Source organism: Streptomyces sp. TSRI0281 (genome assembly GCF_001905125.1).
Taxonomy (GTDB): Bacteria; Actinomycetota; Actinomycetes; order Streptomycetales; family Streptomycetaceae; genus Streptomyces.
The window spans coordinates 1-114,674 of sequence record NZ_LWLE01000011.1; the positions used below are offsets into that span (position 1 = coordinate 1).

The 114,674-nt window shown below is 70.4% G+C and carries 101 protein-coding genes and 4 pseudogenes (1 of these 105 running past the window's edge); 40 read left to right on the forward strand and 65 right to left on the reverse strand.

Annotated features, from left to right (window positions below):
* Window positions 1–112 precede the first annotated feature (112 nt).
* The 7 genes and pseudogenes from A6A29_RS46630 to A6A29_RS17135 all read right to left on the reverse strand — a co-directional run.
* A pseudogene (locus A6A29_RS46630) lies at window positions 113–277 on the reverse strand (transposase); the annotation flags it as partial.
* Between the two features lie 137 nt (window positions 278–414).
* On the reverse strand, window positions 415–792 hold the full coding sequence (locus A6A29_RS44780; RefSeq protein ID WP_143196998.1) for a hypothetical protein: 378 nt from the start codon (window positions 790–792) through the stop codon (window positions 415–417).
* A gap of 416 nt (window positions 793–1,208) precedes the next feature.
* Entirely contained in the window at window positions 1,209–2,072 is an 864-nt protein-coding gene (locus tag A6A29_RS17110; protein WP_143196999.1) for a helix-turn-helix domain-containing protein, read from the reverse strand.
* 459 nt (window positions 2,073–2,531) lie between these two features.
* Window positions 2,532–3,735, reverse strand: a pseudogene (locus A6A29_RS17115) (IS3 family transposase).
* A gap of 689 nt (window positions 3,736–4,424) precedes the next feature.
* On the reverse strand, window positions 4,425–4,922 hold the full coding sequence (locus A6A29_RS17125) for an NUDIX hydrolase (protein WP_073720956.1): 498 nt from the start codon (window positions 4,920–4,922) through the stop codon (window positions 4,425–4,427).
* Between the two features lie 540 nt (window positions 4,923–5,462).
* The gene (locus A6A29_RS17130) at window positions 5,463–6,746 is read right to left on the reverse strand and encodes a hypothetical protein (protein WP_079182807.1); all 1,284 of its coding nucleotides are present in this window, start codon (window positions 6,744–6,746) and stop codon (window positions 5,463–5,465) included.
* Window positions 6,747–7,072: 326 nt separating this feature from the next.
* A complete protein-coding gene (locus tag A6A29_RS17135; RefSeq protein WP_073720957.1) occupies window positions 7,073–7,738 on the reverse strand; it encodes a TetR/AcrR family transcriptional regulator in 666 nt (221 codons plus the stop codon).
* 101 nt (window positions 7,739–7,839) lie between these two features.
* Here A6A29_RS17135 and A6A29_RS17140 point away from each other — a divergent pair, with 101 nt between their 5' ends.
* Window positions 7,840–8,763: an SDR family NAD(P)-dependent oxidoreductase gene (locus A6A29_RS17140; RefSeq protein ID WP_073720958.1), complete on the forward strand. Its 924-nt coding sequence runs from the start codon at window positions 7,840–7,842 to the stop codon at window positions 8,761–8,763.
* Window positions 8,764–8,906: 143 nt separating this feature from the next.
* Here the strand turns inward: A6A29_RS17140 and A6A29_RS17145 are convergent, their stop codons facing one another.
* The 3 genes from A6A29_RS17145 to A6A29_RS17155 all read right to left on the reverse strand — a co-directional run bounded on the left by A6A29_RS17145 (window position 8,907) and on the right by A6A29_RS17155 (window position 11,494).
* Complete coding sequence (locus tag A6A29_RS17145) at window positions 8,907–9,290, reverse strand: barstar family protein (RefSeq protein WP_073720959.1); 384 nt, start codon at window positions 9,288–9,290, stop codon at window positions 8,907–8,909.
* Window positions 9,291–9,684: 394 nt separating this feature from the next.
* Window positions 9,685–10,458: a calcium-binding protein gene (locus tag A6A29_RS17150; RefSeq protein ID WP_073720960.1), complete on the reverse strand. Its 774-nt coding sequence runs from the start codon at window positions 10,456–10,458 to the stop codon at window positions 9,685–9,687.
* A gap of 520 nt (window positions 10,459–10,978) precedes the next feature.
* On the reverse strand, window positions 10,979–11,494 hold the full coding sequence (locus A6A29_RS17155) for a lytic polysaccharide monooxygenase auxiliary activity family 9 protein (RefSeq protein WP_073720961.1): 516 nt from the start codon (window positions 11,492–11,494) through the stop codon (window positions 10,979–10,981).
* Between the two features lie 420 nt (window positions 11,495–11,914).
* Between A6A29_RS17155 and A6A29_RS17160 the strand changes: the two genes are divergently transcribed.
* From A6A29_RS17160 to A6A29_RS17185, 6 genes are all read left to right on the forward strand, one after another.
* A complete protein-coding gene (locus tag A6A29_RS17160; protein WP_073720962.1) occupies window positions 11,915–12,577 on the forward strand; it encodes a TMEM175 family protein in 663 nt (220 codons plus the stop codon).
* Window positions 12,578–12,890: 313 nt separating this feature from the next.
* Window positions 12,891–13,235, forward strand: a complete 345-nt coding sequence (locus tag A6A29_RS17165) for a hypothetical protein (protein ID WP_073720963.1) — start codon at window positions 12,891–12,893, stop codon at window positions 13,233–13,235.
* Window positions 13,232–13,483 (forward strand): hypothetical protein, encoded by a 252-nt coding sequence (locus A6A29_RS17170; RefSeq protein ID WP_073720964.1) that lies wholly within the window; start codon window positions 13,232–13,234, stop codon window positions 13,481–13,483. Before A6A29_RS17165 ends, A6A29_RS17170 begins: the two co-directional genes overlap by 4 nt.
* A 150-nt stretch (window positions 13,484–13,633) precedes the next feature.
* Complete coding sequence (locus A6A29_RS17175) at window positions 13,634–14,080, forward strand: hypothetical protein (protein ID WP_073720965.1); 447 nt, start codon at window positions 13,634–13,636, stop codon at window positions 14,078–14,080.
* A gap of 523 nt (window positions 14,081–14,603) precedes the next feature.
* A complete protein-coding gene (locus A6A29_RS17180; protein WP_143197000.1) occupies window positions 14,604–16,613 on the forward strand; it encodes a hypothetical protein in 2,010 nt (669 codons plus the stop codon).
* A 37-nt stretch (window positions 16,614–16,650) separates the two neighbouring features.
* Complete coding sequence (locus A6A29_RS17185) at window positions 16,651–18,039, forward strand: cytochrome P450 (protein ID WP_079182808.1); 1,389 nt, start codon at window positions 16,651–16,653, stop codon at window positions 18,037–18,039.
* A gap of 194 nt (window positions 18,040–18,233) precedes the next feature.
* Here A6A29_RS17185 and A6A29_RS44785 read toward each other — a convergent pair whose 3' ends face one another.
* The 6 genes and pseudogenes from A6A29_RS44785 to A6A29_RS17220 form a co-directional block, all read right to left on the reverse strand.
* Complete coding sequence (locus A6A29_RS44785; RefSeq protein ID WP_143197001.1) at window positions 18,234–18,560, reverse strand: hypothetical protein; 327 nt, start codon at window positions 18,558–18,560, stop codon at window positions 18,234–18,236.
* 140 nt (window positions 18,561–18,700) lie between these two features.
* Window positions 18,701–19,150: pseudogene (locus A6A29_RS17190) on the reverse strand (DUF6086 family protein).
* A 435-nt stretch (window positions 19,151–19,585) separates the two neighbouring features.
* Entirely contained in the window at window positions 19,586–19,882 is a 297-nt protein-coding gene (locus tag A6A29_RS17200; RefSeq protein WP_073720969.1) for a hypothetical protein, read from the reverse strand.
* On the reverse strand, window positions 19,879–20,058 hold the full coding sequence (locus A6A29_RS17205) for a hypothetical protein (protein ID WP_073720970.1): 180 nt from the start codon (window positions 20,056–20,058) through the stop codon (window positions 19,879–19,881). The genes A6A29_RS17200 and A6A29_RS17205 overlap by 4 nt, the downstream gene beginning before the upstream one ends.
* Window positions 20,055–20,237 carry a hypothetical protein gene (locus A6A29_RS17210; RefSeq protein ID WP_073720971.1) on the reverse strand — a complete coding sequence of 61 codons (183 nt, stop codon included), beginning with the start codon at window positions 20,235–20,237 and terminating at the stop codon, window positions 20,055–20,057. Before A6A29_RS17210 ends, A6A29_RS17205 begins: the two co-directional genes overlap by 4 nt.
* 290 nt (window positions 20,238–20,527) lie before the next feature.
* A complete protein-coding gene (locus tag A6A29_RS17220; RefSeq protein WP_241838525.1) occupies window positions 20,528–21,640 on the reverse strand; it encodes a transcriptional regulator in 1,113 nt (370 codons plus the stop codon).
* On the opposite strand from A6A29_RS17220, the gene A6A29_RS17225 reads away from it, so the two are divergent.
* Entirely contained in the window at window positions 21,639–22,169 is a 531-nt protein-coding gene (locus A6A29_RS17225) for a flavoprotein (protein WP_073720973.1), read from the forward strand. The two genes, A6A29_RS17220 and A6A29_RS17225, sit on opposite strands and share 2 nt — an antisense overlap.
* Before the next feature lie 202 nt (window positions 22,170–22,371).
* On the opposite strand, the gene A6A29_RS17230 is transcribed toward A6A29_RS17225, so the two are convergent.
* Both A6A29_RS17230 and A6A29_RS17235 read right to left on the reverse strand, forming a co-directional pair.
* A complete protein-coding gene (locus tag A6A29_RS17230; RefSeq protein WP_073720974.1) occupies window positions 22,372–22,752 on the reverse strand; it encodes a hypothetical protein in 381 nt (126 codons plus the stop codon).
* Window positions 22,753–23,144: 392 nt separating this feature from the next.
* Window positions 23,145–23,786, reverse strand: coding sequence for a GNAT family N-acetyltransferase (locus tag A6A29_RS17235; protein WP_241838526.1), 642 nt, complete (start codon window positions 23,784–23,786; stop codon window positions 23,145–23,147).
* Window positions 23,787–24,146: 360 nt separating this feature from the next.
* On the opposite strand from A6A29_RS17235, the gene A6A29_RS17240 reads away from it, so the two are divergent.
* Window positions 24,147–24,821: a formylglycine-generating enzyme family protein gene (locus tag A6A29_RS17240; protein WP_073720975.1), complete on the forward strand. Its 675-nt coding sequence runs from the start codon at window positions 24,147–24,149 to the stop codon at window positions 24,819–24,821.
* 678 nt (window positions 24,822–25,499) lie between these two features.
* On the opposite strand, the gene A6A29_RS17245 is transcribed toward A6A29_RS17240, so the two are convergent.
* From A6A29_RS17245 to A6A29_RS17260, 4 genes are all read right to left on the reverse strand, one after another.
* Entirely contained in the window at window positions 25,500–26,330 is an 831-nt protein-coding gene (locus A6A29_RS17245) for a hypothetical protein (RefSeq protein WP_073720976.1), read from the reverse strand.
* Window positions 26,331–26,354: 24 nt separating this feature from the next.
* Window positions 26,355–26,597: an ATP-binding protein gene (locus A6A29_RS46635; protein ID WP_158074407.1), complete on the reverse strand. Its 243-nt coding sequence runs from the start codon at window positions 26,595–26,597 to the stop codon at window positions 26,355–26,357.
* Between the two features lie 329 nt (window positions 26,598–26,926).
* A complete protein-coding gene (locus A6A29_RS17255) occupies window positions 26,927–27,373 on the reverse strand; it encodes an SRPBCC family protein (protein ID WP_107468243.1) in 447 nt (148 codons plus the stop codon).
* A gap of 464 nt (window positions 27,374–27,837) precedes the next feature.
* Complete coding sequence (locus tag A6A29_RS17260) at window positions 27,838–28,758, reverse strand: AraC family transcriptional regulator (protein WP_073720978.1); 921 nt, start codon at window positions 28,756–28,758, stop codon at window positions 27,838–27,840.
* Between the two features lie 80 nt (window positions 28,759–28,838).
* On the opposite strand from A6A29_RS17260, the gene A6A29_RS17265 reads away from it, so the two are divergent.
* Entirely contained in the window at window positions 28,839–29,678 is an 840-nt protein-coding gene (locus A6A29_RS17265) for an SDR family oxidoreductase (protein WP_073720979.1), read from the forward strand.
* Between the two features lie 297 nt (window positions 29,679–29,975).
* Here A6A29_RS17265 and A6A29_RS17270 read toward each other — a convergent pair whose 3' ends face one another.
* Window positions 29,976–30,365 (reverse strand): hypothetical protein, encoded by a 390-nt coding sequence (locus A6A29_RS17270; protein WP_073720980.1) that lies wholly within the window; start codon window positions 30,363–30,365, stop codon window positions 29,976–29,978.
* 254 nt (window positions 30,366–30,619) lie between these two features.
* On the reverse strand, window positions 30,620–31,459 hold the full coding sequence (locus A6A29_RS17275; protein WP_073720981.1) for an SDR family oxidoreductase: 840 nt from the start codon (window positions 31,457–31,459) through the stop codon (window positions 30,620–30,622).
* A 92-nt stretch (window positions 31,460–31,551) separates the two neighbouring features.
* Between A6A29_RS17275 and A6A29_RS17280 the strand changes: the two genes are divergently transcribed.
* Window positions 31,552–31,950 carry a winged helix-turn-helix transcriptional regulator gene (locus A6A29_RS17280; protein ID WP_073720982.1) on the forward strand — a complete coding sequence of 133 codons (399 nt, stop codon included), beginning with the start codon at window positions 31,552–31,554 and terminating at the stop codon, window positions 31,948–31,950.
* Window positions 31,951–32,154: 204 nt separating this feature from the next.
* On the opposite strand, the gene A6A29_RS47530 is transcribed toward A6A29_RS17280, so the two are convergent.
* The gene (locus A6A29_RS47530) at window positions 32,155–32,286 is read right to left on the reverse strand and encodes a hypothetical protein (protein WP_274535810.1); all 132 of its coding nucleotides are present in this window, start codon (window positions 32,284–32,286) and stop codon (window positions 32,155–32,157) included.
* 271 nt (window positions 32,287–32,557) lie between these two features.
* On the opposite strand from A6A29_RS47530, the gene A6A29_RS17290 reads away from it, so the two are divergent.
* The 3 genes from A6A29_RS17290 to A6A29_RS44045 all read left to right on the forward strand — a co-directional run bounded on the left by A6A29_RS17290 (window position 32,558) and on the right by A6A29_RS44045 (window position 34,917).
* Window positions 32,558–33,667, forward strand: a complete 1,110-nt coding sequence (locus A6A29_RS17290) for a helix-turn-helix transcriptional regulator (protein WP_073720983.1) — start codon at window positions 32,558–32,560, stop codon at window positions 33,665–33,667.
* 137 nt (window positions 33,668–33,804) lie between these two features.
* The gene (locus tag A6A29_RS17295; protein ID WP_073720984.1) at window positions 33,805–34,743 is read left to right on the forward strand and encodes an RICIN domain-containing protein; all 939 of its coding nucleotides are present in this window, start codon (window positions 33,805–33,807) and stop codon (window positions 34,741–34,743) included.
* A gap of 21 nt (window positions 34,744–34,764) precedes the next feature.
* Window positions 34,765–34,917, forward strand: coding sequence for a hypothetical protein (locus A6A29_RS44045; protein WP_338012877.1), 153 nt, complete (start codon window positions 34,765–34,767; stop codon window positions 34,915–34,917).
* Between the two features lie 107 nt (window positions 34,918–35,024).
* Here A6A29_RS44045 and A6A29_RS17300 read toward each other — a convergent pair whose 3' ends face one another.
* Window positions 35,025–36,395, reverse strand: a complete 1,371-nt coding sequence (locus A6A29_RS17300; RefSeq protein ID WP_079182810.1) for a hypothetical protein — start codon at window positions 36,393–36,395, stop codon at window positions 35,025–35,027.
* A gap of 531 nt (window positions 36,396–36,926) precedes the next feature.
* Here A6A29_RS17300 and A6A29_RS17305 point away from each other — a divergent pair.
* Window positions 36,927–37,448 carry a hypothetical protein gene (locus tag A6A29_RS17305; protein WP_073720986.1) on the forward strand — a complete coding sequence of 174 codons (522 nt, stop codon included), beginning with the start codon at window positions 36,927–36,929 and terminating at the stop codon, window positions 37,446–37,448.
* A 439-nt stretch (window positions 37,449–37,887) separates the two neighbouring features.
* Here A6A29_RS17305 and A6A29_RS17310 read toward each other — a convergent pair whose 3' ends face one another.
* The 3 genes from A6A29_RS17310 to A6A29_RS17320 form a co-directional block, all read right to left on the reverse strand.
* Window positions 37,888–38,622: a restriction endonuclease gene (locus A6A29_RS17310; protein ID WP_079182811.1), complete on the reverse strand. Its 735-nt coding sequence runs from the start codon at window positions 38,620–38,622 to the stop codon at window positions 37,888–37,890.
* Window positions 38,623–38,944: 322 nt separating this feature from the next.
* Window positions 38,945–39,124, reverse strand: a complete 180-nt coding sequence (locus A6A29_RS17315) for a hypothetical protein (protein ID WP_073720987.1) — start codon at window positions 39,122–39,124, stop codon at window positions 38,945–38,947.
* Window positions 39,121–40,269: an FAD-dependent oxidoreductase gene (locus A6A29_RS17320; RefSeq protein ID WP_079182812.1), complete on the reverse strand. Its 1,149-nt coding sequence runs from the start codon at window positions 40,267–40,269 to the stop codon at window positions 39,121–39,123. Before A6A29_RS17320 ends, A6A29_RS17315 begins: the two co-directional genes overlap by 4 nt.
* Window positions 40,270–40,656: 387 nt before the next feature.
* Between A6A29_RS17320 and A6A29_RS17325 the strand changes: the two genes are divergently transcribed.
* Window positions 40,657–44,565 carry an isochorismatase family protein gene (locus A6A29_RS17325; protein WP_079182813.1) on the forward strand — a complete coding sequence of 1,303 codons (3,909 nt, stop codon included), beginning with the start codon at window positions 40,657–40,659 and terminating at the stop codon, window positions 44,563–44,565.
* Between the two features lie 172 nt (window positions 44,566–44,737).
* Window positions 44,738–45,637, forward strand: coding sequence for an endonuclease/exonuclease/phosphatase family protein (locus A6A29_RS17335; protein ID WP_073721076.1), 900 nt, complete (start codon window positions 44,738–44,740; stop codon window positions 45,635–45,637).
* Between the two features lie 18 nt (window positions 45,638–45,655).
* Here A6A29_RS17335 and A6A29_RS17340 read toward each other — a convergent pair whose 3' ends face one another.
* The 3 genes from A6A29_RS17340 to A6A29_RS17350 all read right to left on the reverse strand — a co-directional run bounded on the left by A6A29_RS17340 (window position 45,656) and on the right by A6A29_RS17350 (window position 49,361).
* Window positions 45,656–47,089, reverse strand: coding sequence for a M1 family metallopeptidase (locus tag A6A29_RS17340; RefSeq protein WP_079182814.1), 1,434 nt, complete (start codon window positions 47,087–47,089; stop codon window positions 45,656–45,658).
* Between the two features lie 37 nt (window positions 47,090–47,126).
* Window positions 47,127–48,023, reverse strand: coding sequence for a M20/M25/M40 family metallo-hydrolase (locus A6A29_RS17345; protein WP_073720988.1), 897 nt, complete (start codon window positions 48,021–48,023; stop codon window positions 47,127–47,129).
* A gap of 273 nt (window positions 48,024–48,296) precedes the next feature.
* Window positions 48,297–49,361 carry a cobalamin-independent methionine synthase II family protein gene (locus A6A29_RS17350; RefSeq protein WP_073720989.1) on the reverse strand — a complete coding sequence of 355 codons (1,065 nt, stop codon included), beginning with the start codon at window positions 49,359–49,361 and terminating at the stop codon, window positions 48,297–48,299.
* Between the two features lie 308 nt (window positions 49,362–49,669).
* Here A6A29_RS17350 and A6A29_RS17355 point away from each other — a divergent pair, with 308 nt between their 5' ends.
* The gene (locus A6A29_RS17355; protein WP_073720990.1) at window positions 49,670–50,242 is read left to right on the forward strand and encodes a dihydrofolate reductase family protein; all 573 of its coding nucleotides are present in this window, start codon (window positions 49,670–49,672) and stop codon (window positions 50,240–50,242) included.
* Window positions 50,243–50,432: 190 nt separating this feature from the next.
* Here A6A29_RS17355 and A6A29_RS17360 read toward each other — a convergent pair whose 3' ends face one another.
* The 5 genes and pseudogenes from A6A29_RS17360 to A6A29_RS17380 all read right to left on the reverse strand — a co-directional run bounded on the left by A6A29_RS17360 (window position 50,433) and on the right by A6A29_RS17380 (window position 53,986).
* On the reverse strand, window positions 50,433–50,726 hold the full coding sequence (locus A6A29_RS17360) for a DUF4287 domain-containing protein (RefSeq protein ID WP_073720991.1): 294 nt from the start codon (window positions 50,724–50,726) through the stop codon (window positions 50,433–50,435).
* A 258-nt stretch (window positions 50,727–50,984) separates the two neighbouring features.
* Window positions 50,985–52,286, reverse strand: a complete 1,302-nt coding sequence (locus A6A29_RS17365) for an MFS transporter (RefSeq protein ID WP_073720992.1) — start codon at window positions 52,284–52,286, stop codon at window positions 50,985–50,987.
* A gap of 13 nt (window positions 52,287–52,299) precedes the next feature.
* On the reverse strand, window positions 52,300–52,839 hold the full coding sequence (locus A6A29_RS17370; protein WP_073720993.1) for a carboxymuconolactone decarboxylase family protein: 540 nt from the start codon (window positions 52,837–52,839) through the stop codon (window positions 52,300–52,302).
* A 338-nt stretch (window positions 52,840–53,177) separates the two neighbouring features.
* Window positions 53,178–53,336, reverse strand: a pseudogene (locus A6A29_RS46640) (S-adenosylmethionine synthetase N-terminal domain-containing protein); the annotation flags it as partial.
* Between the two features lie 209 nt (window positions 53,337–53,545).
* Complete coding sequence (locus A6A29_RS17380; RefSeq protein WP_073720995.1) at window positions 53,546–53,986, reverse strand: enediyne antibiotic chromoprotein; 441 nt, start codon at window positions 53,984–53,986, stop codon at window positions 53,546–53,548.
* A 361-nt stretch (window positions 53,987–54,347) separates the two neighbouring features.
* Between A6A29_RS17380 and A6A29_RS17385 the strand changes: the two genes are divergently transcribed.
* Window positions 54,348–56,012, forward strand: a complete 1,665-nt coding sequence (locus A6A29_RS17385) for an MFS transporter (protein WP_073720996.1) — start codon at window positions 54,348–54,350, stop codon at window positions 56,010–56,012.
* A gap of 190 nt (window positions 56,013–56,202) precedes the next feature.
* On the opposite strand, the gene A6A29_RS17390 is transcribed toward A6A29_RS17385, so the two are convergent.
* Both A6A29_RS17390 and A6A29_RS17395 read right to left on the reverse strand, forming a co-directional pair.
* The gene (locus tag A6A29_RS17390; RefSeq protein WP_073720997.1) at window positions 56,203–57,585 is read right to left on the reverse strand and encodes an FAD-binding protein; all 1,383 of its coding nucleotides are present in this window, start codon (window positions 57,583–57,585) and stop codon (window positions 56,203–56,205) included.
* Window positions 57,582–59,129, reverse strand: a complete 1,548-nt coding sequence (locus A6A29_RS17395) for a class I SAM-dependent methyltransferase (protein ID WP_073720998.1) — start codon at window positions 59,127–59,129, stop codon at window positions 57,582–57,584. Before A6A29_RS17395 ends, A6A29_RS17390 begins: the two co-directional genes overlap by 4 nt.
* A gap of 302 nt (window positions 59,130–59,431) precedes the next feature.
* Between A6A29_RS17395 and A6A29_RS17400 the strand changes: the two genes are divergently transcribed.
* Window positions 59,432–60,604 (forward strand): epoxide hydrolase family protein, encoded by a 1,173-nt coding sequence (locus A6A29_RS17400; RefSeq protein ID WP_073720999.1) that lies wholly within the window; start codon window positions 59,432–59,434, stop codon window positions 60,602–60,604.
* Between the two features lie 35 nt (window positions 60,605–60,639).
* Window positions 60,640–62,049 (forward strand): extracellular solute-binding protein, encoded by a 1,410-nt coding sequence (locus A6A29_RS17405; RefSeq protein WP_073721000.1) that lies wholly within the window; start codon window positions 60,640–60,642, stop codon window positions 62,047–62,049.
* 71 nt (window positions 62,050–62,120) lie between these two features.
* Here A6A29_RS17405 and A6A29_RS17410 read toward each other — a convergent pair whose 3' ends face one another.
* The 20 genes from A6A29_RS17410 to A6A29_RS17515 form a co-directional block, all read right to left on the reverse strand.
* Complete coding sequence (locus tag A6A29_RS17410; RefSeq protein ID WP_073721001.1) at window positions 62,121–62,390, reverse strand: DUF6052 family protein; 270 nt, start codon at window positions 62,388–62,390, stop codon at window positions 62,121–62,123.
* Window positions 62,359–63,669, reverse strand: a complete 1,311-nt coding sequence (locus tag A6A29_RS17415) for a phenylacetate--CoA ligase family protein (RefSeq protein ID WP_073721078.1) — start codon at window positions 63,667–63,669, stop codon at window positions 62,359–62,361. Before A6A29_RS17415 ends, A6A29_RS17410 begins: the two co-directional genes overlap by 32 nt.
* A gap of 96 nt (window positions 63,670–63,765) precedes the next feature.
* Window positions 63,766–64,422 (reverse strand): anthranilate synthase component II, encoded by a 657-nt coding sequence (locus tag A6A29_RS17420; RefSeq protein ID WP_241838528.1) that lies wholly within the window; start codon window positions 64,420–64,422, stop codon window positions 63,766–63,768.
* Window positions 64,419–65,900, reverse strand: a complete 1,482-nt coding sequence (locus A6A29_RS17425) for an anthranilate synthase component I family protein (protein ID WP_073721002.1) — start codon at window positions 65,898–65,900, stop codon at window positions 64,419–64,421. The genes A6A29_RS17420 and A6A29_RS17425 overlap by 4 nt, the downstream gene beginning before the upstream one ends.
* Window positions 65,901–65,916: 16 nt before the next feature.
* The gene (locus A6A29_RS17430) at window positions 65,917–67,341 is read right to left on the reverse strand and encodes a phenylacetate--CoA ligase family protein (protein ID WP_079182816.1); all 1,425 of its coding nucleotides are present in this window, start codon (window positions 67,339–67,341) and stop codon (window positions 65,917–65,919) included.
* On the reverse strand, window positions 67,338–68,102 hold the full coding sequence (locus tag A6A29_RS17435; RefSeq protein ID WP_079182817.1) for a flavodoxin family protein: 765 nt from the start codon (window positions 68,100–68,102) through the stop codon (window positions 67,338–67,340). Before A6A29_RS17435 ends, A6A29_RS17430 begins: the two co-directional genes overlap by 4 nt.
* 292 nt (window positions 68,103–68,394) lie before the next feature.
* Window positions 68,395–69,630, reverse strand: coding sequence for a cytochrome P450 (locus tag A6A29_RS17440; protein WP_073721003.1), 1,236 nt, complete (start codon window positions 69,628–69,630; stop codon window positions 68,395–68,397).
* Between the two features lie 48 nt (window positions 69,631–69,678).
* Entirely contained in the window at window positions 69,679–70,683 is a 1,005-nt protein-coding gene (locus A6A29_RS17445; protein ID WP_338012878.1) for a methyltransferase, read from the reverse strand.
* A 178-nt stretch (window positions 70,684–70,861) separates the two neighbouring features.
* The gene (locus tag A6A29_RS17450) at window positions 70,862–72,967 is read right to left on the reverse strand and encodes an MMPL family transporter (RefSeq protein ID WP_073721004.1); all 2,106 of its coding nucleotides are present in this window, start codon (window positions 72,965–72,967) and stop codon (window positions 70,862–70,864) included.
* A gap of 101 nt (window positions 72,968–73,068) precedes the next feature.
* Window positions 73,069–73,851, reverse strand: coding sequence for an alpha/beta fold hydrolase (locus tag A6A29_RS17455; protein WP_073721005.1), 783 nt, complete (start codon window positions 73,849–73,851; stop codon window positions 73,069–73,071).
* 154 nt (window positions 73,852–74,005) lie between these two features.
* On the reverse strand, window positions 74,006–75,325 hold the full coding sequence (locus tag A6A29_RS17460) for an acyltransferase family protein (protein ID WP_073721006.1): 1,320 nt from the start codon (window positions 75,323–75,325) through the stop codon (window positions 74,006–74,008).
* 108 nt (window positions 75,326–75,433) lie between these two features.
* Complete coding sequence (locus tag A6A29_RS17465) at window positions 75,434–75,760, reverse strand: hypothetical protein (RefSeq protein WP_073721082.1); 327 nt, start codon at window positions 75,758–75,760, stop codon at window positions 75,434–75,436.
* Window positions 75,761–75,810: 50 nt separating this feature from the next.
* On the reverse strand, window positions 75,811–77,799 hold the full coding sequence (locus tag A6A29_RS43085) for an NAD(P)H-dependent oxidoreductase (RefSeq protein ID WP_079182818.1): 1,989 nt from the start codon (window positions 77,797–77,799) through the stop codon (window positions 75,811–75,813).
* A gap of 3 nt (window positions 77,800–77,802) precedes the next feature.
* The gene (locus tag A6A29_RS17485) at window positions 77,803–79,227 is read right to left on the reverse strand and encodes a dihydroorotase (RefSeq protein ID WP_073721007.1); all 1,425 of its coding nucleotides are present in this window, start codon (window positions 79,225–79,227) and stop codon (window positions 77,803–77,805) included.
* Complete coding sequence (locus A6A29_RS17490) at window positions 79,215–80,318, reverse strand: acyl-CoA dehydrogenase family protein (RefSeq protein WP_073721008.1); 1,104 nt, start codon at window positions 80,316–80,318, stop codon at window positions 79,215–79,217. The genes A6A29_RS17485 and A6A29_RS17490 overlap by 13 nt, the downstream gene beginning before the upstream one ends.
* Window positions 80,315–81,379, reverse strand: coding sequence for a PrpF domain-containing protein (locus A6A29_RS17495; RefSeq protein ID WP_073721009.1), 1,065 nt, complete (start codon window positions 81,377–81,379; stop codon window positions 80,315–80,317). The genes A6A29_RS17490 and A6A29_RS17495 overlap by 4 nt, the downstream gene beginning before the upstream one ends.
* Window positions 81,376–83,196: an asparagine synthase (glutamine-hydrolyzing) gene (gene asnB, locus A6A29_RS17500; RefSeq protein ID WP_073721010.1), complete on the reverse strand. Its 1,821-nt coding sequence runs from the start codon at window positions 83,194–83,196 to the stop codon at window positions 81,376–81,378. The genes A6A29_RS17495 and asnB overlap by 4 nt, the downstream gene beginning before the upstream one ends.
* Before the next feature lie 33 nt (window positions 83,197–83,229).
* Window positions 83,230–84,171, reverse strand: a complete 942-nt coding sequence (locus A6A29_RS17505) for a PLP-dependent cysteine synthase family protein (protein ID WP_073721011.1) — start codon at window positions 84,169–84,171, stop codon at window positions 83,230–83,232.
* 34 nt (window positions 84,172–84,205) lie between these two features.
* Window positions 84,206–85,003: an HpcH/HpaI aldolase family protein gene (locus A6A29_RS17510; RefSeq protein WP_073721012.1), complete on the reverse strand. Its 798-nt coding sequence runs from the start codon at window positions 85,001–85,003 to the stop codon at window positions 84,206–84,208.
* The gene (locus A6A29_RS17515; protein WP_073721013.1) at window positions 85,000–85,860 is read right to left on the reverse strand and encodes a TauD/TfdA dioxygenase family protein; all 861 of its coding nucleotides are present in this window, start codon (window positions 85,858–85,860) and stop codon (window positions 85,000–85,002) included. Before A6A29_RS17515 ends, A6A29_RS17510 begins: the two co-directional genes overlap by 4 nt.
* 384 nt (window positions 85,861–86,244) lie before the next feature.
* On the opposite strand from A6A29_RS17515, the gene A6A29_RS17520 reads away from it, so the two are divergent.
* The 10 genes from A6A29_RS17520 to A6A29_RS17565 all read left to right on the forward strand — a co-directional run bounded on the left by A6A29_RS17520 (window position 86,245) and on the right by A6A29_RS17565 (window position 99,194).
* Window positions 86,245–87,513: an MFS transporter gene (locus A6A29_RS17520; RefSeq protein ID WP_073721014.1), complete on the forward strand. Its 1,269-nt coding sequence runs from the start codon at window positions 86,245–86,247 to the stop codon at window positions 87,511–87,513.
* A 32-nt stretch (window positions 87,514–87,545) separates the two neighbouring features.
* Window positions 87,546–88,802, forward strand: coding sequence for an ATP-grasp domain-containing protein (locus A6A29_RS17525; RefSeq protein WP_073721015.1), 1,257 nt, complete (start codon window positions 87,546–87,548; stop codon window positions 88,800–88,802).
* Entirely contained in the window at window positions 88,799–90,082 is a 1,284-nt protein-coding gene (locus tag A6A29_RS17530; protein WP_073721016.1) for an ATP-grasp domain-containing protein, read from the forward strand. The genes A6A29_RS17525 and A6A29_RS17530 overlap by 4 nt, the downstream gene beginning before the upstream one ends.
* A 185-nt stretch (window positions 90,083–90,267) precedes the next feature.
* On the forward strand, window positions 90,268–90,870 hold the full coding sequence (gene epsC, locus A6A29_RS17535; RefSeq protein WP_073721083.1) for a serine O-acetyltransferase EpsC: 603 nt from the start codon (window positions 90,268–90,270) through the stop codon (window positions 90,868–90,870).
* Window positions 90,871–90,908: 38 nt separating this feature from the next.
* Window positions 90,909–91,856: a PLP-dependent cysteine synthase family protein gene (locus A6A29_RS17540; protein WP_073721017.1), complete on the forward strand. Its 948-nt coding sequence runs from the start codon at window positions 90,909–90,911 to the stop codon at window positions 91,854–91,856.
* Window positions 91,853–93,094, forward strand: coding sequence for an ATP-grasp domain-containing protein (locus A6A29_RS17545; RefSeq protein WP_073721018.1), 1,242 nt, complete (start codon window positions 91,853–91,855; stop codon window positions 93,092–93,094). Before A6A29_RS17540 ends, A6A29_RS17545 begins: the two co-directional genes overlap by 4 nt.
* A 141-nt stretch (window positions 93,095–93,235) precedes the next feature.
* Complete coding sequence (locus tag A6A29_RS17550; RefSeq protein ID WP_073721019.1) at window positions 93,236–95,008, forward strand: non-ribosomal peptide synthetase; 1,773 nt, start codon at window positions 93,236–93,238, stop codon at window positions 95,006–95,008.
* A gap of 115 nt (window positions 95,009–95,123) precedes the next feature.
* Window positions 95,124–96,497 carry a condensation domain-containing protein gene (locus A6A29_RS17555; RefSeq protein WP_079182819.1) on the forward strand — a complete coding sequence of 458 codons (1,374 nt, stop codon included), beginning with the start codon at window positions 95,124–95,126 and terminating at the stop codon, window positions 96,495–96,497.
* 46 nt (window positions 96,498–96,543) lie between these two features.
* Window positions 96,544–97,785 (forward strand): acyl-CoA dehydrogenase family protein, encoded by a 1,242-nt coding sequence (locus tag A6A29_RS17560; protein WP_073721020.1) that lies wholly within the window; start codon window positions 96,544–96,546, stop codon window positions 97,783–97,785.
* Window positions 97,786–97,949: 164 nt separating this feature from the next.
* Window positions 97,950–99,194, forward strand: coding sequence for a cytochrome P450 family protein (locus A6A29_RS17565; protein ID WP_073721021.1), 1,245 nt, complete (start codon window positions 97,950–97,952; stop codon window positions 99,192–99,194).
* Between the two features lie 361 nt (window positions 99,195–99,555).
* Here A6A29_RS17565 and A6A29_RS17570 read toward each other — a convergent pair whose 3' ends face one another.
* The 3 genes from A6A29_RS17570 to A6A29_RS17580 all read right to left on the reverse strand — a co-directional run bounded on the left by A6A29_RS17570 (window position 99,556) and on the right by A6A29_RS17580 (window position 102,694).
* Complete coding sequence (locus A6A29_RS17570; RefSeq protein WP_073721022.1) at window positions 99,556–100,905, reverse strand: FAD-dependent oxidoreductase; 1,350 nt, start codon at window positions 100,903–100,905, stop codon at window positions 99,556–99,558.
* Window positions 100,906–100,947: 42 nt separating this feature from the next.
* Window positions 100,948–101,379 (reverse strand): SgcJ/EcaC family oxidoreductase, encoded by a 432-nt coding sequence (locus A6A29_RS17575; protein WP_073721023.1) that lies wholly within the window; start codon window positions 101,377–101,379, stop codon window positions 100,948–100,950.
* A gap of 133 nt (window positions 101,380–101,512) precedes the next feature.
* The gene (locus tag A6A29_RS17580) at window positions 101,513–102,694 is read right to left on the reverse strand and encodes an acyl-CoA dehydrogenase family protein (protein ID WP_073721024.1); all 1,182 of its coding nucleotides are present in this window, start codon (window positions 102,692–102,694) and stop codon (window positions 101,513–101,515) included.
* Window positions 102,695–102,971: 277 nt separating this feature from the next.
* On the opposite strand from A6A29_RS17580, the gene A6A29_RS17585 reads away from it, so the two are divergent.
* A complete protein-coding gene (locus A6A29_RS17585) occupies window positions 102,972–104,555 on the forward strand; it encodes a 4-hydroxyphenylacetate 3-hydroxylase N-terminal domain-containing protein (RefSeq protein ID WP_073721025.1) in 1,584 nt (527 codons plus the stop codon).
* Between the two features lie 69 nt (window positions 104,556–104,624).
* On the opposite strand, the gene A6A29_RS47535 is transcribed toward A6A29_RS17585, so the two are convergent.
* Entirely contained in the window at window positions 104,625–104,750 is a 126-nt protein-coding gene (locus tag A6A29_RS47535; RefSeq protein WP_274535811.1) for a hypothetical protein, read from the reverse strand.
* Window positions 104,751–104,767: 17 nt separating this feature from the next.
* Window positions 104,768–105,445 carry a GNAT family N-acetyltransferase gene (locus tag A6A29_RS17590; RefSeq protein ID WP_107468240.1) on the reverse strand — a complete coding sequence of 226 codons (678 nt, stop codon included), beginning with the start codon at window positions 105,443–105,445 and terminating at the stop codon, window positions 104,768–104,770.
* A gap of 198 nt (window positions 105,446–105,643) precedes the next feature.
* Between A6A29_RS17590 and A6A29_RS17595 the strand changes: the two genes are divergently transcribed.
* The gene (locus A6A29_RS17595) at window positions 105,644–106,675 is read left to right on the forward strand and encodes an NAD-dependent epimerase/dehydratase family protein (RefSeq protein ID WP_073721027.1); all 1,032 of its coding nucleotides are present in this window, start codon (window positions 105,644–105,646) and stop codon (window positions 106,673–106,675) included.
* A 3-nt stretch (window positions 106,676–106,678) separates the two neighbouring features.
* Here the strand turns inward: A6A29_RS17595 and A6A29_RS17600 are convergent, their stop codons facing one another.
* Window positions 106,679–107,635, reverse strand: coding sequence for a hypothetical protein (locus A6A29_RS17600; RefSeq protein ID WP_241838530.1), 957 nt, complete (start codon window positions 107,633–107,635; stop codon window positions 106,679–106,681).
* 674 nt (window positions 107,636–108,309) lie between these two features.
* Between A6A29_RS17600 and A6A29_RS17605 the strand changes: the two genes are divergently transcribed.
* The 7 genes from A6A29_RS17605 to A6A29_RS17635 form a co-directional block, all read left to right on the forward strand.
* A complete protein-coding gene (locus tag A6A29_RS17605) occupies window positions 108,310–108,783 on the forward strand; it encodes an ATP-binding protein (protein WP_073721085.1) in 474 nt (157 codons plus the stop codon).
* A 432-nt stretch (window positions 108,784–109,215) separates the two neighbouring features.
* Complete coding sequence (locus A6A29_RS47540; RefSeq protein ID WP_274535812.1) at window positions 109,216–109,344, forward strand: hypothetical protein; 129 nt, start codon at window positions 109,216–109,218, stop codon at window positions 109,342–109,344.
* A 98-nt stretch (window positions 109,345–109,442) separates the two neighbouring features.
* Window positions 109,443–110,339 carry a hypothetical protein gene (locus tag A6A29_RS17615; RefSeq protein WP_073721030.1) on the forward strand — a complete coding sequence of 299 codons (897 nt, stop codon included), beginning with the start codon at window positions 109,443–109,445 and terminating at the stop codon, window positions 110,337–110,339.
* Window positions 110,336–111,772 (forward strand): FAD-dependent oxidoreductase, encoded by a 1,437-nt coding sequence (locus A6A29_RS17620; protein WP_073721031.1) that lies wholly within the window; start codon window positions 110,336–110,338, stop codon window positions 111,770–111,772. The genes A6A29_RS17615 and A6A29_RS17620 overlap by 4 nt, the downstream gene beginning before the upstream one ends.
* A complete protein-coding gene (locus tag A6A29_RS17625; RefSeq protein WP_073721032.1) occupies window positions 111,769–112,548 on the forward strand; it encodes a nucleotidyltransferase domain-containing protein in 780 nt (259 codons plus the stop codon). Before A6A29_RS17620 ends, A6A29_RS17625 begins: the two co-directional genes overlap by 4 nt.
* Window positions 112,545–113,663: a radical SAM/SPASM domain-containing protein gene (locus A6A29_RS17630; RefSeq protein WP_073721033.1), complete on the forward strand. Its 1,119-nt coding sequence runs from the start codon at window positions 112,545–112,547 to the stop codon at window positions 113,661–113,663. Before A6A29_RS17625 ends, A6A29_RS17630 begins: the two co-directional genes overlap by 4 nt.
* 14 nt (window positions 113,664–113,677) lie before the next feature.
* Window positions 113,678–114,674, forward strand: partial view of a radical SAM/SPASM domain-containing protein gene (locus A6A29_RS17635; RefSeq protein ID WP_073721034.1) — the 5' portion only. The gene runs 101 nt beyond the window's last position; the window shows 997 of its 1,098 coding nt (coding positions 1–997); the start codon lies at window positions 113,678–113,680; its stop codon lies beyond the right edge, outside the window.

The following is a 114,674-nucleotide window of genomic DNA, read 5'->3' on the forward strand; positions in this document are numbered from 1 at the left end:
CGAGGTGGGTCAGTTTTGATCCGCTGTCAGAGGGTCACGATTCACCCGTCGCCGACACCCCGGAGCGAGGGCACCGAGCTACTGAGGTTGAACTCGTGTTGTCGCCCTGCCGTCAGGCGGGTCTGATGGTCAGGCCGGTTTCGGTGAGGCAGCCGTCGATGAGGTGACTGCGGTATTGGATGGGGCGTAGGCCGTGTCGGATGCGGCGGACGAGGTGCTCTGGCGTGCTGAAGGCGACGTTGGAGAGCCTGCCGCGCCGTAGGAGTGACCAGATGCCTCGGGACCAGGAGGACGGCCTTGAGCTCGTTCATCGCCTGGGTGCGCGCCTTGACGGCCGATTCCTTGGCCAGTCCCTTGCTTGGCTCCGTAGCAGATGTTGGCACTGACGCAACGGGCGAGATCGGAAGAGCTCACTCAGCAGGAAGCGGTTACATTGCCGCAGTAGATCCAGCCGTAGAAGGTGTGGGGCGTGCCGTTGCCGACGACGTACTGGACGTAATACCAACGGTTGCCGGAACTGTTGTAGGCGTAGTGGCTCCAGCGCACGGTTTCGCCGGTGCCCGGCCGCCATACCTCGGCACATCCGGCCGCGTAGCACTCCCTGATCGGGCCATTGTTCAATGTGGTGGTTGGGGTCCACGTGGCAGCAGAGACCTCACGGATTTCGGGGCCAAGGTTGCTCTTGCCGGCTGCTGCGGACGCGACAGGAGCCGTGGCGGTGAACATCATGGCCAGCGTGGCCGCGCCTATAGCACCTGCAGTGATCTTTTCTAGAGCCGTACGGAAGCGCATGGGTGCTCCTTCGGTTCGTTCCGTCGTGGACAGCGTCATATTGAAGCCGCGGGCGGTGGCGCGTCTTGTACAAACGCGAACCCGGTCTCCCATACGTGCCTGGCATCTATTGCCGCCCCGCGCTCCGGTGCGCCGTACGCTTTGGCCGGCCGCCTTGTGCTTGGTGGCAGTGCTGGCCGTCCGGAAGTACTGGGTGCCGGTCCCGGTGATGACCGCACTGTGCTGGGCCCGTAGCGAGGACGGTGCGGTGCTGTGCGTCTGGCCCGGACAGGACGTCGCCAGCCACTGGCCGGACCTCGCAACCGCTGGCATGCGCGCTCTTCCCCCGGGCCCGATCCCGGGCAGGGAAGCCGTCGCCCGGGACGATGGGAGATCGATACCAGCGCGGTGCAGCCCGCGCTTCTTCCCGCGACTGTTCAGCGCGCGAAGAAATCCCTGAAGCAGCTGTCGTTGTCAGAAGTGTCTGTCGTTGCGGATTGGGCGGTGATGCTGCGCAGCTGCCTGGGGGTGTAGCCGGAAAGGGAATGGAAGTCCCGGTTCATGTGTGCTTGGTCGTAGTAGCCGGTCATGGTGGCGAGTTCGGCCAGGGACCGGTATTCCGTGGCAGGCACCGTGAGTGCGTGCTGGAACCGGAGGATCCGGGAGAGCGTCTGCGGCGGTACACCGATGTGCTCTCGGAAGAGGGCCTGGATGCGGCGCCTGCCTCGTCCTGTGGCTGTGACCAGTTCACTCATGGACATGTTGCCGTCATGGGTGAGCAGCAGGTGCCATGCCTCGGTCATGAGCGGTGATGGGGGCGGGCGTTCGGCGCAGCGGTTCATGAGGCTGTTGTCGATGATGGCCCAGCGCCCAGGCCAGTCCTGGGCAGCTGCGAGCCGTTCAGTGATTCTCTCGGTCCAGCCGGTGCCCATGACGTGATCGGGGTGAACCCTTGTTTCCGCGAGGTGGTGCAGAGGTACCCCCAGACAGCGATGCGCGCCGAGGGAAGTGAAGTCGACTTCGATCGCGTGCCCGGGCCCTGGGTAGCCGGCCAGCACAGGGACGGTTTGCACACCCGCGATCAGTGAGGGCCATTGGCCCAGAGGTGCATCGTTGCCGGGGCTGTCACGCAGGTGGAGAGGGGTGCCCCACCCCAGGAGCAACGTTACCGATCCTGCGGGCAGGCTGGTCCTCGCGGGTCTTGCCCCGGCCATCCGGTAGCCACGGTATTTGATGACCTGCTTCCGCAACTCCGCCGAGGGGCGGCCGTGAACTCTTTCGCCTTGATCAGGGCGTTCCACGGCGGCGCCCCCCTTCTTTGCCGCCCGCGGAAGGCCGAGTGCGCCTTTGTCCAAGACTCTGCCCCCTGACGCGCAGTCTGGATGAACTGTCCCGTCATGGTGAAGACGACAACCGGACAATCGGGCGGATACGCATTCAGCCTCTACCCGTGCCAGCCACCTGACGGTTCAATGGAGGTCGAAGCATAGGATCGGGGGCGCGATGCTGGCCGAGGAGTTCGGTTACCGAGTTTCATCGCAACTTGCTCGGGTCATGACTCCTGAGCTCATCGGCAGGGCCGACGAAGAGCTTGAACGGGTGAATTCCGCTCACAGAAAGTCTGCTGAATTCGGGAAAAATGCCCTCTGGATATGCGGAATCGCAGCGCTACTGAACTTGATTGGGTGATGTCGGCCTGATCGTGTCAGCTGGTCAGGGTCAGGCCGGTGCGGGCCTTGACCCCGAATCCTGGACACGGATTATGCGGCTGGTGCCAGCGTAGTTGGCGCGAGGTGGAAGGCGTTCTCGAAGGCAATTGGTGATCGTTGTCCGAGGCGGGAGTGTCGGCGTCGGGTGTTGTAGCGGTGGAGCCGTCTGAAGGCGTCGAGTCGGGCCTCGCGCTCGTTTGGCCAGCTCTTTCGCCCTTGCAGGGTCTCGCGTTTAAAGATCGCGTTGAAGGCTCGGCGAGTGCGTTGTCCGCGCTGGACCCGACCGTGCTCATGCTTCGTCGAACCCCTGCTGACCTGCAGGCTCGGGCGAAGGCTCTGCTCGTGTACTGGGCTCCGTGGTCGGTGTGCATGATCGATCCGGCGAGGCTGCCACGGGTGCGGACTGCCGCCGCGAGGGCGTCGGTGACGAGGTCCGCGCGCATGTGGTCGGCGATCGCCCAGCCGGCCAGACGGCGCGAGGCGAGGCCGTGGACGGTCGCCAGGTAGCAGAACTTCCCCCCGTCGAGGGGCAGGTAGGTGATGTCGCCGGCGTACTTCGTGTTCGGGACCGTGGCGGTGAAGTCGCGGCCGATCAGGTCCGGCGCCTTGGCCGCTGCCGGATCGGGGACGGTCGTGCGGTGCCGGCTGCGCAACCGGACTCCCTCGATCCCGGACGCCCGCATGATCCTGGCGACCCGTTTGTGGTTGACCGCCTCACCGCTCGTCTCGCGGAGCCCGGCGGTGATTCTCGGGGCTCCGTAGGTGCCGTCCGATTCCTGGTGCACGGCCCGTATCCGGGAGGCCGGCTTCGCGTCGGCCGCCTGCCGGGCGGCCCGGTCCGCGGCTGTCCGGCGCCAGTAGCAGAAGCACGAGCGGCTGACGCCGAGGATGCTGCACAGCCGCTTCACGCCGTAACGGCGCTGATGGTCGGCGACGCACTGGAAGCGGTTCACCAGCGCGTCTCCCCGGCGAAATACTTCGCCGCTTTCCGCAGGATCTCGCGTTCCTCCTCGAGCTCGCGGACCTTCTTCCGCAGAGCCGCGTTCTCCGCCTCCAACGGGGCCGGCGGTTGGGCCGGTTCCTGCGTGCGGCGCCCTCGTGGACCACTCGCTCCAGCCGCCCGGACCCAGTTCCGCAGCGTCTCCGGATTGATCCCCGGATCGGCGGCGACCGACCTGATCGTCGCTTCGGGCCGCGACTCGTACAGCGCGACCGCGTCCGCCTTGAACTGCGGCGGGTAGTTCTTCATGACCACGAGATGTCCGTCCTCAGATCCTCAGGATCCAGTGTCTCGTGTGTCCAACATCAGGGGTCAAGGCCCGTCATACAGAGCTCCTCCCAGGGCGGCACATAAATGGCCGCCGTCCCGGGTGCGGCACGGCGGCAGCTCATGATCCCGTCGGGCGGCGGGGTACTCCAATGGGTTTCAGCCGGGCAAAGCGCTGACCGTACAGCCCATGCCCATCTGGGTGAACGTGACGAGCTGACGGCATAGCAATCGCCCCTGTCTCGCGAGACACCCGGATCGCGAAGAACGCCTCCACGTTCACGTCGTGCCCCGCCAGATCGGGGCGACGGCCTGCCCCTGCCCTGGACTCCCCGCAGTTCCTCAACGACAACGCCGACGAGAAGGGCGCCGCCCTTCAGCTCAGACAATGTGCCGCTGAGGCTGCCGCCATCCCTGGACGGGCTCGTGCTTCACCTTGTCGGCATCGCCCGCGGCCATGAGCATGTGGTGATGTCGAACGAGCTGAACGCACTCTGGCTCTTTCCGACACAATGGCCCGGGAAGCCGCTGGCCGGCGGCCGAGCGGTGGGCCGCAGGAGCCATCAAAGCCGCCTACACAGCCGAGGCAGCTCGTCGATCATGCGAGCCGGATGACGGCCGAGAAGCGCGCACTCCGCTGACCCGTCGAGCGGGCCAGGGAGATGTTGGTGGCCGCCTCAGTTCTGGATCAGGCCGACGACCGGGACGGGTGCGACGTGGCCGGTTGCCGGAACGGTCTGCGCCAGGGCGAGGCCGATGTCGACCAGCGATGATCGGCGGAGGCGTGCGACCTCGGGGACGGGAGTCCAGACCGACTCGACGGTTTCGCCGTTCGGTTCAGGACGGAGTTGGCCGCCAGTGATACGGACCTGGTAGAAGATGCCGACATTCTGGTGCTCGATTCCCGCACGCGCGACGGCCGCGGGAATCACTCTTGAGTCCACGCCCAGCAGGCGTTCGACCGCTGCGTCGCAGCCGGTCTCCTCGGCAACCTCCCGGATCACCGCGTCGAAAGGATCCTCGGCGTGCTCGACTCTGCCGCCCGGAAGAGTCCAGTTTCCTGACACGTGATGGGCGAGTAGCACCCGCCCGTCCTCGATGCACACGGCGTACGCCGCCAGCCGGAAACTTCCCCGCTTCGGCTCGCCTGCGATCGGCTCGACTGCACCGTCCATCTCTTGGCTCATTGGGTCATCCTGGCCTACGTCAACTGGTCATTCGCCACCGGAATACCAGTGCCCGCAAGGGGACGGCGATCGTCTTCAGGGTGCCCATACGTTCTCAGCTGCTCCGAGCCAGGAGCTGTTCCGCAGCCTCGCACACCCGAACGTACCGACATTCGTCAAAAAAAGCGGGCAAGTCCGGCTCCATCGAGCACGCCGCCGTCGTCCGCAAGGCCGGCGGCGAGGGCACCGAGCCCCGTCCAGGACACGCGGGGCGGGGCCGCGCTCAGGGAAAATGACCCAGCGGCTCACCGCGCGATCGGGGTCGCCGCCGGAACCGGACTCCAGACCCACTACGCCACCCGCACTTTTGACCCGCAGAGAGAAACGCACGAAGCCCTTCCGTACGGACAGCCCGCTGCCCGCCCGCACGACAATCCCCCGCTACTCGTAACCCGGTCCACGGGAAGTTACGGAACGGCCGATCTTTCTCACTCCGACGCGAGCTGCTTGTGTGTACGAGGCCTGGTACGGGCGTTGGCCCGGCTCGGGCTAGTGGGCCTCCCCCAGGCAACTCAAGGCTTGGCGGAAGTCATCGAGGGCAGGCCCGAACTCGCGGGTGGCCGTGTGGAAGGTCGATCGGTCGATCAGGATCCTGGCCAGTGTTCGTGTTCCCTCTGCCGGGTCGTACTGAGACAGCCGGCGGGCCAGGCTCACTCCCTCGTCGAACAGGGAGTGCACCTGCTCCGCGAACAGATGGGTGCGTTTCTCCCAGTGGACGGCGGAGCGGATGGTGAGGACGCGATGCAGGCGGACCAGCTCGGCCAGGTGCTGGTCCGGATCCTCGGCGGCTTGCGGAGCCAGGGCGTCCACCTCTTCGCGGAGGGCATGACGGCTGTCGAAGTACCGCCGCTTGGCATCGGGCGACCACTGCGTGGGCGCCGCACCCGAAGGCGGACGCGGTCCGTCGTACGCGGGCCGATCGCTTTCGGCACCGGAGAAGGTCAGCAGCACCGTCCAGTACGACGTCTGGTAGCCACTCCAGGATTTCCGTTCACCGGTATCGGCCAGCTCCGTCAGCAGGGCGAGTGCCTCTTGCCGCGCGAGGGCCGCCTGCTCGCCCCGGCCGTGGGTGTCGAGCATCTGCGCGTACCCGATGAGCGAGTAGAGATGGCAGGCCATCGGGCCGCGGTCGTTCGCGGCTTCGGCCGCTTCCATGCCGACGAGTGTCTCGAACGCGGCGAGTGCTTCGCCGGACCGGCCGGCGTCGTGGAGAGCGGCGATCCAGTCCAGGAGTGACCAGGCGAGAGCCCCACTGCTGGGCCCGTTGGGCAGGATTGCCGCGACCAGCTCGGTCATGGCATCGGCAGCCTCGGCATACCGGCCTTCGTCGGAAAGTCCGGCAGCCCACTCATGCAGCCCTTTGACCACGGAGGTTCCGGACAGTTCGGCCTGTGCACGGCCGATGGCGAGCATCTCGGCGCGCAGGGCGAGTCCTTCGGCGCGTCGACCCAGGCTGTACAGCTCTCTCTGGCACGTGTTGAGGGCCCCGTACAGCACATCCGCACGGACAGGTTCGGCCGGATCGATGGACCGCGCCGCGGCCACCGCCTCCTCGTGCAGCGCGAGGCAGGCCGGATGCTTTTTGCCGGAGCTGCTGTCGTAGCTCAGACGTTGCAGCGCCTTGGCCAGGAGCGGCAGGTACGAGGCGGGGCTGACCTGAGCGAGTACCCGGTAGGCATCGACTTCTTCGCGCGGCGTGCGGCGTCCCGACGCGAGAAGCACATTCCGCGCTCGCACGATGTCGTCCTGATCGACTTTCCCCGAGTGATTCATAACGGAGATTCTGAGTGCCCGGAGAGGGCCGAACAAGGCGGGTCAGCTGTGCCGTTCCTCCTACGAAAACAGCCTCTGACCTGTCATGATGGGTGTGACATCACTTCGCCGGGGTGTACTGGTGAACCGGCCCATCAGTTCTCGCCGAGTTCACCCCGTGCCACCTCTGTCGCGTATCCCGGTCGGCTGTTGCCCGACTCTTGGGACCAGAGCGGGCGGTGCTGATCCGTATGCCGAGAAGGCCGCTGAGGACGACAGCCGGGAGTTCACCGGCGAGCTCCATGAGTGCGGTGCTGCTGCGTCCGATGTGAGCCTGACGGAAAGGTTCAGGCGCGCGGCAGCACGCCCAGGAGCGCCGAGGTGAAGGAGACCCGCAGTGCGTCACGCAGCTCCAGGTGGAGCACGCCGAGGGCGGGCTCGTCCGCGTAGGCGGCAACGAGGCTGGGTGGCGGCGGGACGTACGCCGACAGGGCACCCGCCGAGACCAGGCTCATCAGGCAGAACGTCTGCGCTCCGTCGCCGAGTTCGGGCACGTGGCGGCGCACGAGCTCGACCATGGCCGCGAGCCGCGTGAGGGCGGAACGCTTGTGCCGCTTGACCACCTCGACCGAGACGTTGTGCTCAAGGACTCCGCCCTGCGCGCCGAAGAGGTCGCACAGCACCACCCGGTCTGCCAGTGACCGGCTGAGGACCTCGGCCAGCTGGCCTGCCCGCACTTCCGGTGCCGCAGGCGCCTCGATGTCCGCGGCCAGCTCGCCCGCCAACTCCGCGAGCCAGCTCTCCAGAGAAACGTCCAGCAGTTCGAGCAGCACCGCCTCGCGCGACTCGAAATACCGCAGGACGTTCGACTTGGCCAGGCCCACCCGCCGGCTGAGTTCGTTGAGGCTCACCTCGGCCACGGTCATCTCGTCGAGCATCGCCGCCGCCGTGTCCAGGATCGCCCGGCGACGGATCTCCCGCTGCTCCGCGCTTCGCGCCCGCTGGAATGTCACGTCATCAGCCTATCTTAGAGACCGCCGGTCTCTTGACAGAAGACCGGCGGTCTTTTACGTTGATTCCCCTAACAGACCGATGGTTTCTTCAGGAGTGCGTCGTGAGCGGCAACTGGACCGAGCAGCACATCCCTGATCAGCACGGCCGGGTCGCGATCGTGACCGGCGCCAACACCGGGTTGGGCTTCGAGACCGCCCGGATGCTCGCCGCACGCGGGGCAGCGGTGGTCCTGGCCGTCCGCGACGTCGAGAAGGGAAAGCAGGCAGCCGCCCGCATGGCCGGCGACGTCACCGTCCAGGCCCTCGACCTGACCTCCCTGGACTCGATCCGGTCCGCGGCGGCCGACCTGCGCACCGCCCGCCCGCGCATCGACCTTCTGATCAACAACGCGGGCGTGATGTACACCCCGAAGCAGACCACCGTCGACGGCTTCGAGCTGCAGTTCGGCACCAACCACCTCGGCCACTTCGCCCTGACTGGCCTGCTGCTGGACCGGCTCCTGCCCGTCCCCGGCTCCCGCGTCGTGACGGTCAGCAGCATCGGCCACCGCATCCGGGCCGCCATCCACTTCGACGACCTGCAGTGGGAGCGCTCGTACAGCCGCGCCGCCGCCTACGGCCAGGCCAAACTCGCCAACCTGATGTTCACGTACGAACTGCAGCGCCGGCTCGCACCGCACGGCACCACGGTCGCAGTCGCGGCCCATCCCGGCGTATCCCACACCGAACTCACCCGCAACACACCCGCCGCGCTTCGCGTGCCCATCACCTGGCTCGCGCCGCTGCTCACCCAGAAGGCCGAGATGGGCGCCCTGCCCACCCTGCGCGCCGCCACCGATCCGGCCGTCACCGGCGGCCAGTACTACGGCCCCGGCGGCCGGAGGGAGCTCCGCGGCTACCCGAAGCCGGTCACCTCCAGCCCCGACTCCCACGACCAGGCCGCACAGCAACGCCTGTGGACCGTCTCCGAGGAGCTCACCGGGGTGACATTTTCAGCGGTGCCTCCGCAGCGGAGTGATTCCTGAGGCCGCAACCGGATTCCCACGGTGTGCACCGCTTCCTGGTCGCCGACGTGGACGCGCGCCGGAGCGGCCCGTGGTCCTCGCCCTCGCTGCCGCTGACCGTGCTCACACAAGCTCAACGGCCGTCCGGATGTCCTCGTGGCCTGTCACAGGAGTCGCAGGACGCCGGGAGCACGATCGTCGAAGATCTCGACCAGCCAATCAAAGACAGTGGGTCCGCGTCCTTCTCTCGCCGCGGCCAGATCAGCGCTGACAGACGGACGGTTCGTGGGGTGACAGCGTGCCAACCGGATCTCCAACTGCCGGGCTGTCTCCGGATGGCCGAGATGCTCGCGAGACACCTGGTGGTCGCGCCACTCCACCGCATAGTCGTCGTCCGGCGCTCCGAAGCCACCGCTGAGGCAGTCGGAGAAGGCATCGAGGTTTCGACCGAAGTAGCCCCCGGGACCATTGATCGCTTCGCCGATGACTCGCCAGAAGTCTTCCAGCGTTCTGATCCGCGTGCCGTCCAGCACATATGTCGGTGTCACGGCTCGGAGAATACGTGCGGTTCCGCACCGTGTCGCTCCGATTCCAACTGCCTGCCGGCAGGACCGTCGCAGGCCGGCGCGCCGCTGGAATCATCGCCGACGTGCCGAATGGGCAGCTTGCCGACGGGGCGAGCTTCCCGTCCGGCCGATGGTCCAGTCGGGCCCGGGTGAGGGTGGCGGCGCCCGGTATCGGGCGGCGCCGGGGACGGCCACCCCCGGGCCGTGCTTGCTCGCGGTGATCCGCGCGGCCGACTCTCCCCGGATCCGCTCCACATCACCCCGGCTTCACACGCCGGAGATGCCCACCACCAGGGAAAGAAAGAACACCGAAGGCAACGAAGCATGACGAGGGCCTTCCGTTTGGATCATGCCGGGCCCGCTGGGCCTGCGGCACCTACGGGAGAACGATGTTGCGGCCCGGTCCGCCGTCGACGGTGTCCTTCCCCGGGCCGCCGCCGACCAGATCGTCGCCGCCCTCGCCGTGCAGTGTGTCGTCGCCGAGGCCGCCGAGGACGATGTCGTTGCCCTCCCCGCCCATGACGTGGTCGTCGTCCGGGCCGCCGTAGACGAGGTCCGCACCCCCGTACGCCTCGATCATGTCGTCGCCCCGGCCGCCCCACAGCCGCTGGTCGCTGTCGTCGCCCATCAAGTGGTCCATGCCGTCGCCGCCGTCCAGGATCACGCGCCCCATGACCATGTCGTCCCCCGCGTCGCCCCGCACCGTGTGCGCGGTGTGGGCGTGCAGTTCGTCGTCGCCGGGGCCGCCGTGGACGGTGGCGACCCCGGGGTCGCTGGTGGCGATCCTGTCGTCGCCGTCTCCGAGGAAGACGTCGATCCTGTCCGGCCGGACGTTGCCGGTGGGCAGTTCACAGACGACGTAGGTGTCGTCCCCGGGTTCGAGGTACGCGCAGTGGTCGCCGGGTTCGAGCGGGACCGCGTCGCGGAAGCCGATCCGCCGGACCCCGGCGCCCAGATCCATGGGGATCACGTGAAGGTCGTTGGCCTGTCCCGCGGCGGCGGTGAAGACGATCGACTGCGCCGCCCAGTCGGCGCCGACGCGGGCCTTCCCCCCGGTGGCGGCGGAGGTCGCGGCTGCCGGGGCGGCGGCCAGGCCGGTGGCGAGCAGGGTCACGACGACCACGCGGACGGTGGCTTTGTGCCGGTTCATGGGGCCTCATCTCTTTGGGGCGACCGATGGGTCGATTCTGCTGGGCGGAGTGTCTGTCGCGGGATCCTGTGGGTGGTCGCGAGGGCGACGACGTCCTTGCATCCGCCCTCACGAGCGGGAACTCGTGGGGTGTTCGGGACGAGGACTCCGGCCGCGGGCGGCGCGCTCCGGTGCCCCGGACGTCCTCGTGGCGCCGCCCCCGGCCCGGTTCGTCGCCCGGCCCGGTTCGCCGGCCGGCGCCACGAGACGGACCACGGGGAAGGGCTTGAGGGCGCCGAACCGGAGAAACACCGTGCTCGCCCAGACCTTGTGGAGCCCCGATTCGCACCGCTGGGCCCGGCCGACCGAGTCGATCGCGCCCGTCGTCTCCCTGCGGCCAGGAGAGGACGGGCGCGATCGCCTGCGCACAGATACGAGCCACCCGGTGCCCGGAGCGGTCGGCGCACCGTTCGCACGAGGCGCCGTCCGGGCCCGCCAAGTCGCGGTTCGTCCTGGCGGGGCCGGATGGTGCGGCACCGTGTCAGCTCACATTCACGTCCACGCAGGCATAGAAGGCGTTGGCCGTGTCGGCGATGTTCCACACGGCCAGCACCTTCTGCTTGCCGGTCAGGCTGCCGAAGTTCACCTGGTGGGTGACGGTCTCGCCGGGCCGGGCGCCACCGTCGTTGACCTCCGCGATCTTCCGGCCACCCGCGTAGTACTGCCAGGTGCTGGTGGCGTGCCGTGCTGTCAGCCGCCAGTTGAAGCTGGTCGTCCGGCTGACCGGAGTGACCTTCCAGCCCTTGCCGTCGTTGTTGAGCTCGGCAAAGGCGGCGTTCCCTCCGCTGCAACTGGTCAGCCCCTTGGGGCCCTCGACACTCTGCGGCTCGTACTTGATGGAACCGCAGGAGACCACGCCGGAGGCGCACTGGGCCTGCCGGCTGGGAGGCGAGGATATGTAGCCGTGCGCGCTCGCGCTGCCGGCAGGCAGGCTCACGGCCAGGAGCGGGGCGATCCCCGCGCCGATGGCGACGGCCAGCATCTTCTTGCTCTTCATGACAACTCCTCCGTGGGGGTCCGCGCCTGCCCGCTCGAAGCAGGACAGACATGCGCATGTCAAGCAGCAACTCCATGGCGACGGGCCGCCATGAGTGGCGACGGAAGCGTACCCTTCTTGGTCTAGACCAAGCTAGTGTTCGGGCGCGACCACCGCGTCCGGCTGCCGGCGGGTCCTGCGGAGCGGGCTGTCCCGGCGGTGCACCGAGCCGGCGCCGGCCGCGCGGGAGAGGTCGTACTGCCCCCAGGCACAGGAAACCGGCAAGGGCACCGCTGACTTCCCACTTCACGGCGAAGCGACAGTCAACAGCCACCAGCCCCTGACGGTGAGCCGGAGCCGAACTCGTGAACATGACCAAGGATGTTCCGCCACACGCGGTTCGGCTTGCCCACGGCGGGTGCGATGAAGAAGCCTGCAGCAATGACTGTTCACGCTGTACCTGGTAGAGCTGACAAGTCGGACGAGAAGAGTCTGGACCGGTTGACCGCCCTGTCCGACGGAATCTTCGCCATCTCCATGACGCTGCTGGTCCTCGACATTCATGTCACCGCCGGACTGGACGCGGCGGATTTCCGCCGCATGGCGCACGATCTGCTGCCCAAGATCGGCGCCTACGCCTTGAGTTTCGGCATCCTCGCCGGTATCTGGCGCGACCACCGCCGGATCCTGCAGCTGACGCGCCGGACGGACGGGCTGTGCATGCGGCTCACGCTCGCCAGCCTCGGAGTAATCGCGCTGGTCCCCTTCCCCACCACCATGTTGTCCGAGTACGCCTCGCAACCTCTGGCGGTCGCTCTGTACGCAACCACCATGGTCATCATCAACCTGCTGCAACTGGCCGCTCTGATCACCTCCGGGTGCCGTCCCCACCGCCGCGGTCCCGCCTCCGGCCACTACCGCTTCAACGTCGTCACCGACCTGAGCACCACGGCCCTGGTCTTCGCGGCAACGGTGCCGATCGCCTACATCTCGACGACCGCGGCCATCTGGACCTGGCTGGCGCTGATCCCCGCCAGAATGGCTCTCGCGCGGCACGGGCGATGGCAGTCCCGCCGGAACACCGCCGACAGCCCTCGCCCATGACCCGGAGCCTCCGACGGCAACGGCGGTGAGCCGCACCACGCTGCACTCTTCCCGGAGCGCACCCAGAACGCTGGGGGCCGATGCCCGCACCGCGAGAATCAGGCCGCGGCCGACCGAGCTGTCCACCAAGCCGGGCTCGGAAGTTCCCCCCAACCCCCAACCCCCACCCCCGCCCCCACCGCCCCAGACGCAGCTCGTCTCCCCAGCCGCCCGCCCCTGAGCGAACGCGGCCTTCCGGGTTGCGCCCGAGCGCCGGACCCCGGACGGCTACCCTGGGCCACCGGACAGCACGTCGCACGTGAAGGGACATCACATGGGGCACGAGGACTGGACGGTGGACCGGCTGCATGTCGCGCTCCCCCACTCCGCATCACGCCAGCAGCTCCTCCAGGATGTCAACCTGACCCCGATCGACAGTCTTCCCGCTGTACTCGACGGATGGGCGGCCGCGGCCGAGGACCTTGAAAGAGCGCGGCCGATGATCGAGGCGGCCCGGGTGAGCATGAAGGTCCGTGGCGTTCTGCCCGAGGGGTTCGAGGCGCGGGACATGACCGCGGACATCCTGCGCGATGCCGGCGCCCGCCACGACCGGACCGCCCCCACCCGCCGCCGCGGCAACCGCACCGGCCCGCAGGATCACGGCCAGGGCGCGGCGTGACCTACCGGCTCCACTTTCCCGCGGACGTCTTCGACACGTACAAGCAGCTCCCCGAGCTTGCCCGCCGGGACCTCGCACTCATCCTGGTCGACGCGCAGGAGGACCCGCTCGGGCGTTCCGAGCCGTACGGTCAGGACGACGGCATCATCCGTACCGTCGCCCAGGGCCATGTCACCGCAGTGGTCCTCCTCGGCCACGACACCCGCACGCTCACCGTGCTGGCCATCGCGTACGCCGGGCCCGCCTGACCCTTCGCAACCTGTGCCGCGTTCCGTACCTGTGACGCGTTCCGTTCCTGTGCCGCGTTCCGTTCCTCATTGCTCGTGCCGGGACGCCTCTTCGAGTGAGAAATCGGCGTGAGCAGCGTGCGAGACCCGTGCGGGCAGCACAGTGGCCGCATGACCATCGAAGTCGACGCCGTCGTCGAAGAGCCGCCTTCCCGCCGCCTGCCTCTGCCCGAAGGCGTCCGGATCGCCCGGCAGTTGCTGGCCGGTGTCGGGGACTACCAGATGCGGCGGGCCATCATCCTTCTCGGCCACTGCCAGGACGGGTACTGGCTGTGCCGGTTCAGCCGCGACTCCGCCCTGGCCGGAATCCTTGAGCCGGCCGAACACCCGGCGTCGATGGACTGGGACCAGATCGTGGAACTGCTCCGCACACCGGAGGTCCTCAAGGACGACCACCTGGAGCCCGGCGCCCTGGACCCCCGTCTCGCCCTCCTTGAGATCGCCGCGTCCCTCGGCACAGGCCGCCCCGTCGACCTGCGCCGAGCCGCGTGTGTCCTGCCGGCCTCGGAATGGCGGGACCTCCTCGGGCGGATCGAGCCCGCCGCCGACTTCGCATAGCCGGCCCGGCCGGGTGCGGGCGGTTTCCCTCCATGCTCAGCGAATTGACCGCGACGCACAGTCACCGCAGCGGAGACGACGTCCCCTGCTGGGGCAGGCTTGGTGTGGCTGCTGCCCCGCCCCGTCGTCCGTTGCCGCTCGACTGCTGCCGCTGTGATGTCCGGGATGTCCGGGTCGACGTGCCGGTCGATCCGGCGGCTCGGTGGGCGGCGAGCGCCAGGTGGAAGCCTTCGGATGCCCTCTCGCGTGTCTTCACCGGCCCTTCGACCGTGGCTGCGGAGCCGCTCCGCTGCGGACGTGGACCGGCACGGACCATGGACCGGCGTGGACCGGCGTGGACCATGGACCGGCGTGGACCGGCGCGCTCGGCCGCGGGCTCGTGTTCCCGGCCGAGCGCCAGGCCGATGAGCGGATGAGCGGATGAGCCGTCATTACACGTTCCCTCATCTCCTCCGACCACTGACCGCGATCGGAATTTCTCATCACGTGGCGGTCGGAGCCACGACACTTCTGGAAGGTGACCATGGGTGGCAAAGAAGAAGCGGCGCGGGTGCGGTCGGATCGGTTCCCTGACCCGCTTGTGGTCCGGCAGCGGCGCGGTCCGGTGCCGCACAGCCTCGCGCGGCTGGCCGACGGCCTCGCCGACCAGGCGTGCCGGCAGAGGCTGGCGCGCCTGACCATGGGGCCTCCCGGGCACCCCGTCCTGGACGGGGCACAGGTCGTGACCGCCACCGATTACCGGCCGTACGAGTCGTCGAGGATCCCCGGCTCGCCGGACGGCGACCGTCTCTGTGCGGAGTTCATGGACGCGCTGTTCAGCGACGAGGTCACCAGGAGCATTCAGGAGAGCGGTCCGATGGCGGTCCTGGCCGCCACGGAAGCCATCCGGCAGATCCTGGCCGGCCCCGGCAACCCCGTGGGGAACCGGCTGACCGCGCTCGCCGCTGCCATTCCCGCCAAGGGGGGTGAGGCCGGGCCGATCATCTCCGAGTACGTCGCGCGGCACGCCACGGACGCCACCCAGGCCGCGTTGATGGTGGTTCGTGACTATTGGGGCAGCATCAACACGTTCTGGCTGCCGCGGGGAACCGGTGAGTTCCTGGACCTGTTCGGCGCCGTGTTCATCCTCGCCAGCGCCATCGACTACGCCGGCGCCTCCGACGACTCCGGGGTGGGCGGCCGGGACTTGCACGTCAAGGCCGCCGCGGAGGGGGCTGTGGCCGTGGCGGGCCGCGCCGCCGACCTCGCGCTCCAGGAGACCGTCCTGACGTGTGGGGTGATGCTCGCCAAGGACGCCCTGCGAGGTGATTCCGTCCCGCTCCCCGACCCGCACCGGTATCTGGCCGACGCGGGCGGTGCGCCGACCCCCCAGGAGTACATGTGGGCCCGGTGGTGGGACGCGGCCATGCTGCCCTATTTCCGTCTGGGTTTCGGCTCACCGCCCTACCGGACGCTCGACGACGACGGCGCCGGAACCTTCGACGCCTCTTTCCGCTGCCACCGGATCCGCCGGGCGATCGACAACTCCTACCGCTACAACGAGATCATCGGCATCCTCACCGACTACGCCCACGGGGAAACCTGCAACGAGGCGCTGCTGGCCGTCGCCGCAGGAGGGCTCCGGGCGCTCACCGGCTACGCCACCGCGTGCGCCCGCGTCGTCGATGACGTCCTGGCCTGCGACTGTGGAGAAGACGGGCACGAGGAGGTGGCCGAGACGGCCATGGGCGCGCTCGCCTGGTACGTCGTGACCCCCCGCTACGACGTACGCGCCCAGTTGCACGCGCTGTCCACCACCGGAGGCGACTGTCAGCGGGCGTTCTCCCTGAGCGCGGAAAAGCCCCAGCTCGGATCGATCGCGCGGACCAGGCTCGCTGACGGAGACATGCTCCACGGCCTCGGATGGGAACCGCTGTGGTACGAAGACGACACACCCGAAACACGCTGGGTCGATCAACTCGCCGAACGGGCCGCACGACGCGTCGTCACCGCCGGCACCAGCGCCGCGACCACCAGGGCCTGTGCCACCGCAGCACACAAGGCCATCAGCGCCTGTGTCACGAGCACGCCCGACGAGCTGCCGCAACTGGCGCCCCTGTGGCGTGAACTGTTCCTGACCGCCACCACCGTCGCCACGGACACCACCACCGCCACCACCGCCACCACCGCTCACGACGTCGTCACCCGACTCGCCGACCTGACGGCCCGCATCTGGGAGCACACCATCACCGGCCCCGGAATCGCCCCCACCCCGCCCGGCAACGCCGACACCGTCCTGTCGATCGACACCTACCACGCGGTCTGGGACAGCTACTCCCTGCCTCCCCGGCAGGGAATCCCCATCCGCCGCGCATTCATCGGCACGCTGACAAGCAGCATGGAACTCAGCGGAATCGGCCCGTGCGTCCGGCTCATCGAGGGAATCGTCTCCGCCCTGACACCGCAGGACCACGACCACGACCACGACCAGGGCCAGGGCCAGGACCAGGACCACGACCAGGACCACGCCCCCGTCCGACCCCGCCGACCGTGACCGAGAAGGACGCCAACTGTCGTAAGGAGGAGGCGCGATGAGCGAGACCACACCTGAGGCCGGGACCCGGAGAACATCGGCAGCACGGGTGAGAGACCTACGGCTGATCCCCCCGGCTCCCGGCGCGTGGCCTCTGATCGGCCACCTGGTGCCGTTGGTACGGGACCCGTTGGCCCTTCTGAGGTCGCTACCCGCCCACGGACCACTGGTCCGCGTCCACCTGGGCCCCGTGCCACTGGTCATGATCTGCGATCCGGAGCTGACCCGTCAGGCCCTGTTGGACGACCGACTCTTCGACAAGGGCGGCCCGGTGTTCGACCGCTTCCGTGACGTCCTGGGTGACGGCCTCAGTAGCTGTCCGCACCATGCCCACCGCAGGTTGCGCCGACTGGCCCAGCCTGCCTTCCATCCCGACCGGCTTCCGGGCTACGCACGAACCATGACCGCCTGCACCGAGAAGGTGACCGGTTCCTGGGTGCCGGGCCAGACCCTGGCCGTGCCCACCGAGATGATGTCGATCAGCTCCCGGACCACAGCCGGCGCCCTGTTCTCCAACTCCCTGCCCGCAGCCGAGCTCGGACAGCTCATCGCCGACGTCAAGACCATCGCGGGCGGGCTCTTCCGGCGCATGCTCCTCGCCCCGCCGCTGGACCGGCTCCCCACTCCGGACAACCGTGCCTATCTGCGCGCCCACACGCGCCTACGTCACACCTGTGACCTGATCATCGCCGAACGGCGCGCCGATCGCACCGACCACGGCGACCTGCTCTCGGCCCTGGTCGCAGCCCGCGACCTCGAAGACGGCGGCCGCGGGATGACGGACGCGGAAATCAGCGACACGATCCTCACCGTCTTCCTGGCCGGTACGGAGACGACGGCCGGCACCCTGGCCTGGGCACTGGACCTACTGGCCCGCCACCCCGAGATCGAACAGCGGCTGCACACCGAGGTCGACACCGTCCTGCGCGGAAACCCGGCCTCCCCAGCCGATCTGCCCCGCCTGGAACTGACCGAACGCATCATCACCGAGACCCTCCGCCTGTACCCCTCGGCCTGGTTCCTCACCCGCACGGTCACCCATGACACCCACCTCGGCGGGTACGCGCTCCCCGCCGGCACCAACGTCGCCTACAGCCCTTACCTCATCCACCACCGCCCCGATCTCCACACCGATCCCGAAACCTTCGACCCCGACCGCTGGGACCCCGAGCGCCCCCAGCCTCCCCGCAACGCCTTCCTCCCCTTCGCCACCGGCGCCCGCAAGTGCATCGGCGACACCTTCGCGATGGCCGAGGCCACCCTCGCCCTCGCCACCATCACCGCCCGCTGGAGCCTGAAACACCTGCCCGGCCAGGATCAGGTCCGCCCCGTCCTGGGAGCGTCATTCGGACCGGGCAGACTCCGGATGCGGGTAACACCCCGGTAGCGGTACCGGAGTTCGGTCTCCACACGGACGGCCGGAATCAGGAGGACAGAACGGCCGGTCGAGATGAATGGACACGTACACGAAGCTCCTGGTGGACAGGGTCGTCTTGTTCAGGACCCGTCTGCCAGGAGACTCGTCGTTCCGAGCACCACAGCACTGTCCATGTCCCGACGCTTCCGCCAGGTTCGCAAGGATCAGTCGCGGAACATGGCCTCTTCTCCATCGATGCAGATCAGGACAGGCCTGATCACTTCCCCTGCACCCACCGGTTGCAGCTCGATGGACATTCCGTTGACCGCCGCGATGGCGTTGACCTTGTTCTCGGGAAATCCCCACCTCCTGGCCTCGGCCTGGGCCTCGAACAAGCTGCGGACGCGTTCCCAAGCCTCTCCGGGATGGGGATGGAATCGGGCGATCGTCCATGGCTGGTCGCCGGACGGTGACGAAAGCGAACCGATGAGACCATCGGCGCATCTGACCCACCACACGACCTCTTCATCACTCTCAGCGCCTGTTGGCATGCGGCCCTCCTGCGACTCTTCTCCAAGGTCCCACACGATCTGTTCGAGACCGGTATCAGCGAGCTGTTCCCGTCGATCGCGGATATCGCGGTGCTGTGTCGGTCGACGTGGAGCCTGCCGCAGGTGCCGGCAGAAGAGCCTCAGGTCGCCATGTGCCGGGTGAGCGCACGTGACTTCTGCTGCAGTGCGGATGTCCACTCCTTCGCATGGGGATCCGAAGCCGTCTTGAGACAGCCGCTCTCGGTGCGCTCGGCCGCCTGCCAGTTCACCTTGATGTCCGCTTTCTCAGCCAAGGCCAGCACCATGGCAACGAACCCTTCGGACAGGGTGGCCATGACGGCGTGCCTGGTTCTGCCATGTCAGGCGAGCAGGGCGTCGACGAACACGGCGAATGCGATGGGGTCGATCTGACACTCGTCAGCTTCCATGGGACCGATGCCGGATGGCAGACCCACTTCCGCTTGATAGACGGTGACCTGGCTCATGAACAGCCGGGACGCCCCGTTGGACGGGTTCCACAGGGTTTGGTCGCCCACGTCGTAGTACTGGCTCACGTCAGCCTCTCGCTGCTGGTCACAACGGGTCGACATTACGGTCGGTCAGCCCTCCAGGGAAGGTGAGCCGGAACCTGGTCCGGGAGGCGTGGGGGCCGTGTACCGGCATTTTCCCCACCTCCAAGCGCTCTGGGGCCCTGTCGGCCGAGCGGTTCCAGGAGCTGGTCGACGAGGCTCAGGCCGCAGCGGCTGATGAGGACGTTCTCACGGGTCTGCACCGCCTGCTGCGGTTCGCCGAATGGCGGGATCGGCCTGGAGACCGCAATGGGGGCTGGCGGCGTGCGGGCTCGCCCTCACCGTGGTCGGCCGCGACGCTGAGCCGAGGCGCCCGCGCCGTCGAGCGGATCTCCAGGGTCGCGACCGAGGGCGAGCCGCGCGGTTCGTGGCGGCCGGGCAAACCGCGCGGGGCGGCTCTCTGGTTGAGCTGACGGACAGGTGAAGCTCCTGGTGGATGCGCCATGACGGTTCCGATCAGGCGGTGTGGCAGGAACACGCGCAGCCGGTACGCCGGCAGGCGGTGTGGCCGTCGGACAGATGCGGCTGGTCGGCGGCGGCCCGGCAATGGGCGCTGTGGGTGTCGGTGCGGGCCGCCTCGGCCAGGGCGAGCGCCTCGTCCATCCGGGACTCCACAGCTGCCGCGGTCTTCAGCTCGGCGTCCGTGATCGGTTCGCCGTGCCACAGGAGGGTGACCCCGTGTTCGGGGCACCGGGCCATGCCGTCGGTCTCGATCGCGAAGTCGTGGACACCTCCGCTGTGGTGGCACTTCACTCGTCGTCCCTCCGGGCGCGGTGCGGGGTGGTGGTCTGGTTGTTCGGCCATTCCCTGTGGTCGCTGGGGGCGCGCCAGTCGTAGTGGGGGCCTGCGTGGTCGGGGGGCTGGGTGCAGCGGGCGTACGTGTCGGGGCGTTCGGCCCAGCAGTACCCGTACCCGATGGGCGCGTTCATCGGCGTACCTTTCGCCAGGTGCGGCCGAGCCGTACGGCGGTCGCGCACTGTGCCCCCGTACGGCAGGCGTCGCACGCCAGGGTGTGCCCGAGGTACGCCTGATACGCCTGGTCCGGGGGCTGGTACGCGATCCGCTGCCGCGTCGGCGCCATCACCGGGCCGCCCTCCGCCCCGAGCACGCCAGGGCGTCCACGCACTCACGGGGGAACCAGGAGAACGCGGCACCGGTGGCGGGGGTGACGCGCTGCTCACCGAGGTCAACACCCAAGTCAGTGCCGAGCGGTGCACCGCACCACACGCCATGACAACCGCGCTGCTGCTGTTCCGACAGTGCGCTGACTGGCGGTAGATACTTCACGGTCATCGTGGTCCCCGGCTTGTCGCTGATCAGGTGAGACCAGCGTGACGGGCAGGGAAGGGCTCAACACTCACGAATCTGTGAGCGTTGGCGGGTCAGCGAGTGAGTGTCCTACAGGCCGATCCACGCGGCCATGTGGCCAAGGGTGTCCGGCGTACGGCGGGAAAGGTGCACGAGTCCAGTGATCGTCTCCCTGGCACCAGGGTGGTAGCGGGTCTGCTCGGGCGCCGTGTGGCGGGCGTCGATGATGCTGCCGAGGGCGGCTTCGGTCCGGCCGGTCTCCATCTCGGAGCGCGCCCGGTCAATGAGGAAGTGGGCACGCCTGGACGTGGCGAGACCGGCCGGGATCCTGATCCTTCGCGCCTGCTTCAGCGCTTCGTCGTACTGCCGCATCTCCACCGCCGCAGACATCTTGTGCAAGGCAACGTTGGTCGGGCCGAAGCTGAGCCAGTGGACGTCGGAAGCATCGCCCGTTGCCCTGGCACACTGCCGCGCTTCGGCAATGTGGGTGTCGACTGCCGACTGCTGGTCGGCCCGCGCGGCAATGACGGACGCCCCGAGATGGAGCTGTCCAGTGACCGCCATGGTCTCCCTGGTCCGCTCGGCAGCACCGACGATGCTGTGACCGGCGGCGACAAGACGCTGCCCGATCGTGTACTCGCCCTCCCGGAAGTACACCAGAGCACGCATGTACTGGCGGATGGCGCCCAGGCACGGGTCAGAGGCCCGATGGGCTGCCCAGTCCATGCGATCCAGGGCAACGCTCGACAGGTCGTAGTAACCAAGCTTCACGGCAATGTCGTGGGCGGTCCGGTACGTCGAGGCGAGAGCCTGCCACAGCTCCGTCGACGGATTGCGCCACGCTGCGGTGGTCAGCTCGGAGATGGTGGCGGGCAGGAGCCGGGCAGCGTTCCGCAGGCGCGTTGCACGCACCTGGGCGCAGAGGTCTTCGGCGCTCGCGATCAGGTGCTCGGCCGGCCGGTCGGGAATTGTGTCGTCGGCTCCGAGGTCGTACAGGTCGAGGGCTTCGCGGATGGGGCGTACCAGTTCGGCGAGGCGGTCCTGCTGCAATTCGGTCACGTAGGGCTGTCCCGTCAGCACGGTGACGTCGATCCGCAGGGCATGGGCCACAGCCGCCAAGAAGTCCAAGTTGGCCCGCTTCGCGCCGCACTCAACCTGATTGAGGAAGCTGGGGCGGTTGCCTGTGTGGTCGACTGGCTGCATGAGGACTCTGTACCTGTTCGGCTCGGCTGCCCCGCCTGTCTTCGAGGTTGCCGAAGCCGTCGAGAACGCACGGGCCCGAGGGTGGGATGTATGCCTGGGGTTGACGCCCACGGCCGCCCGATGGCTGGAGGCAGATCTGCCGAGCCTGGAACAGCTGACCGGACACCCGGTGCGGTCGGAATACAAGCGGCCCGGAGAGCCGGACGCCTGGCCGAAGGCGGATGCGATCCTGGCCGCTCCGGCCACGTTCAACACCATCAACTCGTGGGCGTTGGGCCTGACGTCCAGCTTCGTCGTGGGGGTCCTCGCGGAGGGCATCGGGAAGCGGATCCCCCTCGTGGCGATGCCGTGCGTGAACGCCGCCTACGTACAGCACCCGTCCTTCGACCGGTCGGTGGGGACACTGCGCGGTGCCGGGGTGACGGTGCTGTACGGCGAGGGCGGCTTCGTGCCCAACCAGCCCGGAGAGCGGCGACCCTACCCCTGGCACCTGGCCCTGGACGCAGTGACGACAGCCGCCAGAGGTTGAAGCCATGCCCGACTCCTGCATGACGGCGGGGCCGTCGCCGATTGCCCGACGCCTCGTCGTACGATCCGGCTCGTGGCAGATGACTGGCCTGCTGAATCACCCACCAGCCAACTCCCCCAGCCAACACGCCTCATGATCAGTCGCGGGGCAGCCCATCACTTCAGGTGGAGAGCTGCCAAGCGCGGCAGGTAGCGGCCCGTGACTACGTCAGGACGAGAGGCACGGTGATGGTGAGGTGCCCGTCGGTGGTCGGCAGGGCGGGGGCAGGAGCGTTCATACGAGCTGCGAGGTGGCCGATCACCCGGCCGGTCAGTTCCTCGTCCCACTCCGCCGTGCCTTCCGGCGGCAGGCGCATCTCCTCCCTGGCAGGTGGGTTGTCACCGAAATAGCGCGCGGTGTCCATGTTGACGACCCAACAGGCCAGTGCGATCTTCACCTGCCCGGGTGCCGCCCACTGCGCCCGAATGTGGGCGCACATGGTGAAGTCGTCCCCGCCGAAAGTGACCGTCGTGGAGAACGACTCGCCTCGGGGGTACTGCCGTACCAGCTTGAGTACTGCTGGTTCCACAACGGCTCGCGCCATAGGTTCCGTATACACCGTCTGCCCCCTGTCGAGCCCGGCCTTCAGCATCCCAGACGGAGCCTGTGAGGGACAGATCGGCTGCCGTCCCGACCGTTTCCCCTCCAGGGGAACGCTGTGCGCCTCGTGGGCATGCGAACGGCGCCGCGCCCTGGGGGGTGCTGTGGGCCAATTCGGGACATGGCGTGACGTCGGTCTTCAGGATCCGGCCCGGGTGACCGGCTGCTACGGAACAATCGCGGGGCAGGCCGTAGGGGGGAGCAGGGGCTACGTACCCGCCCGTCTCCCGCCTCCGGCTGTGGGGACGCTCGCTCTCCCCCCACTCGTGAGAGTCGGGTTCGTCGAAGATCCGCCGCCGTCAGCGGTCTCGGCTCCGGAGCTCCCACCTGTCTCCGTCAACAGGCATCTGAGACCACCCTGTTCGCCTGATGGCGAGTCAGCCGCCAGACCTGATCCCTGCCGGTCTCGGCCGGGTCGAGGCCCTCGGCGAGGCGGCGAGGGTGTTCGGTGAAGCCGAGTCGGGCGGGTACGGCAGCGCTGGCGCGGTTGGCCGGGTCGTGGACGACCTCGACGTAGTCGACGCCGGGGAGGCGGAAGGCCTGGTCGACCAGGGCGCGCGCGGCCCGGGTGGCCACGCCGCGGCCGGTGGCGGCCGAGTGCAGCCAGTAGCCGATCTCGCGGCCGTTGACCGGGCTGTCATCACGTCGGAACAGCTGGCAGGCGCCGACGATGGCCCTGTCCAGCACGATCGCGTAGGTGAAATCCCGGCCTTTGTCCCAGGCCTCGTGGCGGCGGGTCAGGAAATCGGCGGTCTTGGCCAGGCTGGGCTCGGCAACCCATGGCATCCACGGGCTCAGGTGCTCCAGCGACTCCTTGAGGACCTCGAACAACTCCGGAAGGTCCGCTTCGCGGTCGAAACGGCGAAGTGTCATGTCACCCAGCGCTATCACCTGCTGTGGAAAATCCATACGCGGAGGATCGTCCCCGGCCGCCGTCAGCGGCAACGGGATTTCGAACTCCGAGGTTCCCTCGGCCATGGCGCCCTGCGACCCGGTCGGTGGTGGCAAAAGGTGCGCGTCGGGTCCCGGCCGACGAGTACGACGCTCCTACCGGCTCGATCAGGTGACGTCACGTCACCAGAGCCAGGCCCCAGGCTCCGCCCCCGTGCTGACCGCGGTCCCGCGCTGCTCACCGCTGCTCCTCTTCCACGGTGTCCTTGACACTGGCGGCCTCCCCCACCGGGCGGGGCCGTCGATCGCTTCGCGGAGGAGCGTGTGCGGGCACAGCGGGACGAGAACAGGGCCGTCCACGGAGGGACGCGCTCGATCCCTCGCTGTGAGCGGCGAGGAGGGTCGGCCGTCGGCGCCCGGGACAGGTGCCCGTAAGATCACGTACTCATGGACGCGCGTGCGGGAATCGAGATGATCGCGATCCCTCCGGGGCGGATTACGCTGTCGGACCGGCGGACGCAGCGCAGTTGGCCGGTCGAGCTCGCGCCCTACCGGCTCGCCACGTTCCCGACCACGCAGGCGCTGTACGCGGAGATCACCGGCCAACGGCCGAGCACCGCCGATGGCGACAGGCTGCCCGTCGAGGGTGTCTCCTGGTGGGACGCCCTCCGGTTCTGCAACGCGCTGTCCCAACGCGAGGGGTTCGTACCCGTCTACCACCTGCATGCCGACGGCGAAGGCGTCGAGTGGGACGCATCCGCCGACGGGTACCGGCTGCCGACCGAAGCCGAGTGGGAGCATGCCTGCCGTGCCGGTACGACCGGACCGCATTACGGCCCGCTCGACGAGATCGCCTGGTACCGGGGCAACTCGCACGAGCGCATCCACGACGTGGGCGGCAAACGGCCCAACCCGTGGGGCCTTCACGACATGCTCGGCAATGTCTGGAACTGGTGCTGGGACATCTATGACGCGGAGGTCTACGGCAGCTACCGGGTGCTGCGCGGCGGCGGCTGGTTCGACGAGCACTGGAGCTGCAGGGCCTCCGCGCGGCGCCGCAGCCATCCGAGCTTCCAGGTCGACGACGTGGGGTTCCGCGTCGCGCGCTCCGTCACGGGCTGATCCGCGTCGTGGGCGATGACCGCCTCGGTGAGGCGGGGTAGCGGGGCACCCAGCATCTGAAGGAATCAGGTCGAAGCGGCCCGGTTGCCACCGGAGAGGCGCGTCACGTGTCACATACGGTCGATCGGCGTTCTTCCTGTCACCACCAGGCCGAAGCGTGACTCGGGACGGCCTCGGCGGACGCGCCGAAGGGAGCGACGGGCTCCTCCCGACCGGGCGGCCGGACCCGGGCAGGAGGAGCCCCTGCCGCAAGCGGGGTACCGGCGTTGGCGTCCTCGGCCTGATGAAGATGCCGCAACACCGGTAGGTGGCATCCATGGCCCGGTCACGATTGGGCACGGGCCGGGACAAAGTGTCGAGGCCACTCGTGTATGACACATGAACCCAGACGCAACGCCAGATGTTGAATGATCAATAGCGTCTCTGCTGTGCGGGGCGGTCCATCCTGCGTCACCCTCCACCACGCTCCCGGCAGGCCCGGTTCGGTCAGGAAGCGATCCCGGCCATGCCGCTATGCGTCCGAGCCGGGTTCACCGCATCGCGCCCGACCGCGGCGGCGCCCGGCCCGATCAGGCTGCGGACAGCACAGCGTCCTGGGACCGGCAGGGCCCACGGTGGCCGACCTCTCGTCGGCGCCCTCCGGACCCGAGCTCCGCCGGGCCGAACCACCACCGGGGCTCATGCCCCGGCCGGCCACGTATCGGTCACGATCCGGCCGACGACGGCTGAGGCCCGCCGGGGATCCGCTGCCAACCACGTGCTCAGATGGTCCTGAACGGCCGGCGCAACGGATTCGCGCACCTCAGCATGGGCCAAGGTGCCGCGTGTGGGGCCTTCGAACTCGGGGTGGTCGAGTTTCACCGAGACGACCGCGGTGAGGCCGTCGTCGAGCAGGTCGGGTCCGAGACCGGTGTCGGTCTCCGTCAGCGGTCGCCGCTCTCGTACGAAGGTGTTGATCGCTGCCGCCACTCCCTCTCGGAAGCCCTCCACATGCGGGCCCCCGCCGGGGGTGGGCACGCAGTTCGCGAAGCTCTGGATGCCGCCCGTGAAGGTGCAGCTCCGCATCAGGGCGACCTCGACAGACCCGGCGATCTGCGGATCCTCGTACTCGAAACCGAGGACGCCCGTCCCTTCGGATGTCCCGGCCCGCGCCGCGATGAAGGCGACGAAGTCCTCGGCACCGCCCGGGAAGAGGAACCGTTCCGATCGTGGCCCACCCGGAGGGCGCTGGTCGGTCAGTGAGATGTCGAGGCCGCGGTTGAGGAAGGCCAGTGTTCCGAAGTGCTCTGCCAGCGTGTCGAACGAGCACACCGCCGTACCGAAGATGTCGGCGTCGGGCCGGAACGCGATGACGGTTCCGGTTCCGGTTCCGGAACCGGTAGTGAGCCTCTCGGACGAGGGCGGGCCGACCGCAGCACCGCGGTCGAAACGCTGTACCCAGCGCACCCCCTCGCGCCGGACCTCTCCTGTCAGACGGCTCGACAGGGCGTTGGCGACGAAGGGCCCCATGCCGAAAAGGCCCGCCCCCACAGATCAGCGGCCGCCGCGCCGCGGCCCGGTGTACATCCGGGTCAGCAGCTCTTCGAGGCTGGGGTCGCCGGTGTGCCCGGCGGCCTCGACCGGAATCCCCGGCCCGTCGATGGCGACCCGCACGCAGCCGTCGGATTCCAGCGCGACGTCGACGTGGTCGGCGCGACCGGCGAGGACCTCGTTCACCGCCCGGTCGGAGACCTCGAACACCTGGTGGTGCAGTCCGCGCTCACTGGTCGATCCCACGTACATCCCTGGCGTTTCCGGATGGCTTCCCGACCCTCCCACACCTGAATGTGGGCGGCGGCGTACGGGTTCGCGGCGTCTCTCATGAAGTCCCCCTCCGATGGGTGTCCAGCGGAACCCCCAGCCTAGGTAGGTGGGCGGAAAACACCAGGTCAGGGAGCATTTACCGAAGGTACGGACGGGCGGGTGACGGCCTGCCGGAAGTCGAACGGCCCGTGGGTCGCGCATGGCCGTCGAAGAGCGCCCGGGTCTCCCCGTGAACCCGCGACCGAGCCCATTTCCGGCAGTCTTGAGGCCCCGATTCCGTCTCGGCTGTTCCGCAAGGTGCCTCAGGCGTCTCCGCTGTGCTCGCGCAGCGCGATCCGGGCCAGCTTCGTCAGCATCATTCCGTTGCGGATCGCGACGAGGTAGTCCACGGGGAGTCCGTGCATCCGGGTGCCGGGGCCCCGGAGGGGGTGCCAGTCGAGTGTGAACAGGGTGTTCTCGCCCCAGGGGATCAAGTTCATGGCGATGCGGGCCGCGCCGAACGGATCTGCCTTCGCTTCCAGCTCAAGGCGGTGTCGCGGTTCGCAGATGCGGACGACGCAGGTGTCGTCGATGGTCAGGGGACCGGCACCGACTCGGACCTTCAGACGGGCGCCCGCTTCTGGCCAGTGCGCGTCCGCGGCGAGGACCCGCTGAGTACCCGTCACCCACTCCCCGTAACGGTGGCTGTCGGACAGCAGGTCCCAGACCTCGGACGGCGTGCTCAGGATCAGACGGCAGTTCCGGGCCACGCTGATCACGCTTCTTCCGGGGGCGAGGGATATGAAGGATGCTGCCGGTGACTTCTCCGGGACAGGGCCGTCCGTCGAAGCGTGCTCCGGACGTCCCCCTCTCGCACGGCCCGGCCGCCGGCCACTCCGGTGGGTCCGGGCCGTCGGCCTGGACGACGATGGCCTCGGGCTTCTCCCGCTGCTCAGCCGTGGTCCCCCTCGGCCCGACCGCTGGGCGCGGCCGCACCGGGCTACCGGTCCCGCCCACGGGCTTGGTCTCCAGATTCGTACCGACCCCACCACCTCCACAATTCGGCAGGCCCAAACGGGGCCCCTGACAATGACCGAAGGTGGGCCTCACCGCGAACTCATGCGGCCCCGGCTGTCCTGGCAGTCCACCCGCTGCCTGCCTCGCACGGTCGGGTCATCATCCTGCGCAGCCTCGCCGCGAGCGGAACCGGCACCACCTCGCACAGCTCCCTCTCTCATTGCTCAAGTCCGGAGGGCGTGGCGGTGATGCGGTGCTCGGTCGGGGTGATGCCGCGGAGGCGCTTGAAGGCGACGCTGAGCGCGAAGGTGTTGGCGTAGCCGACTTTCCGGGCGATCGAGCCGACCGTGGCCGTGGTCTCGCGCAGCAGGTCGGCCGCCAAGTCGATGCGCCACATGGTGAGGTAGGTCATCGGTGGTTCGCCGACCTGCGCGGTGAAGCGGCGGGCCAGCGCGGCGCGGGACACTCCCGCCCCGGCCGCCAGGCTCGCCACGGTCCATGGGTGGGCCGGATTGTCGTGGAGAAGTCGCAGGGCATGGCCCACGACCGGGTCGTCCATCGCGCGATACCACGGTGGCGCGTGCGCCTCGGGTCCGTCCAGCCAGGTCCGCAGCGTGGAGAGAAGCATCAGGTCCAGCAGTCGGTCACGCATCACCTGCTGCCCGGGTCTGTCCGTGACGATCTCCTCGACCATCAGATCGAGCAGTGGGCGGTGACAGTCGGCGTCGCGGATCACAAGGATGTCGGGAAGTGCTCGGAGCAGGCGCTCGCTGATCTCGCCGCGGCCGGTGTAGGCGCCGCTGAGCAGCAGGGCTGAGCCGTCCGGGCCTTCGACGGCCCCGCCTTCGTCGTTACGTGAGCAGTAGTCGACGCTGTGGATCACTGCTCGCGGTGGGGTGGTCGGATCGTCGGCGACCGTGTACGGCGCCCGGCCGGAGACGATCGCGATGTCTCCCGTACCGACCGGCACCGGTTCGCCCTCCGCGGGGACGATCCACGCCCGGCCGCGCAGCATCGTGGCCAGTGTCAGAGGTGAGCCGACGGCGAACCGCAGGGACCACGGCCCGCTCAAGGTCGTCTGCCGGAACAGGGCACCCCGCGCCCTCACCCCGTCCAGCAGTTCGGAGAGCACATCCACGCCTCCACGGTAGACGTACAGACATCGAAGTGAGCTTGACAGCCATGGATCGTCTCGCAAGACGTGTCTTGACTGGCCTCATGACCAAGCATCCGATTCTGATAACCGGTGGTACGGGCAAGTCCGGCAGCAGGGTCGTATCCCTGCTGAGGACACAAGGGGTCCCGGTCCGCGTGGCCTCGCGCTCCGGGGAGCCGGCCTTCGACTGGCTCGACCGCACCACCTGGGACTCCGCGCTGGAGGGCGTGCGGGCGCTGTACCTCGTGCCGGTCGACGGGCACCTCCTCACCCGCCCGTTCGTCGAACGCGCCGTACAGCTGGGTGTCGAGCGCGTCGTGCTGCTCTCAGGGCGCGGCGTGGATGTGCCGGGATACTCCGGAGAAGCCAGCCTCGCCGGTGCCACCCACGTGGACGGTGAGAGCGCGGTGCGCGACAGCGGCATCACATGGACGGTCCTGCGACCCGCCTGGTTCGCACAGAACTTCAGCGAGGGCATCTTCCGGGACGCGATCCTCGCCGGTGAGCTGAGACTGCCCGCCGGGGAAGGCTCGGCCTCCTTCATCGACGCCGAAGACATCGCCGCGGTCGCGGTCGCGGCACTCACCGAGGACGGCCACGCCGCGCAGACGTACGAACTCTCCGGCCCCCGGGCCCTGACCATCGCCGAGGCCGTCACCGAAATCTCCGGGGCGACCCGCCGCCGCATCCGCTATGTCCCGCTCTCCCCCGGTGAGTTCGTCGCCGAACTCACCGGGCAGGGATGGCCGCCCGCCGAGGCGGAGGACTATGCCGAGGCGGTGAGCCCGATCCGGCGAGGCATGGACAGCCATGTCTCCGACGGCGTACGGCGCGCACTGGGTCGTCCGCCACGCGACTTCAGCGACTACGTCCGAGCGGCCGTGAGAATGTGGCACGCCTGAACACACACCGCCTCGTCCCGCAGCGCACTCCCCTGCTCACACCGCAAGCCCTCAAGTGGTGCCGGGCTCAACCTCGGTGATGTGGGGAGCATCGGGCAGGTGTCCGGGGACTCCTGCGGACAGATGCCCGGGGACTCCCGCCCGCAGGTGCCCGGGGACTCCTGCGGGCAGCTGTCCGGGGACTTCCGGCGCGTGATCCGGTGTTCGCCACGCAGTTGGCGCGGGATGGCTGCACGGTGCGGCCGGTGCGGCAGGCTGTTCCGGAGGGCGGGTCAGGTCATCGCTCTCCCCTGTCGATCAACTCCCGTCCGTGAGCCCGATGTAGTGGTCACGGCGGATCAGATGTGCGCCGACGGCCGGGGTGAGGTCCACGACCAGGCGCGCTCCGACACCCGAGGGCGTGGCGTCGGGGGTGAGGTAGCCGACGGTGCGCAGCTCGCCGACCGCCTTGCGGAAGGCTTCGCGGCCCTCGGCGGCCCCACGCTCGTTGCGGGTGAGGGAGACCAGCTCGTTGATCTTGGGTTCCTGCCCCGGAGGGTAGCCGGTGGCGAGTTCGGCGAGGACGCCGCGGGCGCGCCAGGTCAGTCGCATGTCCCGCATCGCCTGCGCGAAGAGGGCCGGATCGTGGACGGGCGGGGTGGAAGGGACGGGCCACCGCGGGCGGGCGGTGGTGTCGCTGATGTCCATCGGGTGCGGCTCCTTCGGTGATTCTTCCGGTGAGGGCATGCCGGCTACGGCCTTCGCCTTCGTCGAGGACGACGTCCTCCATGTTCTCGCGGTACGTATCCTGTTATAGAGGCTGTGAGCGGTGAGCCGCAGTTGGACCCGTGAGGTCGCTGCGGCTCTTGAGCTCTGGCCGGTGGTGGGCAGCAGCGCTACGGGGCAGCCCCGTGCGGCCGTAGTCGCACGGGGCTGCCCAGGCGCTTCAGCTGAGTCGTGTCTCAGCGAAAAGCGGCCATGCTCCGGGCGACCCAGTCGCTGAACGGGCTCGGGGCACGGCCGAGGACTCGTTCCACGTCCGGGCTGATCCGCAGTTCGGCCGGGTTCGGAGCGGCGATGATGTCCAGGGTGTCATCGGCGAGCTCCGACGGCACGAACTGGGTCATCGCGGCCCTGGCCTCCTCGCGGGTGAGTTCGTGGAACCGCACCGGCGAGCCGAGCGCCGCGGCGATGGCCTCCGCCTGCTGACGCGGCGTGATCACCTCGGGCCCGGTCAGCTCGAAGACTCCCCCGGTGTGCCGCTCGTCGAGCAGGCAGGCCGCCGCGACCTCGGCGATGTCCACCGGGTCGACGACCGGAACCCCGACGTCACCGAAGGGTGCGGCGACCGTCCCTTGCGTGCGGATGGACTCCGCCCAGGCCAGGGCGTTGGAGGCGAAGCCGCCCGGTCGCAGGACGGCCCAGTCCGGGCCCGACTCCCTCAACGCGTCCTCCACCGCGCGCATCGCGATCCGCGTCGGGCCGAGCGGCCTGGTCGCCACGCCCTGCGAAGACAGCAGGACGATCCGGCGGACCCCGCTGGCCGCGGCCAGGTCGATGATGTCGGTCGGCCTGGCTCCGGGGGCGTGCAGGTCCCCGGACAGCAGGAGGAACAGCGCCTTCGCTCCGTCCAACACGGGGGTGAGGCTCGTCAACTCGGCCAGGTCGGCCGCCACATGCCGGACTCCGTCCGGCACCGCCGCCGCGTGCCGTGACACCGCCGTCACCTGCTCGCCCGCCTCGGCCAGGGCCTGCGTCAAAGGCCGGCCCACATTCCCGGTAGCCCCAGTAACCACAATCATGTTCAGCTCCTGATCCGTTGTGCACTGCGGCAACTGACGCTAGGACCGGGGCTTACTTTTCGTAAGAACATACCCAGAGGTAAGCTCCCAACATGAAGGAAGGCGCGCAGCTGACGCAGGGTGAGGCGGGCAACCGGTATGACGTGTTTCACACGGACTGCCCTGCGCGCGACATGGTCGACCACGTGACCAGCAGGTGGGGTATCTGGGTGTTGATCTCCTTGCGGAGCAACAACCTTCGGTTCTTCGAGCTGCGCGACAGCATCCAGGGCATCAGCGAGAAGATGCTCGCTCAGACACTGCGCGCGCTGGTCCGGGACGGGCTGGTCTGGCGGGAGGTCGAGCCGACGACGCCACCCCAAGTCACCTACGGGCTGACTGAGTTCGGCCAGGACGTCGGTGAGCCACTGACGGACTTGTTCGACCGGATCACACAGCGGCTGGCGTCCGACGGGACGTCCGCCACGGAACGGCCGCCACGGACCGGCTGAGCGGCTGGGCGGCTGGGCGGCTGAGCAGCTGAGCGCAACAGGTCCGGGGACGGGCCGGCTTCCGAAGTCGGTGTACCGCTCCGGCTCCGGCTACCGCTCCGGCTCCGGGCTGTGCTGGGTTCATTGCGGGTGTGGTCGTGGCGCTTGCTCAGAACGTTGTCTGATGCGGCACTGGGCCAGAGTGCTGCCGGTGTTCCGGATCATCTACTGAAGCATCTTCAGTGCGCTGACGTAGTCGGCGTCGTCGATGCCCAGGTGAATCCGGGCGCGGACTTCCGGGGCATGCGCCTTGAGTTCGAGGCGAGCCTCGTCCCCCGACTCGGTGATCCACAGCAACCCCTCGCCGTCACGGCTGAGCCGGCCGCGTTCCAGCAGCCGACGACGGATGACGACGGATGATGGTCTGCGCAGGTCGGAATGGCGTGCGAGTTCATAGGGGGATGCGGCACATGATCGAGGTCGGGCGCGACGGGGCCTTCAGCGTCAACAGCGTCGGGATGGTACGCGACACCTGACCGGGAGCAGCTCCATACCTCGTCCGGCCCGTGATTCACCCAGTCGGGACGAGGTGCGGAGGGGCGTGCCCGCCCGTCCGTATGCTCATGTCATGGCCACTGCACAGGACCGGCAGCGTGTGATCCTCGGTGAGATCTCCGATCTCTGTGCGGCTCGCCCGGCCCCGTCCGAGCTGTTCCGGAGTCTGACCGGACTGCTGCACGACGAGCTCGGGTTCGAGGCCGGATGCTTCCACGGCAGCGACCCGGTCAGCGGGTTCCCTACATCGACGCTGCCGTACGGTCTCGATCCGGCCGACTTCCAGGAGGCCGCCCAACTGGAGTTCTCCAGCGCGGACAGCACCACCTTCGACGCCATCCGCGCGTCCGGCCGGTCCGTGCAGAGTCTCCTACGGGCCACCGAGGAGTTACCGGAACTCAGCGCCCGCTACCGGCAGATGCTCGAACCCCGGAGCTACGTCGACGAGCTCCGGGTCACCTTCGACAGCCATGGCGGCCGGTGGGGCTGCGCCGCGTTCATGCGGGGGCGCCGGCACGGGCCGTTCACCACCGAGGACATCCGGCTGATGGAACGGGCCGGACCCCACATCAGCGCTGCCCTGCGGCACTCCCAGCTCTCACTCGAAGCTCCTTCGGAGGCCGGTCCGACTGCCGACGAAGCCGCCTCACCCGTCGGCGCCGTGGTGATCGTCGGCGCGGACGGGTCCCTGGTCTCGGCCGACGAACGTGCCGAGGTCCTGCTGGCCGAGCAGAGCCGGGACGAACTTCTGATCCGCGGCATCCCCAGTGGGCTGGCCGCCCTGGCGGAGTACGCCCGCGAGTCGGCCGAAGCACAGCGGAAACCCGACTGCCGAACCAGCATCCGTACCCGGCAGGGCCAGTGGCTGACCCTTCAGGCGTCAGTCCTGCGCGGCGCGACCCCGGGCCATGTGGCCATCGTCGCGATGCCCTCCTCGCCGGCCCAGCGGCTGCCGGTCGAACTCATGGCGTACGGGCTCACCGCGCGCGAACAGGACGTGGCTTTCGGGGCGTTGCGCGGCCACAGCACCCGGCTGATCGCCGAGCAGCTGTCGTTGAGTCCGCTGACCGTGCAGGACCACCTCAAGTCCATTTTCGACCGTACCGGGGTCCGCAGCCGCCGGGACCTGGTGGCCCTGCTGATGGCCGACAGAACCAGAACCGCGCACCTCCCGCCCGGCTGAGACGAGGTACCCAGAAATCTGGGATACCGGAGTCCGATCATGGGCCAGCAGACTGGCCACGGCCCCGGTGCGGCGGGTCCGAACGGCCCCGCACCGGACATTCGGACATCCGTGTTGCCCTTCCTTCTGGAGGAACATTGCCCTCGTCCGTCAAACGACTCGTCCTCGCTGCCGTGCTCGCGCTGGCCGCGATGCTGCTCAGCCCAGGAAGCGCCTCCGCCACCCCGCCACCCTCGACCGTGGTGTTCAACCAGCAGTCCGCGCGTTGCCCCAAGGAGAACGTCACCGACAGACCCGACATGGTCATCTGCGACGAGGGCCACGGTTCCGTCAGGTGGCAGTTCACCCCGGTCGCCGGCTTCCCCGGGGTACACACGATCAACAGCAACTCCTTCGCCGGCGCCTGCCTGGCCGCCGACCAGGGGGGCGGGGGCGTAACGATCAAGGCCTGCGACGGCAGCACCCTCCAGATGTGGCGGATCACCGCCAACCAAGTCGCCTCCCCGCTCTATGACCTGGTCGGAATGCGCCTGACCAGTGTGTCCAGCGGCCAGTGTCTGGACAACAAGCCGAAGAACGGCGGCTGGATGATCTACCTGTTCGGTTGCAACAACGGCACGTACCAGCAGTGGAACATCAACAAGGCCGCCTTCAAGGAGCTGACCGGCGGCCACCTCGGAATGACCTGGGCCAACCTCGAACAGCGCACGGACAACATCGTGCACGTGGGCAGCGACGCCGCTACCAACGCGTACAACGGCGACACCACCCCCCTCACCGCGCTGCCGCTGCTCTGCCTGAACCAGGACGGCCGCCCCGCCCCCGCCGGCATCCCGGCGGGCGGCTTCCACAGCTGGGCCCGGGGCCAGGTCAAGGCCACCTCCCCGCTCGCCGGCACGCTGTTGACCAGCCGGGCGGCAGCGGACCAGATCTGTGCGAACAACTTCGGCGCGGGCTGGCGCACAGCCGAGTTCCACGACGGCGAAGGCTGGTCCTTCTGGGCCAACGGCACTCTGCCGACCGGAACCCGGTTCTGGACCGCGATCGACAATCAGCCCGCCAACCCCTGGGACTGATCCCCCGGAGGGGTGGGCGCCGTGTCGGCGCCCACCCCTCCGGCACGCTCTCAGTTCGCTCCCGAAGCCCTCAGCGACTGCCTGCGCCGGGAGGCCAAGCCGTTCGGCATCGATGTCGTCGTCATCGAACCCGGCGGCATCGCCACCGAATGGGCCGTCGGCCGGCCCAGCTGAACCATCCACGCGGGCCCGCGCCGGCTGAGACCCGCCGGCAGCGTCCGCCCTGCGAAGCGCGGGTCCGGAGCTGCCGCCGGACGGCTTGCTCCGAACCCACGCGCCGGTCAGTTGACGGTCAGGGCCGCCGTGTTGTTCGTGAGGTCCGGGTCGAAGTCGAAGGGGTACGCGCCGAACTCGCCGAACGGGGGGTGGATGCTCACCGCACCGGTCGCGCCGGGCACCACGGTGTCGACGCGCACGGAGAACGCGAACGTGCGCCGGGTGTCCTCCAGCACCCAGTACGACAGGTCGCAGTCGTAGCGCGGGGCTCCCGTCCGCTGCGGGTAGTAGCCGCCGTCGAGGGTGCGCGGGGAGCAGCCGGACGGCACGCCGGTGACCTCGGTGCCCTCGGGCACGATCAGCCGGACCTCGGCGACCGGGTCGCCGGAGCCGAGGTTGCCGAACCAGGCCGGGCCGTTGTTCTTGAACGTGAGCTCGGCCATGGCCGTCTCGCCCGCCACGCCGGAGATGGCGTCACCGGTCACGGAGAAGTCCGCGGTGCTCTCCGCGCCGATCTGGAGGGCCGCGTAGTCGTTCTCGGAGTCGATGTCCTGGGCGCCGCCGCCCGGCTCGACGCCGATGTCGAGCCGCTCGTTCAGCGCGTGCGGGGCGAGTCGCACCGTCAGCGGCTCGGGCAGCTCGAACGCGTCGCCCGGCGCCAGCACCTGGTCGAACGTGCAGACCGCGTTGCTCGACGGTGCGTAGTCGTCGCCGTCCGTCGTGGTGTAGGCGCAGGCGTCGTACCGGGTCAGATCCGTCAGGCCGTAGGAGGCGTTCAGCTTGACGGTGAACCCGTTCGCGCTCTCGTTGCCTTTGTTGGCGATCTTGAACGGGATCGTCCGCTCGTCGCCGGGCAGGCCGTCCTCGAAGTCGGCGATGGGCTCGATGGCGAGGTCGGGCCCGGCGCCGACGGTGAGCGTGGTGTCGAAGCTCTCGTGCGGCGCGGTGAGTGTGCCGTCGGGCCCGCCGGTGGCCGTCGCCTCGTAGGTGATCCTGCCCTGCGCACCGACTCCGGCACCGTCGGCCGCACGCACCGTCAGGAACACCTGGTCCTCGTAGTGGCTCCCGATCGTGGGTACTACGGGGATGTCGCACACCGCACTCGTGCCGCTCGGCGTGCAGTTGTCGGGCCAGGTCACCTCGGCGACCCCGGCGAGGCCGGAGACATCGACGGTGAGCCTGCCGTCGGTCACCGTGAAGTTCTCGTTGTCGTGGTAGATGCCGACGCCGAGGGTGCGGGGCTGCGGCTGACCGCCGTCGGTGCCGAGCGGCAGCGTGTGCCCGTACGGCTGGTTGATCCACAACTGGTCGGTCTGCGGCGGGTCGTCGGCGGCGAACGCGGGTGCGGTGAGGCCGACAGTCAGCAGACCGGCCACCATCGCTACGGCGGCGCCGGATCTGGGACGTACCGGGCGTCCAGCAGAGAACAGTCTCATTGCTACCCCCCAAGGGCGTGGAACGCGACTGATGCGCCGGCAACTCCGGCGCATCGGAAGGATCATCACATGAAGAGGATCTTGCGGCGCCCCGGTTTTCCGCACCTGTGGGAGGAACCGGAGGCAGGCGGTACGGCCCAACCGGGGCCGGTCCGCCGCAAACAGTTCGCCAGGGTCGGCCTGCTGCCGGAATCCTGGCCCTGGGGCGGAGTGCCGTCCGTGCACCGTCCAACGGAAGGCAGTCATGACCGGACGCGACATCATGCCTGAAGCGGAAGCAACCCCTGTGCGGGGCAAGGGCCGTCGGCGTGCCCGTACCCCGGCGGCCTGTCATTCGCTTGAGCGGGCGCGGACGGGCGGACACGCTTGCGTGGTGATCCCCTGTCCGGCCCCGTCCTGTCCGAGCGGGGACGAGGTGGACCCGGTCCGCCATGCGTTCGGCAGTGGGTCGGTGGCGCAGGTGGCGCAGGTGGTGCGAGGAACCGCGTTCGGTCCTATGACGTACGCCCTGGGATCCCGGCCGGTGGCCCGGTGAGCGGCTGGTGGGCCTACCTGGAGGAAAGGACCTGCCGAGAGGTCGACGCCGACGTACTGAGGGATCGCCGGATGGCGGCGGTCAAGTCCGTCTGGGAGGCGCTGCGTCCGCTGGGGGTGGGTCTGCACGAGGCCGAGCGGGTGGTCCACGCACGGTACGAGGCCCTCGGCGACCGGGTGCGGCGCACGCCGCCCGATCCGCTCGACCTCTCCTCACTCGCAGCCCGCGCCGCGGCTCTCCCGGGCCGTGTGGCGGCGGTGGAGGCGCTGTGGGACGGCGATACGGTGCACGACTGGTTCGTGCTCCTGGTCGCGGTCCTGGACGCCCCGGACGGGGAGGGCCACCTGGCGACCGTCTACCACCGCCCGGACGGCACTCCCCCCGGCGGTGCCGCCGCCAGGGCCGGCCGGGCGCTCGCCCTGCATCTCGGTGTGCCGTTCCACTTCGCTTCCCCGGATACTCCCGATGACCACGCCCCGCGCCGGCGGACAGTCCAGCGACCGGCGGAAGAGCCGTGACCCGGGAGCCATGGGCGGGTCACGGCGACGTCGGGAAGGCCGGACCGTACGGGAGGTATGCGGGCGTTCCGACATCGCCGCAGGGTGCCGTAGCTGTCGTCGCGCGCCCGCCACGGACTGCGGGACAGCCTCTCTCAGGCCCTGGGAGTCATGCCCAGCCCTTGTGCGAGTCCCTGGTCCATGGCACCGCGGTCCAGTGCCCCGTACTGCCCCGAACCGCCTCTGCGCCGCAGTACGGCCAAGCACACGCCGGCCACGGCCGCGAGCACAACCACCGTGGAAACAATGACGATCATGGGTCCCCCGTCTGTCTGGCGGAACCGTTCTGTGGTCCCTGGTTGATCTGCATTGTCGCCTGCCGCCTGTTCATGGGGAAGCCCGATTCCTGCGGGAGCGCCGGCTCGCGCGGACGTCGGCGCGGGACTGTGGTGCGCTCAGTTCAGGAGAGGGACGTGGGGTTCCGCGGAGGCGGGACCGCTCGCAGGAGTTCCCACAAGGGGCGGTGTCCGCCTGCCCAGGCGGACAGGGTCTCGCGGTCGACCAGGTGCAGACGCTGGGAGCGGGCGAACTCCTGGGCGGGCCGGGAGAAGCGGCCGTTGGTGACCAGTACGACGACATCGCCCTGGTGGACGGGGCGGCCGGTGCCGTTGAGGACGTGGAGGTCGGGGGTTCCCACGGCGGCCCCGGCGAGGCCGGCCCTGCGGTGCTTGCACTGCAGTACCCAGCGGCGGCCGAAGGGGTCGGTGGCCTTGACGTCGGCGCCGTTGTCCCCGGCACCCCCCACCTGGACCGCGTCGGCGCAGCCGTCACGGAACATCAGATCGCGTACCGCGTGCTCGAACTCGCGGTGGTGCAGCCGGTCCAGGTGTTCCACCGGGTAGCGCAGCGTCCGGGCGGTCTCCGCCCTCCGGCGGAACCGGGCGGCGCGGTAGCGGTGCCACAGCACACCTCCGGCGGCTGCGGCGGCGAGGACGACGGGCACGATCCACGGGTGCGCGGCGATCCAGGCGAGCAGCCGCCCGGCTGCCCACAGGGCGACGGCGACGAGCAGCAGAACTTGGATGCCACGCCGCTGCCGCTGTTTGCGGGTACGGGCGGTTCGGCTTCGCCCCGCGGGACGGCGTGAGGGCCGGCGCGGGACGGGGCGGCGGCGTGGTGGTCGGCGGGTGGCCATCTAGTCGCTCCGGCTGTGTCAGCGGCTGGAATCGGAGATGCCGGGGACGAGCCGGCGCCGCAGCCGGAAGAGGACCGTGACGGCGAGCAGCGGTCCCCCATTGATCGTCAGCATCCTGCCCCGCCCCCGGTCGGACTTCAGCCGGTCCCGGCCCGGCCGGTGCGGGCGGGCTGCTCAGCCCCCTTTGTGTATCCCGGATCCCCCACCCGCGCCGCCCAGTTGTCGGACGATGACGCAAAGCGATCTGTTGGCCGGAATGATCAGGGACAGCGTCGGCCGCACCCGGTCAGGCAATGGGCGCCGCCTCCTCTGGTCTGCTGCTTTACCGGCCTTCCTGCCCCGGGCCGCCTACGGTGTCCAGTACTTCGAGCCGGGGCCCGAATGCCTCCAGGGGCGCGTGGGGCGATGCGCCCCACGCGCGGACCCAGCCGTCGTCCGCGGCGTGGGCGCTGTCGGTGGCGTGGGCGCTGTCGGTGGGTGTCGCGCCGGTCGTCCGGGTCATCGGCTGTCTCCGTCGTTCGTGGTGGTCGTGGTGGTGTTCGGGTCTGCCGGAGCGTTGAAGAAATCGAGCATCTCCTCGTGTGTGGGTTCCTTGGCTGCTTCGGCGGCGACGGCCGCGCTGCGGGGGAACATGGCCTGCTCGTACTCGGTGAGCGCGGCCTCGATGTCCTCGGGGTGCGCGGCGAGGGCCCTGCCGAGTTCCGCGCCGTCGAGCATGGCCAGGTTGGCGCCCTCGCCGTTGGGGGCCGCGAGGTGGGCGGCGTCGCCGATCAGGGTCACCCCCGGCACCCGGTCCCACCGGTGCTCGATGGGCAGCGCGTAGTGAGGGCGCAGGACCGGCGCGGTGTCACCATCGGTGATCAGTTCGGTGAGCTCCGGTGCCCAGCCGTCGAACTCGGCCGCGACCCGTGCGGCGGCCGCCGCCGGATCGGTGAAATCGATGGCCGCGAACCAGTCCTGCGACTCGGTGAGCATCACGTAGGTGTGCAAGGTGTCGCCGCTCTCCCGGTGGGCGTGGATTTCCCTGCCCGGCTCGGGCGCGACCATCGACCCGACACCGACCGCTTTCGCGGCGGCCGGGTGCCGGGTGTCGGCGTCGTACAGGTAGGTCTCGACGAACGACGTGCCGGCGTACTCGGGCGTGGCGGTGGTGAGCAGAGGCCGGACCCGTGACCACGCCCCGTCCGCGCCGACCAGCAGGCTCGTGACGACGGTGCCGCCGCCGACGAACGTCACCTCATGGCGGCCCGATCCGAGGGCACGGGCGCCGCTGACCCGGTGGCCCCACCGGACGGTGCCGGCCGGGAGCGAGTCGAGCAGCATCTGGCGCAGCTCGGCACGCTGCACCTCGGGGCGTCCGCCCGTGCCGTCGTCGGCCTTCTCGAACAGGACACCCCCCTCCCGGTCCAGGACCCGCATCGCCTGACGTCCCGCCAGGACGATGCCGCGGAACTCCGCCATCAGGCCGGCCGCCCGCACGGCGAGTTGGCCGTTGTAGTCGTGGATGTCGAGCATCCCGCCCTGCGGGCGCGCAGCCGGGGAGGACTCCGCCTCGAAGACCGTGGCCGGTATTCCGTTGAGGTGCAGGACGCGGGCCAGCGTGAGGCCGCCGAGTCCTGCGCCGATGATCGTGACAGGGCTGGTCATGGTGGTTCCCTTTCTCCAGGGGCACCCCGAAGACCGACGCGTTCTCCGGGGACCCAGAGACTGACGCGGGCCGCTCACACGGGGCGCACACGGCACTGACACGGGCGCATACGACGCTGACGCTCCGGCCCTGCACTGTGCCGGAACCGCATCGCAGGCCCCGGTACAGTGCAGGGCCGGAGCTGGATCGCAGGCCCTGCCCCTCGAAGCCGCGTTGCCGAAGCCGCCGTGCCGGAGCCGCCCCTGTCGAAGCCGCGTTGCCCGAGCTGCCCCGTCGAAGCTGCCCCCGTCGAAGCCGCATTGCCGAAGCCGCCCCCGTCGAAGCCGCCCCGTCGAAGCCGCGTTCCGGATTTTGCCGCTCCAGCGCGCTCGCGCGAAGATCGGGTCATGGATGGGGATGCGCGGCTTCGCATCGCACTGCTCGGCGGCTTTCAGGCGTCTCGGGGTGACGCCGCCCTGCCCGTTCCCGGGGCCCGGTTGCAGAGTCTGGTCGTACGGCTCGCTCTCGCCGGTGGGCGTACGGTCCCCTGCAGCGTCCTGGTCGACGCGATCTGGGCCGAGGACCCGCCCGCCGACCCCGTCCACGCCCTCCAGGCCCTCGTCTCGCGGCTGCGGCGGACCCTCGGCTCGGCCGGCGATGTCACGCAGCTCGCGGGCGGTTACCGGCTGGCCGTGGATACCAGCGACGTGGACGCACTGCGGTTCGAACAGCTTGCGGCCGTCGGTCGTGAACGCCTGCGCGCCGGTGACCCGGATGCCGCGGCGGCCGTACTCGGTGAGGCCGTGGCGCTGTGGGGCGGCCGTCCCGGCGCCGAGCCCGTGGTCGTGGTCGCGGTGGCGCCCGCCGCCGCGACCCGGCTGATCCACGCCTTGACCGAGGCCGTCGCCGACCTCGCCGACGCCGAACTGGCACTGGGCCGCGCCGACGAGGCCGCCGTCCGTCTGACCGACCTGCTCGCCGCGCACCCCGTCCATGAACGGGCCGCCGCGCTGCTCATGGACGCCCTCGCCGCCCAGGGGCGCCAGGCCGAGGCCCTCGCCCGGTACGAACGGTTCCGCGAAACGCTGGCCGACGTCCTCGGCACCGACCCGGGCACTGCCCTGCGCGAACGCCATCTGCGCCTGCTGCACGCCGGGCGGCCCGCGCCCGCCACCGCCACCGCGCAAAGGAAGAAGCCGGGCAACCTGCCCGCGCCGCTGACCAGCTTCATCGGTCGTGACGCCGATCTCGCCCGGATCGACACGCTGCTCGGCGCCGGGCGCCTGGTCACCGTGCTCGGTCCCGGCGGCGCCGGCAAGACGCGTCTGGCCGTCGAGGCCGCCCGCCGTCACCGCGACGAGTACCGCGACGGCGCCTGGCTGATCGACCTCGCCCCGGTCACCGAGCCGGCCGAGGTCGGCGGGGCGCTGCTGGCCGCGATCGGACTGCGCGGCTCGGCGCTGTTCGAGGCCGCGGCCCGGCTGCGCGGCGATCCGGTCAGCGAACCGGACGTGCTGGCCGAACAGTTGGACGGCCGGGAGAGTCTGCTCGTGGTGGACAACTGTGAGCACCTGGTCGACGCCGTGGCGCACCTGATCGCGGCGCTGCTGGCCCGCTGCGCCGGGCTGCGGGTGCTGGCCACCAGCCGGGAACCGCTGGCGGTCGACGGCGAGGCGCTGGTTCCACTCGGGCCGCTCCCCCTGCCCGAGCCGGACGCGGACGTCCAGCAGACCCGCCGTGCGGCGTCCGTGCGCCTGTTCACCGAGCGGGCCGCCGCCGTGCGGCCCGGGTTCGACGTCGACGGGCACAACCTCGGCGAGGTGCTGCGCATCGTGCGCGGCCTGGACGGCATGCCGCTCGCGCTCGAACTGGCCGCGGCCCGCCTGCGCACGCTCTCGCCGGCCGGCCTGGCCGCCGGGCTGTCCGACCGGTTCCGGCTGCTCACCACCGGCAGCCGGACAGCGTTCCCGCGGCACCGCACGCTGCGGGCGGTCATCGCGTGGAGCTGGGACCTGCTCGGCACGGACGCGCGGACGGTCGCGGAACGGATCGCCGTCCTGCCCGGCGGCGTCACACCGGCGGCGGCCACCGCGGTCCGTACCGGCACCGCGGTGGCGGCCGGCGAGGTCCCGGAGCTGCTCGCGGGCCTGGCCGACCGGTCGCTGCTGCAGCTCGCACCGGACACCGGCCGGTACCGGATGCTGGAGACGATCCGGGAGTACGGCCTGGAAAGCCTGGCCGGGCAGGGCGCCCTGCCCGGTGCGCGGGACCTGGCCGCCCGTCACTTCGCCGAGCTGGTCGCCCGCTGCGACCCGCTGCTGCGCGGCCCCGGACAGCTCGACGCGCTGCATGTCCTGCGCGCCGAGTACGACAACGTGCTCGCCGCGCTGCGCCACCTCTGCGACACCGGCGACGCCGACGGCGCGATCGAGCTCGCCATGAACCTGTCCTGGTACTGGCAGATGCTCGGCCTGCACGACGACGCCACGTACTGGCTCGGTGAGGCGGTCGCGGTGCCGGCCGAACGGCCGTGCCCGGAGCGCGAGATCGCCGAGGCGATGCTGCTGCTCCAGACCGTCGCCCCCCGGAGCGCGCTGTTCAACGACGCGGTCAAGGAAGGGAGCGAGGAGCTGCGGGCGCTCACCGGCCGGCTGCTGAGCCACCCCGGGTTGCCCGGCTTCGGCGGCGCGCTGGCGACCGTCAGGCTGGCCTCCCTGGAGGTGACCGAGGCGTCCGCGACGATCACCCGGCGCCTGGTCGACGGGCCGGACGTGTGGCTGGCCGGACTTGCCCGCATCTCCCGGGCCCATGTCGCCGAGAACGCGGGCCACCTCGACCGGGCCCGCGACGACGTGACCGCGGCCCTGGAGTGCTTCGCCCGGGCGGGCGACCACTGGGCCCTGGCCACGGCGCTGCCGCTGCGCGCGCTGCTGCGGCAGTACGACGGCGATCTCGACGGCGCGTCGAGCGACCTGGACGAGGCCAAACGACTGGCCCGCGAGTTCGGGGCGCTGAGCCTCGGCGACGAGATCTTCATCGACCTGCGTCTGATCGATCTGCACGTGCGGCTCGGCGATACCGCGCGGGCGGCCGAGATGCTCGCCACGACGCGGGAACACGTGTCGCGCTCGGCGTCGCCCGAGCCGGCGATCCTGCTCGACGCACGCGAGGCCGCTCTGTGGGTGCAGGCGGGGGATGTGGACCGCGCGCGCGAGCTGATCGAGTCGGCCGAGACCGGGCTGTCCGAGCAGCACCCGCCCGGCGGCGAGCACGAACACGAGTGGGCGCTGATCGGCGCGGTACGGGGCACGCTCTGTCTCGAACTCGGCGACGGGCCGGGCGCCGAGGAAGCGCTGGGCCGGGCCTACACGGCGGCGGTCGCCAGCAAGGACCTGCCGATCGTGGCGACGGTGGCGGTGACCGTGGCCGGCCTCGCCGCCCGGTGCGGGCGATACCGCGACATGGCCGTCGTGCTCGGCGCGGCCGCCCGGCTGCGGGGCGCCGACGACCGTACCGATCCGCAGATCCGCACACTGAGCAGCCGCGCCCGCACCGCGCTCGGCGACGAACGCTTCGCCGAGGCGTACCGGGCCGGCCGGCGACTTGACGTACCGGCAGCCCTGGCCCGGACCGATCCGGCGCTGCTGCGCCGTGCGGCAGCGGCGCCCCCCGCGCTCCGACTGCTGGAGACCTCCGGCCGGTTCGCCTCCGGCGGCAGTCATGATGGGGCCATGAATGAGCGCGTGCTGCCCGTCGAGGCCCTCGTCGTCGTCGACCTTCAGTCGGCCTTCGTGTCCGGTGACGGGGCCGTGCCCGAGGCCGCGTGGCTGATCGCACGGGCGACGGATCTGGTCTCGCGGGCGCGGCGCAGTGGCGCCCTCGTCATCCACCTTCAGAACGACGGGCCGGCCGGGGCGGTCGATGAACCCCATACGCCCGGCTGGGAACTCCATCTCCCCGTCGAGGCGGGCTCGCGGGAGGTCGTGATCCGTAAGACCGAGGACGACGGCTTCGCCGGGACGTCCCTGGGGAGCGTGCTGGCCGACGCAGGCGTACGGGGACTCGCCGTCTGCGGAACGATGTCCGAGATGTGCGTCCTCGCCACGGCCCGCAGGGGCCTGGAGCTGGATTACCGGGTCGTCCTTCCGCACGATGCCCACGCGACGTACGACATCCCGGCGGCCGAGGGCATCAGCGACATGGTTCCGGCCGCCGCGGCTTCCCGGGTCGCCGAGTGGGCTCTCGGGGACGAGGTCGAGATCGTCGCGCACGCCGCGGACGTCACGTTCATGGCCCCGCGCCCACAGCCGCGCTGACCGTTCTTCAGGCGTGGTACATCAGATCAAGGCGGGGGGAGCTGTGGTGAAGCGGACGTACAGCGGTGTGGCGGCCGGCGGGAAGGGGGCGTTCCGGCGGGCGGGACGGTGGGTCCGGGGCGGGGGTGCGGAGGGGCGCGCGGGAGGCCGGTCGGCCTGGGCGCGGGGGTGGGTGCTCGCCGGGCTCGCGGTGCTGACGGCCTGGCTGCTCGTGTTCCACCGGACCTTCGCCCGCCTCGCGGGCCGTCCCGGCAGTCTGCTGGAGGCGTTCCTCCCCTGGCTCGGCCTCGTGGTCGTGGTGCTGCTCGCGTCGGCCCTGCTGCGCCGTTCGGCCACCGCGCTGGTGGCCCTGCTGTTGCCGGTGACGGCCTGGACGTACCTCTTCGGCGGGCTGTTCCTGCCGGGGCCGGGCGCGCGTGACCTGGTCGTGGTGCAGCACAACGTCAGCGACGAGAACTCCGACCCGGCGGGCACGGCCCGCGCCCTGGCCGGGGCCGAGCCGGATCTCATCGCGCTGGAGGAGCTGGTGCCTCCCGCGCTAACCGTCTACGGGAAGAGCCTGGCCCCGGACTACCCGTACCACGCGGTCCGGGGCACCGTCGGGCTCTGGTCGAAGCATCCGCTGTCCGGCACAAGGCTGTTGGACATCAAGCCCCGGGGGATCGCGGCGGGCTGGAGCCGTGGGCTGCGGACCGTGGTCCACACACCGCACGGCGAGGTCGCCGCGTACGTCGCGCACCTGCCCTCGGTCCGTGTCCGGGCGAGCGGCCTCGCCTCGTCCTGGCGCGACGAGAGCGCCGGCCTGCTGGGCGAGGCCCTCGCCGCCGAGGAGCTGCGCACGGTGGTGCTGATGGGCGATCTCAACGGCACGGTCGACGATCACGGACTGGCCCCGCTGACCTCACGGATGAACACGGCCCGGCGCGGCTTCGCCCTCAGCTTCCCCGCCGCCTTCCCGCTGGCCCGGATCGACCAGGTCATGGCCCGTTCGGCAACCGTCGACCACATCCGTACGCTGCCCGCCACCGGCAGCGACCACCTGCCCGTCGCCGCCTCGATCACCCTGCGCTGACCGGCACCCTCCGGCGGATCACCGAAGGCGGCCGAGGCTTCCGGGGTACAGGTACTTCTGTTCCGGGACGGTGGTGCCGTGTGCCCAGGCGTCGAAGAATCCGGTGAGGTCCGGCCGGCCGGAGACCTTCTTCGCGAGTGCTTCGAACTGTGGCCAGGTGGCGTTGCCGTAGCGGTGCTCCTTCTGCCACTGCCGGAGGGTCCCGAAGAAGGCCGCGTCCCCGATGATCCGCCGCAGGGCGTGCATCATCATCGACCCCTTGTCGTACAGCGCCGGGTCCAGTTCCTTGCCCTGGCCCGGGTCGTAGAGCTTCACGTTCCAGAAGCCGGGGTCCTGTTCGCTCTGCTCCACCATGCCGGCGTAGAAGCCGGTGTCGAGGTCGGCGCCGCTCTTCTCGTCCCACAGCTGGTTGGTGTACTGGGCGACGCACTCGGCGATGCAGCCGTCACGCCAGTCCGAGAACGAGACGCTGTTGCCGAACCACTGATGGGCGTACTCGTGCACCATCGAGGCGTCGAACATCATGCCGCTGTACGTCGGACGGCTCTGCGTCTCCAGTGCGAGGGGGCCGTCGCCGCCCCCGTCGGCCTCGCCGTTGATGACGATGCCGCCGGCCGAGGAGAAGGGGTACGGGCCGAACTTCGAGGCCAGGAAGCCGATGATCTCCGGGAGCAGCGCCTCGGACTCCGGGTCGATCACGGCGCCGGGGCTGTAGGCGTTGATGACCGGGGTGCCGTCGGCCAGTTTCGAGGTGCGCACCGTGAACTTGTCGATGGCGAGGGTGCTGAGGTAGGTGGCGAGCGGCTTGTCCTCGTACCAGCGGAAGGTCTTTCTGCCCTTGGCCGGGGAGGTGGTCGGGCCGGGGCGGCCGTTGCCGATCACGGTCCAGGTGTCGGGGACCGTCGCGGTGAGCCGGAAGGTCGCCTTGTCGGACGGGTGGTCGTTGGCCGGGTACCAGGCGGTGGCGGAGTGCGGCTCGCCGGTCACGCTCGCCCCGCCGTTGGTGAGCCGGTGCCAGCTCTCGCCGACGGGCTTGCCGGAGTAGCGGACGCGGACGGCGAATTTCGCGCCCTTGGCGATCCGGCCGGCCGGGGTGATGACCAGTTCGTGTGCCCCGCTGCGGGTGAAGCTCCTGACGGGTACGCCGTCGACGGTGACCGAGCCGACCTGGAAGCCTTCCAGGTCCAGGTGGAAGCGGTCGAGTCGGCCGGTGGCCGTGGCGGTGACGGTGGTGTCGCCGTCGAGGTGGTCGGGGCGGGCCGGGTCGTAGGCCACGCGGACGTCGTAGTGGGAGACGTCGTATCCGGGGTTGCCGTCGTCGGGGAAGTACGGGTCCCCCACACCGGACCCGCCGCCGGTGATGGCCGCGGAGGGCACGGCGGTCAGCAGCACGCTGCCTGCCAGGATGCCCACCACCGCGGGGTACCGGTGCCGTTTCGTCGTACTGCGCATATGTCCTGCTCCTGACCGTGGGGGCCGTGGTCGGTGATCAGCGGGTGGCGAGCTGCCAGGTCACGCCGAGAACGGCGTTGGTGCTGACGGTCTCGGTCCCGGGGTCCACGTTGTCGATGCGGTCGCATGCCTCGTGGAGGCAGTCGCCGACGCCGGTGGTGAAGCCGGAGACCGGGATTCCGGCGTCGCCGAAGGACTCGTGGTCCGAGCCGCCGATGCCGATGTCGAAGGTGGGCAGCCCCTTGGCCGCGAAGTACGCCTCGAACGCGTCCGTGGCCCTGGGGTCGTCGTGGACGACGAGCCACTGCTGCACGTTCCTGCTGCCGGTCATGTCGAAGTTGAGGTAGACGTCGATCTTCTCGCGCCCGGCGGCGGAGAGCTTGCGCACGTAGTCCTTGGAGCCGATCAGGCCCTGCTCCTCCGCTCCCCACCACGCGAACCGCAGATGCCGCTTCGGCGCGACACCCGCCCGCGACATCGCGACGGCGGTGGCGAGCACGGCGGCCGAGCCGGAGCCGTTGTCGTTCATACCGGGGCCGGCCTCGACGCTGTCGAGGTGGGCGCCGACGAGCACGACGTGGTCCGGGTCGCCTCCCGGCCAGTCCGCGACGAGGTTCTGTCCGAGGACGCCGTTGTGCGTGAAGGGCCGCAGGCTGGTGCGGAAGCCCGCCTTGTCCAGCACGCCCTTCACATACGTCAGCGACTGCTGGAAGCCCTTGGTGCCGTGGGCGCGGTTGCCTCCGGTGCGGTCCGCGATCGACTGCAGCGCCCGCAGGTGCGGCATGACCTGCTCCGTGGAGACGACGGGTATCCGCGGCGTCTTCGGTGTCTTCGGCGCGGCGGGTTCGGCCGACGCCGCGGCGGGGACGGCGACCAGTGCCGCACACAGACCGAGTACCGCGGCCGTGCGCCGCATGCGGCTGAGTATCTCCATGCGTGACTCTCTCCTTGAGGGCAAGGCGGGATCTTCCGGCGCGGAGCCGGAAGAAGAGAGTCGCTGGGTGATGTCAGAAAACTGTCAGAAACCTGTGACCGCGCAGTGGTACGTCAGCCATGGGAGCCACGCGGTGCGTGCGGCGGCGGATACCGCCGATCGCTCCCGGCCTGCCTGCCGACCTGCCTGCCACACGCTCCCTGCCTGCCTGCCACACGTGCGGCAGGCAGGCCGGCAGGCCGGGAACAAGGGGGCGGGGCAGGAGCCCCGGGCTCAGAGGCCGAGGGCCTCGGCGGCCAGGGCGGTGCCCCGGACCCGCGCGTCGATCTTCGCGAAGGCGAGGTCGCGTGAGGTGGAGGCGTCGTCCGCGAACGGTGCGAAGCCGCAGTCGTCACAGGTGCCCAGCTGCTCGGCGGGAAGGTAGCGGGCGGCGAGCAGCACCCGGTCGCGTACCTGCTCCGGTGTCTCCACGGTCGGATCGATCGGATCCGTCACGCCGACGAACACCCGGGCCCCCGCGGGGAGGTGTTCCTGGATGACGGCCAGCACCCGCTCCGGGTCGGCCTCGCTCGCGAGCTGGAGGTAGAAGTTGCCCGCCTTGAGCTGGAAGAGCTTGGGCAGCAGTTCGGCGTAGTCGACATCGAGGCTGTGTGTGGAGTCCTGGTCCCCACCGGGGCAGGTGTGCACCCCGATACGGGCACGGTCGGTGTCGCTGAACCGGCCGAGGACCTCGTTGTTGAGAGCGATGAAGTCGTCCAGGACGCCACCGCTGGGGTCCAGCTTCAGCGACAGCCGCCCTTCGGTGAAGTCGAGCTGGACCACGTGGGCCCCGGCGTCCAGGCAGCCGCGGATGTCGGCCTCGGCCTCGTCGGCGAGATCGCGCAGGAACTCCTCGCGGGTGTATCCGTCGATGGGCGTGGCCGGGTAGAGCAGGCTGAGCGCGGAGGGGGCGATGACGGCCTGCTTGAGCGGCCGGTCGGTGAGCCGCTGCGCCTCGCGCAGGTAGGACTCCGCCCGCACCTGGTAGCGGAAGGGCCCTTCGGTGATGCAGGGCAGTTGACGGGTGTGCCCGTCGGCGAACGGAATGACGACTCCGTCCGGCGAGAGGCTGTCCAGGCCGGCGACGGGGTAGGTGGCGAAACTGGGCTTGGCCTGCTCCCCGTCCACCAGGACGGGGCTCCCCGACTGTTCCAGCCGGGCCAGGGTCTCCGCGACGGCCTGCTCCTGCTGCTTGGCCAGGTCGCCGTCGCTCAGCCGTCCTCGCGCGTGCGCGGTGAGGGCGGACAGAAGGTCCGAGGGGCGCGGGATGCTACCGATCAGCTCGGTGGGGATGCTCATGATCGAGACGATAGGAACAACCCCGGACGCTCACAAGCCGGATGCGTGAAATGCCTTGCAGATGGGGCGTGTTGGGCGAAGATCGGGTTGTGGGGCCGGTGATTGGTGTAGGGCGTCGGAGCACCCCGGCGTACGACGCGGCGGAGAGCGTCCTGGCGACGGCCGGGCCGGGAGGGGCGCGGCGGCGGCCGATGAGTTTGTCCGTGATCCGGAGTCGTAGATCATGGTCGGTGCGCAGCCGCGCGTGCGGTGGAAGCGCACCTGGACCGAATCTGCCGGGATCGACACTACTCACCGAGGACCCTTAGATGCGCACCCTGATCAGCACCGCCTTCGTCTCCCTCGACGGTGTCGTGGAGGCCCCGGGCGGCGAGCCCGGCTACCGGAACTCCGGGTGGACCTTCAAGGACGTGGAGTTCCTCCCCGAGGCGTTCGGGATCAAGGGCCGGGAGCAGAAGGAAGCCACCGCGATACTGATGGGCCGGGTCAGTTACGAGGCGTTCAGCCCGGTGTGGCCGGACATGGAGGACTTCGCCGACTACAAGGAGATGCCGAAGTACGTCGTCTCCTCCACCCTCACCGAGGACGATCTGGTGGCGAACTGGGGCGAGATCACGGTCCTGCGCTCGCTCGACGACGTCGCCGCGCTGAAGGAGACCGCGGGCGGCCCGATCATCGTCCACGGCAGCGCCACCCTGAACCGGAGCCTCGCGGACGCCGGTCTGATCGACCGCTACCACCTGCTCGTCTTCCCGTTGCTGCTCGGCGCGGGCAAGCGGCTGTTCAGCGACACGGACAAGGACGCCCAGAAGCTGAAGCTCGTCGAGCACGAGGCCTACCCCAACGGCATTCAGAAGAACGTCTTCGACGTCGTCCGCTGACCGGGCCCCGCAAAGCCCTCCCCCGCCTGCTCGTCAGCAGGCGGGGGAGGGCTTTTGCATCGGGCTTCGGATTCGGCGCACCCGGATATCGGTACACCCGGATATCGGCGCGCCCGGATACGCGAACGGCAGGCCGTGTGCCCGGTACGAGTCGGGCCACGGCCTGCCGTTGGTGAGGTGGTGCGGTGCGTCAGGCCTTGGGGCGGGTCTTCTTGCCGTCCAGCCAGAGCGTGTCGGTCTCGTCCCGGTGTGTGCCGGCCGTTCCGACGTGCTTCGCGTCGATCTTCGGGCCCTTCTTGAAGACGTGCACCAGCGCCATCCCGTGCCCGCGGCCCAGGTTGTAGTCCTCCTTGAGCCACTCCAGGATCGTTCCGGCCTTGGTGGAGGGGTCATCGAAGCCGCGCTCGTGCGCGAGCGTGATGAACTCGCGCGGAGTCAGTCCGGTCTTGTCCTCGATCGTGTCCAGATACGCCTGAAACGACATTTTTTATCTCCCGCACCCGTGGGCTGTGTTGCTTGTCTGATAGTCAGGTCCGGACCCCTTGTGCGGGGGCCCTGCGACCTTTCGGGGGTGTAGACCGCACCCGGATCGAAAACTCATCGCTCACCGTGACGCGCACCCGTATGAATTTATCGTTCCGCCGGTACGGAGCGGTCCCGGACAGCCTTCGTCCCGACCGCCGGCCGTCTCCATCTCGTCAACGATGCGGCGTCGGACCTCCGGCCGCAACTTCTGACGTGCTCACCTGACCAGGCTGAAGCCGGAGGGTGTGGAGGCGGATGCGGGAGCGGGCGAGCGGATGAGGACCGCGGGCCACGCGAGCAGGACCATGGCCATCACTCCGGCGACGAACCAGCCGGAAGCACCGCGTTCACCGAGGTAGGTGGCCAGTGCGGGGGCGATGCCGCCGAGGACGGCCGAGGTGACGGCGTTGGGCAGACCCAGCCCCAGCGCACGGTTCTCCGTGGGGAAGAGCTCGCAGAGGATGCCGGGAAGGGTCGTCGTGACGCATGTCAGGTAGACCGTGCCGCTGAGATAGGTGAACAGCAGGCTGGTGAAGGTGCCCTCGATGGTCAGGAAGGTGTAGGAACCGGCGGCGGCGAAGGCGACGCTCGCCGACAGGAGGAAGCGCCGGGCACCCACCTTGTCGGCGAGAAGGCCGATCGGAACATTGACGATCATGAGGATCGCCGTGGCGCAGACGACGACCCAGAACATCAGCCCCGGGGCGAGTTTCTGCCCCATGGACGGCACCACGGAGGTCCACGTTCCGCCCACCACCGCCATGCCCGCGATGAACAGCACGGACCTCAGGACCTGGCGGCGGTACGTCACGAGGACCTGGCGCAGGGAACCGCGGGCCGGACGCTCGCCGGCCTCGCGCCGGAAGACCTCGGTCTCGGCGAGCTGACGACGCATGATCATGAGTACCGCGCCGAAGAGTCCGCCGACGAGGAAGGGGACGCGCCAGCCCCACGAGGCCATGGCCTCGGAGCCGAGCATCGCCGTCAGGCCGCCGCCGAGGAGGGAGGCGGTGAACGCGCCCGCGACGGTGGTGAGCGAGAAGAGACTGCCGTACAGGGACTTGCGGCGCTGGGGCGCCACCTCCATGAGATAGGCGGCGGCGGCCGGCCACTCGCCGCCCGAGGAGATGCCCTGGGCGATACGGGCCAGGATCAGGACCGCCGGGGCGAGGAACCCGATCTGGTCGTAGGTGGGGGTGATGCCGATCAGTACGGAACCGGCGGTCATCAGGCTGATGGCGAGCATCAGGGCGGGGCGCCGTCCGCGCCGGTCGGCGAGGCGGCCCAGCAGGATGCCGCCCAGCGGACGGACCAGGACACCGATGCCGAGTACGGCGAACGCGCCGATCAGGGAGGTGACCGGGTTGGAGGACGGGAAGAAGCGGGCTGCGAAGAGATGGGCGAAGAGCCCGTATCCCAGCCAGTCGAAGGATTCGACGAAGTTGCCGACGACGGTCGCGGTGACCGCTCGGCGGTGGGCGCGCTTCGGGGAGAGCGGCTTGGATGTCTGACCGGGCATGTGGTCCCGCCTCTCAGATGATGGGGGCGTAGCCGTGGGCGGTGATCCGCCGGCCCGACTCCTCGTAGTAACCCGGTTCGCCCGGCAGCTCGGTGTCGAGGCCGCTGACGTAGCGGTTGTACATGCAGAAAGCCGAGGCGATCAGGACGGTGTCGTGCAGATGCGCGTCCGTGGCGCCCTCGGCGCGTGCCGCGGCCACCATGTCGTCCGGGACGGGGCGGGCCGCGTCCCGGACCTCCGCGGCGATCCGCAGCAGGGCCCGCAGCAGCGGGGACAGCGGCGCCGTATCCACGTGCTGGTGGACGGCCTTGACCAGGTCGGCTCCGCCTGCCAGTTGTGCCGCCGCGGCGGCGCCGTGCGTGTCGGCGCAGAAGCGGGTCTCGTTGAGTTCCGAGACGTACGAGGCGATCAGTTCGCGTTCCCCGCGGCTCAGCGGCGACGGTCCGCGCAGGAGGGCGTCGGCGAGCGCGTTGAGCGGGGCGGCGGTGTCGGGGCGTTCGGTCATCAGGCCTCTGATGCCGGGAAGGCCGTTGGTGAGCGCTATGTGCGGCACCGGGTGTGTCCTTTGCTGGTGGCTGTCTGACGGATGGGGTGTTCATCGTCGGCAACCGCTCGATGGGCGGCCAACTCCTGTTGTGCGCAGGGGGCGGCGGCCCGGTCGGTGCGGTTCCGAGGTGAGGCCGGGGAGCTCGCGGACCTGCGTCAGCGGGCGCGGGGGCCCGTGCAGGAGCCGGAGGGGGAGCCGGAGTGGGAGCCGGAGTGGGAGCCGGAGTGGGAGCTGCTGCCGGAGCCGGTGCGCTCCATGGATCGGCACGCGTCGACTCGGGCGTCCCGTCGCACGCGTGACCGGACGGCGGGCCCTGATCGCCCGCACCGCCGGTGCCCGCACCCGAGATGCGCCGGACCCGTGGTGGTCAAGGTCTCGGCAGTGACGCGCGCGGCGGGGTCCTCACGCGGGTGCGCGTCGAAAAGCGGGTCGCTGAGCGGGTCGGCGATCGTACCGGGGTGACCCTCGGTGACAGCTTCCGAGGTGAAGAGCCTTTTTCGCATATGCCTGCCCCTGCTGGAATGACCGTGCGGACGGGTCATCAGACACAGGACGCTTCGGGGGAGGCAAGCGGACTTGGCGAAGTCGTCGGAGAAAGAGCACGACGGCGGATGTGCGGCTCGCCGCCAAAGGGGCGACCGCTCCCCTCCCCCTCCAGGCGCGGGAGGGGAAACCGGCTGACCGGGAAGAGGGAGGGGGAGCGGGTCGTCGGTCAGGCGAAGGTGATCACCTGGCCGCCGCCCTCGCCCGAGCCGGTGCCCAGGCCGATCTGGCAGGCGGTGACCTTACAGTTCACGCTGCCCCACGGCTGGGTCGCGGAGCCCACCACTGCCTGGAACGTCGAACTCACGACGATCTGCGTGCTGATCTTGCCCTGGGCGTCGGCGGTGATGTCCGAGGCGGTGCCGGCGTTGCAGCCGTACACGCCCGGCTCGACGAAGGCGCACTGCCCCGCGTGGTAGACGGTTCCGGGCGTCAGCCCGGTCGCGGAGAGCGTCACCGTCGTCCCGTCGGCGAGTCCGGAGGCCGGAGTCACCGTGACGACCGGTGCGGCCGCCAGCGCGCTCGGGGTCGCGGCGACTCCAAGACCTATGGCCAGAGCTGCGGTGGCGCCGACACGGGTGATGAGGCCGAGCTTGTTCTTGACGGTCACGTGGACTCCTAGTCAGATGCGGAAGAGGTACAGCCTGTTCCGGCTGCTTCAACGATGACGTTACGGAGCTCGCTGCGACTTAGGCATCTTCCAAGTTGCTTTCCGAATTTCGCCGTTGCTTTCCGAAATTCGCCGGTGGCATACATTCAAGTGTTTGTGAAGGCCGGATACCGGGATGCCTCGAACAGCCGGCCGCGGGAGCGGAGAGCACGCAGTGAGATGCGGGAGGCCGCTCGCGCGCGAGACCGTGTGGGGTGGACTCGACGGTACCGACGACCCGGCCCCTACGGCCCTTGACCACCTTCATCACGGGTGCCACGGCTCCACCTCCACACTCATGACGACGGGAAGTTTGAGGCACATGACTGTAGGCAGTGCTCCCAAGGCAGGGCGGAAGGAGTGGATCGGGCTGGGTATCCTCGCCCTCCCCACCCTTCTTGTGGCCCTCGACGTGTTCGTACTCCTTCTGGCACTGCCGCATCTGAGCGCGGATCTCGGTGCCGATTCCACCCAGCAGCTGTGGATCATGGACATCTACGGCTTCATGGTCGCCGGATTCCTCGTCACGATGGGAACGCTCGGTGACCGCATCGGCCGTCGCAAGCTGCTGCTGATCGGTGCCGCCGCCTTCGGCGCGGCCTCGCTGGCCGCCGCGTTCGCCACCAGCCCCGGCATGCTGATCGCCGCCCGTGTCCTGCTCGGCATCGCCGGTGCGAGCCTGACACCGTCCACGCTCTCCCTCATCACCACGATGTTCCAGGACGCCAAGCAGCGCACGGTCGCCATCAGTCTCTGGGCCAGCTGCTTCACCCTGGGCGCCATCATCGGCCCGCTGCTCGGCGGCGTCATGCTGGAGTACTTCTGGTGGGGCTCGCTCTTCCTCATCGGCGTACCGGTGATGGTGCTGCTCCTGATCGTGGGACCGCGCGTCCTGCCGGAGTTCAAGAACGGCGAGGCGGGCGGGATCGACTTCCCGAGCGTCCTGCTGAACGTCGGCGCCACCATTCCGGTCATCTACGGAATCAAGGAGCTCGCCCGCAACGGCTGGGAGGCCCTCCCCGTCGTCACCCTCGTCGTCGGCCTGGTGCTGGGTGTGCTGTTCGTGCAGCGCCAGCGCCGTCTGTCCAGCCCGCTGCTGGACGTGGGCCTGTTCGCGCACGGCCGCTTCACCGCCGCGCTGCTGGCCCTGCTCGCCTACAGCCTCATCGGCGGCACGGTCATGCTGTTCCTGACCCAGTACTTCCAGTCGGCGCAGCGGATGTCGCCGTTCGAGGCGGGTCTCGGGCTGTTGCCCGGCATGGCCGCGGCCACCGTCTCCTTCGGGGTGTGCCCGATCATCGCCCGCAAGGTGCGTCCCGCGTACGTCATCGGCGCGGGGATCGCCGGTGTGGTCGCCGTGCTGCTGACCTTCTCCCAGCTCAACCCGGAGTCGGGCACGGCCGTTCTGATCGTGGGCTTCGCCGTGTTCTCCTTCTGCGGCGCTCCGATCGTGGCGCTGGGGACCAACATGGTGGTCGGAACCGTTCCGTCGGAGAAGGCCGGTTCGGCCGGTGCCCTGTCGCAGATGAGCAATGAGTTCGGTGCGGCGCTGGGGGTGGCGACCCTGGGAACCCTGGGCCTCGCCGTCTACCGTTCCGACATCGCCGACTCCGTGCCCGAGGGCGTTCCCGCCGGAGCCGCGGAGGCCACCCGGGACAGTGTCGCCGGGGCGTCGGCCGCCGCGGACAGTCTGCCCGAGCAGGTGGGCAACGCACTGATGGACGCCGCCCGGGTCGCCTTCACCGGGGGCCTGCACACCGTCGCCACGGTCAGCGCCATTCTGATCGGGATCGCCGGCGTGTTCTTCGTCGTCCTGCTGCGCCATGTACCGCCGGTCGGTGCCGAGGCGCCGGAGGAAGCGGAGGCACAGGCCCCGGAGGAGTCCGGGGAGAAGGCCGCGGCGTCCGCCGACGCTCCGGTGGACCCCGCCGGTACGACGGGCACGCCGGGCACACCGGGCACGACGGAGAAGTCACTGTCGGTGTGACGTCCGCGCCCCGCTCCTGAACGCTCACCGATGGCCCCCGCCCCGCGGCGGGGGCCATCAGCCGTACTGCGGCCCCCGTCCGGCCCCGGTGGCGGTCATGGGCGCCCTGTGCCGCAGCCGTGAGGGCCTCCCGGCGCACCGGAACGCGGTGTGCCCCCGGACGGATCCGGGGGCACACCGCGTGCGGGTGTCAGAGAGCAGCCGCTCCGGCGGAGACGTCGTCCGCGAAGACGCCGCGCGGGTCGTACCGGCGGCGGATCCGGGCGACGGCCGCCGCCCGGTCCTCGGTGAGGTGGCGTTGCGGCCGGGTGAATCCCTCCACGAGGGAGGGCACGGTACGGCCGGTGTCCCAGGGGGCGAGGGCCGCGCGCACCGTCGCGCAGTGCTTCTCCAGGGCCTCCACGGTCACCGGGCCGAACGGGGGGCCCGATCCCATGTAGGCGTACGCCGCGTCCACCTGGTTCAGGACGCCGCCCGCCGGGTCCTCCTCGGCGAACGCGCCGCCGAGCTGACGGAGTGTGGCGACGGCGAGCGGTGAGCCGGAGTCCGCCCCCACGGCGCCCAGGAACGCCTCGGCGCCGTCGTCACCGAGCTCCCGCAGCAGGAAGTGGTCGCCGATGAAGGGGACCGGGTCGGCCGGGTCCATGTGCGCGTCGAGCACCCCGGCCGGTCCGGTGAGCGCCCAGGTGTCGAGCAGGGCGGGCGCGATCTCCCGCAGCGTTCCCAGGAGTTCGTCCGCGTGCCGCTGGGCCGCGGGGACATCGTGCGCTGTCGGCGCCAGGACGGCACCGTCCACGCAGAGCACGGGTCCGGCGGCGAGCTGCGGCGGGACGCCGGGTACCGGGGGCAGGTTCATCAGGCGCAGTGAGGTGGTGGCCTCACGCGGCGCGTCCTTCGTCCAGGCGCGCCAGGCCGCCAGGAGCGGTGCGGCGTGGGCCGCCGACCAGTACGTCGCGCCGGTGACGACCTTCGCCACCGGGAAGAGGGAGACCTCCACGGCGGTGACGACGCCGAAGCCGCCGCCTCCGCCGCGCAGGGCCCAGAACAGTTCGGGTTCGGTCGTGGCGTCCGCGCGGACGCATCCGCCGTCGGCGGTGACGAGTTCGATCGCCCGCACCGTGTTCGCGGCCAGCCCGGTGCGGCGGCCGTAGAAGCTGACCCCGCCGCCGAGCAGGTATCCGATCACCCCGACATCGGCCGCGGATCCGTGTGCCGCGCCGAGTCCGTGCGGCGCCGCCGCCCTGACGACATCGCCCCAGCGCGCGCCCGCCGGAATCCTGGCGGTGCGCGAGGCCGCGTCGATCTCCACGTCGCCCGCCGGGGCGGTGCGGATCAGCGCGGAGCCGTCGAGCGGGCGTACGGCCCCGGCGGCGTGCCCGGAGGTGTGCACCCGGACGGTCAGGCCCCGGCGGGTGGCCGCGAGCACCGCGGCCCGGACCTCGGCCGGCCCGCGTGCGGTGACGGCCGCGGCCGGGCGGGCGGGGGCGGCCAGGTTGAAGACCCGGGCGGCCTCCTCGTAGTGGGGGGTGCCCGGTTCGGCGAGCGCGTCGTCGCGCACATCGGCCGTACTCATGAACGGGTCTCCTCCTGGTCGTCGCGGACGGCGGTCAGAAAGACGAACGTCCCCGGTCCGCTCTCCTCGCGCACGGTCAGGCCCGCCGCGGCCAGCCAGCGGTGGAGGTCCTCGGGGTCGAACAGCTGGAGTCCTCCGTCGTGCTGGGGGAACCTGTGGGCCGACTGGAAGTAGCGGTAGACCGGGTCCTCGGAGCGACGGAACGTCAGCACCGTGAAGGTGCCGCCGGGCCGCAGGATCCGGCCGACCTCGGTGATCGCCGCCTCGGCCTCGTGGTAGAAGGCCTGGAGGGCGTTCCAGCAGACGACCGCGCCGACCGACGCGTCCGCGAAGGGCAGGTCGGAGGCTCCGGCCAGTACCGAGGGGACGTCGGGAAGCCGGCCGCGCAGCACGTTGAGCATGGGCAGTGAGCTGTCGACGGCGACCAGCCGGTCGGCACCGACGGTCTCGGCGATGACGGTGGTCCAGCGTCCGGCTCCGGCGGCGAGGTCGACCACCGGGCCGTCGACCGGCCGTATGTGGGTGGCGAGGTAGTGGTCCTCGTCGGCCGGAGTCACCTGGCCGCCCCAGTTGGATCCGGAGACGCGCAGGAACGAGGGCCGGGCGACCGCTTCGTAGAACAGCCCCATGCTGGGCACCTGGGAGAGCTTCTCCAGGAAGTCGTCGACGGCGCCGTCCCCGGTGGCGGGCGCGGTCAGGTCGAGGATGCCGTTCGCGGCGGGGTAACGGGCCGGGCAGCCGGTGCAGTTCAGGAGGTCCTCGCCGGGCTCCAGGGTGCCGCGGCAGGCCGGGCAGCGCAGGGCGCCGGTGTGCGGTGCGAAGAGGGAGGTGTCGGCGGGCGGCGCGCTGGCGTTGGCCCGGTCGGGCACGGTGGCCGCGGGGGCGTCCTGCGGGTCGCCGTTGCGGACCGCCCAGTAGGCGCGGGCGCCGATGCAGCCGAGCACCGTACGGGTGTCGTTCTCCCAGGCCGCCCGGATCTGCTCGCCGCTGAGCGCCTTGATCCAGCTCGCGTCGAAGGCCCGCTCGTCCTCGTTGAGGGTCCAGGCCGACGGGGAGGGCCACACCCGGCCGAGGTCGGGCCGCTCGGGGTCGAGTTCGCTCAGCCCCCGGTGCAGCCGGGACAGGTCCTCCGGCTCCAGGCCGAGGTCCAGGGTGGCGGTGAGGATCGTGTCCCGGTCGGCCGGGAAGTGTGCGAGGAGATAGAGCAGCGCGAGGGTGAGCGGCGTGCCGATGCCGTCGGTGCGCACCAGGTCGAGGTAGAGGCCGAGGTGGGCGCGGATCTCCTCGGTGACCGGTCCGGGCGCCGGGTACTCGGCCTCGGCGAGCAGTCCGAGCAGGATCGCCAGGTGGCCCCGGCTGTCGTGGTCGGACCTTTCGAGCGCGGCCACCAGCGACGGCACCGCCGCGAGCGCGGCGGGCGAGAGTTCGCCCTCGTGCCAGAGGCCGTCCACCAGGGCGCGGAACTTTGCCTCGCGGACCTCCGGGGCCGCGTCGGCGAAGGCGTCGACAAGGCCGGCGGCGGCGTGAGCGGTGGAGAAGTTCATCTACGCGTCCTCTCGGGATCGGTGCGGCAGGGCCTGTGCCGCGTGGGGGCACGGCTGCGCGCCGAGCGCGCCGGGCCGGTCACCCGGACGGTGATGCTTCCAGTGGGCGGGAGCCGCGCGCATCTTCTGAACTGCGCTGACGCTCCGGGCCCATGGAGCAATTCGCAAGATGCGGCGGGCTTCGGCGGCGGCGGACGATACAGCCGGGCGCGCCGAGTGCGGCCGGGGCCGATCCGGTTGCCGGTGAGCCCTCCATCCTCCTTCGACGACCCTTTCCGGCCCGGACATCACGGAGTGCTCCCATGCGTCCCTTCCGTATCGACATCCCGCAGGAACAGATCGACGACCTGCACGCCCGCCTCGGGGCCACCCGCTGGCCGGACGAGCTGCCCGGCGCCGGCTGGGACCGCGGGGTGCCGCTGGAGTACCTGAAGGGGCTCGCGGAGTACTGGCGCACCTCTTTCGACTGGCGCGCCGCCGAGGCCGAGCTGAACAGGTATCCGCAGTTCATCGAGGAGATCGACGGTGCCCCGGTGCACTTCCTCCATGTCGTCTCGCCGGAGCCGGACGCGACCCCGCTGCTCCTCACCCACGGCTGGCCCGGTTCGGTCGCCGAGTTCCTGGACGTGATCGGCCCGCTCTCCGATCCGCGTGCGCACGGCGGTGACCCGGCGGACGCCTTCCACCTCGTCATCCCGTCCATACCGGGGTACGGGTTCTCCAACCCCCTGCCGGAGAAGGGCTGGGACACCGCCCGCATCGCCCGTGCCTGGGCGGAGCTGATGGCACGGCTCGGATACGATCACTACATCGCTCAGGGCGGTGACGCCGGGGCGGTGATCTCGCTGGAGCTCGGCCGTACCGATCCCGATCACGTGCTCGGGGTGCACGTGAACATGCTGATGACGTTTCCCTCCGGTGACCCCGCGGAGTTCGAGGGCCTGACCGAGCGGGACCAGGCCCGGCTGGGCAAGCTCTCCCGCTTCGACGCCGAGCTGTCGGGCTACATGAAGCTCCAGCAGACCCGCCCGCAGACGCTGGCGTACGCGCTGACCGACTCTCCGGTGGGCCAGCTCGCCTGGATCGCGGAGAAGTTCCTGGACTGGACGGGGGCCGAGCAGCTGCCGGAGGAGGCGGTCGACCGCGACCGGCTGCTGACGATCGTGTCGATCTACTGGCTGACGGCGACCGCCGGTTCGTCCGCCCAGTACTACTACGAGGGTGCGGAGGCGGTGCGGGCCGCGGCCGGTGGGGCCGTGCCGCCGCCGCTCACCGTGCCGGTGGGAGTGGCCGTCTTCCCCGACGACATCTTCGTACCGATCCGCCGTTTCGCCGACCGGGACATCCCCACCCTCATCCACTGGACGGAGTTCGAGCACGGCGGTCACTTCGCGGCGCTGGAGAAGCCGGCCGAGCTGGCGGGGGATGTCCGGACGTTCGCCCGTTCCGTGGTCCCGGCCGCTGCCGTCGTCTGAACCGTCCGTCACCGAAGAGCAGAAAGAGGCATCTCATGACCGCCGCAACCGTGATCGACGTCTGGGTGGCCGACCTGACGTTCCCCGGCTACATGGACCGGCTGCACAGGCTGGCCGCCGAGTTCGAGAAGGCGCACCCCGAGTACCGGATCAACCTGGAGGGACGCGACTTCCGTACGCTCTCCGAGGAGATAGCGGAGGCGGCCGAGCAGGGCCGGCCACCGGCGGTCGCCGAGTACTACTTCGCCGTCACCCAGGCCGCCCGTGACTCACGGACCCGTGACGGCAAGCCGCTGTTCACGTCGGTGGAGAAGGCCGTCGCCGGGCGCACCGAGATCCTCGGCGAGCCCGTCGTCCTCGACGACATCCTGCCGGCCGTGCGGGAGTACTACTCGGTCGACGGCGACCTGACGTCGATGCCCGCCGTGGTGACGGCCATGCTGATCTACGGCAACCGCGACCTTCTGCGGGCCGCCGGTGTCGAGAGCCTGCCGCGGACGTGGGAGGAGATCGAGGCCGCGTGCGAGGCGGTGGCCGCCCTGGAGAACGGGCCGTCGCACGGGGTGACATGGTCGAACCACGGTCTGTTCTTCCAGCAGGCGCTGGCCGTCCAGGGCGGACAGCTGGCCGACAACGACAACGGCCGCTCCGGCCGGGCCGGCCGGCTGGACCTCGCCTCGGCGGAGATGCTCGGCTGGGTGGAGTGGTGGCAGCGCCTGCACAGCCGGGGGCACTACCTCTACACGGGCAAGATCCCGGACTGGGAAGCCAACATGAAGGCGTTCGCGAACCAGGACGTCGCGTTGCGCATCACCTCCTCCAACGACCTGAACTACATGGCGCAGGCCGCGCAGAACGCGGGCTTCGAGATGTCGGTCGGCCGTTACCCCGGCCGGGAGGACCAGCCGTACGGCGGGAACATCATCGCCGGTACCTCGCTGTGGCTGGCCAACGGCCTGGACGAGGTGACACAGGACGGTGCGCTGGCGTTCATGCAGTTCATGAACAGTCCGCGCAACGCCGCCGACCGCCACATCGCGAGCAGCTTCGTACCGGTCACGCGCTCCTCCTACCGGCTGCTTCAGGACGAGGGCTGGTTCGAGGCCAACCCCTTCCACCACCTGGCGAGCGCCCAGCTCAACACCTTCGCGGAGGGCCAGGGCGAGGGCGTCCCGCCGTGCTGCGGTGCGCTGTTCGGTGACTTCGCCGGGGCGCAGGACGTGATGACGCGGGCGATGGGAGACGTGCTGCTGGACGGCGTGGACCCGGCTCTGCGCTTCGGGCGGGCGACCGAGGAGGCGCAGCAGTTGCTGGACGACTACGACAAGGACCGGGCCGAGAACGGGGTCCGCAGCCCGCAGAGTCTGCGCGTGGAGTACTTCACCGGTATGGAGGTCTACACCGGGGCGCAGCTGGAGAACGCGGTGCGGGGCAGCTCCGGCTGATCCACGGCGGCGGTGATGCCGAAGGGGCGGTACCCCGGCCGGGGTACCGCCCCTTCGGCATCACCGGGTGGTCACACGCTGAGCACCCGGTCGGTGTTGCGGTAGTAGTCGAATTCCACGGCCTGTCCGTCGAGGGCGATCCGGAGCTCGGCGAGCGAGGCCCGTACGGCGGCGAGCACGGCCGGGACCCGGCAGTTGTCGGCGAGGTAGCCCAGTGTGCGGTAGCTCTCCATGAGGTGGAGCTCCTGCTCGGCGGTCAGGTACTCGGCCGTGGGCTGCCACGGCGTCAGGATCTCGTCCGTCGGGGGTTCAGCCGTGAGCTGTGAGGACTCGTTCGTCATGAAGTCGTGCCGCCTTCCAGTTCGTTCGGGGCAGGCTGCCCGCCGGGGCGAGCTCCACCTGGGGCCGGATGCCGATCTCGCGCTTGAACTCCTCGGTGACGCGCGCGCACAGCAGCTGCGCGGCCTCCGCTCCGAGCCCTCCCGCGTCGATCTTGACGTGGATGGTGTCGAGGCCGCGCACGGTGCGGATGGCCGAGTGGAACTCGTTGACCTCGGCGAAGCCGCGTACGACGTCCTCGATCATGACGGGGGTGATGGAGACGCCCCGGATCTTGCGCATGTCGTCGACGCGCCGCAGGATGCCGCCGTCGTAGAAGTCCCAGGTCCTGCCGCAGCCGCACTCGCCGTACGGCCGCTTGACGACCACGTCCTCGGTCCAGTGCCGGAAGAGCTGGATGCTCTCACGGGCCAGGCCGGTGGTCACCCGGACGCCCTCCTCCCCGTAGCCGACCGGCTGGAGGGTCTCGGGGTGCAGCACCTCGTCGTAGCAGGAGGGCTCGTTGATGTGGCAGGCTCCGCGCCGCTGCGGGCACTCGAACATGAAGACCCCGCCGAACTCGGTGGTGCCGGCCGCGTTGAAGACGCGGGCGCCGAACGCCTCCTCGATGGTCCGGGTGGTGAAGTCGGAACGCGGTTCGGCGCCGGCGAGCATCACCTGGACGTTCGCGTCGCGGGCGAGGTCGATGCCCATGTCGCGGGCGGTCTCGATCAGCCGCATCGCATAGCTCGGGGTGAGGCCGAGCACTTCGATCCGGTAGTCGACCAGCAGCCGCACGACGGTCTTCGAATCGAGGCCGCCGGCGGGAACGACGGTGCAGCCCATACGCTCCAGCGCGTAGTGCATCCCCCAGAACCCGGCGAAGAGGCCGTAGCCGAAGGCCACCAGTCCCCTGTGGTTCGGGCGCACCCCGTTGGCGTGCAGCGCGGTGCAGAAGGTGTCCACGCACCAGGCCCAGTCGCGTTCGGTGTCGAACGTGCGGATGGGCGGGTTGCCGCTGGTGCCGCTGGTCTGGTGGTGGCGCACTCCGCGTGAGGGGTCCAGCGAGGGCCAGGTGCCGTACGGGGGCGCGACCGCCTCGGCGGCCAGCAGGTCCTTCTTGTACAGCAGCGGCATCCGCGCCGCGTAGTCCTGCGGGGAATCGATGCCGTCGGGTATACGTCCGTTCCAGAACGGTGAGTTCCGCTTGGCGTGGTCGAGTGCCTGCCGGAGCCTGCGCCATTGCCATGCCTCTAGTTGCGGGCGGGGCATGGTCTCCGCCCTACTGTTCCAGTACGTCACGACGCCTCCGTTGCACAGTGCCGACACCACTGACTCTTCTCGTTCGGCGAGGGCCCGGCATCTTTGGATGTGCGCACTTGTGTTCGGTGTTCCGTGTCACGCCGCCTCGACGTCGGGCAGAACCGCCGTGAAGGCGCGCACCGCGGAGAGGAAGTTCATGACGATGCGCATGCCGTGCTCGGTGCGGAAGCTCTCCGGGTGGAACTGGACCGACTCGATCGGCAGGTCCCGGTGCCGCAGGCCCATCACATAACCGTCGTCCGCGGACCGGGCCGTCACCTCCAGGCAGGACGGCACGGTCGTCTCGGGGACGACGAGGGAGTGGTAGCGGGTGGCCAGGAAGCTGTCGGGCATCCCGGCGAACAGCCCACGCCCGTCGTGCCGGATCCGGCTGGTCTTGCCGTGCATCAGATGGTCGGCCGGCAGCACGCTCGCCCCGTAGGCGCGGGCGATGGCCTGCTGGCCCAGACACACCCCGAACAGGGGGAGCCTCCCGGCGAACGAGCGGACGATCTCGACGTGCCCGGACACGTCCGGGTGCCCCGGTCCCGGGCCCAGCAGAATGCCGTCGGGGCGCAGCAGCGGCACCTCCTCCAGCCGGAGCTTGTCGGAGCGGACCATGATCGGAACCGCGCCGGCCGACATGAGGTACTGCCGCAGGATGTCGACGAAGCTGTCGAACGCGTCGACCACCAGCACCCGCGGGCGCTCGGTGTCCGGCGCACCAGTCGGGCCTGCCACATGCAGTTTCACAGCAACTCCTTTCCGGTGACCGCCCAGTAGGCGGCGCTCATCTTGGCCAGCGTCTCGCGCCATTCGCTCTCCGGGCGGGAGTCGGCGACGATGCCCGCCGAGGCCCTGGTGCGGTAGGCGCCGTCGTGGTGGAACAGGGTGCGGATGCACAGGGCCAGGTTGGTGTAGCCGCCGATGTCCATCAGGCCGAGGGCGCCCGCGTACAGGCCGCGGCGGCTGCGCTCGACGGACTCGATGATCTCCATGGCACGGATCTTGGGGGTGCCCGTCATCGTGCCCGCGGGAAAGAGGGCGGCGATGGCGTCGAAGCTGTCCTCGCCCGCCTCGACCCGTGCCTCGACGGTGGAGACGAGGTGCAGTACGTGCGAGTAGCGCTCGACGACCAGTTGGTCGGGCACATTCAGGGTGTCGGCCTCGCAGATCCGGCCGATGTCGTTGCGGCAGAGGTCCACGAGCATGGTGTGCTCGGCGATCTCCTTGGGGTCCTGGGCCAGCGTCCGGGCGGCGGCCTCGTCGTCCGTACCGGTGCGCGGCAGGGTCCCGGCGATGGGCCGCATCATGACCTTGCCGCCCTCGATGCGGACGAACAGTTCGGGGCTGGCGCCGATGGTGCAGTGTCCCCCGACGTTCGCCATATACATGTACGGGGACGCGTTGCGCTGCCGCAGCCTGCGGTAGACGTCGAGGGGGGCCGCCTCGGAGCGCATCGTCAGCTCGTGCCCGATCTGCACCTGGTAGATGTCGCCGACCGCGATGTGCTCCAGGCACCGCTCCACATCGGCCCGGAACAGTTCGGGGTCGCTGTCGTCGGTGACCGTCGCGGGGGGCGGGTCCGCGTCGTCGAAGCACGGCAACTCGGCGTCGGGTTCACGGACCAGCAGCGCGGCGATCTCCTCCACGTCCAGGGGCGGCCAGTGCTCGGACTCGTGCAGAAGCAGTTCGGTGCCGCCGTCGGTGAGGTCCGTGGTCACGCAGCCCTGGTGGAGGACCAGATGGATGTCCGGCAGGGCGGAGTTCCGCTCGATGAGGTACGGCAGTTCCTCGACGTAGCGGGCGGTGTCGTAGCCGAAGTAGGCGAGGAACCCGAAACGGAAGCGCTCCGCCGATCCCTGGGCGTCGAACATGCCCTGGGCGGCGCGCAGAAGCGCCCACAGATCGTCCGTACCGCGCAGTCTCAGCCCCTGGCCGGAAACGTCGGTGAGCAGCGGCCCGGCCCGTTCCCGCAGCAGCCGGGCAAGAGCGGGCCTGCCCTCGATCCGTACGGCGTCCCCGGTGACCGAGAGGGACAGCAGGGCGCCGAACCCGGTGAACTGGTACTTGCGGTCGCGCAGCGGTCCGGCCGCGGATTCCAGGAGATACGCCTCGTCGGGGCCGAAGCGCCCGCAGAGGTTGCGGTACGCGTTCAGCAGGTCGAGAGGAGGCAGACGGCGCGTACGCGTGGTCACGCCGACGCCCACCGCCGGTGCTTGAAGGGTCATCGCGTGGTCCTCCCGTTCATGTCGTGATCGCGTAGCGGTGCGCGACCTGGCGGGCGGCTCGCACGGCCCCGTCGAGGCCCGACCTGTGGTCGAGGACCCGGGCGGCCTTCCAGCTGACGAAGGAGCCGGTGTGGGTGACCGGGTCCATGTCGGCGTCGACGGCGATGTCGACGTGGGCTCCCGTGCGTTCGCGCAGCCGGGCCGCGACGGCGGCCGCCGGGTCCGCCGCACCGGGCAGCAGGTCCATCCGTACGGTGATCCGGTCGCCGTCGGGGCCGCCGTCGACGACGACCTGGTAGCCCAGGCATCCCCGTACGTCCCCCAGTACGGCGGCTTCGAGCTCCGCGGGGTGCAGGAGGACGTCCCCCAGCGGGATACGGTCGGCGGCGCGCCCGACGACCTCGACCACCGGGCCGGGCAGTGCCGCTCCGGGCGGTGCGGGGGTGATGCGGACGAGGTCGCCGGTCCGGTAGCGGATCAGCGGCTTGATGCCGTCGACGAGCATGGTCAGGACCAGCTCGCCCTCACCGAACTCGCCGCGCGGGGCCCCGGTGTCGGGATCGACCAGCTCCGCCAGGTAGTTGGGCGTGGCCAGGTGGAGGGCGCCGCTGTCGGCACCGGTCGCGATGCACAGGGCTTCCTGGGAGCCGTACAGGGCGGGGCGGACGACGGCGTGCGGCCACACCGAGGAGACGTTGGCGGCGAACTCGGGGGTGCAGATCTCGCCGAGGACCAGGAACAGCTTGACGGGGAGGTCCGCCAGGTCGTACCCGTAGTGCCGGGCCGCCTTGGCCAGGCTGAGGCAGAGGGCCGGCGCACAGACGATGACCTCGACCCCGAGCTCCTCGATGAGACGCAGGGCCTTGCGGAAACCGACCCTGGGGGACTCCGGCCAGATCTTGACGTGGCAGGCGCCGAGCGAGGCGGCGACGTCGGTGAACACATCACCGAACGCGTACAGCTCCGAGGGCCCCATGAGCCCCACCACGGGCATGCGGTCGCCGAAGTGCGCGCGGAACAGGCGCCGCCAGGACTCCTCGACGGAGGCGTTGGAGGTGACGATGTCCACCGCGCCGCGCGGGCACGGAGTGGCGGCCCCGGTGGTGCCGTTGGTCTCGTAATAGATGCTCGCCGCGGAGAGCGGACCGCTGAGCACGTCGTACATCTCGCGTCGCAGGTCGTCCTTGGTGGTGAAAGGGAGCGTGTTCAACGTGTCGGGGGTCACGGCCGTGACATCGGTTCCGGCCAGGTGGCGCCGGTAGAACGGAGAGCGTTCGGTGACGTGGTGAAGCACTGTGGTCAGCCGCCGGGCGCGCCAGTCGGCCAGCTCCCGCGGTGACAGGGCGCCGTCGTGGAAGGCCCGGCTGACGCGGCGGTAGTCGGTGAGGAAGTCCTGGAGGTCCGCGTCGGCCGGGGCGCAGGGCAGGGCCGGCGCGCTCACTGGCGGGCCCACACGTCGTCGGCGAGTTCCCGGACCGTCTCATCCACAGCCGTCGCGTCCACAGCCGTCGCGTCCACGACCGCCTCGTCCGCGGCGGGAGGGGCCGTCTCGTTCAGGGCGAGCCCGATGCGCTCGTTGACCTCGCGGGCGGCGAGCAGGTTGTCACGTCCGGTCAGGGTGCGGTGCTCGTCGAGCAGTTCCATCATGTCGGTCATCCGGTCGATCAGGCGCTGGACGTTGGTGAGCCCCTCGTCGTCCTTGAGCGCGTCTCCCCGGTGCAGCGCGTGGACCGTGGCGGGGAATCCGCTCCCGACCACGATCATGCGGTTGAGCAGCGCGTTCACCGTCAGCTGGGCCCACACCTCGCCGGCGCTGTAACGGCGGGCCACGGAGATGATGCCCGCGACCTTGTTGCTCAGCGGCCGGTCGAAACGCAGGTATCCGACACCGGCCCGCTCGATGAAGGTCTGCATCAGGCTGGCCGTCCCGAAGCCGTGGACGGGAGCGGCGAAGACGATGCCGTCGGCCTCGACCATCTTCCTGATCACGCCGGGCACCCCGTCCTCCAGGGCGCACGGGACCGGGCGGTCGTTGCAGTCACCGCACGGCCCGCAGCGCGACATCTGGATGTTCCGCAGGTCGACGGTCTCCCACTCGACTCCCCGCGCCGCGGCGACCGCCGCGGCATGGCGCAGGACATCGCTGGTGTTGCCGTCCCGTTCCGATCCGTTGATCGCGAGGATCTTGAGTGGTGTGGTCACGGGATGTCTCCTTCGCTGGATACGGCTGCGGGCACCGGGTCCGCCGTACTTCGGGTCGCTGCTACTTCGGCGACTCCCCGAAATCGTCGCGTCTGCGGGTATGGGGAGGCATCTCTTGGAATGCTGTGCAAAAGGGGGCGACCGCGTGAAGGTCACGTACCGGATGTGCGGTACGGGAGGCGGTGCGGAGGCGGTACGCGACGCGGTGCGGGGGCAGTGCGGGACGCAGTGCGGGGGCGGCACGCGACGCAGTACGCGACGCGGCGGCGGCGTCGGCCGGGACGGCTGAGCGTCAGGTGCCGACGGTGAGCGTGAAGGTGTCCAGCCCGCGCACGACCCACCGGTCGCGGTAGACGGGGGCCTCGACGGCGGCGATCCCCGGGAAGCGGCGCAGCAGGGCCGGCAGGGCGATCTTCGCCTCCAGGCGGGCGAGGGGGGCGCCCAGGCAGAAGTGACCGCCCGCGCCGAAGCTCAGCGGCTGGGCCTGGGGCCGGTCCGGGTCGAAGCGGTCCGGGCGGTCGAAGCGCCCGGGGTCGCGGTTGGCGGCGGCCAGGATGAGCACGACCTTGGTGCCCGCCGGAACGGGTTCGCCCAGGAGTTCGGTGTCGGCGACGGCCCATCGGCTGGTGACGTGCACGGGCGGCTCGTACCGCAGGATCTCCTCGGTGTACCGCTCGGCGGCCTCCGGTTCGCCCGCACGCAGCCGGGCGGCGTGCGCGGGGTGCTCCAGGGCGAGCATCACACCGTGGCTGATGAGGAAGCTCGTCGTCTCGAACCCGGCGGTCAGCAGCACCATCATGTTGCCCATGAGCTCGCCGTGGCTGAGCCGGCCGGGATCGCCGTGGTGGACGCTCGCGAGGAGGGTGACCAGGTCGTCGGCCGGGTGGCGGCGGCGGTGTTCGACGAGTTCGGCGAAGTAGCCGCTCAGTTCGTCCATCGCGGCGTCCGCCCGGTGCAGCGCCCCGGGATCGGTGTTGCCGTCGGTGGAGACCGCGATGGCCGAGGCCATGTCGCGGAACCAGACCTGGTCCTTCTCGGGGAAGCCGAGCATCGTGCTGATGACGGCGATGGGCAGCCGGGAGGCGAACTCCGCGACGACATCCACCGGCGCTCCGTCGCGGCCCAGGCGGGCCATGCGCTCCAGCAGCCGGTCGGCCATCTCCTCGATCACGGTGTCCAGTTGCCGCACCCGCGGCGGGGTGAAGGCGAAGCTGACGAGACCCCGCTGGCGGCTGTGGGCGGCCGCGTTGCTGTAGAGCATGGAGTCGGTGAAACCGCGGAGCGAGGAGTGGGCGCGCCAGCCGGGCCGCGCCACGTCGTAGGCGGCGCCGTCCTGGACGTGGAGCAGCGGATCGCGCAGGGCGCGGGCGCAGGCGTCGTAGCCGACGACGACGAGCCGGTCCTTCCGGAGCCAGGCCCGGTCCCCGTGCCCCCGGATCGCCTCGTAGAGCGGGTACGGGTCCTGGCGGCCCTGGGCAGTGCCCAGGGCGCCGAACGCCTCCGTGAGTTCGAGAACCGGCACGGCCATGGGGGCGTCTCCTCGCGGTACGTGTTCCTGGTTTCGGCCGACGGCCGGTCAGGCGGCGTCGAGCTGGATGATCGCCGAGGGTCCGGCCGGGTGTACGGCCGTCACCTTCAGGCCGGCGGCGGAGGCGAGCACGGCGAACTCCTCGACGCTGCGTTCCTGGGCGCCGTAGACGGCCAGCATGCGCAGATCCATTCCGGTACGGGGGGTGTCGCCGTCGGAGCCGATCGACTCGATGACGAAGACCGATCCCCCGGCGCCGGCCGCCTCGGCGCAGCGCCGCAGGATGGCCACGGAGTCGTCGTCGTCCCAGTCGTGCAGGATCAGCGAGAGCAGGTATCCGCCGGCTCCGGCGGGCAGCGGGTCGAAGAAACTGCCGGTCACGGCGGTGGCACGCTGGGCCAGGCCCGCCGCGGCGAACGACTTGGCCGCGGCGCGGGTGGCGTCGGCCAGGTCGACGACGCTGCCGTGCAGATCGGGGTGAGCGGTCAGCAGTGCGCTCAGGAGCGATCCGTCGCCACCGCCGACATCGATGACATGGCCGAGCGAGGACCAGTCGAACCCGTCGACGAGGGCGGGCGCGCGGACCGCGACGTCCTCGCCGAGCAGTCTGTTGAAGGCTTCGGCGCGGTCCGTGTCCGCGGCGAGGTCCTCCCAGTAGGTCCGGCCGTAGCGGACGGGGAAGGCGGCCTCACCGGTGCGGATGCTGTGCAGCAGCTCGACGAAGGACAGTTCGCCGCGGCCCCCGCTGCCGATGTCGAACCAGAGCCGGATACCGGCCGGGTGGTCCTCGCGCAGCGGCTGCCCGAGCGGGGTGAGGGTGTAACGGCCCTCTTCGTCCCGTGCCAGCACGCCACGTACCGTGAGGTAGCGCAGGAGGCGGTCGAGTGCGCCGGGATGGGCGCCGGCCGCCTCGGCCAGGTCCTCCACGGTGTGCCGCCCGGCCTGGATGTGGTCGGCGAGGCGCAGCGTCGCCGCCACCCGCACGGCCATCGGGGTGCCCAGGTTGGCCATCGACCACAGCTTGGCGGCAGAGCCGTCCACGTCGCCCTTCACGGCATGTCCTTTCTCCACAGCGGGCCCGGAGGGCACCGCGTAGCCCATCCTTGCGCAGCTCCGGAGACCGCCCATCTCCTGAAGTGCGCTGATTCCAGGGGCCGTTCACGACGGTGCGGCTGCGCCCTCCGGTTTCGGAGGACACAGCCGCACGGACGGGCAGGAGATCAGCCGGTGATCAGACGCTCTCCAGCTTGCGCTCACCGGTGTCGGTGTCGCTGCCGGCGCCGGACCCGCTGTCCGGGGCCGGACGCGCGGGCCACCAGAACCGGCGGGCCCCCAGGTCGAGGGCGAGCGCCGGGACCAGGATGGTGCGGACCAGGAAGGTGTCGATCAGGACGCCGACGCCGACGATCACGCCCATCTGGGCCATGGACACCAACGGCAGTACGGCGAACACGGCGAACGTCGCCGCCAGGACGAGCCCGGCCGAGGTGATGACACCGCCGGTGCTGTTCAGGCCGGCGATGACCCCCTGGGTGTGGCCGCGCAGTGCCGACTCCTCCTTCACACGGTGCATGAGGAAGATGTTGTAGTCCACGCCGAGGGCCACCAGGAAGACGAAGCCGAGCAACGGGATCGACCAGTCCATCCCGGAGTAGCCCATGACGTGCTGGAACAGCAGGCTGGAGGCGCCGAACGCCGCGAAGTACGAGACGACGACGGTGGCCAGCAGCACCAGCGGTGCGACGAACGAGCGCAGCAGCCAGATCAGTACGAGCATGATGACGATCAGGACTGCGGGGACGACGACCCACAGGTCGCGTACGGTCGAGGTCTCCTTGTCGAGGGTCTGGGCCGCGGTGCCTCCCACGAGTGCGTCGGTGTTCGCCCGCAGCGCCTCGACGGTGTCCTTGGCCGCTTCGCTGTCCGGCGCGCCCTTGAGTACGACGGCCAGCTGGGTCAGGTCACCGTCCGGTGTCCGTGCGGCCACCGAGACATCGACGACGCCCTCCGTCTTGCGTACGGCCTCGGTCACGGCGTCCACCTCGGACGTTTTGGCGACGACATGGGCCGGGTCGGAGGAACCGGAGGGGAAGTGCTTCGAGAGGGATTCCTGGGCGACCACCGATTCCGGCTTGTCCTGGAACCACTCCGACTGGGTGAGGCCCATGTTGACGCCGAAGGCGCTCACGGCGAGCACCACGGTGACGCCCAGCGACATCAGCCAGGAACGGCGCGGACGGCGGGCGACCGCGTCGCCCACCCGCTGCCAGGCCGAGTTGGCGGTGCGCTGGGGCGCGCCCTCCTTCGGTACCAGCGGCCAGAAAACCCAGCGGCCCGCGATGACGAGCAGCGCGGGAAGGATCGTGACCATCGCGAGGAACCCGAAGATGATGCCGATGGCTCCGACCAGCCCCATCGAGCGGGAGGAGTTGATGTCGGCCAGTCCGAGGCATGCCAGACCGATGGTGACGGTGCCCGCGGAGGCGAGAATCGCGGGGCCCGAGCGGCGCAGGGCGATCTGCATGGCCTCGTGCCGGTCCTCGTGCCGGTGCAGTTCCTCCCGGTAGCGGGCGATCAGCAGCAGGGCGTAGTCGGTGCCGACACCGAAGACCAGCACCATGAGGACGCCCGAACTCTGTGGGTCGACCTGGAGCCCTCCGTACTTGGCGAACAGGTAGGTGCCCGCCTGGGTGAGCACGGAGGCGAAGCCGACCGCGAGAACGGGGAACAGCCACAGGACCGGGCTGCGGTAGGTGAGCAGCAGAAGGATGATGACCACGAGAGCGGTGGCCATCATCAGGGTGCCGTCGAGCGTGTCGAAGACATTGAAGGCATCGGTCATGGCACCGGCGGGGCCGCCGATCTCCGTGTCGATGCCGGGCGGGGCCTGCGCGGCCGCGACGGTGCGCAGTTCCTCGACCTTTCCGGCGAGGACTTCCTGGTCCTCACCGGACAGCGGGACGACCAGCATCAGTGCCTTGCCGTCCTTCGAGGCCACCGCCGGGGGGACCTTCTGGCCCTCCACGGCGATCTTCGCGAAGGCGGCACGATCGGACTCGACCTTGGTCCGGACGGCGTCGGTCAAGGGCGTGTCACTGCTGTAGACGGCGACCGCCGCCATGAGGTCGTCGGTCCGGAACTTCTCCAGCTCCGTGTTGACCTGCGCGGACTCCGCACCGCGCGGCAGGAAGGCATTCGCGCTGGTGTCCTGGACCTCGGCCAGTTTTCCGGCCAGCGCGCCGAACGCCATGACAGCGATCACCCAGCCGGCGAGAACAATCCACTTGCCGCGTCGGCCGCCGGGCACAGCGGCGCTTCGCTCGAGCCAAGCTCGCATGGGGTACTCCTCTTCAGGATCAGGCATGGGGAGGGGTGCACGCAGCCGGTGCCCGTGGAAAGCACATCTCCACGGGCACCGGCCGAAGGCGTGCGTTCCTGTCAGTTCGCGAAGAAGTTCTTCAGCTCAGGAGCGAGGACGGCCGGTTCGACGGCGATGCCCTGGCCCGGCAGGGCGTGGCACGTGGCGTCGGGGACGGTTTCGGCGACAGCGTTCGCCGACTGGTGCAGCCACTGGTCGGCGTCGGCGCCGTGGACGATGAACGCCGGAGCCTTGACGGAGGCGAGCTCCTCGGCGGGCAGGGAGAAGTCACCCATGATCGCGGTGTCGTACGGCAGCGTGTGTGCCAGCGCCTCCAGACCGGACCAGAACGGGGCGTGGCGCATGCCCGCGACGGCCTCGGCCGGTGCCCCCATGCCGTTGACCATGAAGAACTCGACGGCGTCACCGCGGTTTTCGGCGCTGAGCTCGACCAGCTTCTCGGTGAGGTCCGCCGGCGGCTGCGGGCCGGCCCCGTTGATCATGTACGGCGGGTCGTAGACGGCGACCTTGGTGATGGCGAGACCGCTCGCGGCGGCCTTGAGCGCCAGGGCGCCGCCCGCGGAAAGTCCGAACACCTTGGCGGAGCCGCCGGCTTCGGCGATGAGGGCGGCGAGGTCCTCGATCTCCCGCTCGACCGCGTAGGTGTCGGCGTCACCGCTGTCGCCCCGGCCGCGACGGTCGTAGTTGTACACGGTGAAGTGCTGGGAGAGCTCCTCTGCCAGCTGCGTCATGGTCGGGTGCGAGCGCTCGCTGAACGACCCCCCGATAAGAATCAGCGACTCTCCGCTCCCGGTGCGGTCGTAGGCGATGGTCGTACCGTCGGCCGACTTGACAGTTTTCATGCTTCTCCTGGAATGAGCGGCTTCGTGGGGGTGCACGCAGTGGTGCCCAAACTCAGGCTCTCCCGCTGGACCCGGGAAGCGCATCTTCGAGGTTGCTGTAACCGGTTGCGTCGCACACCGGAGGGCAGAAGAGGCGCTTCCCGGGCCGGGTGCTCTACCGCGGACCTGCCAGGACGTGGGTGTCCTTCGCCGCCGGGTCGGTGGCCTCACCCTGCGCAGCCGGTCGTGCCGGTGCCGGGTCCTTGCGCTTCGCCCACCTGCCGACGGCGTTCACGATGGGACGCTCGACGAGGTAGTGGCTCAGACTCGCCGCCAGGACGCTGCCGACGAGGACGGCGGTCATCAGCTCGGGGAAGCCGATCGTGCCGCGCAGCTGGTTCATCAGCGCGGGTTCGGTGCCGAAGACGCTGCCCGTCTCGAACCAGAAGTACATGACCGCGAAGTGCCAGAGGTAGATGCCGTAGGAGATGCGGCCGAGGTAGCGCACCACCGGGTTGCCCACGATCGCGTCGATGACCCGTGACTTGGCCTCGGGTATCGCCAGCGGCATGACGATCACGAAGGAGAACAGCAGGAGCAGGAAGTACTGGGTGATGGCGAGCCCCACGCCCTCGTAGTCCCCGTAGCCGGGACGGCCGAACGGCTGGGTGCAGTTGACCGCGTAGATGATGAGGCCGACTCCCCACAGCAGCAGCGGGTGGGCGGCGGCGAGACGGTACAGGGAGGGCTTGTTGTCCGGCCGGAGCTCCGCGAGTACCTGGAGGATGGCCATGACCATGCCGAGGACGAAGGCACCGCCCACGGCCAGCGGCCACCAGTACTGCTGCGGGTAGGGCCCCATCTCGGGACGGTGGATCCACCAGGTCCAGACGGCGGAGCCGATCGTGATGATCACCGGGGGGATCATCATCCGGCGGGCCTTGCGGACCGGGTCGTCGGTGCCGCGGGCCAGCCAGTGCATGAGCGCGGCCAGCAGCGGGAGCGCGAGGTAGTACTGCATCTCGGCGGGCACGGTCCAGGCCGGGTCCATGCCGGCGATCCAGGTGTAGTCGTAGACCTGGAGCATGAGGACCGGCCGCAGGACGTACCAGGGTCCGTCGATGGCGTTGTAGTTCAGCAGGAAGACGCAGACCAGTGCGACCAGGATGTAGGCGGGCCACAGCCGGGCCAGGCGCTTGGCGAAGAAGGGACCGATCTTCGGCCGCTGTGTGCCCGCCAGGGACCAGCGGGCGAACGGACGGTAGAGCAGCAGGCCCGACAGGACGAAGAAGGGCCCCAGTGCCAGCGGACGCATTCCCGCCAGGAAGGTGGCCAGCGCCTCGTTGCCGGGCGGAGCGGTGTAGGCGCCCATGACCCCGGCGCTGAACGACGTGTGCACGGCCGCCACTCCGAGGGCGCACAGCGCGCGGATGCCGTCGAGTCGGCCGACACGTTTGGTCCTTTGGGCCGACGCCGCGACCCCGTTGGCATTCACTACGGTGAGCTCCTCTGGATAGATGGCTCATTCAGGATGGGTCTGGCTCGTTTTAGAAGCCATCTTCTGAAGTGCTGTATTCAGAAAGGGAGTTGATGTTGTGTGTGATCAGATTTCCTGGGTAGCGTGCGGGCGCACCTGAGGCGCTTCGGCGCCGAGCAGACCGGCCAGCACGGCAGGATCGAAGTTGACGGCGCTGCACCAGCGGCCCTCGCCGAGCTCGAACCACACGCGGCTGACGATCTCGCCCACCGGGTTCCCGCCCTCGATCACCTCGTCACCGAGGACCCACCCTTCGGCCGTATACCGGGTGATCCCGTCGGGCAGCACGAGGTCGACGACGGGGCTGTCCAGGGAGGGGCCGGTACGGATGTTGGAATCGCGCCAGATGGTGCCGGGAACGAGCGGCTTGCGCTCGTGGGCGGGCCGGGTCATGTGCGTGCCTTTCCGGGTACGGGGACGGGTACGGGGACGGGTACGGGTGGTCAGGCGGCGGCCGGAACCGCTTCGGGACGTGCGCCCGCCGAGCGGGCCGTCGCCAGCCACATCAGCTGGCCGACCATCTGGTCGAGGCGTTCCTCGTCGGGCAGTGAGGGGACTTCGTCGGCGGGCAGCGGTGCGGGGGCCTGCGACACCGCGACCCCCACCGGAGTGGGCCAGGCGCGCAGCGCGTGCGCGATGGTCCGCAGTGCGGCCAGCGTGCTCGCCGCGCCCTGCGCCCCGGCTCCGACGGCGACCGTGCCGATCGCCCGCCCTTCGAGGTAGGGCAGCGGACCGCCGATGTCGTTGACGAAGTCGAGGGCGTTCTTGAGCAGGCCGGAGACGGAGGCGTGGTACGTGGGCGAGATCAGCACCACCCCGTCGGCCCGGCGGAGTTCGGCCAGCAGGTCCGCGGCACCCCGATGCGTCTCGGCGAGGCCCGGCCGGTAGGCGGGGAAGTCGATGTCGGCGCCGGTGAAGACCCGGGTGGTCGCGCCCCGGCCCTCGCACCGCAGAGCGCACCACTGGGCGACCCGGTCACAGACCGATCCCTCCCTGAGCGAGCCGCCGATCAGGACGATGTGCGCTCCGGCCCCGGCTTCTGTTCCGGCTCCCGGCCCGGCCCCGGCTTCTGTTCCGGCTCCGGCTCCCGCTCCCGGCCCGGCTTCTGCTCCGGCCCCGGCTCCGGCTTCTGCTCCGACTCCGGTCCCTGCTCCGGTCCCTGCCTCTGCTCCTGCCCCTGCCCCTGCCCCTGCTCCTGCTCCTGCTCCTGCGCCTGCGCCTGCTCCTTTCGGCGCGGTCGCCGGGGGGAGCGTGTTCAGGGCCGGCCGGGGCCGCCATCCGACGATGTCCACGGACCCCTGGTCCTTGCGCCCGGCGGACCGCATCCGGGCGTTGCGCCGTTCCACGCCCGCCCGGTCCGCACCCTGGTCCAGTCCGCCCTGGCGGCGGGACTCCAGGACGACGGCGGCGGCTCGGTCGACGCGTTCGTGCGCGTAGAGGGCGAGCGCGTCGGTCACCGAGGAGGTGGCTTCCATGGCCTGTCCGAGGACGACCGCGTCCTCCAGCGCCGTGTTGGCCCCCTGGCCGAGCGCCGGGACCATGGCATGGGCGGCATCGCCCAGCAGCGCCACCGGTCCGTCCACCCAGCGGGGCGCCGGATCACGGTCGTGGATGTCGGTGACGACGAGGTCCCCCGGCTCGGCGTTGCGCACCAGGTCGACGACCGGCCCGTACCACCCCTCGATGGCGTCCACCAGCGCCTGCCGCGCGCCGTCCGGCCCCCGTGCGGGCCAGACTCCGGGCGGGGCGGTGATCTTGGCCGCCCAGTAGAGGGTGTCGTCGTCGACGGGGGCGATGAAGAACTGGATGCCGAGCCCGCTGACGACATGGCCGCGTCCGCCGAGGGCCGAGCCGCGGGTACGTCCCCGTACCGAGGTGTAACCGCGGTACTGGAGCGGTTCGTCGCCCAGCATCCGCCGGCGCACCGCGGAGCGGATGCCGTCGGCGGCGATCAGCGCCTCGTAGTCCTGCGTGGTGCCGTCGGAGAGGTGCACCGACACGGAGTCCGTGTGCCGGGTGTAGTCCGTGACCGCGGTGGCCAGTTGCACGGAGGCGCCCGCCGAGAGGGCCTCGTCCAGGAGTACGCGGTGCAGTGCCGACCGCAGGACCGGGATCTGCGGGGCGCCCAGCCGCTCCCCCGTCGCGCCGATGGGCTCCTCGGCGAGTACGTTTCCGTCGGCGTCCATGAGCAGGCGGACCTCGTCCGGGGCGGTGACATGGCCGGCCGCCCGGATCTGCGCGGCCAGCGTGCCGCCCAGCGCTTCGGTGGCCCGCACCCCGTTGGGGTAGAGCACCAGGCCGGAGCCGTTGACGCCGATCCGCTCGGCCCGCTCGATGACGGTGACGTCGTTGCCCCGGGAGGCCAGGGCGATCGCGGCCGCCAGCCCACCGATGCCCCCGCCCGCGACGGCCAGGGTGCGGTGCTGCGTCATGGTTCAGCTCTCCGTCCCGGCCACCGCGGCCGTGTCCGTGGGCACGGCGGCATCGGCCGCCGCCAGCAGTCGTCCGTCGTGTCCGCCGAACGTGCCGTCGGCGGCGTTCCACACCGTCCTGCCCGCACGCAGCGTGCGTTCGACCCGTCCGGTGAAGGTCCAGCCCTCGTAGGCCGACCAGCCGCACTTGCTCTGCACGTCGTGCGCGGAGAACATCCAGGGGGTGTCCGGCGCGAAGATCACCAGGTCCGCGTCGGCTCCCGCCTCCAGACGCCCCTTGCCCGGCAGCCGGAACAGTTCGGCGGGGACCTGCGCGAGGTGGCGCACCAGGCGGGCGACGGCCGCGTCGGGGTCCTCCTCCGGCCGACGCCTGCGCATCCCGGTCCAGACCGCGACCGCGAGTTCCTGCACGCCCGGCAGCCCGGGGGGCGACTGGGCCACGGTGCGGGTCTTCTCCTCGACGGTGTGCGGTGCGTGGTCGCTGCCGACCGTGGAGACCTGGCCGGACAGCAGCGCGTGCCACAGCCGCCGTTGGTCCGACTCCCCGCGGATCGACGGGGACAGCCGGGTACGGGCGCCCAGGCGCCGGGTGTCGGCGTCGGTGAAGGACAGATGATGCCCCGTCACCTCGAAGGTGACCGGATGGCCCGCGGCGCGTGCCGCGCAGACGAGGTCGGCCTCCTCCGCGCTGGAGAGGTGCAGGATGTGGGCGTCCGTGCCGTACCGGCGCACCAGCTCGATGATCCTCGCCACGGCGACGATGCCTCCGGTGCGCGGGCGCCGGGCCTCGTACTCCAGATAGCTGCCGGGCTCGCCCCACCAGGCGTCCAGCAGCGCGAACAGCCCGTCGTCCTCGGCGTGCAGGACGAGTCGGACGCCTCCTTCGGCCGCCGCGGCGAACGCCTTCTCCAACTGGACGGGGTCCCGGACCACGGTGGGCGCCGTGTGGTGGCCGGCCATGAAGATCTTGGCGCTGGTGGCGATGGACGGGTCGAGCCGGGCCAGCAGTTCGGGGCGGGCGGGGTCGAGGCCGATGTGGAACCGGTAGTCCACCAGGCTGTGGCCGTCGACGAGCCGGGCCTTGGCGAGCACGGCCTCGGGCGCGAGCGTGGGCGGCACCGTGTTCGGCATGTCGATCACGGTGGTGACACCGCCGCGCACCGCGGCCCGGCTCGCGTGCCGCCAGTCCTCCTTGTGGGTCAGTCCGGGGGTGCGGAAGTGCACATGGGAGTCGATGAGTCCGGGCAGGACGTAGTGGTCCCCGGCGTCGAGCCGCGGCACACCCGCGGGCGCGGTGTCGGTGTCGTCGATCGCGGTGATCCTGCCGCCGGCGATGGAGACATGGCCCGCCCGTACCCCCTCGGGAGTCACGAGCCGGCGTCCGCCGACGACGAGGTCGGGCACGGCGGCCGGGTTCAGTCCTGCCATGACGCGGCCACCAGCTCCCGGCACAGATCGTTGGTGGGCCCCATCAGCGCGATGGCACGGGCGTCGGCGAGGAGCCTGCCGATCCCGGCGTCGGACAGGAATCCCGCGGAACCCAGCATCCGGGCGACGTCGAGGCAGATCTCCTCCGCGGCGACCGAGGCGTGCAGCTTGCTGTGCAGGGTGGTCAGACCCGGGTCGGCCGAGATCCGCGCCCCCGCCCGTCCGACGATGCCGCGGGCCGTCTCCAGCCGGGTCGCCAGATCGGCCAGGTGGTGCCGGACCGAGGGCAGCTCCAGCAGCCCTCGCCGACGGGCGTGGGCGAGGCCGAGGTCGAACGCCGCCTGGGCCGTTCCGACGGCCACCGCGCCGAGCGAGGCCCCGCTCTCCCGCACACCCGCGATGATCCCGGCCGCCTCCCCCACCGGCCCGAGCCGGTCGCCGTCGTCCACCACGCAGTGGTCGAGGGCGATCAGACCGGTCGCGGAGCCCCGCATGCCGGCCAGGTCGAGGCCGAGATCGGGCAGCAGGCCGGGGTTGTCGGCGGACACCAGGAAGAAGGTCTGCCCCGCCGCCCCGTACGCGGCCCGCGGTCCTGTCGTGTCCGGGCCGGTGCGCACCAGCACCAGATAGAGGTCGGCGACCCCGGCACCGGTGGTGAAGGTCTTGGAGCCGTGCAGTTCCCATCGGCCGTCGGCACGGGCCTCACCGGTGCTGGACAGCTTCTGCTTGGCGGCTCCGGCCCCGTTCTCGCTCCACGCGGAGGCCGCCAGCAGGGAGCCGTCGGCGAGCCGGGGCAGCCAGCGCTCCCGCTGGCCGGGGGTGCCCCATTCCGCGATGCGGGCGCTGACGGCGAAGTGCTGGAAGGCGATGATCGCGACGGAGGGGTTGGCCTCGGCGATCTGTTCCACCACGTGGTTGACGGCCGAGGCGTCGCCGCCCCCGCCCCCGTACCCGGCGGGCACCGCCGTGCCCAGCAGACCGCTGGAGCGCAGCGCCGCCAGGGCCTCCCGGTCCGGTTCCCCCGCCCGGCCGGTCCGCTCCGCCGACTCCTTGAGCAGGGCGTGGAGTTCTGGTGTGGGCTGCGTTCTCATGCCGCCACCGACAGCGCCAGGCATTGGGCGACCTCCTCGAATTGCAGATGGCTCAGGGGGGCCAGGACGAACGACCCCTGGAAGGTGACGCGTTTGCGGGCGACGCTCGCCCAGAGCAGGGCTCCGCTGTTCCCGGCCGCGTCGGGGGCGGACGTGACGGCCGTCACCGTGGTGCGGCCGCCGGGCGTCTCGATGTCCGTCAGCCCCTGCTCGTCCGCGCCGTTCTCGCGGGCGAGGAGCCAGGGGACGGTCTGCGGGATGCGTACGGCGATGCCCAGGCAGACCGCGCCGGTCAGGGCGATCGTCGGGTGCCAGCGGGGCACGGTGACGGCGCGCGCGGCGATGCCTCCGCCGGGGTCCGGCACGATCGCCGCGATCTTGGGGAACGCCCCGCCGCGGGGCCAGCCGAGCCGGTCGGCCGCCGCCACCCTGATCCGTTCGAGCCGGTCCAGCAGGTCGTCCCCGGCGGCGAACAGCGCTGCCGGTGACGGCACTTCGAGGGTCCTGGCGTCGACGAAGGCGTACGCGTTGGCGCTCGTGACGAGGGAGACCTCCTGCGGGCCGCCGTCGAGGTCGAGCACGGTACGGGTCTCCCCGGTGGGCAGCAGGTCCGCGAAGGGCACCGGCCCCGGCTGGACGAACGCGACGGAGAACTGGACCTCGTCGCGCTCGACGCGGTCGACCTCGCACACCACGCTGTCGCCGTTGTTGAGGACCCGCACCCGTATCCGCGCACCCGGCAGCAGTCGGGGCAGCATCCCGCAACGGCCCGCGGCGACGACGGCGGACAGCACCGAGTGGCCGCAGGAGCCCCGCAGGTCGAACCGGTCGTCGCCGCCGGGCAGCGCCTGGACGAACCGGTAGTCGAGGTCGAACATCGGGTGCGCGGACGGCTCGACGAGCGCGATCTTGAGTACATGGGCCCCGCCGGCCGACGCGAGGAAGCGCCGCGCCTCCGTCAGATGTCCCAGCAGCGCCGCCTCCTCGCGGGGCAGGCGGGCCGCGTCCAGCACGAAGGTGGGGCAGGGGCTGCCCACCGCGTAGGCCAGGTGCCCGATCATGCCGCCACCGCCAGGGGCACCGGTCCGGCCGAGCGGCTCGGCCCGCGCTGGAACTGCTCGATCCACACCTCGTGCACGAGCAGGGCCCACAGGGCCAGGGACGTCGTGTCGCCCGGCCGGTGGGCCTGCGCGGCGAACAGGGCGTCCACGGCCCCGGCATCGAGCCGCCCGTCGGCGGCGAGGCGGCGTGGCTCCAGCAGGTCGCGGGCGTACTCCCACAGGGCCGCGCCGGGGGTGAGCATCGCCGTGATCGGCAGGGTGAAGGGCTGCTTGGGGCGGGTCAGCACACTGGTGGGGAGCAGCCCCCGCGCCGCGGCGTACAGGGTCTTCTTGACCCGGCCGTCCTCGATCCGCATCCGGTCGGGCAGGGCCCGGCCCAGCGCCACGATCTCCCGCTGGCAGAACGGCAGTCGGGCCTCGATGGAGGCGGCCATGCTGAGGTGGTCGACGCGGCGCAGATGGTACGAGGGCAGCCGGTGGCCGAGTTCGAACCGGGTGATGCGGTCGAGGACCGTACCGGGGCCGTGCAGCAGGTCCTCGTACGCCTCGGCGGGCAGGGGAGGTATCCCGTCGACATGCGCACGGTAGTCGTCGGTGTAGAGGGCGGCGCGCAGAGCGGCCGGGGCGGCCGACAGGGCGTCGAGGTAGGCCGGGGCCCAGTCGCCGCCGGTACCGGCTGTCTCGGCGGCCTGCCGCATCCTGCCGTAGCCGCCGAACACCTCGTCGGCCGCGTCGCCGGTCAGCGCGACCGTGAATCCCGCCTTCCGCACCGCGGTGAACAGGGCGAGGGTGCTCAGCGCGATCGGGTCGGCGTTCGGCTGGCCCAGGTGCCAGACCGTGTCGTCGAGCAGTGCCGGGAAGTCCTCGGGGTCGATCTCGACCTGGTGGTGCACGGCCCGTGCCCGTGCGGCGGCCTCCCGGGCGAAGTGCCGCTCGTCGAACGGCCAGTCGCCCCGGTAGGCGATGTTGAAGGAGTGGACCGGGCGGTGTTCGGCGGCCATCGCGGTGACCAGGCTGGAGTCGAGTCCGCCGGAGGTGATCAGGGCGACGGGCACATCGGCCACGAGCAGCCGTCCGACCTCCTCGCGGAGTGTGTCGCGCAGCCGCACCGCGGCGGCTTCGGCGTCGTGGGGCACCGGCCGTGCCGGGGCGGCCGGACGCCGCCGGGAGCGGACCGTCCCGCCCAGGTCGCAGACCAGGGTGGTGCCCGGCGCCAGTACGTCGATGTCCTCGAACATGGTCGTGTCCCCGAAGGGGACGCGGGTGGCCAGGTAGGCGTCCAGGGCGGCTTCCCGGATCCGGCCGGAGACTGCGGCGAACCCGAGCAGGGCGGGGATCTCCGAGGAGAAGTGCAGGGAGCGGGCGGCCGGATCCCAGCTGTAGTACAGCGGTTTCATGCCGATGTGGTCGGTGGCCAGCAGCAGCCGTGGCACCGGGCCGCGAAGATCGGTGAGGGCGATGGAGTACATGCCGTCGAGGTGGTCGGTGAACGCGTCCCCGTACTCCAGGTAGAGGGCGGGGATGACGGCCCCGTCGCACCGGTCCGCGAAGACGTGGCCGCGGTCCCTGAGCCGGGCCCGCAGTTCGTCGTGGTTGTAGATCTCACCGTTGAAGACCACGTGGACATGGGGGCCCGCACGGTAGGGCTGCTGTCCGCCGTCGAGGTCGACGACGGCGAGCCGGTTGCTGCCCAGTCCCCAGTCGGGGGCGAGAGCGGCACCGGTCGCGTCCGGACCGCCGTGGCGTTGGAGCGCGGCGACGGTGCGCATCTCGTGCGGCGTCGCCGCCGCGTTGAAGTAGCCATGGATACGGCACATGTATGCCTGTTCTCCTGTGAGGCGGCGGCGGGTTCAGCCGCTCGCGGCCGACAGATAGCGCTCCCCGCTGTCGGGGAAGACCGTGACCACGGTCGCCCCGGCCCAGCGCGGGTGGGCGGTGACGCTCCGGCTCGCCCAGGCGGCGGCCCCCGAGGAGAAGCCGACCGGCAGGCCGGTGGTGCGGACGATCTCGACGACCGTGGCGGCGGCCGCCTCGTCCGGTACGGCGACGACCTCGTCGACGAGCGAGAGGTCGGTGATGTCGGAGACGTAGCCCGCGCCGATGCCGGGGATGCCGTGGGGGCCCGGTTCGCCGCCGGACATCACGGCGGAGCGGGCGGGTTCGACGGCCACCACGTGGACGCGGCCCCGCTCCTTGAGGTACCGGGCGGTGCCCGAGAGGGTTCCGCCGGTGCCCACCCCGCAGACCAGGACATCGACGTCGCCGCCGGTGGCCTCCCAGATCTCCGGGCCGGTGCTCTCGTAGTGGGCCCGCACGTTGGCGGGGTTCTGGTCCTGGTGGGGCACCCATGAGCCGGGCAGGGTGCGCTGCAGTTCCTCGGCGTGCAGCCAGGCGGCGGGCAGCCCGTCCTCGGCGGGGACCAGGACGACCTCGGCGCCCAGTTCCCGCAGGATCAGACGGCGTTCCACGCTGGCGTTGTCCGGCATGACGATGATGCAGCGGTGACCCCGCCGGGCGCACAGCGCCGCGAGCGAGATCCCGGTGCTGCCGGAGGAACACTCGATGAGCGTGCCCCCGGCGGGCGGCAGTTGGCCCGACTCCTCGGCGGCCAGCACCATGGCGAGGGCGGCGCGGTCCTTGACGCTGGAGAGCGGGTTGAGCATCTCCAGCTTGGCCAGCAGCCGCACCGAAGCGGCGAGGCCCGGCAGCGCGACCTCCAGCAGAGGCGTGCCACCGATCAGTTCGTCGATCGAACGGGCGGGCCGCTGGATCGTCCGTGTCGTCCCTGTCATCACTGCTCCCCCAACGTGGTCATGACTTCTCGGCTCAGGCCGCGGTGCGTACGGAGGCCGCCGCGAGGTGGCCGGCCGCGATCTCCTGCAGATGCGTGATGTCGCTGGAGACCGTGGCGAAGGTGAAGCCCTCGGTGAGCCGCCGGGCCGCGCTCGCCCCGTCGAGGCAGTGGATGCCGCAGGCGATCCCGGCCCGTTCCGCGGCGGCGGTGACCTTCTTGAGCGCGGCCTCCAGGTCCTCGGTGACACCGGGGTCGCCGAAGTGGGTCGCGCCGAGTGCCAGGGAGAGGTCGGCGGGCCCCACGTAGACGGCGTCCAGGCCGGGAGTGGCGCAGATGGCGTCGAGGTTCTCCAGCGCGCCCGCCGTCTCGACCATGACGATGCACGCGATCTGGTCGTCGATCTCGGCCGGGACACCGCCCAGCCGGAGTTCGGCGCGGACCGGCCCGGCGATGCTGCGGGTTCCGGCCGGCCAGTGCCGGCAGGCGCGGGCGGCGTCCAGGGCCTCCCGCGCGGTGCTGACCATGGGCACGATGACGCCCCGGGCGCCGGTGTCCAGCGCGGTGCCGATGGCGATGGGGTCGGGTGCGGGCACCCGGATGACCCCCGCGGAGCGACCGCGGGAGTCGACGGCGAGCATGGCCGACTGCCAGCCGGGCTGGTGCAGCACGCCGTGCTGGCCGTCCACCCCGATGTAGTCGTAGCCCAGGCCCGCGATCCGCTCCGTGCCGACGGGGTTGTCGCAGGCGATCCAGTAACCCACCAGGCGTTCGCGGGAGCGCAGCCGGGCGGCGAACTCGGCAGGGGGCCGGTGGGTGCCCGTCCCGGTCATTCGCCCTCCTCGATGACGTACCCGGTCTTGCCGTCGAGCCCGCGGGTCGCCTCGCCGGTGATGGACACCCGGTGCAGGATCCGTTGGTGACGGTCGTAGTCGTTGACCGCGTAGTGCTGGGTGCAGCGGTTGTCGAAGATCAGGACGTCGCCGGGGCGCCAGGACCAGCGCGCCGTGTTCTCGGGGCGCCGCACGGCGGCCTGCAGGACGTCCAGGAGCGGACGGGACTGGCGTACGTCCATGCCGACCAGGCGCTGGGCGAAACCGCCCAGGAAGAGGCTCGGTTCACCCGATTCGGGGTGCACGCGCACCACCGGGTGGGCGGCCTCGAAGCGGCGGGAGAGGAAGGCGGCGCGGACCTTCTCGCCGCGTTCGGTGCCCAGCCGGGGCTGTTCGGCGTGATTGGTGTGGACGGCCCACAGCCGGTCGGCGACCTCGCGCAGCTCGGCGGGCAGATCGCGGTAGCCGGCCGCGCCGTTGGCCACGAGGGTGTCGCCGCCGTACGGCGGGAGCACGACGCTGCGCAGCGTCGTGCCGAGCGAGGGGGCGGCCGTGAAGCTGATGTCGGTGTGCCAGTGGTCGGCCCGCTGGTCCTCGCCGTCGACCGGGATGACCTGCGGGTCGCCGTCGACGGTGCGCATCATCGGATGCTTCTGCGTCAGGGGGCCGAAACGGGCGGCGAAGGCCAGCTGATCGGCGTCGGTGATGTCCTGGTCACGGAAGAAGAGGACCTTGTGCTCAAGAAAGGCGTCATGTATCTGGCGGAATACCGAATCGGATATCTCCGCACTCAGATCGACCCCTGTGACCTGAGCTCCGATTCTTCCACCGATTTTGCGTACATCGAATGCGGACACAGGATTTTCCTTCCGCGCGGAACTGAGGGATACCGGGCCGCTTCCGCCGGAATACTCACGGACAGCACAGGAAGGGCACCGTGTGAAGAACGCAGAAGAACCGACTCTGCGATGGCCCGCTGAGCCAACCACGGGGAAAGCGGACGCGGCAACCTTCAGGTTGAACGGCGCAACTACTTCACCAACTCGGATGCCGCCGTGATGACGCCGACTTCCGAAAGTAGCGCCACCGTCGGCTGATTCCTTGTCCTGTACACCCCGCAGGTGAAAACTCCCGGGTAAAGGGGCGTGCCAGGTCCGCCGCACCGCGCTCCGCGGCAGCCCGTGCCCCCTGCCCTCCCGGCCCGGAGCGGCCCGCGGTCCGAAGACCCTCTGGAGGCTGCGGTGAATTTCCGCGAGCTGCATCCCAACATCAAATTGCGGCTGGGCGTCGGTTTCGTCCAGCGGGTGCTCAGCATCATGCTGATGCCCCTCCTCGTCATCCATCTCGCCGCGCTCTACGGGGCCGCGACGGCCGGTGTGCTGACGCTGGTGGTCGGTGCCGCGGGCATCGCCTGCAACTTCCTCGGCGGCCATCTCGCCGATGTGTACGGCCGCCGGCCGCTGCTGGTCGTCGGAGAGGCCGGCGCGGCCGTCACCTTCGCCCTGCTGGCGCTCGCCAACTCGCCCTGGTGGAGCTCCGGGGCCGCGACGTTCGCGCTGTTCCTGCTCAACACGTGCAGCGCCAACCTGGCCACGCCCGCGGCGGACGCGATGATCATCGACGTCTCCTCGCCGGAGAACCGCACGCTCGTCTACACGATCAACTACTGGTCGATCAACCTGGCGTTCACCTTCGGCGCCCTGATCGGCGGTTTCCTCTACGCGGATCACTTCTTCGGGCTGCTGGCGGGCGCCACGGTGCTCTGCCTGGCCACCACCGGTGTGCTGTGGCGCTGGGTCACCGAGAGCGCCCCGGAAGGTTCGAGGGAGTCGGCTGCCGGTGTGATGGCGATGCTCCGCGGTTACGTCTCGGTCGCCCGTGACCGGGTCTTCCTGCGGCTGATCACCGCGGCCGTCCTCACTCGTGCGATCGAGGTGCAGATCGGCTACTACATCGCGGTCCGGCTGGCCGACGAGTTCCCCGAGCAGGTGCTCGCCACGCTCGGCTCCTGGGCGCCGTCGGTGAACGGCGTCGAGATGCTCGGCATCCTGCGGGCCGTCAACACCGCGCTGGTGGTGGCGCTCGCCCTGTTCGCGGGCGCTCTCTTCCGCCGGCTGTCCGACCGCACCCGGCTGTACGCGGGGCTGGCCGTGTTCACCGGTGGCTACATGGTCTGGGCGGTCAGCAACACCGGCTGGCTCCTGATCGCCGCGGCCGTCGCCCTGACCCTGGGCGAACTGGCGAACGTACCCGTCAAGCAGGCCCTGCTCGCCGACCTCGTCGACCCGAACGCCCGCACCAAGTACATGGCCGCCTACGGCCTCAACGCCCGCATCGGGCTGCTCATCGGCTCGCTGAGCGTCACCGCCGGCTCCTTCGTGACCCCGGTCGGGATGAGCGCGCTGTACGGCGTGTGGGGCGTGGCCGCCGTCCTCGTCTTCCGCTCGCTGCTGCGGGTGCGCGAGGAGCGGCAGGCAGCCGCGGCGGCCGAACCGGTGCCCGCCGCCTGACGGCCGCGCCGACGAACCGGAAGGAACTCCTCATGACCTCTGGACGCCCACCCCGTCACCTGCTCATGGTGATGCCCTACCACCAACTGGTCCGCAAAGCCGTGGAGGCGGGCTTCCGCGTCTGGTCGGTATGGGATCCGGCCCTGCGCGAGAAGAGCTACCTGGACGAGGTCGAACGCCACTCCGAGGAACTGCTGACGGCCGACTTCGGCGACCACGCGGCGCTGCGCGGCGTGGTCGCCGAGGCCGCCCGCCGGTACGGCATCGACGCGGTGCTGCACCTGGGCGGCGAGGACACCATGCTGCCGGTCGCCGAGGAGGCCGAGGCGCTGGGGCTGGCCGTGAACCCCGCCAGCGCCGTACGCAGCCTGAACGACAAGGCGGCGACCCGGGCCCTGCTCAACACGGCCGGCGTCTCCGTGGTGCGGGCCCGCGAGGTGACCGACGCCGCACAAGCGGCCGACGCCCTGGCGGAGTTCACCCTTCCCGTCATCATCAAGCCGACCCGTCTGGCCGGCAGCCGGGGCATCGCGCTGATCCGCGACCCGGCCGACCTGCTGGAGTGGAACGCCCGCGTCGAACGGGACGGCCACCGGGGCCCCTACCTGGTGGAGGAGTACCTGGAGGGACCCGAGTTCAGCGTCGAGACGCTGAGCGCGGGCTGCGTCCACCACATCGTCGGCATCACCGCCAAGCGCACGGGCGGAGCCCCGTACTTCGTGGAGAGCGGGCACATCCATCCGGCCCCGCTGTCCGCCGCGGACGCCGAGGCGCTGCGGGCGACGGTCCTGGAGCTGCTGGACCTGGCCGGGTACGCCTTCGGCCCCGCCCACACCGAGGTCGTCCTCACCTCCCGGGGCCCGCGGGTCGTGGAGTCGCAGGCCCGGCTCGGCGGCGACCGCATCCCGCTGCTGGTGGACGTGGCCTCAGGCTTCGACATCGAGGCAGGGATCTTCCGGGCGCTGGCCGGCGAACCGCTCGCACCTCCGACGCCCGTGCGCACCGCGGCGATCGGCTTCTTCCAGCTGCCCCCGGGCACCGTCGAGGCGGCGGAGGGCACCGAGGACATCGCCCGCCTGCCCCACGTACACGCCCTGCACTTCCCCTGGCGGGCCGGGGACACCCTGCCCGCCACCGTCAGCTCGGCCACCCGGCACGGATACGCCGTCGTCGACGGTGCCACCCCCGACGAGGCCGCCGAGCGGCTCGCCGAGGTCGAGCGCCTGGTGCGCTCCACCCTCCGGACATCCGCCCCCTCCGCACCCCGGACCGAAGGAAGCCTCACATGAGTGACATCCGTACCGTGCTGCTCGTCGGCGGCACCGACGCGCACCTGCGCTGTGTCAAGGAGCAAGAGGTACGCGTGGTGTTCCTCCAGCACCCCGACAAGATGAGTACCTACCAGACGGCGACCGCCGACGTTCTGGTGATGATCGACTACACCGACTACGACCAGGTGCTGCCGTTCGCCGAGACCGCCCGGACGCTCTACGGCGTGGACGCGGTCCTCTCCCTCACCGAGGGCGGACTGACCGCGGCAGCCCGGCTGAACGACCACTTCGGCTTCGGCGACGGTCTGCGCGGCGAGGTCAGCACCCGGATGCGCGACAAGCTGCTGATGCGCCGCCATCTGGATGCGCAGGGCCACCCGAACGTGCCCAGCGCCCCGGTGACCGACCGGGCGTCGCTGGAGGCATTCGGCGAGCGTGCCGGTTACCCGTTCATCCTCAAGCCCACCGGGACCACGGCCGGCTTCGGCCTGATCCGGGCCGAGAACCCGGCCGATCTGGACCGGGTGTGGCAGCGGCTGCGGGAGCTGACGGGACGGCGGACCGACCGCGGCTCGACGCTGTTCGTCGCCGACCGTTACCTCATGGAGGGCTACATCGACGGACCGGAGTACAGCGTCGAGGCGTTCAGCTTCGCCGGCCGGCACGTCGTCGTCGCCATCACCGAAAAGCTCGTCGACGAGCGGCACTTCGCCGAACTGGGCCACGCCCTGCCCGCCCGGCTCACGCCCGACGCCCACACCCGGCTGACCGAGGCGGTCACCGGCTTCCTCACCGTCATGGGCGTGACCGACGGCCCCAGCCACACCGAACTCAGGCTCGGCAGCCGCGGCCCCCTCGTCATCGAGTCCCACAACCGGCTGGGCGGCGGTCAGATCACCGAGATGATCGGGGCGGTCCACGGCATCGACCTCTTCCGGCTGTCGGCCGGGTGGGCACTGGGCACGGCGGAGCCGCTGCCGGACAGCCCGCGGACCGACAGCGCCGCCTGCATCCGCTTCCTCCCCGGCGATCCGGGCACGGTCACCGCCGTGCACGGCGTCGACGAGGTGAAGGCCCGCCCCGAGGTGCTCCAGGTCCAGGTGAACGTCCGCCCCGGCGACACGGTCCGCCCGCTCCGCGACAACTGGGACCGGCTCGGCTTCGTCGTCGTACGCGCCGAGGACACCGACACGGCCGTCGGGCTCTGCGAGGAGTTCACCCGGCGGACGCTGCGCGTCGAGGTCGAGACGGCCGACCGCGCACCGGCCACGCCCCCGAAGGAGCCCGCGGGCGTCTGACCCCGTGGGCGTACCCACCGCGGGCGTCCGACCCCGCGGGCGTCTCACCCCGCGGCCGTATCACCGTGGCCGCGAGGAGACCCCCAGGGGCGTTGCGCCCGGATCGCCCCGTGAGCCCCGGCGCGGTCCGAACGGAAAGCCCCAGCACCGTGCCGTATCCGACCGCACCCCTGGAGCCGATGGTCATGCCCGAGAAGAGCGGACTGCTGCGCACCCTGCGCGAGGACCTGGACGTGATCGTCGAACGGGATCCGTCCATCCGTTCCCGACTGGAGGGCCTGTGGCACCCGGCGCTGCCGGCCCTGTGGACCCACCGTGTGGCGCACCGGCTGTACCGGCGGGGCCACCGCATGAGCAGCCGGATCGTGGCCTACTTCGCCCGCAGCCGTACCGGGGTGGAGATTCACCCGGGAGCCGTCATCGGCAGGCGGGTCTTCATCGACCACGGTGCCGCCGTCGTGATCGGCGAGACCGCCGTCGTCGGGGACGACGTCACCATTTTCCACCAGGTGACCCTCGGCGCGCTCGGCTGGTGGACCGACAACTCCCTGGCGCCGGGCACCCGGCGCCACCCCGTGATCGGTGACCGGGTCGTCCTCGGCGCCAACGCGACCGTGCTCGGCGCGGTCACGATCGGCGACGACGCGCTCATCGGCGCCATGGCCACGGTGACCCGGGACGTCTGCTCCGGGGCACGGGTGTACCCGCCGCCCTCCGTGATCCGGGAACCGCACGACCCCGCCGCCCCGGACCCGGTGCGGCTGCTCGCCTCGGCCGGCTCGTGGTAGCACGGCCGCCCGCTTCTCAGAAAGCCGCACAGATGAGCATGACTGTCACGCGACGCCGCGTCGTCGCCGACCACCTGTACGACCTCATAGGCAACACGCCCCTGCTGCGCCTCGGCCTTCCCGGCATCGATCCGACGGTGGAGGTACTGGCGAAGCTGGAGTCGCACAACCCGTACGCCAGCAGCAAGGACCGGGCCGCCCTGTACATGCTGCGCGCCGCCGCCGAGCGCGGTGATCTGAAGCCGGGCGGCACCGTGGTGGAATCCACCTCGGGCAACACCGGCATCGCCCTGGCCGCGATGGCGGCCACCGGCGGATACCGCTGCACCGTGGTCCTGCCCGACAGCGCCACCCCCGAGCGGGTGGGCCTGCTGCGGGCCCTCGGCGCCGAGGTCGTGCAGACGCCGAGTGCCGAGGGCTTCGCCGGCGCCATCGCCAAGGCGGAGGAGATCCAGGAGAAGACACCCGGCTCCTGGTACAGCCGTCAGCACGAGAACCCCGACAACATCCGCGCCCACTACGAGACGACGGGCCCGGAGATCTGGAACGACACCGACGGCAAGGTCGACTTCCTGGTCGTCGGCGTCGGCACCGGCGGCACCCTGACCGGCGCCGGGCGCTACCTGAAGGAGCGCAACCCCGCACTCACCGTCGTCGCCGTCGAACCGGAGAACTCACCCGTCCTGTCGCAGGGGTACGGCGGCCAGCACCGCATCCCCGGCCTCAACGGCGGTTTCGTCTCACCCACCACCGACATCAGCCTCATCGACGAGGTACTCACCTGCCCCGACGAAGCCGCGCTGGAGACGGCCCGCCGGCTCACGCGCGAACAGGGCGTCTTCGCCGGGCTCTCCTCGGGCGCCGCCGTCCACGGCGCGCTGCTCGTCGCCCGCCGCCCGTCGAGCGCCGGACGCACCATCGTCACCGTGCTTCCCGACACCGGGGAGCGCTACGTCAGCATCTGGAACGAGAGGCAAGCCGCATGACCACGCTCGTCCTGCACCGTGGCTCCCTGCGCGCCAATCCGTACGAGAGGTGGCTCGACGGGCTGGACACCCCCCTCGTGCTGCTCGGCTCCAGCGAGCAACTGGACCTGTACGCCGAGGAACTGCCCACCGGCCCGCCGTACGTGCACGCCGAGGCGCTGTCGGACTACGACGGGGGCGCGCACGTGGCCCGGCGGGCCGCCGAACTCATCGGCACCTACCAGGTCACCGACATCGTCGCCTGCCAGGAGTTCGACATCGAGCGGGCCGCCGTCCTGCGCGAACGCTTCGGGCTGCGCGGCCAGCGGCCCGAGGCGGCCGTGCCCTACCGCGACAAGTGGGTGATGAAGCGGACAGCCCTGGCCGCCGGAATCCCCGTCGCCCCGCACACGCTGCTGCGCACCCCCGAGGACCTGGACGCGTTCACCGCCGGACACGGCCTCCCCGTCGTGGTCAAGCCCCGCCGGGGAGCCAGCTCGATCGGCCTGCGCATCCTGCGGACGGAGCAGGAGTACGCGCAGTGGCGCGGCCAGGCCGCGGCGGACGGGCTGCTCGACGACGACGGCGAGCCGGCCTGGCTGGCCGAGGCGTATGTCGAGGGCGTGATGTGCCACATCGACGGGACCGTGCTGGAAGGCCGGATCAGCACCCTGTGGCCGTCGATGTACACCTACGCGCTGGCCGACTACACCGACCGCAAGGCCCGTGTCGACATCGCCCTGGACGCCGCGGATCCGCTGACGCACCGGCTGACGGACTTCGGCGAGAAGCTGCTCGCCGCTTTCGGCGGCGGACCCGACTTCGCCTTCCACATCGAGGTGTTCGTCCGGCCCGACGGGGATCTGGTCCTGTGCGAGGCCGCCTGCCGGGCGGGCGGGGCGGGGGTGCGGGACGTGCAGAGGGCCATGTTCGGTTTCGACCCGGCCGAGTACCCGGTACGACGTCAGCTCGGACTGGACGTGGGTCCCACCGAACGCCGCGGGCCGCGACAGCTGGCCGGACAGCTGCTGTTCACCCGGCGGCCGGGACGGCTGCGGGCGCTGCCCGACCCGGCCCGGCTGCCCGAAGGGGTCGTGAAGTACCAGACCTTCGCGACGGTCGGCGACGAGGTCGGCGAGGCGGCGCACTCCGGCGACTTCCTGGTGGCCTTCGTCATCGTGGGCGAGGACCGGGCGCAGTGCGAGGCCCGAATCCGGGCGGCGGAGTCCTGGTTCCTGGCGGGGCTGGTGATGGACTGACGGCCCGTCGCAGCGGCACGGCAATCCAGGAGATGCAGGGCCACGGCGCGGTCTGTGAACGTGGCGCCATACCCGAGAGTGCGCCGTGCCGGGGCGACATCGCCCGCGGACACGGATACGGCTGAGCGGATTGGACGGACGATGGCCTTCAGCGATTCCGAGGACACCGCCTCGGTGCAGCGGCGCTTCGCCGCACAGGTGGCACGGGTGCCCGATGCGGTGGCCCTGTCCGGACGGGACGGGTCCCTCACCTACCGGGAGCTCGACCGCCGCGCGAACCGGCTCGCCCACCGGCTGCTCGCCCTCGGGGTGCGGCCCGAGGAACCGGTCGCGGTCCTGATGGAACGCTCCGTGGACCTGGTCGTCTCGCTGCTCGCCGTGGTCAAGGCGGGCGGCTGCTACCTGCCCCTGCACAGCGCCCACCCGGTGGAGCTGATGCGGCGGATCGTGAACCGCGCCGGCAGCCCGCTGATCCTGACCGACGCCGTGATGCGCGGCCGGGCCGGTGTGCTCGGCGGCCGTCTGCTGGAACCGGCCGCCGACCCGGACCTGGCCGCGCTGCCCGACCACGACCCCGACGTCGCCTCGGGCGGCGACGATGTCGTCTACGTCATCCACACCTCCGGATCGACCGGCGAGCCCAAGGGCGTCGCCGTGACACACCGCGGCGTGCTGGGCCTGGCCGCCGACTCCTGCTGGGACGGCGAGGGCCACCGGCGGATCCTGTCCGTGGCCCCGTACGCGTTCGGGGTGTCGACCTACGAACTGTGGGTGCCGCTGCTGCGCGGCGGCCACCTGGTGCTGGCCCCGCCCGGCGAGCTGGACCTGGGTACGCTGCGCCGGCTGTTCACCGAGGAGCGGATCGGTGCCGTACACCTGACCGCGGGCCTGTTCCGGGTGTTCGCCGAGGAGGCCCCGGAGAGTTTCGCGACCCTGTCCGAGGTCCTCACCGGCGGCGACGTGATCGCGCCGACGGCGGTGCGCCGGGTCCTCGAAGCCTGCCCCGGGCTGGTCGTACGGGCCATGTACGGCGCGACGGAGGTGTCCTCGTTCGCCGCGCACGCGGCGCTGGCCTCCGTGGACGACTGCCACGCGGGCGTGCCGGTGGGACGTCCGATGGACACCGTCGACGCCCGGCTGCTGGACGACCGGCTCGCCGAGGTGCCCGACGGCGAGGTCGGCGAGCTGCACATCGCGGGCGAACGGCTGGCCGCCGGGTACTTCCGCAGCCCCGAACTGACCGCCGAACACTTCGTCACCGGCCCGGACGGCGAGCGGATGTACCGCACCGGCGACCTGATGCGGCGTGGCGCGGGCGGTCTGCTGGAGTTCGCCGGGCGCTCCGGGGACCAGGTCAAGATCCGCGGCTACCGGGTGGAGCCGGCCGAGGTCGAGCACGCGCTCGGGCAACTGCCCGGTGTGGCGCACGCGGCGGTCGTGGTCCGTGAACCGCAGCCCGGTGACAAACGGCTCGCCGCGTACGTGGTCCCGCGCGGCAGCGGCCCCGGGGACCTGCGCACCGCACTGGGCGGCCTGCTGCCCGACTACGCGGTACCGGACACGTTCATGGAGCTCGCGGCCCTGCCGCTGACGCCCAACGGCAAGCTGGACCGGGCGGCGCTGCCCGAGCCCGCCGCGCCCGCCCCTGCGGCCACCACCGCCACCGCCCCGGTCGGCGAACGCCAGGGCGTGCTGTGCGTGCTGGTCGCCCGGGTGCTCGGGGTGCCGGAGATCGGCCCGGACGACAGCTTCTTCGACCTGGGCGGGCAGTCGCTCCAGGCGATGCGGCTGGTCGCCCGCATCCAGGCCGAGTTCGGCGCCGAGCTGACGGTCGGCGATGTCTTCAACAACCCCACGGTGGCCGAGCTCGACAGCTACCTCACCGACCTGGCCGCGACCGGAGCCGCGGCGTGACCGGCGGCCCCGCCGGTCCGACGCCCGCTGATCCCGTTCCCGCCTCCCCACCACCGCACGGTCCATCCCGGTCGGCATCCCGGACCGGTCATCGCAGGAGAAAGGACTGGTCCACGTGACCATCACCCACGTGTCACCGGAGACGGCCGAGTCGGGCCGCCGCATCCCGCTGTCGTTCAACCAGGAGTTCCTGCGCGGCTTCGACAAGGGCGAGACCGACGGCGCGTTCGGACACCGGCACACCCTCGTGTGCGGCTGGCGGGTGACCGGCGCGCTCGACACCGACGCGCTGGCCCAGGCCCTGAACGACATCGTGGAGCGCCACGAGGTGCTGCGCACCTCGATCCACGGCGACGAGTCGGGCAGTCACCAGACCGTCCACCCCGCCACGCCCGCCGAACTGCGGGTGGTGGACCTGGCGGACGACGGCCGCCCGCGCGACGAGCGTGCCGAGGCGTTCCTCAACGAGCTGGACGCCACCCCCTTCGGCGTCGCCGTCCTGCCGCACCTGCGGGCCGAGTTCGGCCGCTTCGACGCCACCGACGGTGTGCTGGTCCTGGTCACCCACCACACCGCGACCGACGCCTGGTCGGTGCAGCTGCTGATGCGCGACCTGGCCGCCGCCTACACGGACCGGGCCGCGGGCCGGGCACCGGCGGCCGGGCCGGCCCACCAGTACCAGGAGTTCGCCCGGTGGCAGCAGGAGAGCGCGGGCAGCCCGCGCACGGAACGCGAGCGGGCGTACTGGAGCGAGCGGCTGGCGGGGGCCGAGATCACCGGCATCACCACCGACCGCCCCCGCGAGGACGTGCCCGCCGCCTACGGTGTGCACCGCTTCGTCTTCGACGCCGAACTGTCCACGTCCGTCACCCAGTACGCGAAGGCCACCCGCAGTACCCCGTTCATGGTCCTCGCGGCGGCCTACAGCCTGCTGCTGCGCGGCCTGACCGGCACCACGGACGTCGTCTTCCCGACCTTCTCCTCAGGACGTTACGAGGAGCGGTTCGCCGAATCGGTGGGCCCGTTCTTCAACTTCGTGCCCATCCGCATCGACACCACCGGCTCCGCCACCTACGGCGCGGTGCTGGAGCAGGCGCGCGCCGCCTGCCTGGGCGCCTACCAGCACGAGATCCCGTTCGCGCACATCGCGCAGGACAGCCCCGGACTGCTCGCCCCGTTCGCCGACGGCTTCCTGGCCGTCGTCGCCTTCGAGGTGCTCCAGTCGCCGTTCGCCGCGGAGGACGGCGCCGCCGGGGGCCCGCGGTTCGCCGAGATCCGCCGTCGCGTCCTGTCCCAGAGCGTCAGCTCCGCCATCCCGGACGGCGGTCTGTGGGCCATGGACGTGCTGCCGGACGGCACCCTGGCCGGCAGCCTCAAGTTCGACAACAACCGGTTCGACGAGGCCACCGCCGTCGCGCTCGTGGAGCGCTTCCGCGCCCTGCTCCACACGCTGGCGACGGCTCCGGACACCGCCGTCGACGCGGGCTGAGCCCGCACCGCCCGCGCCCACCGAGACGTAAAGGGACCGATCCACGATGACGACGACTCTGCCCGGCACCTTCGCAGCCGGCCCCGTGTCACCTCCGGAACCCGACCTCACCCCGGACGAGCTGGTCGCCCGCGCCGAGGCCCTGGCCGCGACGCTCGTCGAGCGGCAGGCGGAGACCGAGGAGCGCGGCCACTACGCCGAGGACACCCACCAGGCCTTCTCCCGGGCCGGCTTCTACCGCATCCTCGTCCCCCGGCGTTACGGGGGCTACGAGTTCGGCCCCGAGACGTTCGTCAGGGTCGCGACCGCCCTGGCCCGCGGCTGCCCCTCGACGGGCTGGATGTATCTGTTCGGGGCCGCCCACGCGCTGGTGGCGGGTTCGGTGTTCGACGAGCGGACGCAGGACGAGCTGTTCGCCGGAGGTGAGTTCATCTGCCCGGCGACCGTCGCCCCCACGGGATCGGCCGAGCCGGACGGCGAGGGCGGCTGGGTGCTGAACGGCACCTGGAACTACTGCTCGGGAGCGCCGTACGCCACCCACTTCATCGGCCACACCCTGATCCCGCAGGGGGAGGGGCAGCCGCCCGCGCCGCTGCTGTTCATCGTCGACCGCGACCAGTTCGAACGGCTCGACGACTGGGGCGACCAGCTGGGCCTGCGCGGCAGCGGCTCGCACAGTCTGCGCATCGAGAACGCCCGCGTCCCGGCCCACCGCGCCCTCGTCGGACACCTCAGCCAGTTGCCCGTCACCGACGAGCTGCCCGGCCGGGTCCTGCACGGAGGTGCGTACGGCGGCGGCCCGCTCAGCTTCATGCTGCTCGAACTCGGCGTCCTCGCCGTGGGCATGGCCAAGGGCGCCCTGGACGCGTACGAGCAGCTGATGCGCGACCGCACCACGTCCTTCTTCCCGATCGTGCCGCGCACCGAGGACCCCGACTACCAGTTCCGCTACGGCGAGGCCACCGGGCTCATCGCGGCCGCCGAGGCGGCCGTGCTGCACGCGGTCGGGCAGTGGCAGGAGCTGTGCCACCGCGAGGCGGCGGCCTTCACCCGGGAGGCGGAGCTGCGTCTGGCCCTGGTCAGCCGCGAAGCCGTACGGCTGTGCTGGCGAGCGGTGGAGAGTCAGCTGTTCCCCACGGCCGGTTCCAGTTCGGTCCGTCACGGCGAGCGGATCGAGCGGGTGTGGCGCGATCTGTCGATGCTCCACAGCCACGCCGGCAACGGCATCTTCCTCGCCACCCACGCCAACCGCGAGCTGTCGCAGGCCCACTTCGGCCCGCTCGGCTGATCCCGGCACGCCCCCTCCGTACCGCCCCGTACCGCTGCCCGGCCGGTATCGCTCCGTATCTCCTCGTACCGCTGCCCGGTCCGTATCGCTCCGTATCTCCTCGTACCGCTCCGTACCGCCGCCCGCCCCGCCGCCCCAGGCCAGAAGAGAAACCGGACACTTCCATGGAGCAACGCTGCCCGTTCGCCCTCGACACCACCGGCCGGGACATCCACGGCGAGGCCGCCGCCCTGCGCGAGCAGGGCCCGGCCACCCGGGTGGAACTGCCAGGCGGAGTGGTCGCCTGGTCCCTCAACAGCCACGACATCATCAAGAAGGTGCTCACCGACCCGCGGGTCACCAAGAGCGCGCGGTCCCACTGGCCGGCCTTCGTCAACGGAGAGATACCGCCGGACTGGGAGCTGATCAGCTGGGTGGCCATGGACAACATGGTCACCGCCTACGGCAAGAACCACGTACGGCTGCGCAAGCTGGTCGGCAAGGCGTTCACGCCGCGCCGCACCGCCGCCTTCCGGCCGCGTGTCGAGGAGCTGACCAAGCAGCTCCTGGACGCCCTGGAGACGGCCGGGCCCGACGAGGTGGTGGACCTGCGGGAGCGGTTCGCCTACCCGCTGCCGGCCCGGCTCGTCGCCGACCTGATCGGCATGGAGGAGGAGGCCCGCGCGAAGACCGCCAAGGTCATCGACGCGATGGTCGACACCACGGTCACCCCCGAGCAGGCGCAGGCGGTGCTGGCCGGCTGGCGCGGGGCGATGGCCGACCTCATCGCCGACAAGCGGCGCGAGCCCGGCGAGGACATCACCAGTGACCTGGTCGCCGCGCGGGACGAGGACGGCACCGCGCTGTCGGAGGAGGAACTCGCCGACACGATCTTCGCCATCCTCGGCGCCGGTTCGGAGACCACGATCAACTTCTTCGACAACGCCATCACCGCCCTGCTCAGCGATCCCGCACAACTGGAACTGATCCGCTCCGGCCGGGCCACCTGGGACGACGTCATCGACGAGACACTGCGCGTCGAGTCGCCGCTGGCGCACCTGCCCCTGCGTTACGCGGCCGAGGACATCGAGCTCGACGGGGTCACCATCCCCAAGGGCGACCCGATTTTGGTCAACTACAGCGCCGTGGGCCGCGACCCGGAGCTCCACCCGGACAGCCCCGGCACCTTCGACCTGACCCGGCCCGACAAGGCGCACCTGTCCTTCGGGGTGGGCCCGCACTACTGCATGGGTGCCGGTATCGCCCGCCTCGTCGCCACGACGGGTCTGTCCCAGCTGTTCGAGCGGTTCCCGGACCTGTCGCTGGCCGTGGACAGCGGTGAACTGCAGCCGCTGCCGACGTTCATCATGAACGGTCACCGCAGCCTCCCGGTCCGTCTGAAGGCCCCGGTCCCGGCGGCCGCCGGCTGACACCCCGTACCCGCCCACGCGTCGAAGGGCCGCCCCGGCCGGGGCGGCCCTTCGTCGTTCCCGCCGCCGCCCGCACCGCGACACACCACCGCGACACACCACCGGAGCGCACCACCGGAACTCACCACTGGGACACGGACCGCGGCACACCACGACGGCACAGCACACCCCGGCACCGCACCGCGGCACAGCACGACGGCACAGCACACCCCGGCACCGCACCGCGGCACAGCACGACGGCACAGCACACCCCGGCACCGCACCGCGGCACAGCACGGCGGCACCACACCCCGGCACCGCACCGCGGCACAGCACGACGCCCGGCCGGGGGGTCCGGCCGGGCGTCGTGGGTGGACGGGGGTCAGGCGGCCACGGTCTGCTTCCCGCGGCGTGAGCCCTTGAGCACGCGGTACATCATGCGCGGGCTCATCAGGGCCTGCGGCGATTCGACGAGGCCCGCCACCCGCATGAAGGTGCCGGTGATGCGGCCGTCGTGGACCGCCGCCGCCTGCAGCCGCGCCATGTACGCACCGCCCGTGCGCACCTTGGCGTTCCGTACGCCCTCGACCTCGGGGTAACCGAGGTCCCCTCCCGCGGAGAAGTCCCACGGGACGTCGATGACACCGGAGATGTCGCGCTGGAACTCCAGGGGCTGCGGCGACAGACCACGCGCCAGGTGGCCGTCGAGCACCTTGGCCTCCATCGCGGCGACCGTCATGCCCTGTCCGTAGACCGGGTTGAAGCTGCACGCCGCGTCGCCCATCACCAGCAGCCCGGCGGGCAGGCTCCGCAGCCGCTCGTAGTGGCGCCGCACGCTCGCCGGATAGCGGAAGGTCGAGCCGTCCCCGACGGGTTCGGCGTCCTGGAGGACGTCGTAGATGTCGGAGACCGGAAGGGTCTTGGTCCAGGCGAGGTATCCCTCCAGGTCGGCCGGCGCGCTGTCGCCCAGCACCCCGGTCAGCGAGACCGCGATGAGCCCGTCCTCGATGCGGGAGAGGAACGCCCCGCGCCGGTGGCTGGGCGAGGAGACGGGGTTGATGGACAGGTCGCCGTTGAGCACACCGAGGTCCGGCAGCCGGAAGAGGCGCGTGGTGTAGCTGAGGTCGATCTTGATGCGCTGCTCCTCGGGGCGCTCGTACCCGAGTTCCTCCAGCCACAGCGGTGTGCGCGAGCCCCGGCCGCTGGTGTCCACGACGAGCCCGGCATCGAGGACCTGCTCCGGCTCGCCGGGCCGCTGGCTCTGGACCCGGGCCCCGGTGACGGTGGTCCTCGCGTCGTCCGTGACGAGCCCGACGATGTCGTGCCGGTCGAGGAACCTCACGTTCTCCAGCGCGGCGACCCGCGCCCGTACCCGGCCCTCCAGCACCGGGCGGGTGGCGGAGACGCACACCAGCCCCGTGGTGGCGGGGCTGAGCCGGCGGCCGTTGAAGTACCAGCGCAGCTCTCCGAGGTCACCCGTCGGGATGCCGGCCGCGACGGCCTCGTCGGTGAATCCGGGGAAGAACTCGTCGAGTATCTGCTGTCCGCGGGCGAGCAGGCCGTGCACGTGGCGGCCCTGGGGCACACCCCGGCGCGCCTCGGCGCCCGGCGACATGTCGTCGCGGTCCACGACGACGACCTCGCGGAACCTGTCGGCGAGCACCCGGGCGGCCAGCAGGCCGGCCATGCTGCCGCCGAGTACCACCGCGCGGCCTGCTTTCGTGTCGGCCATCGCCGCCACCTCCTTGGGAATGAGTACGGAGCGGACAGGCCGTCAGGCGGCGTGGAGGGGAGTGTTCTGGTACGCGGCGAGGTGCCAGGCGCCGCCGCGCTTGACCACGACCCAGGAGCCGTGGACGGCGCGCTCGGGGCTCGGTTCGGTCTGCCCCGGGGCGAGGATGCCGCCGCGGGTGATGAGGATGCCGGACTCCGCGTCGGCGAAGCGGATGTCCACGGGGGTGCCGGTGACCCGGGTGCCCTTGAGGGGGCCGGTGAACGCCTCGGTCATGAAGGCGGCGATGGCCTCCTGGCCCTGCTGGAAGACGCCGGGCAGGATCATCGTGCCGTCGGGGGTGAAGACCTCGGCGAACGCCTGGGCGTCGTGCGCGGCCCAGGCGGCGACGACTCGGCCGGGCACGGCCGCGACGGCGGCCTTGTCCTTGTCGGAGATCTCGATGGCGGGCGCGTCGGTGGTCTGAGCAGTCATTCCGGTGGGCTCCTCGGTCTCGAAATGCGGTCTCGTGCGGTCTCGTGCGGTCTCGTCGAAATGCGGTCCCGTAGAAGTGCGGTCCCGCCGAAATGCGGTACCGCACGTGCGGGCCGGGGCTGTGACTGCGGCCTCAGATGTAGAGCGTGTTCGGCTCCTGGCCGCACAGGACGCGGCCGTAGAGCTCGTTGTTCGTGTTCGGGTTCATCAGGGCGTGCAGGTTGATCGCCTGGATGTCGCGGACGACGCGCTGGATGGGGACGTCGCGGTAGATCGAGGAGCCGCCGCTGGCGGAGGCGAGCAGGTCGACGGCCTCCTTGGCGAGCCGGCACACGGCCCCCAGGTCGGCGCGGGCGCGGGCGCGCTCCTCCAGCGTCCAGGTGTCGCCGGACTCGCCCTTGCTGTCCACGAGCGAGGCCAGCCGGTGGGCGTGGAACTCGGCCTGATCGGTCTTGAGCGTCGCCTCGGCGGCCTGGAAGTGGGTGAGCGGCGCCTCGGACTGCTGCTGGTAGGTGGTGTAGGTGATGGTGCGTCCCGGCAGCCGCTCGAAGAAGAGGTCCCGGGCGGCCTGGGCCAGTCCCAGCGCGGTGCCCACCGACGAGGCCGAGGCGACGGGCAGCAGCGGGGTGCGGTAGACGGGCGTCCGGGCGTTCAGCTCGGAGGCGTAACTCCCCTGGAGGATCGCGCCGAGCGGCAGGACGCGCTCCTGCGGGACGAAGAGGTCCTGGGCGACGGTGCTGACGCTGCCGGTGGCGCGCAGACCGGTGGTGTCCCAGTCGTCGATGATCGTCAGGTCCTCGATCGGCACCAGAGCCATCACGGGCTGCGGCGGTCCGTCGGGACCCTGCAGGACGGCAATGATCTCCTGCCAGTGGCTGTGCCGGGCGCCGCTGACGAAGCCCCACTTGCCGTTGACGGTGATACCGCCGGGCGCCGGCGTGGCCAGCGCGGACGGGCTGAGGGTGCCGCAGATCCGGACGTCCGGGGTGGAGAAGACCTCGTCCTGGACGCTGTCGGGGAACAGGCAGGTCATCCAGGTCGGGATCCAGTAGACGGCCGTGGTCCAGGCCGCTGCGCCGTCGGCACGGCCGAGGGCGGCGGCGACATCGACGAGGGTACGGGTGTCGGCCTCGAAGCCGCCGTAGCGCTTGGGCACCCGCAGCCGGAAGAATCCGGCGTCCCCCAGCGCCTCGACGGTCTCGTCCTGGAGTCTGCCGTCCTGCTCCGCCTGCGCGGCGTTCTTCTTCAGAAGCGGTGCCAGCTCGACTGCGCGCTGGACGAGTTGCGCCCGCGTGGGGATGTCGGCGGTCAGCATCGGTTTCCTCCTGGACATGACGATCGTGAAGAGTGGCAGGACTGGAGAGACCGTCACATCGGCAGGGGACGGGCGGCACCTCTTGGATTGCGCACCTGCCGTCGGCGGCACGGCGCGAAAGGACATCGCAGCCCCGCGGCGGGCCGTTCACGGATGCGTGCGGCGGTCCCGCACGCAGGGAGAAGCCCTGGTCGCCGCCGACTGCCACGATGGCATCCCGGCCACGCCCGCGCGCCCCGGCATCGGGCGGTGAGGGGATTTCGAGGGAAGAGGGCTCATGACCGATCAGCACCGCTCCGGCGCCGAGAGTCGTCCTCGGTCATCGGTGAGCCGGCCGCTCACCGGCGACGAGTACATCGAGAGCCTGCGCGACGACCGGCAGGTGTTCCTGTACGGGGAACGCGTCAAGGACATCACCGCCCACCCTGCGTTCCACAACCCGGTACGGATGACGGCACGGCTCTACGACGCTCTGCACGACCCGGCCACCCAGGACGTCCTGACCACCCGGACGGACACGGGCAGCGGCGGACTGACCCACCGCTTCTACACCACGCCGCACAGCGCCGAGGACCTCGTCGCCGACCAGCAGGCGATCGCCGCGTGGTCCCGGATGAGCTACGGCTGGATGGGCCGCAGCCCCGACTACAAGGCGGCCTTCCTCGGCACACTGGGAGCCAACGCGGACTTCTACGGGCCGTTCGCCGACAACGCACGGCGCTGGTACCGCGAGGCCCAGGAGAAGGTCCTGTACTGGAACCACGCGATCGTGCATCCGCCGGTGGACCGCAGCCTGCCGCCGGACGAGGTGGCGGACGTCTTCGTGCACGTGGAGAAGGAGACCGACGCGGGGCTCGTGGTCAGCGGCGCGAAGGTGGTCGCCACCGGCTCGGCGCTGACCCACCACAACTTCATCGCGCACTACGGACTGCCCATCAAGAAGAAGGAGTTCGCGCTGGTGGCCACGGTGCCCACCGGCGCCGCCGGGGTGAAGCTGATCTGCCGCCCCTCCTACAGCGCCACCGCGGCCGTGATGGGCACCCCGTTCGACTACCCGCTGTCCTCGCGGCTCGACGAGAACGACACCATCCTGGTCATGGACAAGGTGCTCATCCCGTGGGAGAACGTGTTCATCTACGGGGACATGGCGAAGATCCAGATGTTCTCGTCGCAGTCCGGGTTCATGGAGCGCTTCACCTTCCATGGATGCACCCGGCTGGCCGTCAAGCTGGAGTTCATCGCGGGAGCGCTCGCGAAGGCCCTGGAGGTCACCGGGACCCAGGACTTCCGGGGCGTGCAGACCCGCCTCGGTGAGGTCCTGGCCTGGCGCAACCTCTTCTGGGGCCTGTCGGACGCGGCGGCCCGCAATCCGGTGGAGTGGCACAACGGGGCGGTGCTGCCCAATCCGCAGTACGGCATGGCCTACCGCTGGTTCATGCAGATCGGCTACCCGCGCGTCAAGGAGATCATCGAGCAGGACGTGGCGAGCGGCCTGATCTACCTCAACTCCAGCGCGGACGACTTCAAGAACCCCGAGATCCGCCCCTACCTCGACAAGTACGTACGGGGCTCGAACGGCATCGAAGCCGTCGACCGGGTCAAGGTGCTCAAGCTCCTGTGGGACGCGGTGGGGACGGAGTTCGGCGGACGCCACGAGCTGTACGAGCGCAACTACGCCGGCAACCACGAGAACACCCGCACCGAGCTGCTGTTCGCGCAGACCGCCTCGGGGCAGATCGACGACTACAAGGCGCTGGTCGACCAGTGCATGTCGGAGTACGACCTGGACGGCTGGACGGTGCCCGACCTCTCCTCGTTCGAGGGGCTCAGGGACATCCGCAGGAACCTGCCCGGCTGCTGATCCCCCGCTGCAGCCGGAAGCGGCACGGGCGTCCACCGGTGGCGGCAAGGGTGTGACCGGGACAGCCCTTCAGGTGTCCCGGTCCGTCACCCGTTCGGTCCGGTGCCGCCGGTGGTGATACCCGGCCGAGGGGGTCTCCACGAGCAGCCGTTCACGCACGAGCCGGTAGCCGATGACCCGGTTCACAGCGAGCATCGGGGCGTTCTCCCGGTTCACGGTGACCGTGACCGACCCGGCCTCGGGAACAGCTCGTGCAGACGCAGTGTGTGGCGCGCTTTCATCCAGCGGGCCAGCCCGCCGGTCCGGTGTCCGGCGGTATCGTGCTGGTCGGCTGCCTGCGCACGGGCATCGGCCACCGTCGCACCGACGACCTCGCACGAGGGCAGGTGGACCACCGCGCTGACGAGCAGTCGCTGCCCGGCCGTCTCCGCCTCCCAGGCACGGACCGCCGCGGTGTCCCAGGCTCGGGACGCCATCTGCAGCGCGGCTCCGGGCGCGTCCAGCACATGGCCCATCACCCGTCCGAACGAGGGTGCCCATTCCGCAGGGGCCGCACGCTGCCAGGACACCACCCGGTAGTCGGGGTGAGGATTCGCCGCCAGCTCGTGGCAGCGCCTCAGGACGTCCCAGTCGAGCCGCTGTTCATGCAGTTCCAACCGCAGCATCACGCGCCACCCGCGAACAAATCTCGGTCCGGGCGTCCCCGCCGACACCATCGCCTGGATCCGCTCCGTCCCCCGGTCCCCGGCCTCTGCCGCGATCCGGGCGAGCAACGCCGACCCGATGCCCCGGCACCGCGCCTGCGGCGCCACGGACAGACGAAGGAACCCGATCGCGGGATCGTGCCGCTGCGCCCGCAGGCACCCGGTCCCGTTCTCGTCGTGGTACACCGGGCCGTCGGCGGCCCGGTGCGTTGCCGCGAAGTGCTGTCGACGTCACGCCGGCCTCGCCGGACTGTCCAGGCCGGCTCCAACCCGGCGTTCTGCGGATTGGGCTGCTCAGCGCTGTTCTGTCGACTGCATCCGCCTGCCCGCCCCAGCGAGGCAAGCTCTGGCGTGGGGCACGTATCAGCGGGCAGGATCGGCCGCATGAAGATCTGTGTGCTTGGCGGAACGTGGTTCCTGGGTCGGGCTGTTGCCCAGGCAGCTCTTGACCGTGGGTGGTCGGTGTCTGCCTTCAACCGAGGAAGGTCCGGAGTCGCACCCAAAGGGACGCGTGAGTTCCACGGCGACCGCACCGTCCGCGAAGACTTGATTCGACTCGCGCAGGAGGGGCCCTGGGATGCAGTGATCGATACTTCGGCCTCGGAGCTTGCGCCGAGAGATGTGTTGGCCGGAGCCGAGGTGCTGGAGCCGGTAGCGGGTAAGTACGTTTACATCTCCACCGTCAACGCCTACAGAGGGTGGCCGGACGAGCCGCTTACAGAGTCGTCCGAAATTCTTGATGGACCGGCTGACGCCGACGCCGACTATGGCCGATTGCCGGTCAACTGGACCGGGCCGGACTGGTACTACGGTCGGCAGAAGGCCGGTGCCGAGCGGGCATCGGTAGCGGCATTCGGAGCATCAAGGGCGTCGGTCCTCCGCCCTGGTGTGATCCTGGGCCCAGGAGAGTATGTGGGTCGCCTTCCCTGGTGGCTGCGGCGAGTGTCAAAGGGCGGTGCGATCCTCGCGCCTGGCGACCCGCACAAGACAATTCAGCCCGTGGATGTTCGAGACGTGGCCTCCTTCGCACTCGACCAAGCCGCGTCCTTGGGCGGCGGTGCGTTCAATGTGACTGCTCCGCTGGGCCGCGAGACGATGGGCGGCTTCCTCACGGCTTGTCTTGACGTCACCGGCGAAGCCGGTCAACTCGTCTGGGCTCCTGACGATCTTCTGGTTGCAAACGGAGTAGAGCAATGGACCGAACTGCCGCTCTGGCGCACTCACGCGGGTGTGTGGAGTATCGACTCCTCCCTTGCTCAGGCGGCAGGGCTACAGTGCCGCCCCTTGGCGGAGACCGTCGCCGCCGTATGGGAGTGGATGCAGGGTGGAGGCGTCCCGGTTGAGCATCCTCGCTGGGCCGAGCACGGCATCTCGATGGAGAAAGAGGAAGTGATCCTTGCGAAGCTGAGCGGCTGAAGGTCAGCTCTCGATGGCCAGGGGCGCTGCGGCGCCCAGTCGATGTGCCGTCGCAGCTGCGCTGAACTCCTCAATACGATCACCGAGTGTGCGCGCCGCAGCTGAGCCGCTGAAGTCGGAGTGGCAGAGGCCGGACCACACCGCAGCCAAGCGCTCCAGCATCCCAGCACCGCGCCATTCGGTGGGCACGGAGAAAGCGGGGTCGAGGGCCGCGTGAGCGCCGTCGAATTCGCCGCGCAGAAGTCGCGCACGGGCAAGGTCCACGGAAGCCTGGGTCGAGATGAGCAGGGAGCGCTGATCTTCGGGCTTATGGCCGAGGAGGAGAAGGGCGCTTTCCGCAGCCTCCTCTGCACCCCCGGCATCACGCAGCAAGAGATAGGTAGTCGCGTTACTCATGGCCACTCGGTCGCTCGGGAATCCGAATTCGCCACCGATGTCGTCGTGAAGCTCGTCCCGCACTCCGGTGCTCTGCTCCAGAGCGTTCCGCACCGCGCCTTCTGCCGCGAGCCTGTTGCCCAAGTGCCCGTATGCGCGGGCTTCGATAACGGACAGGCGTGTCAAGGCTGTGTCGCCGAGCCCTCGGAATTGTTGCGCCGTGTGCACGAGACGAACGGCTTCCGACGGCCGGCCGCCCCAGAAGGCCAAGAAAGCGAGGGCGCCGTGAGCGTACGCCTGGAGAGGGCCGTGCTCGATCACCTGTCCGTACAGTGCCGCAGTCCGGGACAGTGACACGGCGGAGGTGAGAGAGCCGAGGTCAAAGCTGATCGCGGAGAGCAGGGCAGCAGACTGGCCGGCTGCCAGGTATGCCCGTGTCCTCTGGCGGGGCACTTGAGTCCGCTCCAGCGAGGATTGTGCAATTGCGAGTAGTTCCTTTGCGCGGCGGTAGACCTCGGTCGGGGATGTGCGGCTATAGCCGCGAGCCAAGGCCACGACGTCGTCGTGCAGCTGGTCGAGCGTCATGTCCGGAAGGCTGAGAGAAGCAGCATCACCGGCGTGCGCGGCGGCATCCCGAGCAGTCATCGCGAGTTCGCTTTCGTTGAGCGCAGTTACGTGTTTCCCAGGCGCCTCCGGCGTCGGGGCGGTCGGCGGGCTCAGTAGGAGCCGTGTGGTGTACCCAAACATGCGCTCCAGCACTTGAGGTGCCGGGTTGTTGGGAAGCCCCACAACCCGACCCGAAGTCCACCGCCGAAATGTCTGCTCTTCCACCGTCGCCGTGGAAGGCGCCTTACCAGCGGCTGTTGCTAGTGCTTGAGCTGCATCCTCATATGCTCGTCTGAAGCCGTCGTAGGTCCAACCACGTTCCCGAACCAGCGCTTGAAGCAGTGTCCGAGCCTCCATGGCCAACGTCTCCCTTGCAGCAGGCAGCCGGTCTCGATCGTGGGCACCGCCGTGTCGGTAGCTCCGCACCCAAACTATTGCCCAACTCGGTTCGGTCATAGCGATCTTGTGCCAAGTGGGGTCCAGATGACATGCCGGTGATACCCCGCGTCACCCGACGGCAGGGAGGTGGGACCCGCCGTGACATGGCGAAAGCAACGCATCGCGGGAAAGCTTGCTCTCCGCTAGCTGCCCTTCGCATGAGGTCGTCCGGGCGGCGTAAGTCGATCTGCACTCCCCACGAAGCCGAGGCCAGCATGAGCCAGAGCACCACCGCACGCGACAAATCGGAGCAGGGTAAGCACGATGGCCCGCAGCTTGCAGGGTTGGAATTGTCGGAGCCCCAGATTCTTCAAGCGATGTTTCTTCCCGATCCGCTGTGGGTGCCTGAGATGCGGCGAGCGGCCAGGGTCTTCCTACACCGGTTAGGCGTGCGGCGGTCGACGGTCGACGGCGTCGAGCTGGCCGTATCAGAGTTGGTTACCAACGCAATCCAGCACGGCGGCAGTGAAGCTGAAGTGGGCCTCCGTATCTCGGCAATCAGAGGCACGGTGCGGGTCTCGGTGGTCGATCAAAATTCCGCGCCGGCCGTGCTGAGGCGAGCCGACGCCGAGTCGGGCCGTGGACTGCTCCTCGTCGCTGCCGTCGCGGACAACTGGGGAAGCAGCGGCGAGGAGGCGTGGTGCGAGTTCCGGCATCCCCTGGGGAAGTCGGAGGTGGCTGCGACATGACCTACGTACTGACATGCTATCGACGGAGAAGTTCGTAGTGGGCGCGACGAACTTGATCGCGTCGCTGGGGAACGCGTTTCTCCACGATGACGACCCGGAAGCCGACCTGTACGCGGTCCTCGGTGCTTCCGCAGGCCCGACTGGTCTGGCTGGCGCGAGGCGTCCCCAGAAGGAGGGAAGGGGCTTCTCCCACCGTAGTGTCCATCGGCTGGCTGAGAAGCTACCGAAGCCCGGCAGTGCCGCGGTCACGGAGTTGGGCCGCTGTGTCACGCGTGCCCCGGGCACCCTCGACGAGCGCCGAGCTGCGATCGGGCTCCCCTCCGCCGCCGCGCTGGAGACCCTGAGCCGCCGCCTCGCATCTGGCCCCGGCTGCGGACCGACACCTGAGGTATCACACGACGGCGAACTGCCCACCGACCTGTCGAGCGCGGGGTGAGCGGCTTCGCCTCGCTGAAGGCCATGCGCCGGGAGCACCACATCCTGGTCCACGGTCTGTTCACGTACCTCAGCGTGACGTGGTTCCTCGTCGTCGTCCTCGCGGCCTCACTGGTCCAGGGCTGACAGCAGAACGGAAGGCAGCGTCCCGGCCCCCACACGGGCCGGGCAGCTCAGCGTGTGTTTTGGATCGTGTCTCTCTGTACTGGGAAGGGGGGCTGTTCATGCAGCCCATCAGCTACATCTTCGCCGATGACACCACTCACTCCCTCGCCGAACTCGGCGCCGCCCACCAGGGGCTGTGTGCCTCTCCTCCCGGGCCCTCGCACATGGGGCTCCTGCTTCACACCTGCCAGCGCGTCGAGTGGTACGCCGCAGCGGAGATCATGCCCCCGGCGTTCGAGCTGTTGGGGCGGTCCAGCACCTCCGGACAGCGCGCGGCGCTCGTTCGCCTCGGCCAGATCGCGGCCGGGTCCCGCTCTCTGATCCCCGGCGAGCGCTTCATCTACCGGCAGGTACGGGAGGCGGCAGCCCGCCTCGCGGTGGACCATCCCCTCTACGGGGTGACCCGCGGCGCGCTCCTCCTGGCCACGCGTGCCCGGGAGGAGTTCGGCCTGTACGCGCAGGTGGACTACAGCGACCTTCCTCGTCTGCTGCTTGACGAGCGTCCTGCGGATCTCCGGCAGCTGCTCGTGATCGGCGGCGGGATGCTTGCACGCGCCATCGCCGCTGCCCCGCCGCCCGGTTACGACCGTGTGGTGATGATGACCCGCGGCCCCCGCAAGCTGCGCCGCCTGGTCGAAGGGCTCGGGACGGTCACCGTCGTGAGGCACCCCAGCCTCCAACGGGCTCTGGAGGGGCGCCCGTACGACACGGTCATCGCCACAACCAACCTGCACGGCGAGTACGAGCAGCACGTCCGGGAAGCGGCTACAGGCCCGCAGGCCCGCGATGTTCTCGATCTGTGCTGCACGCTCGCGTTGCCGGAGAGACCGGCCGGATACCGGCATCTGTACGACCCCGAGGTCCTCGGCGTTCTCGCGGACGCCAACCGCAGCATGGGCGGCCCGGCGCTCCAGGCCCGCCAGTGGATCGCTCAGACAGTGGAGGTCACCGTATGAAACCCGACCGGACAGCGGACGTGCTCGTGATCGGGGCGGGACCGGCTGGGATGCTCGCGGCGAATCGTCTCGCCCAGGAGGGCGTCAACGTCCTCCTGGTGGATGCCGGTCGCTGCCACACCCGCCGTGTCTGCCCCGTGGACCGGATGAAGTCCTGCCACGGCTGCCGGGGGATCTGCAACGTGATCGCGGGATTCGGTGGGTCGATCCACTACGGGGACGGTGTGAAGCTGTCCCGTTTTCCCAGCGGCCGACGACTGGCGGAACTCCTCGGAGCCGACCGCGCGGGGCAACTGAGTGACGCGGCGCTGTCCCAGATGTGCGGTGCCGACCGGCCCGTCTTCCGTGGTGCCCTGGCCGGAGGATCGCCGTTTCCGGTCAAGGACTACCCCGTGGCCTCCCTCAGCTCCGCGCAGGTCCGCACTCTGGTCGAGCGGCTGTACATGAGGCTGGCCGGGAGTCCGCAGGTGACCTTACGGCTCGAAACAGAGGTCACGGACCTACGGCCGGACGATCGCCACGGCTTCACCGCCACCCTCAAGTCGCTCGGCACGGTCGACACGGTCACCGCCCGCAAGGTGATCATGGCCGTCGGCCGACGGGGTCAGCGGTGGTGGGCCCGGCAGGTTCGTGAGCTCGACCTGGAACACGAGGCGCCCACCCCGTCCGTCGGGCTCCGATTCGAGGCGCCCATCGGCCTCCTCCGTCGCGGTGCGCTCATCCACGAGGACTTCAAGACCACCCTGGTCCGCGACGGGGTCAAGGTGAAGACGTTCTGTTTCTGTGCCGGTCCCGGCGGTGGGCGGCTCAAGTTCACCGACTACGGTGACCACACTCTCCTCGACGGACACGTCATCCCCGAGGCGGGCGAGTCGGCCATGGGGAACTTCGCACTCCTGGCCCAGCTCCGGGACGGGGCCGGGCGCCCGTGCGACGCCCGGTGGGTCGAGGAGCACCTGCTGACCCCCTACCGGTCCCTTCGCGATGACCGGCCGGGGAAGCCCGTCCTCCAGTGGTACCCGGACTGGCGGGACAACAAGCTCACCTGCACGACGCTGGACGGCTTCGCGCAGCGTGCGGGGCACCGTCCCTCTCTCGCGGACTACGGCGTCGGAAACCTCGCCGGCATTCTCCCCGCTCCCGTGCACACCGCTATGCGCACGGTGTTCGAGGAGCTGATGCCGCCCCTCGCCGGTCGTCCCCTCACCGAGCACGACGCCTCCCGCATCGCGGTGATCGGCCTGGAGCTGGAAAGCCTCTGGGACGAACTCGCCCTCTCCCCGCACATGGAGACCAGCCTGCCGGGCCTGTACGCCGCCGGGGACTGCTCCGGTCTCGCCCAGGGCATCCTTCAGGCCGCCGTCGCTGGGATCGCCGCAGCCGACCACGCCCTGACCGCCGCCGCCCCGCTCTCCGCCGGAGGTCCCGCGTGATCCTGTCTCCGACCCGGCGAGCCGTACACCTCGCCGAGCAGCACTTCGGTGACAACCTCGCCGCCGCGTTCGTCGGCGGCTCGTACGCCCGCGGCATGGCGAAGCCGACCAGCGACATCGACGTGTTCGTACTCCTGAATCACTGCGACCGGCCGTCCGAGACTGCCTTCGCCAACGCCCTGCGCGCCCTTCACCGGGAGGCAGGTCTCCACTTCGACCACTGCGGTGAGGTCTTCGACTCCGGCAGCCTCGACACGCTGCTCCGATTCACCGAGCAGGCCATCGCCGCGGTGCCCGCCATCCAGCGGTCCGCCTGCTACCAGGCCGACTGTCCTCTGTCGATCTTCCGCAAGGGCGACATCGTCTTCAAGTTCCTCGAAGACCCCAAGCTCCACGTGCTCGACCCCGCCCAAGTCCTGCCCGCCCTGGAGAACCGGGCCTCGGCCTTCTTCGAGAAGTGGCCGATGCCCCGCGTCCAGGAGCACAAGAAGTCCCTGGCCCTCCCCGAGCGGAGCGAACAAGCCACCCTCGCGCGGACCTGGGCGGAGCGCGAGTCCGCGCCTCAGTGGGTCGACACCCCCGTCGGAGTCGGGCTGGAGCGCTGGTTCGGCGCCGGCCTGATCACGCGCGCCGGGGCCCTGGCCACCGAGACCCCCATCAGCACGCCTCCTCCCAGCCCGAGCGCGTGCCCCCTGCCGAACACCGAAGGGGCCGCACGCCGCATCTTCGCCGCGCAGTGCCTCGCCCGCTCAACTCCCCTGGAGGCCACCTCATGACCGTCATCGACCTCGGTATGCCCTCCGGCCTCCGCCCACCCATCTACACGCAGCCGCGCGAAAGGTTCGTCTTCCTCTACCCGACCACGGCGTGCGGCCTGCGCTGCAAGACCTGCTATGTGGGCAACACGAGGCTCAACGCAGCGAACACGATGACCGTCAAGCAAGCCGTCGAAATCATGGACTACTTCAAGATCACCGGCGGCCACGACAAGCTGTACCTCCTCGGCGGGGAGCCCACCCTGCACCCGCAGCTCCCGCAAATCGTCCGCGAAGCACGCGACCGCGGGTACACCGTCACCATCTCCAGCAACGGGGACTTCGAGGACCACGTCTTCGACCGGATCGGCCCCAACCTGCTCGGCTCGTTCAACTTCTCGCTGGAGTCCGCCGACCCCGCCCTGCACCGCAAGATCCGCGGCAACCCCCACAACTTCGAAAGGGTCACCGACCGGATCGCGGAGGCCCGCCGCCGTGGCTACCAGGTCCGCGTGATGTGTACCGTCTCCCGGACCAACGCCCCCGGCGCCTTGGATCTCATCCCCTTCCTGGCCGAACTCGGCGCGCACACCCTCTCGTTCCACAACCTCGGCAAGACCGGCAACGGCGCACGGTTCCTCCAGCCCCTGAGCCCGACCGAGTGGATGGACTTCTGCGCCCAGATCGAGGCGCACCCCCCGGAGCCCCGTCTCGCCGTCTACTACCCGCCGACCTTCGTCCCCGTCGACGAGCAGGCCCAGTGGGCGGACCGCGGATACCCCGGCTGCCCTGCCCGCACCCTGGACCGCCCGCATGTCTACCCCGACGGCACGGTGTTCGCCTGCCCGGTCTTCATGGACGACGACCGGCACTACGCGAAGTTCGAGAACGGGCAGATGCTCCTGAACCCGTCCCCGAACAACGAGCTGAACGCGTACATGAGCGCCGACCCGGTGTGCACCGGATGCCCGAACACCGGCACCTGCGGCGGCGGCTGCCCCGCCTACTCCCAGCTCCCGGCCTACCAGAAGGACGGCTTCTACGCGTGCGACCGCGAGGTCACGCCGCTGTGCATCCTGTGGACCGTCTCCGCCTGGGGCATCCGCCCCTCCGACTCCCTGCACGCCCTGCGATAGCGGAAGGCCAGCCGATGACCGACGACCTGCAAGCCGGGGCCGCCCACGCCTCCGTCCCGAAGGAACCGTTCCTGTTCCTCTACATCACCCACCGGTGCACACTGCGCTGCCAGCACTGCTACATGGGTGACCGGCTCGACAACGAAATCCGCATGAGCCCTGCCAAGGTCGAGGAGATCCTGTCCGGCCTGCGCGTCCTGTACGGCCAGTACAAGGTGTACCTCCTCGGCGGCGAGCCGACGACGCACCCGGAGCTGGACGGCATCCTCGACGTGTGCAGGGCCCAGGGGTACAAGACCGTCATCACCTCCAACGGCTTGATCCCACCCAAGGTGTGGCCGGTACTGGACAACGACCGGCTCGACTCCTTCAGCTTCTCGATGGACGGGGCCCGCCGCGAGACGCACGAGGCGATGCGCGGCCCCAGCACCTGGCGTCCGCTCCTGCGCAGCATGGACCGCGCCATCGCCGCCGGATTCCAGACCCGGGCCATCTTCACCGTCACCACCGAGAACCGGGAAGACGTGTTCGCCGCGATCGAGCTGGCCGACCGGATCGGCCTGGAGATGCTGTCCTTCCACTACTTCACGCCCACCGGGCTCGGAAAGGACAAGCCGCACCTCCAGATCCCGCCCGCCGCGTGGATGGAGCTGTGCCAGGGCATCCGCCGGCACGCGGCGGGCCGACGGGTCCGCGTCTTCTACCCTCCGGCCTTCGCGACCCCCGGCCAGCTCCCCGAGATCAGCACCCAGGGCTACGGCGGCTGCACCGCCCGGAACCTCGAACGCCTGGCGATCTTCCCCGACAACCGGGTCTACATCTGCTCGGCGTTCTTCGACACCGAGCTGCACTACGGGACTTGGCGCAACGGCGGAATCGTGCCCCGCCTCGTACGGAACACCAGCGAACTGACCCTGGTCAGCAAGGTCGCCCCCGGCTGCCGCTCCTGCTCCCACGCCTCTGTATGCGGTGGCGGCTGCGCGGCGTACGACCACCTTCAGCGCACTCTCG

Bases quoted from the DNA above. Each gene is read 5' to 3' on its own strand.
- A6A29_RS44780 (WP_143196998.1), bottom strand. From the start codon at position 792: ATGCGCTTCCGTACGGCTCTAGAAAAGATCACTGCAGGTGCTATAGGC.
- A6A29_RS17125 (WP_073720956.1), bottom strand. From the start codon at position 4,922: ATGGACGGTGCAGTCGAGCCGATCGCAGGCGAGCCGAAGCGGGGAAGT.
- A6A29_RS17130 (WP_079182807.1), bottom strand. From the start codon at position 6,746: ATGAATCACTCGGGGAAAGTCGATCAGGACGACATCGTGCGAGCGCGG.
- A6A29_RS17150 (WP_073720960.1), bottom strand. From the start codon at position 10,458: ATGAACCGGCACAAAGCCACCGTCCGCGTGGTCGTCGTGACCCTGCTC.
- A6A29_RS17155 (WP_073720961.1), bottom strand. From the start codon at position 11,494: ATGAAGAGCAAGAAGATGCTGGCCGTCGCCATCGGCGCGGGGATCGCC.
- A6A29_RS17160 (WP_073720962.1), top strand. From the start codon at position 11,915: ATGACTGTTCACGCTGTACCTGGTAGAGCTGACAAGTCGGACGAGAAG.
- A6A29_RS17165 (WP_073720963.1), top strand. From the start codon at position 12,891: ATGGGGCACGAGGACTGGACGGTGGACCGGCTGCATGTCGCGCTCCCC.
- A6A29_RS17175 (WP_073720965.1), top strand. From the start codon at position 13,634: ATGACCATCGAAGTCGACGCCGTCGTCGAAGAGCCGCCTTCCCGCCGC.
- A6A29_RS17180 (WP_143197000.1), top strand. From the start codon at position 14,604: ATGGGTGGCAAAGAAGAAGCGGCGCGGGTGCGGTCGGATCGGTTCCCT.
- A6A29_RS17185 (WP_079182808.1), top strand. From the start codon at position 16,651: ATGAGCGAGACCACACCTGAGGCCGGGACCCGGAGAACATCGGCAGCA.
- A6A29_RS44785 (WP_143197001.1), bottom strand. From the start codon at position 18,560: ATGCCAACAGGCGCTGAGAGTGATGAAGAGGTCGTGTGGTGGGTCAGA.
- A6A29_RS17205 (WP_073720970.1), bottom strand. From the start codon at position 20,058: ATGAACGCGCCCATCGGGTACGGGTACTGCTGGGCCGAACGCCCCGAC.
- A6A29_RS17225 (WP_073720973.1), top strand. From the start codon at position 21,639: ATGAGGACTCTGTACCTGTTCGGCTCGGCTGCCCCGCCTGTCTTCGAG.
- A6A29_RS17220 (WP_241838525.1), bottom strand. From the start codon at position 21,640: ATGCAGCCAGTCGACCACACAGGCAACCGCCCCAGCTTCCTCAATCAG.
- A6A29_RS17230 (WP_073720974.1), bottom strand. From the start codon at position 22,752: ATGGCGCGAGCCGTTGTGGAACCAGCAGTACTCAAGCTGGTACGGCAG.
- A6A29_RS17235 (WP_241838526.1), bottom strand. From the start codon at position 23,786: ATGGCCGAGGGAACCTCGGAGTTCGAAATCCCGTTGCCGCTGACGGCG.
- A6A29_RS17240 (WP_073720975.1), top strand. From the start codon at position 24,147: ATGGACGCGCGTGCGGGAATCGAGATGATCGCGATCCCTCCGGGGCGG.
- A6A29_RS17245 (WP_073720976.1), bottom strand. From the start codon at position 26,330: ATGGGGCCCTTCGTCGCCAACGCCCTGTCGAGCCGTCTGACAGGAGAG.
- A6A29_RS17265 (WP_073720979.1), top strand. From the start codon at position 28,839: ATGACCAAGCATCCGATTCTGATAACCGGTGGTACGGGCAAGTCCGGC.
- A6A29_RS17270 (WP_073720980.1), bottom strand. From the start codon at position 30,365: ATGGACATCAGCGACACCACCGCCCGCCCGCGGTGGCCCGTCCCTTCC.
- A6A29_RS17275 (WP_073720981.1), bottom strand. From the start codon at position 31,459: ATGATTGTGGTTACTGGGGCTACCGGGAATGTGGGCCGGCCTTTGACG.
- A6A29_RS17280 (WP_073720982.1), top strand. From the start codon at position 31,552: ATGAAGGAAGGCGCGCAGCTGACGCAGGGTGAGGCGGGCAACCGGTAT.
- A6A29_RS17290 (WP_073720983.1), top strand. From the start codon at position 32,558: ATGGCCACTGCACAGGACCGGCAGCGTGTGATCCTCGGTGAGATCTCC.
- A6A29_RS17300 (WP_079182810.1), bottom strand. From the start codon at position 36,395: ATGAGACTGTTCTCTGCTGGACGCCCGGTACGTCCCAGATCCGGCGCC.
- A6A29_RS17310 (WP_079182811.1), bottom strand. From the start codon at position 38,622: ATGGCCACCCGCCGACCACCACGCCGCCGCCCCGTCCCGCGCCGGCCC.
- A6A29_RS17315 (WP_073720987.1), bottom strand. From the start codon at position 39,124: ATGACCCGGACGACCGGCGCGACACCCACCGACAGCGCCCACGCCACC.
- A6A29_RS17320 (WP_079182812.1), bottom strand. From the start codon at position 40,269: ATGACCAGCCCTGTCACGATCATCGGCGCAGGACTCGGCGGCCTCACG.
- A6A29_RS17325 (WP_079182813.1), top strand. From the start codon at position 40,657: ATGGATGGGGATGCGCGGCTTCGCATCGCACTGCTCGGCGGCTTTCAG.
- A6A29_RS17340 (WP_079182814.1), bottom strand. From the start codon at position 47,089: ATGCGCAGTACGACGAAACGGCACCGGTACCCCGCGGTGGTGGGCATC.
- A6A29_RS17345 (WP_073720988.1), bottom strand. From the start codon at position 48,023: ATGGAGATACTCAGCCGCATGCGGCGCACGGCCGCGGTACTCGGTCTG.
- A6A29_RS17350 (WP_073720989.1), bottom strand. From the start codon at position 49,361: ATGAGCATCCCCACCGAGCTGATCGGTAGCATCCCGCGCCCCTCGGAC.
- A6A29_RS17355 (WP_073720990.1), top strand. From the start codon at position 49,670: ATGCGCACCCTGATCAGCACCGCCTTCGTCTCCCTCGACGGTGTCGTG.
- A6A29_RS17360 (WP_073720991.1), bottom strand. From the start codon at position 50,726: ATGTCGTTTCAGGCGTATCTGGACACGATCGAGGACAAGACCGGACTG.
- A6A29_RS17365 (WP_073720992.1), bottom strand. From the start codon at position 52,286: ATGCCCGGTCAGACATCCAAGCCGCTCTCCCCGAAGCGCGCCCACCGC.
- A6A29_RS17385 (WP_073720996.1), top strand. From the start codon at position 54,348: ATGACTGTAGGCAGTGCTCCCAAGGCAGGGCGGAAGGAGTGGATCGGG.
- A6A29_RS17390 (WP_073720997.1), bottom strand. From the start codon at position 57,585: ATGAGTACGGCCGATGTGCGCGACGACGCGCTCGCCGAACCGGGCACC.
- A6A29_RS17395 (WP_073720998.1), bottom strand. From the start codon at position 59,129: ATGAACTTCTCCACCGCTCACGCCGCCGCCGGCCTTGTCGACGCCTTC.
- A6A29_RS17400 (WP_073720999.1), top strand. From the start codon at position 59,432: ATGCGTCCCTTCCGTATCGACATCCCGCAGGAACAGATCGACGACCTG.
- A6A29_RS17405 (WP_073721000.1), top strand. From the start codon at position 60,640: ATGACCGCCGCAACCGTGATCGACGTCTGGGTGGCCGACCTGACGTTC.
- A6A29_RS17410 (WP_073721001.1), bottom strand. From the start codon at position 62,390: ATGACGAACGAGTCCTCACAGCTCACGGCTGAACCCCCGACGGACGAG.
- A6A29_RS17425 (WP_073721002.1), bottom strand. From the start codon at position 65,900: ATGACCCTTCAAGCACCGGCGGTGGGCGTCGGCGTGACCACGCGTACG.
- A6A29_RS17440 (WP_073721003.1), bottom strand. From the start codon at position 69,630: ATGGCCGTGCCGGTTCTCGAACTCACGGAGGCGTTCGGCGCCCTGGGC.
- A6A29_RS17450 (WP_073721004.1), bottom strand. From the start codon at position 72,967: ATGCGAGCTTGGCTCGAGCGAAGCGCCGCTGTGCCCGGCGGCCGACGC.
- A6A29_RS17455 (WP_073721005.1), bottom strand. From the start codon at position 73,851: ATGAAAACTGTCAAGTCGGCCGACGGTACGACCATCGCCTACGACCGC.
- A6A29_RS17465 (WP_073721082.1), bottom strand. From the start codon at position 75,760: ATGACCCGGCCCGCCCACGAGCGCAAGCCGCTCGTTCCCGGCACCATC.
- A6A29_RS43085 (WP_079182818.1), bottom strand. From the start codon at position 77,799: ATGACGCAGCACCGCACCCTGGCCGTCGCGGGCGGGGGCATCGGTGGG.
- A6A29_RS17485 (WP_073721007.1), bottom strand. From the start codon at position 79,227: ATGGCAGGACTGAACCCGGCCGCCGTGCCCGACCTCGTCGTCGGCGGA.
- A6A29_RS17490 (WP_073721008.1), bottom strand. From the start codon at position 80,318: ATGAGAACGCAGCCCACACCAGAACTCCACGCCCTGCTCAAGGAGTCG.
- A6A29_RS17495 (WP_073721009.1), bottom strand. From the start codon at position 81,379: ATGATCGGGCACCTGGCCTACGCGGTGGGCAGCCCCTGCCCCACCTTC.
- asnB (WP_073721010.1), bottom strand. From the start codon at position 83,196: ATGTGCCGTATCCATGGCTACTTCAACGCGGCGGCGACGCCGCACGAG.
- A6A29_RS17505 (WP_073721011.1), bottom strand. From the start codon at position 84,171: ATGACAGGGACGACACGGACGATCCAGCGGCCCGCCCGTTCGATCGAC.
- A6A29_RS17510 (WP_073721012.1), bottom strand. From the start codon at position 85,003: ATGACCGGGACGGGCACCCACCGGCCCCCTGCCGAGTTCGCCGCCCGG.
- A6A29_RS17525 (WP_073721015.1), top strand. From the start codon at position 87,546: ATGACCTCTGGACGCCCACCCCGTCACCTGCTCATGGTGATGCCCTAC.
- A6A29_RS17530 (WP_073721016.1), top strand. From the start codon at position 88,799: ATGAGTGACATCCGTACCGTGCTGCTCGTCGGCGGCACCGACGCGCAC.
- epsC (WP_073721083.1), top strand. From the start codon at position 90,268: ATGCCCGAGAAGAGCGGACTGCTGCGCACCCTGCGCGAGGACCTGGAC.
- A6A29_RS17540 (WP_073721017.1), top strand. From the start codon at position 90,909: ATGACTGTCACGCGACGCCGCGTCGTCGCCGACCACCTGTACGACCTC.
- A6A29_RS17545 (WP_073721018.1), top strand. From the start codon at position 91,853: ATGACCACGCTCGTCCTGCACCGTGGCTCCCTGCGCGCCAATCCGTAC.
- A6A29_RS17550 (WP_073721019.1), top strand. From the start codon at position 93,236: ATGGCCTTCAGCGATTCCGAGGACACCGCCTCGGTGCAGCGGCGCTTC.
- A6A29_RS17560 (WP_073721020.1), top strand. From the start codon at position 96,544: ATGACGACGACTCTGCCCGGCACCTTCGCAGCCGGCCCCGTGTCACCT.
- A6A29_RS17565 (WP_073721021.1), top strand. From the start codon at position 97,950: ATGGAGCAACGCTGCCCGTTCGCCCTCGACACCACCGGCCGGGACATC.
- A6A29_RS17570 (WP_073721022.1), bottom strand. From the start codon at position 100,905: ATGGCCGACACGAAAGCAGGCCGCGCGGTGGTACTCGGCGGCAGCATG.
- A6A29_RS17575 (WP_073721023.1), bottom strand. From the start codon at position 101,379: ATGACTGCTCAGACCACCGACGCGCCCGCCATCGAGATCTCCGACAAG.
- A6A29_RS17580 (WP_073721024.1), bottom strand. From the start codon at position 102,694: ATGCTGACCGCCGACATCCCCACGCGGGCGCAACTCGTCCAGCGCGCA.
- A6A29_RS17585 (WP_073721025.1), top strand. From the start codon at position 102,972: ATGACCGATCAGCACCGCTCCGGCGCCGAGAGTCGTCCTCGGTCATCG.
- A6A29_RS47535 (WP_274535811.1), bottom strand. From the start codon at position 104,750: ATGCTCGCTGTGAACCGGGTCATCGGCTACCGGCTCGTGCGTGAACGG.
- A6A29_RS17595 (WP_073721027.1), top strand. From the start codon at position 105,644: ATGAAGATCTGTGTGCTTGGCGGAACGTGGTTCCTGGGTCGGGCTGTT.
- A6A29_RS17600 (WP_241838530.1), bottom strand. From the start codon at position 107,635: ATGACGCTCGACCAGCTGCACGACGACGTCGTGGCCTTGGCTCGCGGC.
- A6A29_RS17605 (WP_073721085.1), top strand. From the start codon at position 108,310: ATGAGCCAGAGCACCACCGCACGCGACAAATCGGAGCAGGGTAAGCAC.
- A6A29_RS17615 (WP_073721030.1), top strand. From the start codon at position 109,443: ATGCAGCCCATCAGCTACATCTTCGCCGATGACACCACTCACTCCCTC.
- A6A29_RS17620 (WP_073721031.1), top strand. From the start codon at position 110,336: ATGAAACCCGACCGGACAGCGGACGTGCTCGTGATCGGGGCGGGACCG.
- A6A29_RS17630 (WP_073721033.1), top strand. From the start codon at position 112,545: ATGACCGTCATCGACCTCGGTATGCCCTCCGGCCTCCGCCCACCCATC.